Source organism: Streptomyces sp. NBC_00377 (assembly GCF_036075115.1).
In the GTDB taxonomy this organism is placed as follows: domain Bacteria; phylum Actinomycetota; class Actinomycetes; order Streptomycetales; family Streptomycetaceae; genus Streptomyces.
The window spans coordinates 6,070,121-6,185,463 of the sequence record NZ_CP107958.1; the positions used below are offsets into that span (position 1 = coordinate 6,070,121).

98 protein-coding genes, 1 tRNA gene and 6 pseudogenes (2 of these 105 running past the window's edge) are annotated in these 115,343 nt (G+C 71.2%); 65 read left to right on the top strand and 40 right to left on the bottom strand.

Features of this window, described 5'->3' with window-relative positions; translation table 11 throughout:
- From OHS71_RS26995 to OHS71_RS27010, 4 genes are all read left to right on the top strand, one after another.
- Positions 1-965, top strand: partial view of a ComEC/Rec2 family competence protein gene (locus tag OHS71_RS26995; protein ID WP_443047061.1) — the final stretch only. The gene continues 1,711 nt to the left of window position 1, outside the view; only the last 965 of its 2,676 coding nucleotides appear in the window; its start codon lies off the left edge, out of view; the stop codon is at positions 963-965.
- Positions 966-1,311: 346 nt separating this feature from the next.
- A complete protein-coding gene (locus OHS71_RS27000; protein ID WP_328481915.1) occupies positions 1,312-1,557 on the top strand; it encodes a hypothetical protein in 246 nt (81 codons plus the stop codon).
- Between the two features lie 65 nt (positions 1,558-1,622).
- Entirely contained in the window at positions 1,623-2,612 is a 990-nt protein-coding gene (gene holA / locus OHS71_RS27005) for a DNA polymerase III subunit delta (RefSeq protein ID WP_398148911.1), read from the top strand.
- A gap of 444 nt (positions 2,613-3,056) precedes the next feature.
- Complete coding sequence (locus OHS71_RS27010) at positions 3,057-3,452, top strand: nuclear transport factor 2 family protein (protein ID WP_328481917.1); 396 nt, start codon at positions 3,057-3,059, stop codon at positions 3,450-3,452.
- A 267-nt stretch (positions 3,453-3,719) separates the two neighbouring features.
- Here OHS71_RS27010 and rpsT read toward each other — a convergent pair whose 3' ends face one another.
- The gene (gene rpsT, locus OHS71_RS27015) at positions 3,720-3,986 is read right to left on the bottom strand and encodes a 30S ribosomal protein S20 (RefSeq protein ID WP_020127768.1); all 267 of its coding nucleotides are present in this window, start codon (positions 3,984-3,986) and stop codon (positions 3,720-3,722) included.
- A 293-nt stretch (positions 3,987-4,279) separates the two neighbouring features.
- Here rpsT and lepA point away from each other — a divergent pair, with 293 nt between their 5' ends.
- The 5 genes from lepA (at position 4,280) to hemW (ending at position 13,370) form a co-directional block, all read left to right on the top strand.
- Entirely contained in the window at positions 4,280-6,148 is a 1,869-nt protein-coding gene (lepA, locus tag OHS71_RS27020; protein WP_328481918.1) for a translation elongation factor 4, read from the top strand.
- Between the two features lie 245 nt (positions 6,149-6,393).
- Positions 6,394-8,268, top strand: coding sequence for an AMP-dependent synthetase/ligase (locus OHS71_RS27025; RefSeq protein ID WP_328481919.1), 1,875 nt, complete (start codon positions 6,394-6,396; stop codon positions 8,266-8,268).
- Positions 8,269-8,513: 245 nt separating this feature from the next.
- Positions 8,514-10,745: a SpoIIE family protein phosphatase gene (locus OHS71_RS27030; protein ID WP_328481920.1), complete on the top strand. Its 2,232-nt coding sequence runs from the start codon at positions 8,514-8,516 to the stop codon at positions 10,743-10,745.
- 165 nt (positions 10,746-10,910) lie between these two features.
- Positions 10,911-12,029 carry a Dyp-type peroxidase gene (locus OHS71_RS27035; RefSeq protein ID WP_328481921.1) on the top strand — a complete coding sequence of 373 codons (1,119 nt, stop codon included), beginning with the start codon at positions 10,911-10,913 and terminating at the stop codon, positions 12,027-12,029.
- Between the two features lie 108 nt (positions 12,030-12,137).
- Positions 12,138-13,370, top strand: coding sequence for a radical SAM family heme chaperone HemW (hemW, locus tag OHS71_RS27040; RefSeq protein WP_328481922.1), 1,233 nt, complete (start codon positions 12,138-12,140; stop codon positions 13,368-13,370).
- 77 nt (positions 13,371-13,447) lie between these two features.
- Here the strand turns inward: hemW and OHS71_RS27045 are convergent, their stop codons facing one another.
- Together OHS71_RS27045 and OHS71_RS27050 are read right to left on the bottom strand one after the other, a co-directional pair.
- Positions 13,448-14,308 carry a DUF3097 domain-containing protein gene (locus OHS71_RS27045; protein ID WP_328481923.1) on the bottom strand — a complete coding sequence of 287 codons (861 nt, stop codon included), beginning with the start codon at positions 14,306-14,308 and terminating at the stop codon, positions 13,448-13,450.
- 31 nt (positions 14,309-14,339) lie between these two features.
- Positions 14,340-15,083: an MBL fold metallo-hydrolase gene (locus tag OHS71_RS27050; protein ID WP_328481924.1), complete on the bottom strand. Its 744-nt coding sequence runs from the start codon at positions 15,081-15,083 to the stop codon at positions 14,340-14,342.
- Positions 15,084-15,243: 160 nt separating this feature from the next.
- On the opposite strand from OHS71_RS27050, the gene hrcA reads away from it, so the two are divergent.
- From hrcA to OHS71_RS27075, 5 genes are all read left to right on the top strand, one after another.
- Positions 15,244-16,260, top strand: a complete 1,017-nt coding sequence (hrcA, locus tag OHS71_RS27055) for a heat-inducible transcriptional repressor HrcA (protein ID WP_328481925.1) — start codon at positions 15,244-15,246, stop codon at positions 16,258-16,260.
- Complete coding sequence (gene dnaJ / locus OHS71_RS27060) at positions 16,261-17,397, top strand: molecular chaperone DnaJ (RefSeq protein ID WP_328481926.1); 1,137 nt, start codon at positions 16,261-16,263, stop codon at positions 17,395-17,397.
- Between the two features lie 201 nt (positions 17,398-17,598).
- Positions 17,599-18,729 (top strand): nitronate monooxygenase, encoded by a 1,131-nt coding sequence (locus OHS71_RS27065; RefSeq protein ID WP_328481927.1) that lies wholly within the window; start codon positions 17,599-17,601, stop codon positions 18,727-18,729.
- Complete coding sequence (locus OHS71_RS27070; RefSeq protein WP_328481928.1) at positions 18,726-19,469, top strand: 16S rRNA (uracil(1498)-N(3))-methyltransferase; 744 nt, start codon at positions 18,726-18,728, stop codon at positions 19,467-19,469. Before OHS71_RS27065 ends, OHS71_RS27070 begins: the two co-directional genes overlap by 4 nt.
- Positions 19,470-19,499: 30 nt before the next feature.
- Positions 19,500-19,892, top strand: a complete 393-nt coding sequence (locus tag OHS71_RS27075; protein WP_328481929.1) for a VOC family protein — start codon at positions 19,500-19,502, stop codon at positions 19,890-19,892.
- Here the strand turns inward: OHS71_RS27075 and OHS71_RS27080 are convergent.
- On the bottom strand, positions 19,834-20,229 hold the full coding sequence (locus tag OHS71_RS27080) for a hypothetical protein (protein WP_328481930.1): 396 nt from the start codon (positions 20,227-20,229) through the stop codon (positions 19,834-19,836). The genes OHS71_RS27075 and OHS71_RS27080 overlap by 59 nt on opposite strands.
- A gap of 80 nt (positions 20,230-20,309) precedes the next feature.
- Between OHS71_RS27080 and OHS71_RS27085 the strand changes: the two genes are divergently transcribed.
- From OHS71_RS27085 to OHS71_RS27105, 5 genes and pseudogenes are all read left to right on the top strand, one after another.
- Positions 20,310-20,801 (top strand): hypothetical protein, encoded by a 492-nt coding sequence (locus tag OHS71_RS27085; protein ID WP_328481931.1) that lies wholly within the window; start codon positions 20,310-20,312, stop codon positions 20,799-20,801.
- A 45-nt stretch (positions 20,802-20,846) separates the two neighbouring features.
- Positions 20,847-24,044, top strand: a complete 3,198-nt coding sequence (locus tag OHS71_RS27090; RefSeq protein ID WP_328481932.1) for a S41 family peptidase — start codon at positions 20,847-20,849, stop codon at positions 24,042-24,044.
- Positions 24,045-24,161: 117 nt separating this feature from the next.
- Positions 24,162-24,515, top strand: a complete 354-nt coding sequence (locus OHS71_RS27095; RefSeq protein WP_328481933.1) for an HIT domain-containing protein — start codon at positions 24,162-24,164, stop codon at positions 24,513-24,515.
- 6 nt (positions 24,516-24,521) lie between these two features.
- Positions 24,522-25,424: pseudogene (locus OHS71_RS27100) on the top strand (ribonuclease Z); the annotation flags it as partial.
- Positions 25,425-25,542: 118 nt separating this feature from the next.
- Positions 25,543-26,532, top strand: coding sequence for an adenosine deaminase (locus OHS71_RS27105; RefSeq protein ID WP_328481934.1), 990 nt, complete (start codon positions 25,543-25,545; stop codon positions 26,530-26,532).
- 242 nt (positions 26,533-26,774) lie between these two features.
- Here the strand turns inward: OHS71_RS27105 and OHS71_RS27110 are convergent, their stop codons facing one another.
- Complete coding sequence (locus OHS71_RS27110; protein ID WP_328481935.1) at positions 26,775-28,055, bottom strand: MFS transporter; 1,281 nt, start codon at positions 28,053-28,055, stop codon at positions 26,775-26,777.
- A gap of 175 nt (positions 28,056-28,230) precedes the next feature.
- Complete coding sequence (locus tag OHS71_RS27115; RefSeq protein ID WP_328481936.1) at positions 28,231-29,013, bottom strand: IclR family transcriptional regulator; 783 nt, start codon at positions 29,011-29,013, stop codon at positions 28,231-28,233.
- A gap of 139 nt (positions 29,014-29,152) precedes the next feature.
- Between OHS71_RS27115 and OHS71_RS27120 the strand changes: the two genes are divergently transcribed.
- From OHS71_RS27120 to OHS71_RS27170, 11 genes are all read left to right on the top strand, one after another.
- A complete protein-coding gene (locus OHS71_RS27120; RefSeq protein ID WP_328481937.1) occupies positions 29,153-30,097 on the top strand; it encodes a 5-dehydro-4-deoxyglucarate dehydratase in 945 nt (314 codons plus the stop codon).
- Entirely contained in the window at positions 30,094-31,383 is a 1,290-nt protein-coding gene (locus tag OHS71_RS27125; protein WP_328481938.1) for a glucarate dehydratase family protein, read from the top strand. The genes OHS71_RS27120 and OHS71_RS27125 overlap by 4 nt, the downstream gene beginning before the upstream one ends.
- Positions 31,384-31,642: 259 nt before the next feature.
- Positions 31,643-32,836, top strand: coding sequence for a carbohydrate kinase family protein (locus tag OHS71_RS27130; RefSeq protein WP_328481939.1), 1,194 nt, complete (start codon positions 31,643-31,645; stop codon positions 32,834-32,836).
- Positions 32,837-32,981: 145 nt separating this feature from the next.
- Positions 32,982-34,040 carry a PhoH family protein gene (locus tag OHS71_RS27135; protein WP_328481940.1) on the top strand — a complete coding sequence of 353 codons (1,059 nt, stop codon included), beginning with the start codon at positions 32,982-32,984 and terminating at the stop codon, positions 34,038-34,040.
- Positions 34,041-34,053: 13 nt separating this feature from the next.
- Positions 34,054-34,551 carry an rRNA maturation RNase YbeY gene (gene ybeY, locus OHS71_RS27140; RefSeq protein ID WP_328481941.1) on the top strand — a complete coding sequence of 166 codons (498 nt, stop codon included), beginning with the start codon at positions 34,054-34,056 and terminating at the stop codon, positions 34,549-34,551.
- Positions 34,548-35,864 (top strand): hemolysin family protein, encoded by a 1,317-nt coding sequence (locus OHS71_RS27145; protein ID WP_328481942.1) that lies wholly within the window; start codon positions 34,548-34,550, stop codon positions 35,862-35,864. Before ybeY ends, OHS71_RS27145 begins: the two co-directional genes overlap by 4 nt.
- Before the next feature lie 82 nt (positions 35,865-35,946).
- Positions 35,947-36,306 (top strand): MmcQ/YjbR family DNA-binding protein, encoded by a 360-nt coding sequence (locus tag OHS71_RS27150; protein WP_328481943.1) that lies wholly within the window; start codon positions 35,947-35,949, stop codon positions 36,304-36,306.
- Positions 36,307-36,362: 56 nt separating this feature from the next.
- A complete protein-coding gene (locus OHS71_RS27155; RefSeq protein ID WP_328481944.1) occupies positions 36,363-36,716 on the top strand; it encodes a cytidine deaminase in 354 nt (117 codons plus the stop codon).
- A gap of 324 nt (positions 36,717-37,040) precedes the next feature.
- Positions 37,041-37,517, top strand: coding sequence for a hypothetical protein (locus tag OHS71_RS27160; protein ID WP_328481945.1), 477 nt, complete (start codon positions 37,041-37,043; stop codon positions 37,515-37,517).
- A 171-nt stretch (positions 37,518-37,688) separates the two neighbouring features.
- Entirely contained in the window at positions 37,689-39,029 is a 1,341-nt protein-coding gene (locus tag OHS71_RS27165; protein ID WP_328481946.1) for a beta-xylosidase, read from the top strand.
- Between the two features lie 158 nt (positions 39,030-39,187).
- Positions 39,188-40,213, top strand: a complete 1,026-nt coding sequence (locus tag OHS71_RS27170) for a WxL protein peptidoglycan domain-containing protein (RefSeq protein ID WP_328481947.1) — start codon at positions 39,188-39,190, stop codon at positions 40,211-40,213.
- Here OHS71_RS27170 and OHS71_RS27175 read toward each other — a convergent pair.
- Together OHS71_RS27175 and OHS71_RS27180 are read right to left on the bottom strand one after the other, a co-directional pair.
- The gene (locus OHS71_RS27175) at positions 40,210-40,548 is read right to left on the bottom strand and encodes a P-II family nitrogen regulator (RefSeq protein ID WP_328481948.1); all 339 of its coding nucleotides are present in this window, start codon (positions 40,546-40,548) and stop codon (positions 40,210-40,212) included. The genes OHS71_RS27170 and OHS71_RS27175 overlap by 4 nt on opposite strands.
- The gene (locus OHS71_RS27180; protein WP_328481949.1) at positions 40,545-41,855 is read right to left on the bottom strand and encodes an ammonium transporter; all 1,311 of its coding nucleotides are present in this window, start codon (positions 41,853-41,855) and stop codon (positions 40,545-40,547) included. Before OHS71_RS27180 ends, OHS71_RS27175 begins: the two co-directional genes overlap by 4 nt.
- Positions 41,856-42,028: 173 nt before the next feature.
- Between OHS71_RS27180 and era the strand changes: the two genes are divergently transcribed.
- Positions 42,029-42,982 carry a GTPase Era gene (gene era, locus OHS71_RS27185; protein WP_328481950.1) on the top strand — a complete coding sequence of 318 codons (954 nt, stop codon included), beginning with the start codon at positions 42,029-42,031 and terminating at the stop codon, positions 42,980-42,982.
- A gap of 206 nt (positions 42,983-43,188) precedes the next feature.
- Positions 43,189-43,386, top strand: a pseudogene (locus tag OHS71_RS27190) (NAD-dependent epimerase/dehydratase family protein); the annotation flags it as partial.
- Between the two features lie 24 nt (positions 43,387-43,410).
- On the opposite strand, the gene OHS71_RS27195 reads toward OHS71_RS27190, so the two are convergent.
- From OHS71_RS27195 to OHS71_RS27210, 4 genes are all read right to left on the bottom strand, one after another.
- Positions 43,411-44,670, bottom strand: a complete 1,260-nt coding sequence (locus OHS71_RS27195) for an MFS transporter (protein ID WP_328481951.1) — start codon at positions 44,668-44,670, stop codon at positions 43,411-43,413.
- Positions 44,667-45,989: a GH1 family beta-glucosidase gene (locus OHS71_RS27200; protein WP_328481952.1), complete on the bottom strand. Its 1,323-nt coding sequence runs from the start codon at positions 45,987-45,989 to the stop codon at positions 44,667-44,669. Before OHS71_RS27200 ends, OHS71_RS27195 begins: the two co-directional genes overlap by 4 nt.
- 203 nt (positions 45,990-46,192) lie before the next feature.
- Positions 46,193-46,459 (bottom strand): protealysin inhibitor emfourin, encoded by a 267-nt coding sequence (locus tag OHS71_RS27205; RefSeq protein WP_328481953.1) that lies wholly within the window; start codon positions 46,457-46,459, stop codon positions 46,193-46,195.
- Positions 46,460-46,480: 21 nt separating this feature from the next.
- Positions 46,481-47,551: a M4 family metallopeptidase gene (locus tag OHS71_RS27210; RefSeq protein ID WP_328481954.1), complete on the bottom strand. Its 1,071-nt coding sequence runs from the start codon at positions 47,549-47,551 to the stop codon at positions 46,481-46,483.
- 377 nt (positions 47,552-47,928) lie between these two features.
- On the opposite strand from OHS71_RS27210, the gene leuA reads away from it, so the two are divergent.
- Both leuA and OHS71_RS27220 read left to right on the top strand, forming a co-directional pair.
- A complete protein-coding gene (gene leuA, locus OHS71_RS27215) occupies positions 47,929-49,650 on the top strand; it encodes a 2-isopropylmalate synthase (protein WP_328481955.1) in 1,722 nt (573 codons plus the stop codon).
- A gap of 185 nt (positions 49,651-49,835) precedes the next feature.
- On the top strand, positions 49,836-50,531 hold the full coding sequence (locus OHS71_RS27220) for a TerB family tellurite resistance protein (RefSeq protein ID WP_328481956.1): 696 nt from the start codon (positions 49,836-49,838) through the stop codon (positions 50,529-50,531).
- Positions 50,532-50,560: 29 nt separating this feature from the next.
- On the opposite strand, the gene OHS71_RS27225 is transcribed toward OHS71_RS27220, so the two are convergent.
- Together OHS71_RS27225 and OHS71_RS27230 are read right to left on the bottom strand one after the other, a co-directional pair.
- Positions 50,561-51,526, bottom strand: a complete 966-nt coding sequence (locus tag OHS71_RS27225) for a hypothetical protein (RefSeq protein WP_328481957.1) — start codon at positions 51,524-51,526, stop codon at positions 50,561-50,563.
- Positions 51,523-52,167 carry a SigE family RNA polymerase sigma factor gene (locus OHS71_RS27230; protein ID WP_328481958.1) on the bottom strand — a complete coding sequence of 215 codons (645 nt, stop codon included), beginning with the start codon at positions 52,165-52,167 and terminating at the stop codon, positions 51,523-51,525. Before OHS71_RS27230 ends, OHS71_RS27225 begins: the two co-directional genes overlap by 4 nt.
- 80 nt (positions 52,168-52,247) lie before the next feature.
- Between OHS71_RS27230 and OHS71_RS27235 the strand changes: the two genes are divergently transcribed.
- Positions 52,248-52,709 (top strand): protein-tyrosine phosphatase family protein, encoded by a 462-nt coding sequence (locus OHS71_RS27235; protein WP_328481959.1) that lies wholly within the window; start codon positions 52,248-52,250, stop codon positions 52,707-52,709.
- Here OHS71_RS27235 and OHS71_RS27240 read toward each other — a convergent pair.
- The gene (locus tag OHS71_RS27240) at positions 52,690-53,151 is read right to left on the bottom strand and encodes a GNAT family N-acetyltransferase (protein ID WP_328481960.1); all 462 of its coding nucleotides are present in this window, start codon (positions 53,149-53,151) and stop codon (positions 52,690-52,692) included. The two genes, OHS71_RS27235 and OHS71_RS27240, sit on opposite strands and share 20 nt — an antisense overlap.
- 178 nt (positions 53,152-53,329) lie before the next feature.
- Between OHS71_RS27240 and OHS71_RS27245 the strand changes: the two genes are divergently transcribed.
- The 6 genes from OHS71_RS27245 to OHS71_RS27270 are packed head-to-tail and all read left to right on the top strand — an operon-like array spanning position 53,330 to position 59,922.
- The gene (locus tag OHS71_RS27245) at positions 53,330-54,115 is read left to right on the top strand and encodes an SCO2525 family SAM-dependent methyltransferase (RefSeq protein ID WP_328481961.1); all 786 of its coding nucleotides are present in this window, start codon (positions 53,330-53,332) and stop codon (positions 54,113-54,115) included.
- A 51-nt stretch (positions 54,116-54,166) separates the two neighbouring features.
- Complete coding sequence (locus tag OHS71_RS27250; RefSeq protein ID WP_328481962.1) at positions 54,167-56,026, top strand: SCO2524 family protein; 1,860 nt, start codon at positions 54,167-54,169, stop codon at positions 56,024-56,026.
- A 2-nt stretch (positions 56,027-56,028) separates the two neighbouring features.
- Positions 56,029-56,949 carry an SCO2523 family variant P-loop protein gene (locus OHS71_RS27255; RefSeq protein ID WP_328484656.1) on the top strand — a complete coding sequence of 307 codons (921 nt, stop codon included), beginning with the start codon at positions 56,029-56,031 and terminating at the stop codon, positions 56,947-56,949.
- The gene (locus tag OHS71_RS27260) at positions 56,934-57,944 is read left to right on the top strand and encodes an SCO2522 family protein (protein WP_328484657.1); all 1,011 of its coding nucleotides are present in this window, start codon (positions 56,934-56,936) and stop codon (positions 57,942-57,944) included. Before OHS71_RS27255 ends, OHS71_RS27260 begins: the two co-directional genes overlap by 16 nt.
- A gap of 1 nt (position 57,945) precedes the next feature.
- A complete protein-coding gene (locus tag OHS71_RS27265; protein WP_328481963.1) occupies positions 57,946-58,911 on the top strand; it encodes an SCO2521 family protein in 966 nt (321 codons plus the stop codon).
- A gap of 51 nt (positions 58,912-58,962) precedes the next feature.
- A complete protein-coding gene (locus tag OHS71_RS27270) occupies positions 58,963-59,922 on the top strand; it encodes a hypothetical protein (RefSeq protein WP_328481964.1) in 960 nt (319 codons plus the stop codon).
- On the opposite strand, the gene bla is transcribed toward OHS71_RS27270, so the two are convergent.
- Complete coding sequence (gene bla, locus OHS71_RS27275) at positions 59,919-60,842, bottom strand: class A beta-lactamase (RefSeq protein ID WP_328484658.1); 924 nt, start codon at positions 60,840-60,842, stop codon at positions 59,919-59,921. The two genes, OHS71_RS27270 and bla, sit on opposite strands and share 4 nt — an antisense overlap.
- Positions 60,836-62,119 (bottom strand): MFS transporter, encoded by a 1,284-nt coding sequence (locus OHS71_RS27280; RefSeq protein WP_328481965.1) that lies wholly within the window; start codon positions 62,117-62,119, stop codon positions 60,836-60,838. Before OHS71_RS27280 ends, bla begins: the two co-directional genes overlap by 7 nt.
- A gap of 284 nt (positions 62,120-62,403) precedes the next feature.
- Between OHS71_RS27280 and OHS71_RS27285 the strand changes: the two genes are divergently transcribed.
- The 3 genes from OHS71_RS27285 to OHS71_RS27295 all read left to right on the top strand — a co-directional run bounded on the left by OHS71_RS27285 (position 62,404) and on the right by OHS71_RS27295 (position 64,283).
- A complete protein-coding gene (locus tag OHS71_RS27285) occupies positions 62,404-62,565 on the top strand; it encodes a hypothetical protein (RefSeq protein WP_328481966.1) in 162 nt (53 codons plus the stop codon).
- Positions 62,562-63,311 (top strand): DNA repair protein RecO, encoded by a 750-nt coding sequence (gene recO / locus OHS71_RS27290; protein ID WP_328481967.1) that lies wholly within the window; start codon positions 62,562-62,564, stop codon positions 63,309-63,311. The genes OHS71_RS27285 and recO overlap by 4 nt, the downstream gene beginning before the upstream one ends.
- 120 nt (positions 63,312-63,431) lie before the next feature.
- Positions 63,432-64,283: an isoprenyl transferase gene (locus OHS71_RS27295; protein ID WP_328481968.1), complete on the top strand. Its 852-nt coding sequence runs from the start codon at positions 63,432-63,434 to the stop codon at positions 64,281-64,283.
- Between the two features lie 126 nt (positions 64,284-64,409).
- Here OHS71_RS27295 and OHS71_RS27300 read toward each other — a convergent pair whose 3' ends face one another.
- The 4 genes from OHS71_RS27300 to OHS71_RS27315 are packed head-to-tail and all read right to left on the bottom strand — an operon-like array spanning position 64,410 to position 67,550.
- Positions 64,410-64,829: a Fur family transcriptional regulator gene (locus tag OHS71_RS27300; protein ID WP_328481969.1), complete on the bottom strand. Its 420-nt coding sequence runs from the start codon at positions 64,827-64,829 to the stop codon at positions 64,410-64,412.
- A 59-nt stretch (positions 64,830-64,888) separates the two neighbouring features.
- Complete coding sequence (locus OHS71_RS27305; RefSeq protein ID WP_328481970.1) at positions 64,889-65,791, bottom strand: metal ABC transporter permease; 903 nt, start codon at positions 65,789-65,791, stop codon at positions 64,889-64,891.
- Positions 65,791-66,576: a metal ABC transporter ATP-binding protein gene (locus tag OHS71_RS27310; RefSeq protein WP_328481971.1), complete on the bottom strand. Its 786-nt coding sequence runs from the start codon at positions 66,574-66,576 to the stop codon at positions 65,791-65,793. Before OHS71_RS27310 ends, OHS71_RS27305 begins: the two co-directional genes overlap by 1 nt.
- Positions 66,577-66,593: 17 nt before the next feature.
- Entirely contained in the window at positions 66,594-67,550 is a 957-nt protein-coding gene (locus OHS71_RS27315) for a metal ABC transporter substrate-binding protein (protein ID WP_328481972.1), read from the bottom strand.
- Between the two features lie 173 nt (positions 67,551-67,723).
- Here OHS71_RS27315 and OHS71_RS27320 point away from each other — a divergent pair, with 173 nt between their 5' ends.
- On the top strand, positions 67,724-69,106 hold the full coding sequence (locus OHS71_RS27320; RefSeq protein WP_328481973.1) for a glycine--tRNA ligase: 1,383 nt from the start codon (positions 67,724-67,726) through the stop codon (positions 69,104-69,106).
- A 90-nt stretch (positions 69,107-69,196) separates the two neighbouring features.
- Here OHS71_RS27320 and OHS71_RS27325 read toward each other — a convergent pair whose 3' ends face one another.
- Positions 69,197-70,309: an endonuclease/exonuclease/phosphatase family protein gene (locus OHS71_RS27325; RefSeq protein WP_328481974.1), complete on the bottom strand. Its 1,113-nt coding sequence runs from the start codon at positions 70,307-70,309 to the stop codon at positions 69,197-69,199.
- Between the two features lie 330 nt (positions 70,310-70,639).
- Between OHS71_RS27325 and OHS71_RS27330 the strand changes: the two genes are divergently transcribed.
- Genes OHS71_RS27330 through OHS71_RS27340 form a run of 3 tightly spaced genes read left to right on the top strand, consistent with a single transcriptional unit; the run spans position 70,640 to position 73,213 of the window.
- Complete coding sequence (locus tag OHS71_RS27330; protein WP_328481975.1) at positions 70,640-71,650, top strand: aldo/keto reductase; 1,011 nt, start codon at positions 70,640-70,642, stop codon at positions 71,648-71,650.
- Positions 71,651-71,675: 25 nt separating this feature from the next.
- Complete coding sequence (locus OHS71_RS27335) at positions 71,676-72,269, top strand: TetR family transcriptional regulator (RefSeq protein WP_328481976.1); 594 nt, start codon at positions 71,676-71,678, stop codon at positions 72,267-72,269.
- Positions 72,269-73,213 carry a UTP--glucose-1-phosphate uridylyltransferase gene (locus OHS71_RS27340; RefSeq protein WP_328481977.1) on the top strand — a complete coding sequence of 315 codons (945 nt, stop codon included), beginning with the start codon at positions 72,269-72,271 and terminating at the stop codon, positions 73,211-73,213. The genes OHS71_RS27335 and OHS71_RS27340 overlap by 1 nt, the downstream gene beginning before the upstream one ends.
- A gap of 16 nt (positions 73,214-73,229) precedes the next feature.
- Here the strand turns inward: OHS71_RS27340 and OHS71_RS27345 are convergent, their stop codons facing one another.
- The 3 genes from OHS71_RS27345 to OHS71_RS27355 form a co-directional block, all read right to left on the bottom strand.
- Positions 73,230-74,375 (bottom strand): serine hydrolase domain-containing protein, encoded by a 1,146-nt coding sequence (locus OHS71_RS27345; protein WP_328481978.1) that lies wholly within the window; start codon positions 74,373-74,375, stop codon positions 73,230-73,232.
- Positions 74,376-74,436: 61 nt separating this feature from the next.
- The gene (locus OHS71_RS27350; protein WP_328481979.1) at positions 74,437-74,655 is read right to left on the bottom strand and encodes a hypothetical protein; all 219 of its coding nucleotides are present in this window, start codon (positions 74,653-74,655) and stop codon (positions 74,437-74,439) included.
- Between the two features lie 122 nt (positions 74,656-74,777).
- A complete protein-coding gene (locus tag OHS71_RS27355) occupies positions 74,778-76,211 on the bottom strand; it encodes an MFS transporter (protein ID WP_328481980.1) in 1,434 nt (477 codons plus the stop codon).
- 101 nt (positions 76,212-76,312) lie between these two features.
- Between OHS71_RS27355 and OHS71_RS27360 the strand changes: the two genes are divergently transcribed.
- A complete protein-coding gene (locus tag OHS71_RS27360) occupies positions 76,313-77,332 on the top strand; it encodes a helix-turn-helix transcriptional regulator (protein ID WP_328481981.1) in 1,020 nt (339 codons plus the stop codon).
- Here OHS71_RS27360 and OHS71_RS27365 read toward each other — a convergent pair.
- The gene (locus OHS71_RS27365; protein WP_328481982.1) at positions 77,322-78,767 is read right to left on the bottom strand and encodes an MFS transporter; all 1,446 of its coding nucleotides are present in this window, start codon (positions 78,765-78,767) and stop codon (positions 77,322-77,324) included. The genes OHS71_RS27360 and OHS71_RS27365 overlap by 11 nt on opposite strands.
- A gap of 253 nt (positions 78,768-79,020) precedes the next feature.
- On the opposite strand from OHS71_RS27365, the gene dusB reads away from it, so the two are divergent.
- Positions 79,021-80,175 carry a tRNA dihydrouridine synthase DusB gene (gene dusB / locus OHS71_RS27370; protein WP_328481983.1) on the top strand — a complete coding sequence of 385 codons (1,155 nt, stop codon included), beginning with the start codon at positions 79,021-79,023 and terminating at the stop codon, positions 80,173-80,175.
- A gap of 99 nt (positions 80,176-80,274) precedes the next feature.
- On the opposite strand, the gene OHS71_RS27375 is transcribed toward dusB, so the two are convergent.
- From OHS71_RS27375 to OHS71_RS27385, 3 genes and pseudogenes are all read right to left on the bottom strand, one after another.
- Positions 80,275-82,404, bottom strand: coding sequence for a CDP-alcohol phosphatidyltransferase (locus OHS71_RS27375; protein ID WP_443047062.1), 2,130 nt, complete (start codon positions 82,402-82,404; stop codon positions 80,275-80,277).
- Between the two features lie 269 nt (positions 82,405-82,673).
- On the bottom strand, positions 82,674-84,623 hold the full coding sequence (locus OHS71_RS27380; RefSeq protein ID WP_328481984.1) for an amylo-alpha-1,6-glucosidase: 1,950 nt from the start codon (positions 84,621-84,623) through the stop codon (positions 82,674-82,676).
- A 299-nt stretch (positions 84,624-84,922) separates the two neighbouring features.
- Positions 84,923-86,599, bottom strand: a pseudogene (locus OHS71_RS27385) (MGH1-like glycoside hydrolase domain-containing protein); the annotation flags it as partial.
- 120 nt (positions 86,600-86,719) lie between these two features.
- Between OHS71_RS27385 and OHS71_RS27390 the strand changes: the two are divergent.
- From OHS71_RS27390 to OHS71_RS27410, 5 genes are all read left to right on the top strand, one after another.
- Positions 86,720-87,916 carry an ROK family protein gene (locus OHS71_RS27390; protein WP_328481985.1) on the top strand — a complete coding sequence of 399 codons (1,197 nt, stop codon included), beginning with the start codon at positions 86,720-86,722 and terminating at the stop codon, positions 87,914-87,916.
- A gap of 492 nt (positions 87,917-88,408) precedes the next feature.
- Complete coding sequence (gene ppdK / locus OHS71_RS27395) at positions 88,409-91,156, top strand: pyruvate, phosphate dikinase (protein ID WP_398148872.1); 2,748 nt, start codon at positions 88,409-88,411, stop codon at positions 91,154-91,156.
- A gap of 377 nt (positions 91,157-91,533) precedes the next feature.
- Entirely contained in the window at positions 91,534-92,190 is a 657-nt protein-coding gene (locus tag OHS71_RS27400) for a hypothetical protein (RefSeq protein ID WP_328481986.1), read from the top strand.
- A 404-nt stretch (positions 92,191-92,594) separates the two neighbouring features.
- Entirely contained in the window at positions 92,595-92,726 is a 132-nt protein-coding gene (locus OHS71_RS27405) for an integrase (protein WP_443047064.1), read from the top strand.
- A gap of 899 nt (positions 92,727-93,625) precedes the next feature.
- A tRNA-OTHER gene (locus OHS71_RS27410) sits at positions 93,626-93,710 on the top strand.
- A 199-nt stretch (positions 93,711-93,909) separates the two neighbouring features.
- On the opposite strand, the gene OHS71_RS27415 is transcribed toward OHS71_RS27410, so the two are convergent.
- Both OHS71_RS27415 and OHS71_RS27420 read right to left on the bottom strand, forming a co-directional pair.
- Positions 93,910-94,128, bottom strand: coding sequence for a hypothetical protein (locus OHS71_RS27415; RefSeq protein WP_328481987.1), 219 nt, complete (start codon positions 94,126-94,128; stop codon positions 93,910-93,912).
- Positions 94,129-94,756: 628 nt separating this feature from the next.
- A complete protein-coding gene (locus OHS71_RS27420) occupies positions 94,757-95,050 on the bottom strand; it encodes a hypothetical protein (protein ID WP_328481988.1) in 294 nt (97 codons plus the stop codon).
- A 196-nt stretch (positions 95,051-95,246) separates the two neighbouring features.
- Between OHS71_RS27420 and OHS71_RS27425 the strand changes: the two genes are divergently transcribed.
- From OHS71_RS27425 to OHS71_RS27455, 7 genes and pseudogenes are all read left to right on the top strand, one after another.
- Positions 95,247-95,516 carry a hypothetical protein gene (locus OHS71_RS27425; protein WP_328481989.1) on the top strand — a complete coding sequence of 90 codons (270 nt, stop codon included), beginning with the start codon at positions 95,247-95,249 and terminating at the stop codon, positions 95,514-95,516.
- A 2-nt stretch (positions 95,517-95,518) separates the two neighbouring features.
- Positions 95,519-95,716: a hypothetical protein gene (locus OHS71_RS27430; protein WP_328484823.1), complete on the top strand. Its 198-nt coding sequence runs from the start codon at positions 95,519-95,521 to the stop codon at positions 95,714-95,716.
- Positions 95,662-96,285: pseudogene (locus tag OHS71_RS27435) on the top strand (hypothetical protein); the annotation flags it as partial. The gene OHS71_RS27430 and the pseudogene OHS71_RS27435, both read left to right, overlap by 55 nt.
- A gap of 47 nt (positions 96,286-96,332) precedes the next feature.
- Entirely contained in the window at positions 96,333-96,932 is a 600-nt protein-coding gene (locus OHS71_RS27440) for a site-specific integrase (RefSeq protein ID WP_328481990.1), read from the top strand.
- 318 nt (positions 96,933-97,250) lie between these two features.
- Positions 97,251-97,574 carry a hypothetical protein gene (locus OHS71_RS27445; protein WP_328481991.1) on the top strand — a complete coding sequence of 108 codons (324 nt, stop codon included), beginning with the start codon at positions 97,251-97,253 and terminating at the stop codon, positions 97,572-97,574.
- Positions 97,575-97,671: 97 nt separating this feature from the next.
- Entirely contained in the window at positions 97,672-98,325 is a 654-nt protein-coding gene (locus tag OHS71_RS27450; protein ID WP_328484662.1) for an ABC transporter ATP-binding protein, read from the top strand.
- On the top strand, positions 98,322-100,619 hold the full coding sequence (locus tag OHS71_RS27455) for an FtsX-like permease family protein (protein ID WP_328481992.1): 2,298 nt from the start codon (positions 98,322-98,324) through the stop codon (positions 100,617-100,619). The genes OHS71_RS27450 and OHS71_RS27455 overlap by 4 nt, the downstream gene beginning before the upstream one ends.
- A gap of 154 nt (positions 100,620-100,773) precedes the next feature.
- Here the strand turns inward: OHS71_RS27455 and OHS71_RS27460 are convergent.
- The 3 genes and pseudogenes from OHS71_RS27460 to OHS71_RS27470 all read right to left on the bottom strand — a co-directional run bounded on the left by OHS71_RS27460 (position 100,774) and on the right by OHS71_RS27470 (position 105,004).
- A pseudogene (locus OHS71_RS27460) lies at positions 100,774-101,712 on the bottom strand (oxidoreductase).
- Positions 101,713-102,116: 404 nt separating this feature from the next.
- Positions 102,117-104,000: a SulP family inorganic anion transporter gene (locus tag OHS71_RS27465; RefSeq protein ID WP_443047175.1), complete on the bottom strand. Its 1,884-nt coding sequence runs from the start codon at positions 103,998-104,000 to the stop codon at positions 102,117-102,119.
- 395 nt (positions 104,001-104,395) lie between these two features.
- A complete protein-coding gene (locus OHS71_RS27470; protein ID WP_328481993.1) occupies positions 104,396-105,004 on the bottom strand; it encodes a carbonic anhydrase in 609 nt (202 codons plus the stop codon).
- A 273-nt stretch (positions 105,005-105,277) separates the two neighbouring features.
- Here OHS71_RS27470 and OHS71_RS27475 point away from each other — a divergent pair.
- Positions 105,278-106,189: pseudogene (locus tag OHS71_RS27475) on the top strand (response regulator transcription factor); the annotation flags it as partial.
- 272 nt (positions 106,190-106,461) lie between these two features.
- Positions 106,462-107,988, top strand: a complete 1,527-nt coding sequence (locus tag OHS71_RS27480; protein ID WP_328481994.1) for a sensor histidine kinase — start codon at positions 106,462-106,464, stop codon at positions 107,986-107,988.
- A gap of 164 nt (positions 107,989-108,152) precedes the next feature.
- Here the strand turns inward: OHS71_RS27480 and nirD are convergent, their stop codons facing one another.
- From nirD to OHS71_RS27510, 6 genes are all read right to left on the bottom strand, one after another.
- Positions 108,153-108,503, bottom strand: coding sequence for a nitrite reductase small subunit NirD (nirD, locus tag OHS71_RS27485; RefSeq protein ID WP_328481995.1), 351 nt, complete (start codon positions 108,501-108,503; stop codon positions 108,153-108,155).
- Complete coding sequence (gene nirB, locus OHS71_RS27490) at positions 108,500-111,115, bottom strand: nitrite reductase large subunit NirB (protein ID WP_328481996.1); 2,616 nt, start codon at positions 111,113-111,115, stop codon at positions 108,500-108,502. Before nirB ends, nirD begins: the two co-directional genes overlap by 4 nt.
- Positions 111,115-112,329: an NAD(P)/FAD-dependent oxidoreductase gene (locus OHS71_RS27495; RefSeq protein ID WP_328481997.1), complete on the bottom strand. Its 1,215-nt coding sequence runs from the start codon at positions 112,327-112,329 to the stop codon at positions 111,115-111,117. Before OHS71_RS27495 ends, nirB begins: the two co-directional genes overlap by 1 nt.
- A 334-nt stretch (positions 112,330-112,663) precedes the next feature.
- Positions 112,664-113,290, bottom strand: coding sequence for a class F sortase (locus OHS71_RS27500; RefSeq protein ID WP_328481998.1), 627 nt, complete (start codon positions 113,288-113,290; stop codon positions 112,664-112,666).
- Between the two features lie 234 nt (positions 113,291-113,524).
- On the bottom strand, positions 113,525-114,094 hold the full coding sequence (locus OHS71_RS27505) for a hypothetical protein (protein ID WP_328481999.1): 570 nt from the start codon (positions 114,092-114,094) through the stop codon (positions 113,525-113,527).
- Positions 114,095-114,476: 382 nt separating this feature from the next.
- Positions 114,477-114,980 carry a gamma-glutamylcyclotransferase family protein gene (locus OHS71_RS27510; protein WP_328482000.1) on the bottom strand — a complete coding sequence of 168 codons (504 nt, stop codon included), beginning with the start codon at positions 114,978-114,980 and terminating at the stop codon, positions 114,477-114,479.
- A 176-nt stretch (positions 114,981-115,156) separates the two neighbouring features.
- Here OHS71_RS27510 and OHS71_RS27515 point away from each other — a divergent pair, with 176 nt between their 5' ends.
- On the top strand, positions 115,157-115,343 hold the 5' end (the start) of the coding sequence (locus tag OHS71_RS27515; protein WP_328482001.1) for a M4 family metallopeptidase. The gene runs 1,460 nt beyond the window's last position; only the first 187 of its 1,647 coding nucleotides appear in the window; the start codon lies at positions 115,157-115,159; the stop codon falls past the right edge of the window.

The window sequence follows — 115,343 nt, forward strand, 5'->3', positions numbered from 1 at the left end:
CGCTGCCCGGTGGGGGAGTGGACTGGCCGGGGAGCTGGGGCGGGGCGTTCCTGCTCGCCCTGGCCACGGCCGGGGTGGTGCTGCTCGGGCGATGGCTGCTGCGGTACCCGTGGCTGTGCGCGGTCTGCGCGGTGTCGCTGCTGCTCGTGGTGGTGCAGCCGCCACCGTTGACCCGGGTGCTCACCGGCTGGCCGCCACCGGGCTGGCGACTGGCGATGTGCGACGTGGGGCAGGGAGACGCGACGGTTCTCGCGGCCGGCGGGGGCGCCGGCGTGGTGGTGGACGCGGGGCCCGATCCGGTACTGGTCGACCGGTGTCTCACCGCGCTCGGCATCACCCGGGTGCCGCTCGTGGTGCTCACCCACTTTCACGCCGATCACGTGGCCGGGTTGCCTGGCGTGCTGCGCGGCCGGGAGGTCGGGGCGATTCAGACGACCGGGTTCGAGGAACCGGTGGAGCAGGTGGCGTTCGTGCGGAAGGAGGCGCAGGCACGGGAGGTGCCCGTGGTGCGTGCCGCGGCAGGGGAGCGGCGGCGGGTCGGCGCTCTCGACTGGGAGGTGCTGTGGCCTCCCCCGAGCCCCGCACCACGTCCGGACGGGCCGAACGACGCGAGTGTGACGCTGCTGGTGCGGGTGGCCGGACTGCGGATGCTGCTGCTCGGAGACCTCGAACCCACGGCGCAACAGGCGCTGTTGCGGTCGCCCGCGGCACCGCTGGTGCGTGGGGTGGATGTGCTCAAGGTGGCTCATCACGGCTCGGCCTATCAGGACCCGGAACTCATACATGCGGTCGCGCCACGGCTGGCGCTGATCTCCTGCGGCGCGGACAACACCTACGGGCACCCCGCGCCCAGCACGGTCGCGGCGCTGCGCGCGGGCGGGGCGGTGGTGCTGCGGACGGACCGGGACGGGGCACTGGCGGTCACCGCCGGCACCGGTGGAGAGCTGCGGGTCACCCGGGGGTGAGGTCGGAGGGGTCCGCGATCGACCCCGATCCTGTACGACCAGCCGCCGTCCGTGGCACGACCAGCCGCCGTCGGTGGCACGGCCTGCCGGGTGTCTGGCCCGTGACCGGCCGGGCCGTCCGGTGGGGGGTCTCTCGGATGATCGGGCGGCTCACCCGCCGGGCCGTCTGCCCGATGACCTGTCAGGTGATCAGCCGGGTGACCTGCCGGGCCGTCCGCCTGGTCCCTGTCTGAGCGGTGCGAGGCGTCGGTGACGATACGGCGGCGCGGGCTGGCGGGCTGCTGATGCGTCGCTGCCGGGTCGGTGCCGGGGTACGGCCGCTGATCACGTGTCGGAAAATGGTTCCGTGAGTGACGTGAGACATGTGCTGGTGCTGCCCGATCGGGAAGCCGCGGAGGAGGTGGCCCAGGCGCTCGGTGAGCGGTTCGGGGTGCGTGAGGAGCCGAGGGTCGTCCGGGACGCGCTGGCGGGGGAGGACGACGCGGAGGACGCGCAGTGGCTCGTCCTGCTCGGCGACGAGGAGGAACTGCTCGATGCGGTTGCGCTGGACGAGTTCGCGGGGGAGTGGGAGGGCTGGCGCGAGGAGCCCTGATACTCCGTCGCCCCGGCTCTCCGGGGGGCGCCGGATTGTCAGTGGCTCGTGGGATGCTTTCGGTGATGGCCAGGAAGACTGCGAATGACGACCTTCTCGCCCCCGTGACGCTCGCCGTGGGCCAGGAGGACCTTCTGCTCGACCGCGCCGTGCAGGAGGTGGTGGCCGCCGCCAGGGCCGCCGACGCCGACACCGACGTACGCGACCTGACTCCGGACCAGGTGCAGCCCGGCACGCTCGCCGAGCTGACCAGCCCCTCGCTCTTCGCCGAGCGCAAGGTCGTGGTCGTACGCAACGCGCACGACCTGTCCGCCGACACGGTCAAGGACGTCAAGGCTTACCTGGGGTCGCCCGCCGAGGAGATCACGCTCGTGCTGCTGCACGCCGGCGGGGTCAAGGGCAAGGGGCTGCTGGACGCGGCGCGCAAGGCGGGGGCGCGGGAGGTGGCCTGTCCGAAGATGACCAAGCCGGCGGATCGGCTGGCCTTCGTCAGACAGGAGTTCCGGGCGACCGGACGGTCGGCCACGCCCGAGGCCTGCCAGTCGCTCGTCGACGCCATCGGCAGCGACCTGCGGGAGCTGGCGTCGGCCGTGTCCCAGCTGGTCGCCGATGTCGAGGGGACCATCGACGAGGCCGTCGTCGGGCGGTACTACACCGGGCGGGCGGAGGCGTCGAGCTTCACCGTCGCCGACCGGGCGGTGGAGGGGCGTGCGGCCGAGGCGCTGGAGGCGCTGCGCTGGTCGCTGGCGACCGGAGTCGCGCCCGTGCTGATCACCAGTGCGCTCGCCCAGGGAGTGCGGGCCATCGGCAAGCTGTCCTCGGCGCGCGGTGGCCGGCCCGCCGATCTCGCTCGGGAGCTGGGTATGCCGCCCTGGAAGATCGACCGGGTGCGCCAGCAGATGCGGGGCTGGACGCCGGACGGGGTGGCGGTCGCGCTGCGGGCGGTGGCAGAGGCGGACGCGGGGGTGAAGGGCGGCGGTGACGATCCCGAGTACGCCCTCGAGAAGGCCGTCGTGGCCATCGCGCGGGCGGCCCGGTCCGGGGGACGCGGGTAGTCACTGGTAACGGCACCCGTCTCCGGCGTCGACAACCAGGCGTTGCGGCTCAGGGCTCAGGGCTCAGGGCTCAGGGCTCAGGGCTCAGGGCTCAGGGCTCAGGGCTCAGCGCTTGAGGCCTTCCCGGGCCTCTCCGTCTCAGTCGTCGCCGCCTCGGGTTGCCCCTGCCCCACGCGTTCCCCCGGGCCTCTGCGCCAGTGGCCCCACCCCGGGCCTCCCCACGCCGGGCCTCCCCACGCCGGGCCTCTGTGCCCGTGGCCCCGCGCCGGGCCTCCCCGTCCCGAACTCCCCACCCCAGGTCTTCTCCACCCGACGCGCGCCCGCCATCCTTCCCGGGATGATCGTCCGCACCCCAAGTGATCCAGTCGCCGTTCCTCCGGTGGGGAGGAGAATCGGGTGTGGTGGCCACACAGCGCCGGAAGCATGGGAAAGGTGGCGATCGGCATGGCTGAGCACCAGCACGCGGCACTCGTTCGCAAGGGATACGAGGCCTTCACCCGTGGGGACATGGATGCCTTGCGAGGGATGATGACGGGCGACTGTACGCACCACGTGCCCGGTTCCCACATGCTTTCCGGGGACTTCAAGGGCCTCGACGCGGTCATCGACATGTACGGCAGGCTGTTCTCGGAGACGGGCGGGTCGCTGCGCGTCGACCTGCGCACCGTGCTCGTCGACGGCCGGGGGCACGCCGTCTCCCTGCACCGCACCACCGCCGACCGCAACGGCAAGCACATGGACGAAAACGGGGGCATCGTCTTCCGTATCGTCGGTGACAAGATCAGCGACCTCGACGAGTGCGTCGAGGACATCGACACGAACAACGACTTCTGGTCGTGACCGGCGGCTGCACCTGCACCTGCACCTGCACCTGCACCTGCACCTGCGTGCGGCTCCTGGGCGTAGGCCGGGGAAGCGCGGGCAGTCGGAAGGCCCCGGCTTCCGCCCTGGGGAAGGGCGGAAGCCGGGGCCTCCGATTCAAAGATCAAAATGGTGAGCCCGTACCCGCGTGGCGAACGCAGGCCGCGTACAGGCTCGGGGTGCCGGACGGGAGCGGATGAGAGGGCCCGCTCTGGACCCCTCCGGCGGTCAGATCAGATAAGGGGTTCAGCCCTTGAGGGTCTCGACCTTGGAAGCAAGCGCCGACTTCTTGTTGGCGGCCTGGTTCTTGTGGATGACGCCCTTCGAGACGGCCTTGTCGAGCTGACGCGCGGCAGCGCGCTGGTACTCGGTGGCCTTCTCGACGTCACCCGCGGCAGCGGCCTCGCGGGCCTTGCGGATCGCGGTCTTCAGGGAGGACTTGACGGCCTTGTTGCGCAGCCGGGCCTTCTCGTTGGTCTTGATCCGCTTGATCTGGGACTTGATGTTCGCCACGAATGAGCCTTTTCAGGTTCAGGCACGGGCCCGTACGGGTCTCGTGCCGATGATTTTCCGAGATGCCCCGAAGGTCCCGGTGAAGTGTTCTCCGAAAGGTTCTCCGGGAGGTTCTCCGACTGGTTCCTCGAGGCGATGCGTCTCGTGCTGAGAGGGCATGAGACACAGCTGCCCAGGCTACCAGTGGCCCCCCGAGTGGCCCAAACCGGTCCCCGGTCGCCGCCCGTGGGACCATGGAGCCTACGTATCGATCCGACCCGAGGCACAAGGCGCCTCAAGAGACAGGACCCTGCGTGCCCGCGACCCCTAACAATGTGCCCGAGCCGAGCCGTACCGCCCCGGCTCTGATCCGCAATTTCTGCATCATCGCGCACATCGACCACGGCAAGTCCACGCTCGCCGACCGCATGCTCCAGCTGACCGGAGTGGTCGATCAGCGGCAGATGCGTGCTCAGTACCTCGACCGGATGGACATCGAGCGCGAGCGTGGCATCACGATCAAGTCCCAGGCCGTGCGCCTGCCCTGGGCCCCGACACAGGATCCGGGCAACACCCACATCCTGAACATGATCGACACCCCCGGGCACGTGGACTTCACGTACGAGGTGTCCCGGTCGCTGGCCGCCTGTGAGGGCACCGTCCTCCTCGTCGACGCCGCCCAGGGCATCGAGGCCCAGACTCTCGCCAACCTCTACCTGGCGATGGAGAACGACCTCAAGATCATCCCCGTGCTGAACAAGATCGACCTCCCGGCCGCCCAGCCGGAGAAGTTCTCCGAGGAGCTCGCCAACCTCATCGGCTGCGACCCCGAGGACGTGCTCAAGGTCTCGGCCAAGACCGGTCTGGGCGTCGAGGCGCTGCTGGACCGGGTCGTCGCCGACGTCCCCGCCCCGGTCGGCGTCCAGGACGCCCCCGCCCGGGCCATGATCTTCGACTCGGTGTACGACTCGTACCGCGGTGTCGTGACGTACGTGCGTGTCATCGACGGTCAGCTCAACAAGCGCGAGCGCATCCGGATGATGTCCACCGGCGCGACCCACGAGCTGCTGGAGATCGGTGTCTCGGCCCCCGAGATGAAGTCGGCCGACGGCCTCGGTGTCGGTGAGGTCGGCTATCTGATCACCGGTGTGAAGGACGTCCGCCAGTCCAAGGTCGGTGACACGATCACCACCCTGCACAAGGGCGCGACCGAGGCCCTCGGCGGGTACAAGGACCCCAAGCCGATGGTGTTCTCGGGCCTGTACCCGCTCGACGGCTCGGACTACCCGGAGCTGCGCGACGCGCTCGACAAACTCCAGCTCAACGACGCCGCGCTGGTCTACGAGCCGGAGACCTCCGCCGCCCTGGGCTTCGGTTTCCGCGTCGGCTTCCTCGGACTGCTGCACCTCGACGTGATCCGTGAGCGGCTGGAGCGCGAGTTCGGGCTCGACCTCATCGCCACCGCCCCCAACGTGGTCTACCGCGTGGTCATGGAGGACGGCAGCGAGCACACGGTCACCAACCCGAGCGAGTTCCCCGAGGGCAAGATCAACGACGTGTACGAGCCCGTCGTACGCGCCACGATCCTCGCGCCCTCCGAGTTCATCGGGTCGATCATGGAGCTGTGCCAGACCAGGCGCGGCACGCTGCTCGGCATGGACTACCTGTCCGAGGACCGGGTCGAGATCCGCTACACGCTCCCGCTCGCGGAGATCGTCTTCGACTTCTTCGACCAGCTGAAGTCCAAGACCCGCGGCTACGCCTCCCTGGACTACGAGCCCACCGGCGAGCAGGCCTCCAGCCTGGTCAAGGTCGACATCCTGCTGCACGGCGACAAGGTGGACGCCTTCTCGGCGGTCACCCACAAGGATGCGGCGTACGCGTACGGTGTCCGGCTCGTCGCCAAGCTGCGCGAGCTCATCCCGAGGCAGGCCTTCGAGGTGCCGATCCAGGCCGCCGTCGGCTCCCGGGTGATCGCCCGCGAGACGATCCGCGCCATCCGCAAGGACGTCCTCGCCAAGTGCTACGGCGGTGACATCTCCCGGAAGCGCAAGCTGCTGGAGAAGCAGAAGGAAGGCAAGAAGCGGATGAAGATGGTGGGTTCCGTGGAGGTTCCGCAGGAAGCCTTCATCGCCGTTCTGAGCAGCGACGACAACGCGGGATCCGGCAAGGGCAAGAAGTAGCCGCGCCGGAGGCCGGTGTTCAGGGCGTGCCCGGGGCCCGTCGCGCTGTCGCGCGGCGGGCCCTTTGGCTGTACTCAGGAGAAAGTGACCGCCCGGAGCCCCTTACGCGCTGGCCAGTCGCCCTTTACTCTGATGCCTGCTCGGTAGTTACTCGTGAGTTAAACAACAGCCGCCGTCAACCACAGCCGTGCGTCGTACGACGCCGCAACGAGCCAGCCGCACCGTCGCGGGCCCTGGAGGATGTCGTGAGCGACACACAGACACTGATCGAGAACCGTCCGCCGTCCGTCGCGGGCCTCTTTCTGGAGCGCGTGACGGCCACGCCAGACGCGGAGGCGTACCGGTATCCGGTGCCCGCCGCCTCCGGCGGGGGCCCCGACGCCTGGAAGTCGCTGAGCTGGGCGCAGGCCGCCGAGCGGGTCTACGCCATCGCGGCCGGCCTCATCGAGCTGGGCGTACGGGCCGAGCAGCGTGTGGCGCTCGCCTCCTCGACCCGCATCGAGTGGATCCTCGCCGACCTCGGCATCATGTGCGCCGGGGCCGCCACGACCACGGTCTACCCGCAGACCAACGCCGACGAGTCGGCGTTCATCCTCTCGGACTCCGACAGCAAGGTGCTGATCGCCGAGGACGCGGCCCAGCTCGCGAAGGCGGTCGAGAAGCGCGCGGAGCTTCCCGCCCTCACCCATGTGGTCGTGATCGACCCGGCCGGTGTCGAGACCGCCGACTGGATCCTCACCCTCGACGAGCTGGAGAAGCGGGGGGCAGCCCGGCTGGAGAAGGAAGCCGCGCTGATCAAGGAGCGGGTCGGCGCCATCACGAAGGACCAGCTCGCCACCCTCATCTACACCTCCGGCACCACCGGCCGGCCCAAGGGCGTCCGCCTTCCGCACGACAACTGGTCGTACATGGCCAAGGCGATCGCCGCGACCGGCCTGGTCGGCCCGGACGACGTGCAGTACCTGTGGCTGCCGCTCGCGCACGTCTTCGGCAAGGTGCTCACCTCCGGCCAGATCGAGGTCGGGCACGTCACCGCCGTCGACGGCCGGGTCGACAAGATCATCGAGAATCTGCCGGTCGTCCAGCCGACCTACATGGCCGCCGTGCCGCGCATCTTCGAGAAGGTCTACAACGGGGTCGCCGCCAAGGCCCGCGCGGGCGGCGGGGCCAAGTACAAGATCTTCCAGTGGGCCTCCGGGGTCTCCCGCGAGTACGCCAAGGCCGCGCAGGACAACTTCCGGCGCACCGGCACGGCGTCGGTCCCCTTCGGGCTGGGAGCCAGGCACAAGGTCGCCGACGCGCTCGTCTTCGCCAAGATCCGCGAGGCCTTCGGGGGCAACCTGCGCGCCTGCGTCTCCGGGTCGGCGGCGCTCGCGCCGGAGATCGGCTACTTCTTCGCCGGCGCCGGCATCCACATCCTCGAGGGCTACGGTCTGACGGAGTCCTCCGCGGCCTCCTTCGTCAACCCCGGCGAGGCCTACCGCACCGGCACGGTAGGCAAGCCGCTGCCCGGCACGGAGGTCCGCATCGCCGACGACGGCGAGATCCTGCTGCGCGGCCCCGGCATCATGGAGGGCTACCACGGGCTGCCCGAGAAGACGGCCGAGGTCCTGGAGGCCGACGGCTGGTTCCACACCGGTGACATCGGCGAACTGTCGCCCGACGGGTACCTGCGCATCACCGACCGCAAGAAGGACCTCATCAAGACGTCCGGCGGCAAGTACATCGCGCCCGCCGAGGTCGAGGGACAGTTCAAGGCGGTGTGCCCGTACGTCTCCAACATCCTCGTGCACGGCGCCGACCGGAACTTCTGCACGGCGCTCATCGCCCTCGACGAGGTCTCGCTCCTCGACTGGGCGAAGGACAACGGGCTGGCCGGAAAGTCGTACGCGGAGGTCGTCGCCGCGCCGGTCACCGTCGAACTCGTCGACGGCTACGTCAAGCAGCTCAACGAGGGTCTCCAGCGCTGGCAGACCATCAAGAAGTTCCGGCTGCTGCCCCGGGACCTGGACGTCGAGCACGGCGAGATCACGCCAAGCCTGAAGCTGAAGCGGCCGGTCGTGGAGCGGGAGTACAAGCACCTCATCGACGAGATGTACGCCGGATCGCGGGAGGCGTAGCGCGCAGGGCGCCCGGCGCGCGGAGTGGCGCGGGCGCGCGACGGCGCGAGAGGCAGCGCGGTGGCGCGCGGCGGGGGCGGAGTCCGGATGCTCGGATTGCGCCCCTCAACCGCCCGTCATCGAACACGCGCGTGCACATGCGTAGCACGGTTCTTGCCCAGGACGGCCCACTTCGGTAACCCAGCGCTCATGGCCGGGACCGTTCTGTCACCCTGTGGGCATCCGAACCGTCCGGGGAGTTGCGCATGGGGGCCATTCCGACGCAACGGGAGACCGCCTCCCGTGCCCACGGCGCGCCCGCGCACTCGGGTGCGCTCCCGCACACGCGCGCGACCCTGACCGGCAGTCCCCTGGCGCCGGGCGCCGCCCGCGGGCTGGTGCGCGCCGCGTTGCGGGAGTGGGCCGGCCTCGGCCTGCTGGGCACCGAGGAACTGGGCGAGCGCCTCACGCAGGACACGACGCTCGTCGTCAGCGAGCTCGTCACCAACGCCGTCGTGCACGCCGGCACCGACGTCGAGCTGGCCTGCCGGCTCGAGGACGACCCCGGCGGCTCCGGCGACGGCTGTCGGGCGGTCGTCGTCGAGGTCTGTGACCACCACCCGTCCCGCGCGCCGCGGGACGGCACCCGCGAGGCGTCGTACGGGACACCGGAATACGGCCGCGGTCTGCGCCTGGTCGCCGCGCTCGCCGACGCCTGGGGAGTGACGTACCGCAGGGGAACGAAGACGGTCTGGGCCCGGCTGCTGCCGACGGCCGCCGAGCCGGACGACGCCGGCCTCCTCGCCAACCCCGACCACCAGCACCTCGGCGCCCCCGACGCCTGTCAGGAGCGCGGCGCCCCCTGCCAGGAGCCCGGAGCCCCCGGCCGCGAGCACGACGTCACCGGTGGCGCGCAGGAAGCCCTCGGTGCCGGGCGCGCCGTCCCCGGTCAGGCGGGGCACGTGGGTCGCCCGGGCCGCGCCGGCGACACCGCGCACCACCCTGCGCACCCCGCCCCCGACGATTCCGCCCACTCCACCCGCCACGCTCCCGCCCACCACGACCGTCCGTCCGCCGCCGAGCCCGGCCATGCCCTCGGCCGGGTATCCGATGACGTGCCCGGTGATCGCATGTCCGGCCGTGCTCCCGGGGCCGCCCCGGGTCCCCTCGACGCGCCGGGCCCCGAGCCGCGGCCTCTCGGCGGACGGGACCGGGACTGGCTCAACCGCGGCGCCCTCTCCTTCCTCGCCGAGGCGTCCGATCTGCTCGCCGGGCAGCTCGACGAGGATCTGGTGGCCGCACTGACCGGCCAGCTGCTCGTGCCGCGGCTCGCCGACTGGTGCGCGGTCTGGCTGGAGGACGAGGTGAGCGGGCGCGGTGAATGGGCCGGCGGACCCGGGCCCCGGCTGGCCCGGGTCTGGCACGGCTGCGAGAACCGCGTCGAGGAACTGCGCCGGGCCCTGGACAAGGATCCGCCGTGTCCGCCCGACGGCGGTCCGCGCTCCGGACCCGAGCCCTTTCCCTGGCCCGGCGCGGCGCTCGGCCCGCACGGTGCCGCTCTCGCCTACCGGCTGATCGCCGGCGGCCGCCCGCTGGGCACCCTGGTCATCGGGCAGACCGGCCCGCTGCCCTTCCCCGACGAGGTCACCGGGCTCGTCGAGGATCTCGGCCGCCGCGTGGCGCTCGCGATCGGCGCGGCCCGTCAGTACGCCCGCCAGGCCACCATCAGCGCCGTTCTGCAACGGGGGCTCCTGCCCGGCGCGGTCGCCGAGATCCCCGGGGTGTGCAGCGCCCTCGTCTACGAGCCGCGCGAACAGGGCGGCCCGAGCGGCGACTTCTACGACCTCTTCCCCGCGGGTGACGGCCGCTGGTGCTTCGCGGTGGGCGACGTCCAGGGCAAGGGCCCGGAGGCGGCCGTCGTCATCGGTCTCGCCCGGCCCTGGCTGCGGCTGCTGGCCCGCGAGGGGTACGGCGTCGCCGACGTCCTGGACCGGCTCAACCAACTGCTCCTCGACGACGCGACCGAGGCCGCCGACGCCGCCGCCCGCGCCTTCGTCGGCCCCGCGGGACCGGGCGACGGCCCGCAGACCCGCTTCCTGTCCCTGCTCTACGGCGAACTGGCCCCCTTCGAGGGAGGCGTCCGCTGCACGCTCGCCTCCGCCGGGCATCCGCTGCCGCTGCTGCTCGGGCCGGACGGCTCGGTCGCCACGGCAGGGCGTCCGCAGACCCTCCTCGGGGTCATCGAGGAGGCCACGTACACCAGCGACAGCCTGGAGCTGCGGCCGGGCGACAGCCTGCTGTGCGTCACCGACGGCGTCACGGAACGACGTTCGGGCTCCCGGCAGTTCGACGACGAGGACGGTCTCGCCACCGCGCTGGCGGGGTGCGCCGGACTCGACGCCGAGCTGATCGCGGAGCGGATCCGGGGGCTGGTGCACGACTTCGGTGAACAGCCGCCGGAGGACGACCTGGCGCTGCTGGTGCTCCAGGCGGAGTAGACACGGCGCGCACCCGGTCCGTCCACGCCCCGCACCCGCTCCGTCCACGCCCCGCACCCGGTGGACATGGCGTCCGCCTGCGTGAGGGCGGCCGCAGGAGGGCCGTGACCGGTGGACGGGCGGGGGAGACCGGGCGGCCGGAGTCACGGATGTATCGTCCGGTTTGTGCTGAAGGCGACGAATGCCGTATCCGCTGCGCCCACCCGCCGACGCGTTCTGCTCGCCGGCGCGGGGCTCGGGCTGACCGCGACCGCCTGTTCCCGCGACGCCGGGCCGCCCGAGGACGCCCGCGGCCCCGGATTCCACGGTCTGCGTCAGTCCGGAGTGGCGACTCCGCGCCAGGCCACCGTGCTGCTCCTGGCCTACGACCTCGATCCCGCCCTGCGTGACGCGGCGGGCGCGCGTGCGCTGAAGTTGGTGCTGGGAACCTGGACGGACGCCCTCGGCCAGACGCTCGGGTCGGCCGGCTCGCGCGCCGTCCGGCTCACCGCCACGGTCGGCGTCGGCCCCGCCCTCCCCGCGCGCCTCGGGCTCCGCGCCCCGGCCGCGCTGCGCGAGCTGCCGTCCTTCACCGGCGACCGCCTCGATCCCGCCCGCTGCGGCGGTGACCTGCTCGTGCAGCTCTGCGCGGACACGGCGGACGCCACCGAGGCGACCGCGGAGAGCCTGACCCGGCTGGCCGGGGAGACCCTGTGGCCGCGCTGGCGGCAGGCCGGCTTCCTGCCCCCGTCCCCCGACGGCGGCGGCACCCCGCGCAACCTGATCGGCTTCAAGGACGGGTCAGCCGGCCCGACCCCCGAGGAGTGCGAACGCTGGGTGTGGTCGGGCCATGCCACCTGTCTCGTCGTACGCCGGGTGCATCTGCGCATCGAGGACTTCGCGCGGCTCCCCGTGCACCGCCAGGAGGAGATCGTCGGCCGCCGCCGGTCGACCGGCGGCCCGCTGGACGACGGCCCCGAGGACGCCGACGCCGACCTCTCCGCCAGAACACCGCAGGGCGCTCACGTCACCCCGGAGCGCTCCCACGTCCGGGCTGTCAGCCCCCGCCTCGACGCGGGAGCCCGGATGCTGCGCCGCAACTACTCCTACGCCGACGGCCCCGCCGACCAGGGTCTGCTGTTCCTCGCGTTCATGCGGGACCCGGCGCTGTTCGCCCGCGTCCAGCGCCGGATGGCGGCCCAGGACGACCTGAGCGGTTTCACCGAGACCCGGGGCTCGGCGGTGGCGTACATCCTGCCGGGAGCCCGCGCCGGCCGGCCGCTGGGCGCGGAGCTGCTGGGCTGAGGGTGTACGGCGCCCCGAGCGTGTACGGATGCCGCCGGAAGCGGGTGGGGTGGCCGGCGGGACGCCGGTCGGCAGGGGAAGGTGCGGGGGTGCGGGACAATGGGCGGTATGCCTTCCGCACTTCCCGACGGCGAGCCGGTCCCCGACGACGGCGCGCTCCCCGCGCACGCGCTCACCGGCGCCGCCGACCGCCCCCTCGGGTTCTATCTGCACGTCCCGTACTGCGCGACCCGCTGCGGGTACTGCGACTTCAACACCTACACGGCGACCGAGCTGCGCGGCACCGGCGGTGTCCTCGCCTCCCGCGAGAACTACGCCGACACCCTGATCGACGAGGTCCGCCTGGCCCGCAAGGTCCTAGGCGACGATCCGCGCGAGGTCCGCACGGTCTTCGTCGGCGGCGGCACGCCGACCCTGCTGCCCGCCGCCGACCTCGTACGGATGCTGGGCGCGATCCGCGACGAGTTCGGTCTCGCGGCGGACGCGGAGGTCACGACGGAGGCGAACCCGGAGTCCGTCGACCCCGCCTATCTGGCCACCCTGCGCCAAGGCGGCTTCAACCGGGTCTCCTTCGGCATGCAGAGCGCCAGGCAGCACGTGCTGAAGGTCCTCGACCGCACGCACACCCCCGGCCGGCCCGAGCGGTGTGTGGCGGAGGCCCGGGCCGCGGGCTTCGACCACGTCAACCTGGACCTGATCTACGGCACCCCTGGCGAGTCGGACGACGACTGGCGGGCCTCGCTGGACGCCGCCCTGGGCGCCCGCCCCGACCATGTCTCGGCGTACGCGCTGATCGTCGAGGAGGGCACGCAGCTCGCCCGCCGGATCCGCCGTGGCGAGGTGCCGATGACCGACGACGACGTCCACGCCGACCGCTACCTGATCGCGGAGGAGACCCTCTCCGCGGCGGGTTACGCGTGGTACGAGGTGTCCAACTGGGCCACCTCCGAGGCCGGCCGCTGTCTGCACAACGAGCTCTACTGGCGCGGCGCCGACTGGTGGGGCGCGGGCCCGGGCGCGCATTCGCACGTGGGCGGGGTGCGCTGGTGGAACGCCAAGCACCCCGGGGCGTACGCGGCGGCGCTCGCCGACGGCCGCTCCCCGGGCGCCGGACGCGAGCTGCTGACGGACGAGGACCGGCGCGTGGAGCGGATCCTGCTGGAGCTGCGGCTGCGGGAGGGCGTACCGCTCGCCCTGCTGCGGCCGGAGGGGCTCGCGTCGTCGCGGCGGGCCCTGGCGGACGGACTGCTCGACAGCGGCCCCTACGACGAGGGGCGCGCGGTGCTCACCCTGCGGGGGCGGCTGCTGGCGGACGCGGTGGTACGGGACCTGGTCGACTGAACCGCGGGGCCCTCGACCGCAGGAACGCGGGCTTCAGGGCAGAGGCTTCAGGGACGGGGGCTCCAGGGCCAGGGGCCTCAGGACACGGTCACGAAGTCGATCAGTTCCTCGACCCGCCCCAGCAGCTCCGGCTCGAGGTCCCGGTAGGAACCCACCCGCTTCAGGATCGCCTGCCAGACCGCCCCGGTGTTCTCCGGCCAGCCCAGCGCCCGGCACACGCCCGTCTTCCAGTCCTGGCCGTGCGGCACCCGCGGCCAGGCCGCGATCCCGACGGACGACGGCTTCACCGCCTCCCAGATGTCGATGTACGGGTGGCCGACGACCAGGGCGTGCTCGCTCGTGACCGCCCGCGCGATGCGCCACTCCTTCGTGCCGGGGACGAGGTGGTCCACCAGGACGCCCAGCTTCGCGTCCGGGCCCGGCGCGAAGTCGGCGACGATCGACGGCAGGTCGTCCACGCCCTCCAGGTACTCCACGACCACGCCCTCGACGCGCAGGTCGTCGCCCCACACCTTCTCGACCAGCTCGGCGTCGTGGCGGCCCTCGACGTAGATGCGGCCGGCGCGGGCGACCCGCGCGCGGGCGCCGGGGACGGCGACCGAACCGGAGGCGGTACGGGTGGGACGTACCGGAGCCGAGGACGTCGGCCGGACGAGCGTCACGACCCGGCCCTCCAGCAGGAAGCCCCGCGGCTCCAGCGGGAACACCCGGTGCTTGCCGAAGCGGTCCTCCAGGGTCACCGTGCCCGCCTCGCAGCGGATCACCGCCCCGCAGAACCCGGTGCCGGGCTCCTCCACCACCAGGCCCGGCTCCGCCGCGACCTCGGGAACGGGCCCGGGCTTCTTCCAGGGAGGGGTCAGGTCGGCGGAGTACGTCCGAGGCCGCGGGCCCGTGGGGCCCCCGTGCGAAGGGCGGTGGTGCGGGACGGGTGGGCGCATTCGGATGACGATAGGAGAAGCCCGGGGGCGATCAGGGCGACACGCCGAAACGGGAGCTCAGCGCGTCCCGCTGGGCCCGCACGAAGGCCGCGTCGACCACCGCCCCGTGACCGGGCACGTACAGCGCGTCCTCACCGCCGAGAGCGAGCAGGCGGTCGAGGGCGGCGGGCCAGTGGGACGGTACGGCGTCGGGCCCCGCCTGCGGCTCGCCGGACTCCTCGACCAGGTCGCCGCAGAACACCGTCTCGGGCGTGCCGGGCGCTCCGGGGCCGCCGGGCGTGCCGGGGACCAGGACCACCAGGTCGTGGGCGGTGTGGCCGGGTCCGACGTTCGCCAGCAGGACCTGCCGGCCTCCGCCCAGATCGAGGGTCCACTCGCCGGAGACGAGGTGCCGGGGCCGGACGAGCGTGTCCGCCGCTTCCGTCGCCGCCGTCTCGTCGAGCCCGTTGCGCACCGCGTCCGCCCGCAGCTCCTCGGCCCGCACGGTGTCCACGCCCACCGCGCCGAAGACCTCCGCGCCCGCGAAGGCCGCCGCCCCGAACACGTGGTCGAAATGGGGGTGGGTGAGCGCGAGATGGGTCACACGGCAGCCGGTCAGTTCCTCGGCCTCCCCCCGCAGCCGCGCCCCCTCCGCCAGGCTCGATCCGGCGTCGATCATCAGCACCGCGCCCGCCCCGACGACCAGCCCCGCCGTGCAGTCCCAGCCCGGCAGCCGCACCCGTCCCACCCCGGCCGCGACCCGCTCCCACCCGAGCTCTTCCCAAGTCACCGTCATACCGCGACGCTAGCCCCACGACGCTGCGCAGGGGCCGACCTTGCCCCGGGTGTACCCCACAGCCGTACACTGGGCCGGGGAACGCTGGCACTCGGATGTGAAGAGTGCCAGGCGAGGCGCCCGGGGGACCGGGACCGACTGCACTGGAGGTGTGTGCGCGATGCTGAGTGAACGCAGGCTCCAGGTGCTGCGCGCCATCGTCCAGGACTACGTCGGTACCGAGGAACCCGTGGGGTCGAAGGCGCTCACCGAGCGTCACAGCCTCGGTGTCTCCCCGGCGACGGTCCGCAACGACATGGCCGCCCTGGAGGACGAGGGGTACATCGCCCAGCCGCACACCAGTGCCGGGCGGATCCCCACCGACAAGGGCTACCGGCTGTTCGTCGACAAGCTGGCCGGCGTCAAACCGATGACCGGTCCCGAGCGGCGGGCCATCCAGAACTTCCTCGACGGCGCCGTCGACCTCGACGACGTGGTGGCCCGTACCGTACGGCTGCTCGCGCAGCTCACCCGGCAGGTCGCCGTCGTGCAGTACCCGTCCCTGACCCGTTCGACCGTGCGGCACGTGGAGCTTCTCTCGCTCGCCCCCGCGCGCCTGATGCTCGTGCTGATCACGGACACCGGGCGGGTCGAGCAGCGGATGGTGGACTGCCCGGCACCCTTCGGGGAGGCCTCGCTGGCGGATCTGCGCGCGCGGCTCAACAGCCGGGTCGCGGGCCGCCGGTTCGCGGACGTGCCGCATCTGGTGGAAGATCTGCCGGACGCCTTCGAGGCCGAGGACCGAGGCACGGTCACGACGGTGCTCTCCACCCTGCTGGAGACGCTCGTCGAGGAGAACGAGGAGCGGCTGATGATCGGCGGTACCGCCAATCTCACCCGCTTCGGACATGACTTTCCCCTCACCATCCGGCCCGTCCTGGAGGCACTGGAGGAGCAGGTCGTGCTCCTCAAACTCCTCGGCGAGGCGGGGGATTCGGGCATGACCGTACGCATCGGTCACGAGAACGCCTATGAGGGACTCAACTCCACTTCCGTGGTGTCGGTCGGCTACGGTTCGGGCGGCGAAGCACTCGCCAAGCTGGGCGTGGTCGGACCGACCCGCATGGATTACCCGGGAACGATGGGAGCGGTACGAGCGGTGGCACGGTACGTCGGACAGATCCTGGCGGAGTCGTAAGTGGCCACGGACTACTACGCCGTTCTCGGCGTGCGCCGTGATGCGTCGCAGGAAGAGATCAAGAAGGCCTTCCGGCGGCTCGCACGCGAGCTGCACCCGGACGTCAACCCCGATCCGAAGACCCAGGAGCGGTTCAAGGAGATCAACGCCGCTTACGAGGTGTTGTCGGATCCGCAGAAGAAGCAGGTCTACGACCTCGGCGGCGACCCGCTGTCGCAGTCGGGCGGCGCCGGTGCGGGCGGCTTCGGAGCCGGTGGCTTCGGCAACTTCTCCGACATCATGGACGCGTTCTTCGGCACGGCGTCGCAGCGCGGCCCGCGCTCGCGCACCCGGCGCGGCCAGGACGCGATGATCCGGCTGGAGATCGACCTCGAGGAGGCGGCCTTCGGCACGACCAAGGACCTCCAGGTCGACACGGCGATCGTCTGCTCCACGTGCAGCGGCGAGGGCGCCGCCCCCGGCACCACGGCCCAGACGTGTGACATGTGCCGCGGCCGCGGCGAGGTGTCGCAGGTGACGCGGTCCTTCCTGGGGCAGGTCATGACCTCGCGGCCGTGCCCGCAGTGCCAGGGCTTCGGCACCGTGGTGCCCACCCCGTGCCCGGAGTGCGCGGGCGACGGACGGGTGCGCTCGCGTCGCACACTGACCGTGAAGATCCCGGCCGGTGTCGACAACGGCACCCGGATCCAGCTCGCGGGCGAGGGCGAGGTCGGCCCCGGCGGCGGCCCCGCCGGCGACCTGTACGTCGAGATCCACGAGCTGCCGCACAACATGTTCCAGCGGCGCGGCGACGATCTGCACTGCACGGTGACGCTGCCGATGACCGCGGCCGCCCTCGGCACCAAGGTGCCGCTGGAGACCCTCGACGGGCTGGAAGAGGTCGACATCCGGCCCGGCACCCAGTCCGGCCAGTCGATCCCGCTGCACGGCCGGGGCGTCACGCATCTGCGGGGCGGGGGGCGTGGCGACCTCATCGTGCATGTCGAGGTCCAGACGCCGAGCAAACTCGATCCCGAGCAGGAGCGGGTGCTGCGGGAGCTGGCCAAGCTGCGCGGCGAGGAGCGGCCCACCGGGCAGTTCCAGCCCGGGCAGCAGGGGCTGTTCTCCCGGCTGAAGGACGCGTTCAACGGGCGGTGACGGTGGATGCGCGGGGGCCTTTTCGTCCCCGCCGCCCTGTCCCCCTCCCGTCCCGGGGGCCGCGTCACGCGACCCTCGTTCCGGCCCCGGAAGGGCCTTGTCCGCAAGCGCCGGGCAGGCCGGCAGCGTCGGCACAGGACACCCGGCGCCAAGGGGAAGGGTCGATTCGGACTTGTTCGGAGGACGTGACAACATGCCGTCATGTCCTCCGCACTGACCGATCTCTTCCCGCATCCGATCGTGCAGGCCCCCATGGCGGGCGGTGTCTCCCTCCCGCGGCTGGCGGCCGCCGTGTGCGAGGCCGGCGGGCTCGGGTTCCTGGCCGCCGGGTACAAGACGGCCGACGGTCTGTACCAGGAGATCAAGCAGCTGCGGAGCCTCACCGGCCGCCCCTTCGGCGTGAACCTCTTCATGCCGCAGCCGGAGCACTCCGGCGCGGGCGCCGGCTCCACCGGAGCGGCCGCCGCCCTCCCCGCCGCCGGTGCCGTCGAGGTCTACGCCCACCAGCTGGCCGGGGAGGCCGCCTGGTACGAGACCGAACTCGGCGACCCCGACAGTGGCCGTGACGACGGTTACGACGCCAAGCTCGCGGTGCTGCTCGACAACCCGGTGCCGGTGGTGTCGTTCCACTTCGGCGTCCCGAGCGGCGAGGTGCTGGACTCCCTGCGGCGCGCGGGAACGTTCACCCTGGTCACGGCGACCACCACCGAGGAGGCCCTCGCGGTGCAGCGGGCCGGCGCGGACGCGGTGATCGTGCAGGGCGTGGAGGCCGGCGGGCACCAGGGCACCCACCGGGACAACCCCGAGGCCGACGGCTCCGGGATCGGACTGCTCGCGCTGATCGCCCAGGTCCGCGAGTCCGTGAACCTGCCGGTCGTCGCCACGGGCGGGCTGATGCGCGGCAGCCAGATCGCCGCGGTCCTCGCGGCCGGTGCGAGCGCGGCCCAGCTGGGGACCGCGTTCCTCGCCGCGGCCGAGTCCGGCGCGCACGCCGTGCACAAGCAGGCGCTGACCAACCCCCTCTTCGTGCGCACCGAACTGACCCGCGCTTTCTCCGGCCGCCCCGCCCGCGGCCTGGTCAACCGGTTCCTGCGCGAGCACGGCCCGTACGCGCCCGCCGCGTACCCGGAGGTCCACCACCTGACGGCGCCGCTGCGCAAGGCGGCAGCCCAGGCGGGCGACGCGCAGGGCATGGCGCTCTGGGCGGGACAGGGCCACCGGCTGGCCCGCGAGCTGCCGGCCGGCCGGCTGGTGGAGGTCCTGGTGTCCGAACTCGCCGCGGCGCGGACAGCGTTGTCAGAGTTCCCGGCTGGTTCCGGCGGCCTCTCGTGACCGCGCCCGTCTTCGTCGTCGACGCACTCCCGGCCTCCTCCACCTGCGTGCTCGACGGGCCCGAGGGCCGGCACGCCGTCTCCGTGAAGCGGCTGCGGGCCGGCGAGGAGGTCGTCCTCACCGACGGCGCCGGACGCTGGGCCCGGGGTGAGGTCGTCGCCGCCGAGGGCAAGGACCGGCTGGTGGTGAGCCTGGGAGAGGTGACCGAGGAGCCTGCCGAGTCGCCCCGGATCACCGTCGTCCAGGCACTGCCCAAGGGCGACCGCGGCGAACTGGCCGTCGAGACGATGACCGAGACCGGCGTCGACGCGATCGTGCCGTGGGCCGCCTCGCGCTGCATCACCCAGTGGAAGGGCGAGCGCGGCGCGAAGGCGCTCGCCAAGTGGCGGGCCACCGCCCGCGAGGCCGGCAAGCAGTCCCGCCGGGTACGCTTCCCCGAGATCGCCGACGCCTCGACGTCCCGGCAGGTGGCGGCGCTGCTCGCGCGCGCCGACTTCGCCGCCGTCCTGCACGAGGACCGCGACTACGGCAGCGCGCCCCTCGCCACCGCCGAACTCCCGGCCCGGGGTGAGATCGTGCTCGTCGTGGGACCCGAAGGGGGCGTCTCCCCGGACGAGTTGGCGCTCTTCGAGGAAGCGGGCGCGAAGGCGTACCGGCTCGGACGGAGCGTCCTGCGCACCTCGACCGCCGGTACGGCGGCCGTGTCCCTGATCCTGGGCAGGACCGGCCGCTGGTCCTGACCCCGTCGGCCCGCCCTCTTGGAGGACATTGTGGAATTCGCCCAGATAAGGCTGCTGGTCACGGACTTCGCCGCCTGCTACCGCTTCTACGCCGACGTCCTCGGGCTCAAGCCGCAGTCGGGGGCGGAGCAGGGACCGTACGAGAAGTTCTCCGCCGCGACCGGCTCCACCGGGATCGCCATCCAGGACCGCGCGATGATGACGCGGGTGCTCGGCGAACTGGGCGACACGGCGAACGGCCACCGCTCCCTGGTGGCCCTGCGCGTCGACGACCTGGACGCCACCTGTGCACGGATCACCGCCCGCGGCGCCACCCTGATCCACGGCCCCGCCCCGATGACCGACCGGATGCGCGTCGCGCACCTCAAGGACCCGGAGGGCAATCTGGTGGAACTTCAGGAGTGGCTGCTGCTGCTCGGCTGAGCGCGACGGCGGTGAACAGCTCCCAGCCGTCCAACTCCCCGTCCAGGGGGAGCAGTCCCCGCCTGTCGGCCTCGTCCACGAAGGCGCGCACCACACCGGGCAGGTGGAGGTTGAGGTGATGGTCGCGGTCGCCGACGCCGCCGCTGTGCCCGTATCCGCTGCTGCCCGAGTAACGCCCCTCCCCCTCCCGGAACACGATGCGGGTGCGCATGCCGCCCCGGTGCAGGGTGAGGATCTCCCGGCACGGCCCGCCGTCCCCGTGCCGGTGGCGCACCGTCCACCCGTAGGTGGTCGACTCGTCGACGACGAGGGTTCTGCGGCGGCGTGCGTCTCCCATGCCTCCCACGGTAGAGCTCACGCGGAATGTGACCGCAAACGGGCTACCGCGCCGCCCGCCCGAGTGGCACGCTGCCGTGCATGGGGGCATTGAGGCGTTGGTGGCTTCTCCCGGGGGTGGCCGTCGCGGCGATCGGCATCGTGGCGTGCGAGCCCGGCGGGTTGAGCACCATGTCCGTGGCGTACACCACCGACTCGGCCGCGACGGCTGAGATGCAGCGCCGGGACGTGAACGTGCGCTGGCTGACCTGCACGGCCCAGTACAAGGACCAGCAGAAGGCGGGCGCGGTCGCCTCCGTGGACTGCCGGGGGAAGACCGGCGACGGGCGGGACATCACGGTCGAGGGCCAGGTCGCGCGGGCGGTCGACGGGGCCTGTGTCCGGGGGGATCTCACCGCCGTGGTCGGCAGGAAGCAGTTGTTCCGGGTGAGCGGGCTGGGTGATTGCAGGTCCGCGACACCGTCGCCGGTCGCCCCGTCCGGATCCGCCCGGCCCGGCGCCCGGCCGACGGTCACCGTGACGGTCACCGTCACCGAGACCGTGGGCGGCGGCGGGGGCGGTGCAGGGAAGTGAGGGAAACCCCTGACCTGCGGTGCCGCCGATGCATACAGTGATCCGGTGACACAGCCCGCGACGCCTGCCGCGTACCTCCGATACCCCCATCTGCACGGCGAGTCGGTGACCTTCACCGCCGAGGACGACGTGTGGCTGGCTCCCCTCGACGGCGGCCGCGCCTGGCGTGTCAGCGCCGACAACGTGCCCGTCACCCTGCCGCGCATCTCGCCCGACGGCACCACCGTCGCCTGGACCTCCACCCGGGACGGCGCCCCCGAGGTGCACATCGCCCCCGTCGACGGTGGGCCGTCGACCCGGCTGACGTACTGGGGCAACGGGCAGACCCGGGTGCGCGGCTGGACCCCGGACGGCCAGGTCCTCGCCGTCAGCACCCACGACCAGGCGACCCTGCGCCGCAGTTGGGCCCGCGCCGTCCCCGTGGACGGCGGACCCGCGACGACCCTGCCGTACGGGCCGGTCGGCACGGTCGCCCACGGCCCGCACACCGTCGTGCTGTCCGCGCCGATGGGCCGTGAGGCGGCGCACTGGAAGCGCTACCGGGGCGGCACGGCAGGCAAGTTGTGGATCGACCGCGAGGGCGACGGCGAGTTCGTCCGGCTGCACGAGGACCTGGACGGCAACCTCGAGTACCCGGTGTGGGCGGGGGAGCGTCTCGCCTTCCTGTCCGACCACGAGGGCACCGGGGCCCTGTACTCCTCCCTCGCCGACGGGTCCGACCTGCGCAGGCACACCCCGCTCGAAGGCTTCTACGCCCGGCACGCCGCCGGTGACGGCACCCGGATCGTGTACATGTCCGCCGGCGAGCTGTGGCTGCTCGACGACCTCGACGGGGCCGAACCGCGCCGACTCGACGTCCGCCTCGGCGGACAGCGCACCGACCGCCGCCCCTACCCCGTGGCCGCCTCCCGGTGGCTGGGCGCGGCGGCGCCCGACCACACCGCGCGCGGCAGCGCCGTCGAGGTACGCGGAGCCGTGCACTGGGTGACCCACCGCGGCGGACCCGCCCGCGCGCTCGCCGCCGAACCCGGCGTCCGGGCCCGGCTGCCGCGCACCTTCCGCACGGAGGGCGAGGAGTGGGTCGTGTGGGTGACGGACGCGGAGGGGGAGGACGCCCTGGAGTTCGCCCCGGCCACCGGCCAGGCCCTCGGCGCCACCCCGCGCCGGCTCGCCGGCGGACGGCTCGGACGGGTCCTGGAGCTCGCCATGGCGCCCGACGGCAGCCGGGCCGCCGTCGCCGCGCACGACGGACGGCTGCTCCTCGTCGAGCGGGAGACCGGCGAGGTCCGCGAGGTCGACAGCAGCGGCGACGGCGAGGTGTCCGACCTGGTCTTCTCGCCCGACTCGGCGTGGCTGGCCTGGTCGCACCCCGGGCCGCGCCCGCTCAGCCAGCTCAGGCTCGCCAACGTCACCGACCTGTCGGTCACCGACGCGACCCCGCTGCGCTTCCGGGACTACGCGCCCGCCTTCACCCTCGACGGCAAGCACCTCGCGTTCCTCTCCACGCGCGCCTTCGACCCGGTCTACGACGAGCACGTCTTCGACCTCTCCTTCGTGGCCGGCGCCCGCCCGCACCTGATCACCCTGGCGGCGACGACTCCGTCCCCCTTCGGCCCGCAGCGGCACGGCAAGCCCTTCGAGGCCCCCGACAAGGACGAGACGCCCGACAGCGAGGGCACCCCGACCACCCGTATCGACCTCGAAGGCCTCGCCGACCGGATAGTCCCCTTCCCGGTGGAGGCCGGCCGGTACTCCGGCCTCGCGGCGGCGAAGGACGGCGTGCTGTGGCTGCGGCACCCCGTGCGCGGAGTCCTCGGCGCCTCCCGTGCCACCCCGGACGACCCCGATCCGCACACCGAACTGGAGCGCTACGACCTCGCCCAGCAGCGCCTGGAGCACCTCGCCGCCGACGCCGACGGCTACGAGGTCAGCGGCGACGGCAAGCGGCTGCTGCTGTGGACCGACGGCAAACTCAAGGTCGTACCCAGCGACCGGCGCGCCTCCGGCGACGAGGACAGCGACGGCAACATCACCGTCGACCTCGGCCGGATCCGCCGCAGCGTCGACCCGGCCGCCGAGTGGCGGCAGATGTACGACGAGACCGGCCGGATCATGCGGGACAACTTCTGGCGGCCCGACCTCGGCGGGGTCGACTGGGACGGCGTCCTCGACCGCTACCGGCCCGTGCTGGAGCGGGTCGCGACCCACGACGACCTCGTCGACCTGCTGTGGGAGGTGCACGGCGAACTCGGCACCTCCCACGCCTACGTCTCACCGCGCGGCGGTCGCGGCGGCGCCCGGCAGGGGCTGCTGGGCGCGGACATCTCCCGTCACGCCGACGGCAGTTGGCGCATCGACCGGATCCTGCCCTCGGAGACCTCCGACCCCGACGCCCGCTCCCCGCTCGCCGCACCCGGAGTCGCGGTGCGCGCCGGTGACGCGATCGTCGCCGTCGGCGGGCAGCAGGTGGACGCGGTCACCGGTCCCGGCCCGCTGCTCGTCGGCACCGCGGGCAGGGTCGTGGAGCTGACGATCTCGCCGTCCGGCGGGGGCGAACCGCGGCACGCCGTCGTCGTCCCCGTCGCGGACGAGGAGGCCCTGCGCTACCACGCGTGGGTGTCGGACCGGCGGGCCTACGTGCACGAGGCGTCCGGCGGCCGCCTGGGGTATCTGCACGTGCCCGACATGCAGGCGCCCGGCTGGGCCCAGATCCACCGTGACCTGCGGGTGGAGGTCGCCCGGGAGGGACTGGTCGTGGACGTCCGGGAGAACCGGGGCGGGCACACCTCCCAACTGGTCGTCGAGAAGCTCGCCCGGCGCATCGTCGGCTGGGACCTGCCGCGCGGAATGCGGGCGTCCAGCTATCCGGAGGACGCGCCCCGGGGGCCCGTCGTCGCCGTCGCCAACGAGTTCTCCGGGTCCGACGGCGACATCGTGAACGCGGCGATCAAGGCGCTCGGGATCGGACCGGTGGTCGGCACGCGCACGTGGGGCGGGACGATCGGGATCGACAGCCGCTACCGGCTGGTCGACGGGACGCTCGTCACCCAGCCCAAGTACGCCTTCTGGCTGGAGGGGTACGAGTGGGGTGTCGAGAACCACGGTGTCGATCCCGACGTCGAGGTCGTCACCCGGCCCCAGGACTACGCGGCCGGGCGGGACGTCCAGTTGGACGAGGCGGTGTCGCTGGCGCTGGCCGCGCTGGAGGAGACCCCGGCGAAGGTACCGCCCGTCCTGCCCTGACCGGGCCGGATCCCCACCGGAGGGCTCCCGGCCCGGCATGGTGGAAGGTGGACCGTGCCGTCGCCGCCCCCCGGTTACGATGCCCCGCAGGAGATCACCAGCCAGAAGGAGAACCGCATGGCAGGGGAAGCACAGGACGACTGTCTGTTCTGCAAGATCGTCGCGGGGGCCGTCCCGGCGACGATCGTGCGGGAGACCGAGACGACCATCGCCTTCCGGGACATCAACCCCCAGGCGCCCACCCACGTCCTGGTGATCCCGAAGGCGCACTACCGGGACGCCGCCGCCCTCGCCGCCGAAGCGCCGGAACTCGCGGCCGACGTGCTGCGCGAGACCCGCGAGGTCGCCGAGATCGACAAGCTGGAGAGCTACCGCACCGTCTTCAACACCGGTGCCGGCGCCGGCCAGACCGTCTGGCACGCCCACGCGCACGTCGTCGGCGGCCGCGGGCTGCACTGGCCCCCCGGATAGGCCGGCATGTCCGTACGCGAACTGGTCGTCCTCGGCACCGCGAGCCAGGTCCCGACCCGGCACCGCAACCACAACGGCTACCTCCTGCGCTGGGACGGCCAGGGCATCCTCTTCGACCCGGGGGAGGGCACCCAGCGCCAGATGCTGCGTGCCGGGGTGGCCGCGCACGACCTCGACCGGATCTGCGTCACGCACTTCCACGGCGATCACTCCCTCGGGCTCGCCGGCGTCATCCAGCGCATCAACCTGGACCAGGTCCCGCATCCCGTCACCGCGCACTTCCCGCGCTCCGGCCAGCGCTTCTTCGACCGGCTGCGCCATTCCACCGCCTACCGCGAGACCGTCGGCATCACCGAGGCGCCGGTCGACGCGGACGGGGTCCTCGCCACCACGGCGTCCTACCGGCTCGAAACCGCCCGACTCTCGCATCCCGTCGAGTCCTACGGCTACCGGATCGTCGAGCCCGACGGCCGCCGCATGCTGCCCGAGCGGCTGGCCGCGCACGGCATCGAGGGGCCCGACGTCGGCCGGATCCAGCGCGAGGGCTCCGTCGGCGGGGTGTCGCTGGACGAGGTGAGCGAGGTGCGGCGCGGACAGCGGTTCGCGTTCGTCATGGACACCCGGCTGTGCGACGGGGTGCACGCGCTCGCCGACGGCGCCGACCTGCTCGTCATCGAGTCGACGTTCCTCGACGAGGACGAGAGACTCGCCGTCGACCACGGCCATCTGACCGCCGGTCAGGCCGCCCGGGCGGCCCGGGACGCCGGGGTGCGGCATCTGGTCCTCACCCACTTCAGCCAGCGCTACTCCGAGCCGGAGGAGTTCGAGCGGCAGGCCCGGGCGGCCGGGTTCGAGGGCGAACTGACGGTGGCGCACGACCTTCTGCGGGTGCCGGTTCCGAAACGGCGGTCCTGCGCCATTCCGGTGGACGGCCCCCGGACACCCAGCGGAAAAGCAGGTCAGCAGGGGTGATCGGCGCAGACACGGCAAGGCGAAATCCGAGTGGGAGCAGCCGTACGATGCTTTGATGCCCCTCCCCAAAGCTGAACTGCACCTGCACATCGAAGGAACCCTGGAGCCCGAGCTGGCCTTCGAGCTGGCCGCCCGCAACGGGGTCGCACTGCCCTACGCCGACACGGACGAGCTCCGCAAGGCGTATCAGTTCGAGGACCTCCAGTCCTTCCTGAACCTGTACTACGAGCTCATGACGGTCCTGCGCACCGAGCGGGACTTCGAGGACCTGGCGAACGCCTACCTCGCCCGGGCCGCCGCGCAGGGCGTGCGGCACGCGGAGATCTTCTTCGACCCGCAGGCCCACCTCGCCCGGGGCATCGGCATGGGCACGGTCGTGGACGGGCTGTGGCGCGCGCTGGGCGGCAGTGAGGCCGCGCACGGCATCTCGACCCGTCTGATCCTCTGCTTCCTGCGCGACGAGTCCGCCGCGTCGGCGCTGGAGACCCTGGAGGCGGCCCGCCCCCACCTCGACCGGATCACCGGGGTGGGGCTGGACTCCGCCGAGGTCGGGCACCCGCCGGCGAAGTTCCGCGAGGTGTACGAGGCGGCGGCCGCTCTCGGGCTGCGGCGCGTCGCGCACGCAGGTGAGGAGGGCCCGCCGGAGTACATCACCGAGGCCCTGGACGTGCTGGGTGTGGAGCGCGTCGACCACGGGCTCAGGTGCATGGAGGACCCGGCCCTCGTCGAGCGGCTGGTGCGCGAGCGGATCCCTCTGACGCTGTGCCCGCTGTCCAACGTACGGCTGCGAACCGTCGACGTCCTCGCCGACCATCCGCTGCCCGCCATGCTCGACGCCGGGCTCCTGTGCACGGTCAACTCCGACGACCCCGCCTACTTCGGCGGGTACGCCGGCGACAACTTCGACGCGGTGGGCGCCGCCCTCGGCCTGGGCGAGGAGCGGCTGCGCGAGCTGGCCCGCAACTCCTTCGTCGCCTCCTTCCTGGAGGACGACGAGGAGCGCCGGGCGCGGTACCTCGCGGAGGTCGACAGCTACACGTTCTGACCTCCGGCCGGACGCACGGACCGGCCGCCGTGCGGTCCAGCCGGCCGCACGGCCCGAAAACCGCACGGCCCGGCCGCTGCTGCCTGACGGCTGCACGTCCGGCGGTGCGCGTCCGGCGGTGGGCGTCGGGCGGTGGGCGTCGGGCGGTGCGCGTCGGGCGGTGCGCGTCTGAGACAGTGTGCGTCCGGCGGTCGTACGTCCGACGTGCGCGTCCCGCGGCTGCTGGTTGTGCGGTCGGTGTCTCAGGCCCCCGGTCCCGGTGCGCCGCCCGCCCGCCGGGGCCCGGCCGTGCCGTACGCCTCCCGGAGCGGGAGCGCCATGCCCTCCACGGGGATTTCCACCACCTGCGGCTCCGCGGCGCCGCCCCGCCGCAGGACTCCGCCCGCGAGCGGCGGACCTCCGCCCGTGCGCAGGGCGACCGCGGTCATCGGTACGGCGACGACCAGCAGCCCGGCGCCCAGCACCAGCCCCATCACCGGGAACCCTGCCCACGCCGACAGGACGCTCCCGGTCAGCGGGCCCGCCGCCGTGCCCAGCGAGGACGCCGAGCCGACGAGTACCGCCCAGCGGCCCCGCGGGTCGAGCGAGGCGGCCAGCCCGATCAAGTACGACAGCACGATCGGGTAGAGCGTGTTCCAGGCGATCTCACCGACCGCGAAACTCACCGGCCCGGTCGCACAGGCGCTGGCGGCCACACAGCCGGCGATCAGAACGGTCCCGGCGCCGATCGGCACCGCCCGCCCGAGCCGCGCACCGAGCACCCCGGCGCCCAGCACGCCCGTGAGCCCGGCGCCCAGTGCCACCGCGAAGACGATGCCGACGCCGGCCTCGGTGAGATGCGCCTGGGTCAGGCCGATGCGTCCGCTGACACCCCAGAGCGAGTTCTGGACCAGCGACCAGCAGGGCATGGCGAGGGCCAGGACGAGCCCGGCACGCGGACGGGGCAGCCGCGGCCGGTCCTCGCGGCGGGCCCGGGCGGGTGCCGTCCGGTCGGGCAGACGCCCCGTCAGCGGCCATACGGCGAGGGCGGTGAGGGCGATCGCGGCCAGCGGCCGGCCGTGCCCCGGGCCCAGGTGCGGCACCGTCAGATAGACGGCGCCCGCGAGCGCGGAGACGCCGAACAGGCCCGCCGTGGAGACGCGGTGGGGGTCGGGGTGGGCGGCGATCCGGGTGGCGGCGACCGTCGTGACCGTGCCGGACCCGAGGCCGCCGAGGACCGCGCCCGTGACCACGGCGCTCACGTCTGCGGCGAGGGCGGCGCCGCCGTACCCGAGCACGGCGAGGGTCAGGCCGGTCCGGGCGAGCGTCCGCGCCCCGATCCGCTCCACGCGGGAGGCGAGCAGGAAACCGGCGGCGGCCGAACCGAGCAGCAGGGCGCTGCCGACGGCTCCCGCCTCGGTGGCGGACAGCGGCAGTCCGGCGTCCAGTCGGCCGACCACGGTCGGCAGCAGGTAGGGGGCGAGGTACCCGGCCGTGAACAGGGCGACGACGGGCCAGGGCAGGGTGGTGCGAGGGGCGGGCACGGGCGTTCCAGGGCATGCGAAAGGGACGGCTCGGAAAGAGGGTTGGGGCGCCGACCGTCGACGGACAGGAACGCGCGGCCAATTTGTATCAAGCACGCGGTTGGCGATGAAGAGCAGGGTGGGTGATGTGGATCACCATGAGTTTGGGGTCGGAGAGTTCGGGTAGCGGAAGCGGCTAACGCCAGTCGGGGGCGCCGCCGAAGCCCGGTGCCGTCGCCTCGATCTTCGCCCTCGTCTCCCGCATCACCGCGACGATCCGCTGCTCGTGCTCCGGCGTCAGCCGGGCCACCGGTACCGAGCAGCTGATCGCGTCCTGGGCGGGGGTGTCGTAGCGCAGCGCGAACCCGAACCCGACGATGCCGAGGACGGCCTCCTCGCGGTCCACGGAGTACCCGCGCAGCCGCACGTCGGCGAGGTCGGCGAGCAGCGCCGGCCGGCTGGTGCGGGAGTGCCGGGTCAGCGCCTCGTACGGCCCCTCGGGTATGTCGGCGTCCGGCCGCTGTGCCAGCAGCGCCTTGCCGAGGGCGCCGGCGTGCGCCGGAAGCCGCCGTCCGACCCGGCTGATCGTGCGCAGGTATTCGTGTGACTCGCGCGTGGCCAGATAGGTCACGCCGTGACCGTCCAGCCGCCCCAGGTGGATCGTCTCGCCCAGCGCCTCGGACGCCTCGTCGAGGCAGGGGCGCACCAGCCGGACGCGCGGGTCGGAGTCGAGATAGCTCGTGCCGGTCAACAGGGCGTGGATGCCGATGCCGTACAGGGAGCCGGTCACGTCGGTGCGTACCCAGCCGCGGCCGATCAGGGTCTGGAGCAGCGCGTACATCGAGCTGCGCGGCACGCCCAGCTCGTCCGCCAGCTCCTGCAACCGGGCCGGCCGGTCCCCCCGCGCCGCCAGCAGTTCCAGCAGCTCGACCGTGCGAGCCGCGGACTTCACCTCGCGGACGCCCCCTGTCTCCGACATGTGCCGATCGTAAGGCGGGGCGCTCGGCGGGGTGTCCGTCCGGGGCGTACCCGGGGCGTGCCCCATTGACGCTCGGCGTTCGCGTATCTAATCTCCATCTTCATACGTAGACGACATCCACATAGGGAGATGAACGAGGGTGAGCCTCGACAGGGAAACGGTCCGGCGCCTGCGGGACGGCATGGCCCAGGGGGTGCTGTCGTTCCCGCTCACGAGCTTCCACGACGACGGCTCCCTCGACCCCGACGGCTTCCGCGCCCACGTCGCGGCCCAGATCGCCACCGCACCCGGGGCCGTCTTCCCCGCCTGTGGCACCGGCGAGTTCTTCTCCCTCGACGAGGACGAGTACCGGCAGGTGGTGACGATCACCGTCGAGGAGGCCGGCGGGCGCCTGCCCGTCGTCGCCGGGGTCGGCTACGGCTGGGCCCAGGCCGCCCGCTTCGCCCGTATCGCGCAGGACGCCGGCGCCGACGCCCTCCTCGTCCTCCCGCACTACCTCGTGGCCGCCCCGCAGGACGGTCTCGTCGCCCAGCTGGAACAGCTCGCCGCCCGCACCCGGCTGCCCCTCATCGCCTACCAGCGCGGCCAGGTCACCTTCACCGCCGCCTCGCTGCGGCGCATCGCCGCCGTCCCGGCCGTCATCGGGCTCAAGGACGGCCACAGCGACCTCGACCGCCTCCAGCGGCTCACCCTCGCCGCCCCCGACGGCTTCCTCTTCTTCAACGGCGCCGCCACCGCCGAGATCCAGGCCCGCGCCTACGCCACCGTGGGCGTCCCCGCCTACTCCTCCGCCGTCCACGCCTTCGCCCCCGAGATCGCGAACGCCTTCTTCACCGCGCTGCGTGACGGCGACGACGGCGACAAGACGGTCGACCGGCTGCTGCGCGACTTCTACGTCCCCTTCGTGGAACTCCGCGACCGCGTACCCGGCTACTCCGTCTCCCTGGTGAAGGCGGCGGCCCGGCTGCGCGGCCGCCCCGTCGGCCCGGTCCGCGCCCCGCTCACCGACCCCTCGCCCGGCGACCTCGCCGACCTCGCGACCCTGCTGGCCGCCGGCCTCGACCTCGTAGGAGCCGCCCTGTGAACCTCACGATCACCGACGTCCGCCTCACCCCGATCCTGGTCGCCGACCCGCCGCTGCTCAACACGCAGGGCGTGCACCAGCCGTACACGCCCCGGCTGATCGTGGAGGTGGAGACGGCGGACGGGACCACCGGCGTCGGCGAGACGTACGGCGACACCAAGTACCTCGAACTGGCCCGCCCCTTCGCCGGGAAACTGCTCGGACGCCCGGTGAGCGACCTGAACGCCCTGTCCGCCGTCGCCGACGAGGTGGCCGTCGACGGCTCCCGGGTCTCGGGGAAGGTGGACGTCGGCGGCCTGCGCGGGGTCCAGACCGCCGACAAGCTGCGCCTGTCCGTCGTCTCCGCCTTCGAGGTCGCCTGCCTCGACGCCCTCGGCAAGGCACTCGGCCTGCCCGTGCACGCGCTGCTCGGCGGCAAGGTGCGCGACACGGTCGAATACAGCGCCTACCTCTTCTACAAGTGGGCCGGCCACCCCGAGGGCGTGGCGGCGGAGAAGGACGACTGGGGCGCCGCCCTCGACCCGGCCGGGGTCGTCGAGCAGGCCCGCCGCTTCAAGGAGCGGTACGGCTTCACCTCCTTCAAGCTCAAGGGCGGTGTCTTCCCGCCGGACGAGGAGATCGCGGCCGTGCGGGCGCTGGCCGAGGCGTTCCCCGGCCATCCGCTGCGGCTCGACCCCAACGGCGCCTGGTCCGTCGCGACCTCGCTGAAGGTGGCCGACGAGATCGGCGGCATCCTCGAGTACCTCGAGGACCCCGCCCTCGGCACCCCGGCCATGGCCGAGGTGGCCGCCGGGACCGACGTGCCGCTCGCCACCAACATGTGCGTGACGACGTTCGCCGAGATCAAGGAGGCGTTCACGCGCGACGCCGTCCAGGTCGTCCTCTCCGACCACCACTACTGGGGCGGACTGCGCAACACCCGGGAACTCGCCGCAGTCTGCCGGACCTTCGGCGTCGGGATCTCCATGCACTCCAACACCCACCTGGGCATCTCACTGGCCGCCATGACCCACGTGGCGGCCACCGTCCCCGACCTCCACCACGCCTGCGACTCCCACTACCCCTGGCAGTCGGAGGACGTCCTCACGCAGCGCCTCACCTTCGACGACGGCCAGGTCACCGTGTCGGACGCGCCCGGCCTGGGCGTCGAACTCGACCGGGACAGGCTCGCGTTCCTGCACCGGCGCTGGCTCGACGACGACGGCTCCCTGCGCGAGCGTGACGACGCCGCGGCGATGCGCGCGGCCGACCCCGACTGGACCACCCCGGCCGTCCCGCGCTGGTGACCTGCCCCGCCGCCCCGCGTCCCCGGACCCGCCCGGACGCGCGGGCACGCGGCGGGACCGGCCACGCCCGACGGGAGGCAGCGGCCGTGGGGCCCGCCTGACCCGCGGCGCGCCCGGGACCGGCGCCGGAGCCGTGCGTGCGCATGCCCACCCCCTGCGTACCCACCGGTAAGGTGCTCGGTCCCGCGTGTGACGGACGGCGTGTTGTCGGTGGTGTGGTGCACACTGGCCGGATCGGCACCACGTCAGGGAGCGCACCGTGACCGCGTCCACCGCGTCCACCGGAGAGGGACACCACCGCCACACCGGCAACACCGGCCGGACCGACGGCCGCAGCTGCCGGGCCGCCCGGGTCGACCCCCTGGCCGCCCGCCGCGGCCCCGAGGATCCCCCCTGGGACGTCTACCTCACCGGCACCGTCTTCCTGGACATCATCTTCACCGGCCTCGACTCCGCGCCGGTGCGCGGGACCGAGTCCTGGGCCCGCGGAATGGGCTCGAGCCCCGGTGGCGTCGCCAACATGGCCACCGCGCTCGCCCGCCTCGGCCTGCGCACCTCCCTCGCGGCGGCCTTCGGGGACGACCACTACGGCGAGTACTGCTGGGACGCCCTAGAACAGGGCGAGGGCATCGACCTCACCCCCTCGCGCTCGATCCCCGGCTGGCACTCGCCGGTCACCGTCTCGATGGCCTACGAGGGGGAGCGCACCATGGTCTCCCACGGCCACGAACCGCCGCCGGCGGCCGCACTGGTCCAGGACAGCGCCCCGGAGCACCCACCGCACGCCCGCGCCGCCGTCGCCTCCCTCACCCCCGGCAGACGCGCCCCCTGGATCGAACGGGCCGCCGCTCGCGGCACCCGCATCTTCGCGGACGTCGGCTGGGACGACACCGGTGCCTGGGACCTGGCCGGCCTCGCCGACCTGGCCCACTGCGAGGCGTTTCTGCCGAACGCGCAGGAGGCCATGCGCTACACCGGCGCCACCTGCCCCCGCGCCGCCGCCCACGCCCTCACCGAGCACGTACCGCTCGCGGTCGTGACGCTCGGCGCGGAGGGCGCCTACGCCGTGGACCGGCGCTCCGGCGAGTCCGCCGAGGTCCCGGCCATCGCCGTCGAGGCCCTCGACCCCACCGGCGCGGGGGACGTCTTCGTGGCCGGCTTCGTCACCGGCACCCTGGCCGGCTGGCCCCTCGCCGACCGCCTCGCCTTCGCCGGCCTCACGGCGGCCCTCTCGGTGCAGGAGTTCGGCGGCTCGCTCTCCGCCCCCGGCTGGTCCGAGATCGCGGCCTGGTGGCGCAGGGTCCATTCGGTCGAGGGCCAGGACCCCGGGGCCCTGCACCGGTACGCGTTCCTGGACGGCCTGCTCCCGGCCCTCCTCCCGGCGCCGGAGGAGGCCGCCCCGTGGCCGCTGCGCAGAGCCGTGCCGACGATCGGTTTCGGCCGCTCGGCGTGATCACCGGCGCATGACAAAACCCCTGGGGCGTTGTCAGTCCCCTGGCGTACCCTTGAAATCGCCAGGCCGCCCTAGGGATTGTCAGACACGACCTAGTGGCAGGCGAGACGTATCCGGGAGGACGTAGAGGCCTTCGGGCCGGCCTATGACTCAGACACCGACAGCTCACACGCCCGCGCAGGGCAAGGCGAGAGCACAGTTCACCGTTCCCGCCCAGCACCCCATGGTGACCGTGCTGGGATCCGGCGACTCCCTTCTGCGCGTGATAGAGACGGCCTTCCCGGCGGCCGACATCCACGTCCGGGGCAATGAGATCAGCGCGGTCGGCGACCCACGGGAAGTCGCCCTCGTCCAGCGCCTGTTCGACGAGATGATGCTGGTGCTCCGCACCGGGCAGCCGATGACGGAGGACGCAGTGGAACGCTCGATCGCCATGCTGCGGGCGAGTGAGAACGGGACGAGTGACGGCCAGGAGACCCCGGCCGAGGTTCTGACACAGAACATCCTGTCCTCGCGCGGTCGCACCATCAGACCCAAGACCCTCAACCAGAAGCGGTACGTCGACGCGATCGACAAGCACACGATCGTCTTCGGCATCGGCCCCGCGGGCACCGGCAAGACCTACCTGGCCATGGCCAAGGCGGTCCAGGCCCTCCAGTCCAAGCAGGTCAACCGCATCATCCTGACCCGCCCCGCCGTCGAGGCGGGGGAGCGGCTCGGATTCCTCCCGGGCACGCTCTACGAGAAGATCGACCCCTACCTGCGCCCGCTGTACGACGCCCTGCACGACATGCTGGACCCGGACTCGATCCCGAAGCTGATGGCGGCGGGCACGATCGAGGTCGCCCCGCTGGCGTACATGAGGGGCCGTACTCTCAATGACGCCTTCATCATCCTGGACGAGGCGCAGAACACGAGCCCCGAGCAGATGAAGATGTTCCTCACCCGGCTCGGCTTCGACTCGAAGATCGTCATCACGGGTGACGTGACCCAGGTCGACCTGCCGAACGGCACGAAGTCCGGTCTGCGCCAGGTCCAGGACATCCTGGAGGGCCTCGACGACGTGCACTTCTCCCGCCTGTCGTCGCAGGACGTCGTCCGGCACAAGCTCGTCGGCCGTATCGTCGACGCGTACGAGCAGTACGACAGCCAGAACGGTACGGAGAACGGCACCCACAAGGGCGGCCGCACCAAGCGGAAGTAGACAAGCCAGCACCATGTCGATCGACGTCAACAACGAGTCCGGAACCGAGGTCGACGAGCAGGCGATCCTCGACATCGCCCGCTACGCGCTCGCGCGGATGCGCATCCACCCCCTCTCCGAGCTCTCGGTGATCGTCGTGGACGCCGACGCCATGGAGCAGCTGCACATGCAGTGGATGGACCTGCCGGGGCCGACGGACGTCATGTCCTTCCCGATGGACGAGCTGCGTCCGCCGTCGAAGGACGACGACGAGCCCCCGCAGGGCCTCCTCGGCGACATCGTGCTGTGTCCCGAGGTCGCCGAGCGGCAGGGCAAGGAAGCGGCCACGGAGCACTCCATGGACGAGGAGCTGCACCTGCTCACCGTCCACGGAGTGCTGCACCTGCTCGGCTACGACCACGAGGAGCCCGACGAGAAGGCCGAGATGTTCGGTCTCCAGGCCGCCATCGTGGACGGCTGGCGTGCGGAGAAGGGCCTCACCGGGCCGTCCCCGGCTCCGACCGTCTCATGAGTCCCACCCTCGTCGCTGGCGCGATCGCCCTGGTCGTCGTCGCCTGGCTCGCCGCCTGCGCGGAGGCGGGCCTCGCGCGCGTCTCCAGCTTCCGCGCCGAGGAGGCCGTGCGTTCCGGCCGGCGGGGCAGCGCCAAGCTCGCGCAGATCGCCGCCGACCCCACCCGCTATCTGAACGTGGCGCTGCTGGTCCGCGTCGCCTGCGAGATGGCGGCCGCCGCGCTGGTCACCTACGCCTGCCTCCAGCAGATCGACGGCACGACCCCGGCCCTGCTCGCGGCGATCGGCGTGATGGTCCTCGTCTCGTACGTCGCCGTCGGCGTGTCGCCGCGCACCATCGGCCGCCAGCACCCGTTGAACACCGCGACGGCGGCCGCGTACGTGCTGCTCCCGCTGGCGCGGATCATGGGCCCGATCCCGTCGCTGCTGATCCTCATCGGCAACGCGCTGACCCCGGGCAAGGGCTTCCGCCGGGGCCCCTTCGCCTCCGAGGCCGAGCTGCGCGCGCTGGTCGACCTCGCCGAGAAGGAGTCGCTGATCGAGGACGACGAGCGCCGCATGGTGCATTCCGTCTTCGAGCTCGGCGACACCCTCGTGCGCGAGGTCATGGTCCCGAGGACCGACCTCGTCGTCATCGAGCGGTACAAGACCATCCGCCAGGCCCTGACCCTCGCCCTGCGCTCGGGTTTCTCCCGTATACCGGTGACCGGGGAGAACGAGGACGACATCGTCGGCATCGTGTATCTGAAGGACCTGGTCCGCAAGACGCACATCAGCCGGGACGCCGAGGGCGAGCTGGTGTCGACGGCGATGCGGCCGGCCGCCTTCGTCCCCGACACGAAGAACGCCGGCGACCTGCTGCGGGAGATGCAGCAGGACCGCAACCACGTCGCCGTCGTCATCGACGAGTACGGCGGCACGGCGGGCATCGTCACCATCGAGGACATCCTCGAGGAGATCGTCGGGGAGATCACCGACGAGTACGACCGTGAGCTCCCGCCCGTGGAGGAGCTCGGCGACGACCGCCACCGCGTCACCGCCCGCCTCGACATCACCGACCTCGGCGAGCTGTACGGCCTCGAGGAGTACGACGACGAGGACGTGGAGACCGTCGGCGGGCTGCTCGCGAAGGCCCTGGGCCGCGTGCCCATCGCCGGGGCGTCGAGCGTGGTCGACCTGCCGGACGGGCGCGCGCTGCGTCTGACCGCGGAGGCGGCGGCCGGCCGCCGGAACAAGATCGTCACGGTACTGGTGGAGCCCGTCGACCCGGTGGGGCCGGCGGGCGCGCCCCAGGACGAGGGGAAATCCGAGTGACGGGCCGCAGCGGTGCGGGAGCGACGCACCACCGGCACTGCGGGGGAGTGACGAACCACCGGCACTGTGAGGGAGTGAGGGAGTGACACCCCAGGAACTGCGTGGCCTGTGCCTTTCCTTCAACGCGGCGGTGGAGGAGTTCCCCTTCAGGCCCGAGATCTCGGTCTTCAAGGTGGGCGGCAAGCTGTTCGCCCTGACGACCCTGGACGCGCGGCCCCTGACGGTGAACCTCAAGTGCGACCCGGACGACGCCGTGCGTCTGCGCGGGGAGCACGAGGGGCTGATCGTCCCCGGGTGGCACATGAACAAGCGGCACTGGAACACCGTGACGGTCGACGCGGAACTGCCGGACCGGCTGGTCCGCGAGCTCGTCGAGGACTCCTACGACCTGGTGGTCGCCGGTCTGCCGCGGGCCGAGCGGCTGCGGCTCGACCGCCCCTGAGTCCGCCCCGTGGCCGCGCGGTCCGGGCCCGGGCCGGTTCTTCGTATGCTCGGGGCATGACCGACAGCAACGCGCTCGACCCCGAGGACCGCAAGATCGTCACCCTGGCCCGTTCCGCGCGGGCCCGCAACGGTGTGCCCGAGGGGGCCGCCGTACGGGACGACACGGGACGTACGTATGTCGCGGGGACGGTGGACCTGCCGTCGCTGCGGTTGAGCGCGCTGCGGACGGCCGTGGCGATGGCCGTGGCCTCGGGTGCGCAGTCGCTGGAGGCGGCGGCGGTGGTGACCGCGTCGGAGGCGGCCGCCGAGGCCGATCTGGCCGCCGTGAGGGACCTCGGCGGTCCGGGCACTCCGGTGCTGCTCGCCACCCCGGACGGGACCGTCCGGCTGACCGTCTCCGCGGGCTGACGGCCGGCGGTCTCGGCAGGGCCGAGGGCCGACCGTTTCCGCGGGGCCGAAAGCCGACCGTTTGCCGGAGGGGGACAGCGGTCCGGGACGGCCCGGGGGCGGAGGCGGGCGGCCCGCTCCGGGCCGGCCGGAGGTAGGCCGGTTTTCAACCTTGCAGTTTCCGTATCGCTCGCGCATCAATGTAACCGCAAGTTCCGACGGACCGTCAGATTTACGTCCCGGGCAGGGTGTCCGCACCCATCCCTCCCGGGCGGTGGTCCGTCGGCATCTCCCGTCCATCCACCCCCCACATGGATTCCCGTAGTCGGGAAGGGAGCGGATCCCATGAGAGGCAAGCGAATCGGATCAGGTGCGGCACTGCTGGCAGGGGCCCTCGCGGTCACCGGGCTGGCCCTCGCGCCCTCGGCTGTCGCCGTCACCCCGGTGACGGCGACGGTCACCGCCAACTGCGGTCTCTTCGGAGGCGGCGCAGCCACCCTCACGGCCACCCAGACGGGCACGGCCGCCACCCTCACCCTGTCCTCCACCGCCATCACCGCGCCGATCCCGATCGGCGCGAACAGCATCAGTTCCACGCTCACGATGGCGAACTCGACCGGTGCCGCCAGGGTCTTCAGCGGCACCGTGAACCCGGCCATGGCCACCGGCGCCCCGATCACGGTGGGTCCCCTCAACGGCACCGTGGCCTCCGGTGACAGCCTGGACTTCTACAAGGGCTCCCTGAAGATGGTCGTCTTCGGGATCACCGTCACCTGTACGTCGGCCGCGGCGCAGGCACCGGGCCCGTTCGTGTTCAGCTGATAGCGGTTGGAAACTGAGCCAACAGGCCGTCAGTTCCGCGGCCCCACCACAGAACTGACGGTCCATCAGCTATATGCGTGATGTCCATTGACTTCTCGTGCGATTCGCACATCAATGCCCCCTGTCGGCGCAGAAGAGCCGCTGCGCCCGCACCCTGGAGGAGGGGGCAACATGGGTTCACCCCGAAGTTCCGGAAGTTCCCGAGGTTCCCGAAGACGGCGCTGGGCGTCGCTGTTCGGGGCGACCGCGCTCGCGGTCACGGTCGGCGGGGCGCTGGCGGCCCCGGCCGGCGCCGCGGTCAACGTGGACTTCCCCACGCACTGCATCCCGCCGGCGATCGCGGGACTTCCGCCGATCGACGGCACGACCACCGCGAAGATCACGGTGGACAAGGCCAGTCCCAAGGTCGGCGACACCGTCGCCGTCACCTACACGGTGGTCTCGCCCGCCGCGAGCAACCCCACCGACCTGGCCCTGCCGGCCGACATCATGACGCCGACGGGCAAGATCGTCCTCGGCGGCGCGCAGAGCGGCGCGGTCACGGTCACGGGGCCCAAGAAGAACGACCCGGTGCCCGGCAAGGGCGTCTTCCCGTCGTTCTCCATGACCGGCACCTTCACGGTCACCGCGCCGGGCGCGATCACCCTCTCGCCCGGTGACTACAACATCCACACCAGCTACATCCTGGAGCTGGACACCCCCTGCACGGTGACCAACCCGCCCGCTCCGGTGTCGGAGACGGTCGTCGTCGCCGACAACCCGCCGGCCAACACCCGCGCCATCTCGCTGGGTTCGGCCTCCGGGAGTCCGGGCGCGGCCGTCGTCGTCACCGGCAGCGGCTTCACCGGGGGCGCGACCGTCACGCTGGCCGGGCGTTCCGGGTCCGCCCTGACCGCGGACACGGCGACCGTGACAGCGGACGCGCAGGGCGGCATCTCCGGCTCGCTCGTCGTCAACGACCTCACCACGACCGGTGTCGTGGCGTACGAGGGAAGCGCGTGGAGCCCGGAGAAGAGTGCCGGACCCGCCGCGTACGTCGTCATCGACGACCAGCCCGTACCCGAGGGCAGCCAGAAGGTGACCACCACGGTCCGGGCGGGCACGCTGTCGATGTCCCAGGCCGGGGACGCCGTCCAGCTGTCCGCGGTGGACTTCGGTCAGGGCGGGGCCTCGACCGGCGCCCTCCAGACCGTGACCGTCAAGGACTTCCGCGGCGGACCCGCGGGCTGGTCCCTGACCGGCAAGGTCACCGACTTCAACGGCCCCGGCGCCAAGATCGACGCCGGCAAGCTGAGCTGGACGCCCGTCTGCGCCACCAAGGCGGGCAGCCCGAGTACCTGTCAGGCCGGTTCGACGGGCACGGTCGGCGCATCAGGGGCGACCCTGGCCTCCACGCCCGACGGCACGGCCACCGGCGGCGAGTTCACCGCCAACGCGCAACTCTCGCTCGACGTACCGTCGTTCACGCCTCCGGGCACCTACGCCGGCGTCCTGACCCTCACGCTCACCTGAGCGTACGCACCAGGTCCACCGGTGGCCGGGCGCCCGCCCCACAGGTCCGCACCCGCCCGTCCACCCAGCCACCGAAGCCCGTTCGCCCGAGCCCAATCGTCCGAGCCCGTTCGCCCGAGCCCAATCGCCGGGGCCCGTTCGCTGGGGGGTCCGCACCCATGCGCAAGCCGTACGCCCTTCTCCTGTCGCTCCTGCCGACCCTGCTGTTCCTGACGCTCGCGACCCCCGCCCGGGCCGCCGACAACGGCGGCTGGTCCGTCTACCCCGTCTCCTCGGCCGTCGCCGCGCGGCCCTACTTCTACGTCTCCGCCGATCCCGGTCAGACGATCGAGGACAAGGTCGTCGTCGCCAACAAGACGGACCGGCCCCTCACCTTCCGGCTGTACGCGGCCGACGCCTACAACACCGCGCGCGACGGCGGGTTCGCCGTGAAGTCGCTCGGCGAGAAGATGCGGGGCGTGGGCGCGTGGGCGGAGCTGCCCAGGGACCGGGTCACCGTGCCCGGCCGGGGGACGGTCACCGTGCCCTTCACCGTGCGGGTGCCCGAGGGCGCCGAGCCCGGCGACCACCCGGGAGCGATCGTCGCCCTCGACGAACGGGTCGAGAAGGGCGACGGCGGGGTCGCGCTGGGGATCCAGCGGGCCGTCGGGGCCCGGGTCTACCTCCAGGTCGGCGGCCCCACACTGCCCGCGCTCGCTGTCGAGAACGTCCGGATCAGCCACGACCAGCCCCTGATCCCGGGCCTCGGCGACAGCACCGCGACCATCTCGTACACGCTGCACAACACCGGGAACGTCACCCTCGCCCCCGAGGTCCGCCTGAAGGCGAGCGGTCTCTTCGGTCGCACCCTGCTCACCCGCGACCTGACGAAGATCCCCTCCCAGCTCCTCCCGGGCCAGCGCGTCCGCCTCACCGAACGCTGGACCGCGGCCCCCCAGCTGGACTGGACCGACGTCAGGCTCACGGCGACCGCCAAGAACACGAAGGAGTCCGCGACAGCGTCCTTCGTGGCGGTGCCGTGGCTGGTGGCGGCGGTAGTGGCGGCGGCGATCGCAGCAGGGGTGTGGTTCCTGACCATACGGCGGCGAAGGCGCGGACGGCCGAGCCGCTCAGGGGCGCGGGGAACTGCGCGACCAGCCACGGCGGACCCGCAGACAAAGATCGGCCAGACCAGCGGAGCCTAAAGCGCGTCGGGTCCCCGCTCACCCGTCCGCACCCGCACGACCGTCTCGACCGGCAGCGCCCACACCTTGCCGTCACCGATCTTGCCGGTGTGCGCGGCGCGCACGATCGCGTCGATCACGGCGTCGGAGTCCGCGTCGTCCACGACGACCTCGATGCGGACCTTGGGCACGAGGTCGACCTGGTACTCGGCGCCCCGGTACACCTCGGTGTGGCCGCGCTGACGGCCGTAGCCGCTGGCCTCGGTCACGGTCAGGCCGTGCACGCCCAGCTCCTGGAGGGCCGTCTTGACCTCGTCGAGGCGGTAGGGCTTGACGATCGCGGTGATGAGCTTCATGCCTGTGGCTTGACCTTCTGGGCGGAGGGGACGGAGTGCGCGGAGACCGGGGCGCCGTGGCCCAGGACGCCGTGATCGTATGCCGTCTCGGCGTGCACCGTAAGGTCCAGGCCGGTGTGCTCGTGGTCCTCGTCCGCCCGCAAACCGATGACCTTGTCGAGCAGCCTGCCGATGCCGTAGGTGACGGTGAAGGCGTACGCCCCCACGACGACGACGGCGACCGCCTGCCTGCCGAGCTGGCCGAGACCGCCGCCGTAGAGGAGGCCCTCGGCGCCGCCGGTCATGGAGTCCACCGCGAAGACGCCGATGAGCAGTGTCCCGATGACCCCGCCGACCAGGTGGACGCCGACCACGTCGAGGGAGTCGTCGTAGTTCAGCCTGAACTTCCAGCTCACGGCGTAGGAGCAGACGACACCGGCGGCGAGGCCGACGACCAGCGCGCCGAGGAGGGAGACCGAGCCGCAGGAGGGCGTGATGGCCACGAGGCCCGCGACCGCGCCGGACGCCGCGCCCAGGGTCGTCGGATGGCCGTCGCGCTTCTGCTCGACGAACAGCCAGCCGAGCAGTCCGGTGCAGCCGGCTGCGAGGGTGTTGAGGAAGGCGGCTGCCGCCAGCCCGTTCGCGCCCAGCGCGGAGCCCGCGTTGAAGCCGAACCAGCCGAACCAGAGCAGACCCGCGCCCAGCATCACCATGGGGAGGTTGTGCGGACGCATCGCGTCCTTCTTGAACCCCAGACGTGGGCCCAGGACCAGGCACAATGCCAGTCCCGAGGCGCCCGAGGTGATCTCGACGGGAAGACCGCCGGCGAAGTCGAGGGCGCCCAGCCGGTCGAGGATCCAGCCACCGGGGCCCCAGACCCAGTGGGCGACGGGAACGTATACGAGGAGCGCCCAGAGCGGTACGAAGACCAGCCACGCGCCGAACTTCGCCCGGTCGGCGATCGCTCCGCTGATCAGCGCGGCCGTGATGATCGCGAAGGTGAGCTGGAAGGTGGCGAAGAGCAGGGTGGGCACCGTGCCCTGCACGCTGTCCGGGCCGAGGCCCGCCATTCCGGCCTGCTCCAGCCCGCCGATGAGCCCGCCGCCGGCGTCGTCGCCGAAGGCGAGGGAGTAGCCGGCGGCCAGCCACACCACCGTGACCAGCGCGATCGATACGAAGCTCATCATGAGCATGTTGAGGACGCTCTTCGTGCGGACCATGCCGCCGTAGAAGAGGGCCAGACCCGGGGTCATCAGCAGGACCAGGGCGGTGGCGGCGAGCAGCCAGGCGGTGTCGCCGGTGTTCGCGTGGGCGGCGGCCAGAGTCACGGGGTCTCCAACGGTGCGGGGGCTCGTCAGAGGTTCACCGGTTCTGGTTTCCGGTCGCGTACGGGTGTGTTTCCGTGACGTTTCGTTGCGTGGAGGTTTCCGGGAGCTCACGGCGGAGGGCATTGCCGCTCGTGTGTGCGGCGGGGCTTCGTGGATCAGGGAGAATGGGGGCCATGAGCGTTCGTAACCAGTCATCCGAGCAGTCGGCCGAGTCCGTACACCGTGCCGGCTTCGCCTGCTTCGTGGGTCGTCCCAACGCGGGCAAGTCCACTCTCACGAACGCTCTGGTCGGGAAGAAGGTGGCCATCACCTCGAACCGTCCGCAGACCACGCGGCACACGGTGCGGGGCATCGTGCACCGCCCGGAGGCCCAGCTGATCCTGGTCGACACCCCGGGCCTGCACAAGCCGCGCACCCTGCTCGGCGAGCGGCTCAACGACGTCGTACGCGCCACCTGGGCCGAGGTCGACGTCATCGGCTTCTGCCTGCCGGCCAACGAGAAGCTGGGCCCGGGCGACCGGTTCATCGCCAAGGAACTGGCCGGGATCAAGCGGACGCCGAAGGTCGCGGTCGTGACGAAGACCGACCTGGTGGATTCCAAGGCGCTCGCCGAGCAGCTCATCGCCATCGACCAGCTCGGCAAGGAGCTGGGGTTCGAGTGGGCGGAGATCGTGCCGGTCTCCGCGGTCGGCGACCAGCAGGTCGAGTTGCTGGCGGACCTGCTCGTGCCGATGCTCCCGGAGAGCCCGCCGCTCTACCCCGAGGGCGACCTGACGGACGAACCCGAGCAGGTGATGGTCGCCGAGCTGATCCGGGAGGCGGCCCTGGAGGGCGTACGCGACGAGCTCCCGCACTCCATCGCGGTGGTCGTCGAGGAGATGCTCCCGCGCGAGGACCGTCCGGCGGAGAAGCCGCTGCTCGACATCCACGCGAACATCTACATCGAGCGCCCCAGCCAGAAGGGCATCATCATCGGCCCCAAGGGCAAGCGCCTGAAGGACGTGGGCATCAAGTCCCGCAAGCAGATCGAGGCGCTCCTCGGCACCCCCGTCTTCCTCGACCTGCACGTGAAGGTCGCGAAGGACTGGCAGCGGGATCCGAAGCAGTTGCGCAAGCTGGGGTTCTAGACCGTCCGTCCTGAGGGCGTCGTCCGCGGGGACATGGCCTGGCGGCCCACCCCGCGGAGCGGTCGGAGCCGCTCCCGGGCCTCCGTGCCCGGCCGGGCTGTGTGGATGGCCAGGAACGGGTCGTGCTCGTGGCCGAGCAGGACCTCGCAGCCCAGCTCCAGCAGGCCGACCAGCGGGTGCAGGGGGCGTTTCGTCGCCCTGTGGACGACATCGCCGACGACGCTCCCGTCACGGCGGTCGAACCGCATCGGCTCAACGGGGTCGACGTGCCCGCCGAGCTCTACGAGCGCACCGACCCCGATCCGTTCTTCCAGCCGACCTCCACCGAACGCATCCGCCGCGAACTCGGCTGCCGCCCGCTGTACCCCGGCGTCTGCGCGGCCCGGGACGCCGGAGCGCGGTAGCCCTGCCCGGACACGAACGGGCGGTCAGTCCACCCCTCTGATGCGTCCCACCAGCACCGCTCCCGCCAGCCCCACTGCCGCTGCCACCAGGTACAGCACCCGGTAGCCGCCCAGCTGGTTCACGAGGGGCGCGGCGAGGACCGGGGCCGCGACCTGGGGCAGGGCGTTGGCCACGTTGATGACGCCCAGGTCCTTGCCCCGGTCCCCGGCCTTCGGCAGCACATCGGTCATCAGCGCGAAGTCGACCGACGTGAACACGCCGAAGCCGATGCCCAGCAACGCCGCCGCGACGATCGCCCCCGGCCAGGTCTGCCAGGTCGCGAGGCCCGCCGTCGCCACCGCCATCAGCACGCCCGACCACATCACGAACGGCTTGCGCCGGCGGACGCGGTCCGACCAGGCGCCCCCGACGACCACCGTGGCGAGCAGCGTCACTCCGTTGACCGCCGTCAGGATCAGCACGCCCTGTTCGGGGTCGGAGTGGTGCAGGCGGTCGCGCAGGTAGTAGAGGAGATACAGCAGCACCAGCGCGTTGCTCAGGTTCATCAGGAAGCGGGTCAGCCACGCCCAGCCGAGATCGGGGTAGGTGCGCGGGCTCAGCCAGAAACCGGCCGCGAACCCCCGCCAGGACCACGCCGGCCGGTCCTCCGCCGGCAGCCGCAGATCCTCGTACCGCAGCACGTAGGGCAGCACGCCCAGCGTCGTGAACACCGCGCAGGCCACGTACCCCGCCCCGATGCCCCCGACGGCCGTGGCGAGCCCCGTGCCGCCGACCACGCCCAGGATCTGCGCAACGCCCAGCCAGCCGCCCACCGACCCGCGCTGGAGCCGGGGGACCCGGTCGGGGACGGCGGCCGTCACCGCCGCGAAGGCCGCGTTCAGCGCCAGCTGGACGAGGCACCAGCCCAACGCCATGGTCCACACGCCGTCCGCTCCGGCGAGCAGCAGGAGCGAGAGGGCGCCGCCCGCGGTGCCCGCCACGATCCACGGGGTGCGGCGGCCCCGGCGGGACGTCGTCCGGTCCGACAGCGCGCCGAAGAGGGGGTTCGCGATCAGTGAGGCCATCGCGCCCACGCCGGTGACCCAGGCCAGGATCGTCTCCTTCGACATGCCGGAGCCGGGTGCGAAGTCCTCGGCCTGGGAGGCCAGCAGGATCTGGAGGGGGCCGTACCAGCCCACCCAGATCGCCCCGTTGGCGAGGGACAGGGCCGATGTCCAGCCCCGCCCGACCCGCTCCACGGGCTCGGTCAGGGCGGTCGCCGTGGCCCTGTCCGCCGTCGTCATCTCTGCGCCCGCAGGATGTCCCGCAGCCAGGCGTACGACGCCTTCGGGGTCCGGGCCTGGGTCTCGAAGTCCACGTGGACCAGGCCGAAGCGGCGCGCGTACCCTTCCGCCCACTCGAAGTTGTCGAGCAGCGACCACACGAAGTAGCCGCGCACGTCCACGCCCGCCTCCACCGCCCGGTGCAGGGCCCGGAGATGGCCGTCCAGGTAGGCGATGCGTTCCTGGTCGTCCAGGCCCTCGTAACTGCATCCGTTCTCGGTGATGACGACCGGGGGAAGCCGGTCGCCGTAGCGGTCGCGGAAGGTGGTGAGGAGTTCCGTGAGGCCCTCCGGGACGACCGGCCAGCCGAAGTCCGTGACCGGGACGCCCTCTATCTGCTGTACGGAGAAGGGCAGTTCGGCCGGCATGGTGATCCCGCCGAACTCGATCTCCGTGCCCTGCGGCGCGCCCACCCTCGTCGGGGCGTAGTAGTTGATCCCGTAGAAGTCGAGCGGCTCGGAGATCACCTTGAGGTCGGCTTGTACGTCGCCCGGCATCAGATCGCCGAGGCCCTCCGGGTATTCGCCCAGCAGCACGGGTTCCGCGAACAGCCTGTTCAGCAGGACGTCGTAGAAGGCGGCCGCCTCCTGGTCCGCGGGCTCCCGGGAGGCCGGCCAGGTCGGGCCGTGCGAGTTGGCGATGCCGATGTCCGTGGCGCCGGCTGCGCGCAGGGCCTGGACGGCGAGGCCGTGGCTGAGCAACTGGTGGTGGGCGACCGGGAGCGCGTCGAACAGGAGCTGCTTCCCGGGGGCGTGGGTGCCGAGCGCGTGCCCGAGCAGGGTGTGCTCGGCGGGCTCGTTGAGGGTGATCCATTTCTGTACGCGGTCACCGAGGCGTCCGGCCACCACCGCGACGTGTTCGGCGAACCGGGACGCCGTGTCCCGCTCCAGCCAGTCGAGCCCGGCCGGCAGGTCCCAGTGGAAGAGGGTGGGGACGGGCCGGACACCGGCCGCGCAGAGTTCGTCGACCAGCCGGTCGTAGAAGTCGAGTCCGGCCGGCGAGTTCACCCTCGGCCAGGAGACCGAGAAGCGGTAGGCGTCCACGCCGAGGTCCGCCAGGAGCGCCACGTCCTCGGGGTAGCGGTGGTAGTGGTCGCAGGCCACCGCGGCCGTGGAGCCGTCCTTCACCCGTCCCGGCTCGGCGGTGAAGGCGTCCCAGACGGAAGGGTCGCGCTCGGTCACCGCGCCCTCGATCTGATGCGCTGAGGTGGACACGCCCCACAGGAAGCCTGCCGGGAACGGGGGCATCGGGTTCGCCGCGTCGCGCGGATCGTTCGCCATGGGCGGGATCATCCTTACCGCTGGGTAAGGAAGTCAACGTCCCGGCGTGAACTGCCAGTTATGCCCCTGCTTCACGCCCGCGCGAGGGACCCCGTTGGGCCCCGGGATCGATCCCCTCAAGCCCCACAGGCCCCCTCAAGCCCCACAGGCCCCTTCGGGCCCCCGGCGGACCACACCCCCGGGCCCGGGCCCCGGCGGCCCTGTCAGGCGCCTTCCTTCAGCACCCGCGAGACCAGCTTCCGCTGTTCCTCCGTGAGCCGGGGATCGGCGGCGTACACCGTGGTGCCGTCCACGGTGATCTCGTAGCTGAAACCGTCCGGTACACCGGCCGGGGGTGCGCCCCGGCCGGCGGTGACGGCCCGCTCGGCCAGGGCGTGCCACTCGTGGGCGTCGGGCCGCCCCGAGGTGTCCACCTCGGCATGGCGCTCGATACCCGCGAATCCGCCCGTGCGACTCACCTGAATACGCATGGGTCCCTGTCTATTACGGACTCAGAGAATCCGCACCCCCACCTGCTCCCACGCCTTCTCCACGGCCTGGAGCTCCTCCCCGCCGTCGCCGAAGCGCTCGCGCGCGGCCTTCACCGTCAGCTTGGCGAAGTCGGTGAAGAAGGCCCGCTCGCCGAGCTCGCCGCCGGTCAGCACGTCGTACCAGAGCAGGCCTGCCTTCTCCCAGGCGTAGCCGCCGAGGGCGGTGGCGGCCAGGTAGAAGGCGTGGTTGGGGATGCCGGAGTTGATGTGGACGCCGCCGTTGTCGCGGCCCGTGCGGACGTACTCGTCCATCGTCGCGGGCTGCGGGTCCTTGCCCAGGACGTCGTCGTCGTAGGCGGTGCCCGGCGCCTTCATGGAGCGCAGGGCGGTGCCGGTGACGTTCGGCGCGAGCAGGCCCGCGCCGATCAGCCAGTCGGCCTCCGCGGCGGTCTGGCCGAGCGAGTACTGCTTGATGAGCGACCCGAAGACGTCGGACATCGACTCGTTGAGGGCACCCGGCTGGCCGTTGTAGGTCAGGTTCGCCGTGTACTGCGTGACGCCGTGGGTGAGCTCGTGCCCGATGACGTCGATGGAGTTGGTGAAGTCGACGAAGATCTCGCCGTCACCGTCGCCGAACACCATCTGCTCGCCGTTCCAGAAGGCGTTGTTGTAGCCCTCGTCGTAGTGCACCGTGGCGTCGAGGGGCAGGCCGTCGCCGTCGATCGAGTGGCGCCGGTACGCCTTCAGGTAGAGGTCGAAGGTGGCGCCGAGCCCGGAGTAGGCACGGTTGACGGTGCCGTCCGGGCCTTCGTCCTGGCCTTCGGCGCGGACCTCGGTGCCGGGCAGGGACGTGCCGTGCCCGGCGTCGTAGATCGTGCGCAGCGGCCGGTCCGACGGCGCCTTGACCGCCGGGACGGCCGCGAGGCCGTACTCGGTGGTGACCTGGCGGCGGATGCGCAGCTCGCCGTCGCGCAGGATGGTGCGCTGCGCGGGACCGGAGACGGCGGGGTCCTCGTTCCGGGCCAGCCGGTCGAGGACGTGTGGCGGTACGACGGTGCAGAAGACGGGCTCGAAGCCCCCGTGGGTCGTCATGACCGGCACCTTTGCACCGTGTTACCCCGCTGTCACCACTGGCCACCATGATTGGTGAAATACGGTGACAAAGGGGCCTGAGCTGGGGTGCCAGGTGGTATGGCGGGGGAGTCGTGGACGGCGAGAAGTGGCGTGACGCACGTTATGCACCTTTTTTCTGGGGTTCCTCCTCACGGTCCCGCATACTGGAACGGACCCGCGCGACGGAAGCGGCTCCGCTAGGCTGCGGAGCACTATGCGTTTCGGGCTGCTTCTCCTTAGCTGCCGCGGCGAGGGCCTGTAGTCGAGGCCGACCCCCTCCCCGCGGTGCTTGGTGTTGCGCGTCGGCCGTCCTTCCGTCCGGACACACTCCGGTCACCCCGAGGAGCCAACGCCCCATGGCGAACCGCCAGCAGCCCAGCCAGATGCCGATCCACAAGTACGGACAGTACGACCAGGTCGACATCCCCGACCGCACCTGGCCGAACAACCGGATCACCGCCGCCCCCCGCTGGCTCTCCACGGACCTGCGCGACGGCAACCAGGCCCTGATCGACCCCATGTCGCCCGAGCGCAAGCGCCGGATGTTCGACCAGCTGGTCAAGATGGGCTACAAGGAGATCGAGGTCGGCTTCCCGGCCTCCGGCCAGACCGACTTCGACTTCGTGCGCTCGATCATCGAGGAAGAGGGCGCGATCCCGGACGACGTCACGATCTCCGTACTGACCCAGGCCCGTGAGGACCTGATCGAGCGGACCGTGGAATCCCTGAAGGGCGCCAGGCGGGCGACCGTCCACCTGTACAACGCCACCGCCCCGGTCTTCCGCCGGGTCGTCTTCCGCGGCTCCAAGGACGACATCAAGCAGATCGCCGTCGACGGCACCCGCCTGGTGATGGAGTACGCCGAGAAGCTGCTGGGCCCCGAAACCGAGTTCGGCTACCAGTACAGCCCCGAGATCTTCACCGACACCGAGCTGGACTTCGCACTGGAGGTCTGCGAGGCGGTCATGGACGTCTACGAGCCGGGCCCGGGCCGCGAGATCATCCTGAACCTGCCGGCCACCGTCGAGCGCTCCACCCCCTCCACCCACGCCGACCGCTTCGAGTGGATGAGCCGCAACCTCTCCCGTCGCGAGCACGTCTGCGTCTCGGTCCACCCCCACAACGACCGCGGCACCGCCGTCGCCGCCGCGGAGCTGGCGCTGATGGCCGGCGCCGACCGCGTCGAGGGCTGTCTGTTCGGGCAGGGCGAGCGCACCGGCAACGTCGACCTGGTCACCCTGGGCATGAACCTGTTCTCCCAGGGCGTCGACCCGCAGATCGACTTCTCCGACATCGACGAGATCCGTCGTACGTGGGAGTACTGCAACCAGATGGAGGTCCACCCGCGCCACCCGTACGTGGGCGACCTGGTCTACACGTCCTTCTCCGGCTCCCACCAGGACGCCATCAAGAAGGGCTTCGACGCGATGGAGGCCGACGCGGCAGCCAAGGGCGTCACCGTCGACGACATCGAGTGGGCGGTCCCGTACCTGCCGATCGACCCGAAGGACGTCGGCCGCTCCTACGAGGCCGTCATCCGCGTCAACTCGCAGTCGGGCAAGGGCGGTATCGCGTACGTCCTGAAGAACGACCACAAGCTGGACCTGCCGCGCCGGATGCAGATCGAGTTCTCGAAGCTCATCCAGGCCAAGACGGACGCCGAGGGCGGCGAGGTCACCGGCGGCGCCATCTGGTCGGTCTTCCAGGACGAGTACCTGCCGAACCCGGAGAACCCCTGGGGCCGCATCCAGGTCCGCACCGGCCAGTCGACGACCGACACAGACGGCGTCGACACCCTGACCGTCGAGGCCACGGTCGACGGCGAGGACACCGTCCTGACCGGTACCGGCAACGGACCGATCTCGGCCTTCTTCAACGCCCTGGAGTCCGTCGGCATCGACGTGCGCCTGCTGGACTACCAGGAGCACACGATGAGCGAGGGCGCCTCCGCGCAGGCCGCCTCCTACATCGAATGCGCGATCGGCGACAAGGTCCTGTGGGGCATCGGCATCGACGCGAACACGACGCGTGCCTCGCTGAAGGCGGTCGTCTCGGCCGTCAACCGCGCGACCCGCTGACCCGCCTGACCGGCGCTTTCGGAGCCCTGACCGCTGTATACGCGGTCAGGGCCCCGTCGTATATCGGCCACCCCGCCGTGGAGGTCACGGGAAGGTCTCGTCCCAGGTGCTGACTACACCTCATGGATGTGGCTAACATCACGGGGGCGTGCGGCGATGTTGCCGCAGGGTTACGGAGGTGCGACGTGCTGCCAGAACGGGGACCAGACGGCCGTGCCACCGGCCTTGCCCGCATCCTGGGCACCCGCACCGCGTGGACGCCCGCGGGCGACGGCGAGTTCTTCTGTCCGGGCTGCGGAGGCGACCGCAACTACCAGCGGCTGACCGGCAGGCGCCGCTTCACCCTCCTCGGCATGCCGGTCGTGCCGCGCGGTGAGACCGGCCCGGTCGTCGAGTGCGCGGCATGCCGCCGCCACTTCGGCACCGACGTCCTCGACCACCCCACCACCATCCGCTTCTCGGCGATGCTCCGCGACGCCGTGCACACCGTCGCCCTGGCGGTCCTGTCCGCGGGCGGCGTCTGCGCCCGTACGTCCCTGGAGACGGCGGTGGGCGCGGTCCGTGCGGCAGGCTTCGCCGACTGCACGGAGGAACAGCTCGCCGCCCTCGTCGCCGCCGTGGCCTCCGACACCGGCAACAGCTACGGCGAACCGTACGGCCCGGGCCTGGCCATAGAGCTCCACGAGGCCCTCGACCCGCTCGCCCCGCACCTCGCCGCGGTCGGCCGCGAATCGATCCTGCTCCAGGGCGCCCGGATCGCCCTGGCGGACGGCCCGTACACCCCGGCCGAGCGGGAGGTCCTCGCGACGGTGGGTGCGGCCCTGACGATCCACGCGGACGAGGTGACCCGCCTGCTGGTGGCGGCCCGCACGCCGTCCTGAGCCTTCCCGGGCAGTGGCCGCATCCGGGACTAGGACAGGGTGCGCCGGTACGTCGTGTCCTCGTCGGAGTCGTACACCAGCTTGCCCAAGGCGTCGTAGCCCTTGACGTGCGGGGCCAGGGTGACCTGCTGGTTCAGCATGCCGGCGGCGGCGAACCAGCCGTGGTCCAGGGTGGCGGTCACCGGGGCGTCGTCGCCGTAGGAGACGGTCACCCTGGCCACCGACGTCTCGACGGCGCCGATGACCCCCCACCGGAAGGGCAGCTTCCAGTTGCCCTTGCCGACGGACGACTGCCGGTACAGCTGCTCGCCGTTGCTGTCGACCACCACCGGCTTCCTGCCCGGCGCGTCGTCGTCGATCGAGCCGGTGCTGATGCCCGAGGCCACACCGCCCTTGACGGAGCAGACCACCCAGCGGCCCGCCGTCCGGTCCTTCACCGCGGCGACGTAGACCCCGTCGCCCGAATCGTTGGTGTCACCGGTGCTCCTGATCGCCAGGATGATCCGGTAGTCCTCGGGCTTGCCCAGATCGGCGAGGCTCCCGGGCGGCCCGCCCTCGGCGTTCAGGCATTCCTTCAGGCCGTCGGAGGCCTGCGCGAAGGTGATCCCGTCGAGCAACTGCCCGTCCGTGGCGGGCCGCGCGGGCCCGGACGCCGTCCCGCCCGGTGTGACCGCCGGCGCCGACGGGCTCCCGGACGCCGTCCCGCCGGTGCCGTGCGGAGCGCCGACCGACGGCTTCGGCGCCGCCGTGTCGGCGCTCCGCCCCCCGTTCCCCCCGGCCACGGCGTACGCGCCCACCGGCACCGCCGCCAGTGTCAGCAGCGCCGCACCGGTCACCGCCACGCGCCGCCGCCGCTCGGCCAGTCCCCGCCGCCGGATCGCCGGATACGGCGCCGCCGAGGGCCGAATGGTGTACGCGTCCTCAGCGAGCAGTTCACGCATCCGCTCCTCGAACCCGAAGTCCTCCCGGTCCATCTGCTCTCCCGAGCCGTTCACCTACTGCCTCCCCCGACTCGACCCTGCACGTGACTGTGCCCTTGAACCGGGCCCCGGCCGTGGGCCCGATCCGGCCCCTGGCTGTGGCTCAAGTTCTGGCTGCGGCCCTCACCGTGATCCCCGTCCTGGCCGCCGGACCTCGTGCGGCCGGCGGCCAGCCCCGGCTGCATACGCAACTTCGCCAGTCCCTTCGACGCCTGGCTCTTCACCGTGCCCTGCGAGCAGCCGAGCACCTCGGCCACCTCCGCCTCGGACAGGTCCTCCCAGTACCGGAGAACCACCACTGCCCGCTGCTTCGGCGGGAGTTGAGCCAGCCCGGCCAGCAGGGAGCCCCGCTCCTCCACCTGCCCGGCGCCCTCGTCGCGCCCCGCCCGATCCGGCGGCGCCGCGGTCAGCGCCTCACTGACCCGCCGCTTGCGGAACCGGTCGCTGTTGCAACTGACCAGCATCCGCCGCACGTATGCCTCGGGATTGTCGCTGCGCGATATCCGTCGCCACGACCGGTACGCCTTGGCCAGCGCGGTCTGCGTCAGGTCCTCCGCGTGGTGGACGTCCCCCGTGAGCAGATACGCGGTTCGCACGAGCCGGGACCACCGCGCTCTGACGAACTCCTGGAACCGGTCCTCTTGTTCGGCCTGCATCAAGCACCCTCCTCGCCCTCCAGACCACCGGTCGGGCGGAATCGGTTGCCCGGGCCGCGCGATCCCGTTCGAATGGAGTGATGGAGAACGACGCGTGGGCCTGGCGGGCCGGCGACCCCGGAGTGCTCGAACTGCCGTCAGGGCGGCTGATCCGCGGCCGCGGGCTGCGCCGCCCGCTGGACCCGGCGGCGCCGGTCCCCGCCTATGGCGTGTACCTCCTCGGCGCGCGGCCCCCCGAGACCCCCTGGGAGTCCCGCTGGCTCCGCTGGCCCGACTTCCGGCTCCCCGCGGATCGCGCGCAGGCCCGCGAGGCCCTCGCCGAGGCGTGGCGCCGCGCGGCCGGCGAGCGTGTCGAGATCGCCTGCGCCGGCGGCCGCGGCCGCACCGGTACGGCCCTGGCCTGTGTGGCGGTCCTGGACGGCGTACCGGCGGACGGGGCGGTGGAGTTCGTCCGCCGGCACTACGACCGGCACGCGGTGGAGACGCCTTGGCAGCGCAGGTATGTGCGGCGGTTCGGGCGGCTCACAGGGCGAGCGTCATGAGGAGACGGTCCTCACCGGGGCCGAAGTAGTCGGGGCGGGGCCCGCCGGGATCCGGGACGAAGCCCAGGGAGCGGTACAGCGCGATGGCCGAGTCGTTGCGCGGTTCCACCGAGAGCCGGACGGAATGAGCGCCTTTCGCCCGTAGCTGACCGAGCAGTTTCGTCATCAGTTGCCGGCCGAAACCCTTTCCGCGCAGTCCGGGGCTGATGGCCAGACTGAGGACCCAGCTCTGGGCGTCGTTCGGCATGGTCCCGAGCACGTATCCGTGGAGGTCGCTGCCGTCGTCCACGACGTACACGAGGTCGGCGCAGGCGGTGAGGAGTTGGCGCAGGACGAAGAAGGGGTAGGGGCCGTGGGGGAAGGCGTCGGCATCGAGGCGCACGATACGGGGTAGATCCGCCTCGGTGACCGCTCTGATCCGTAAGGGTATTTCTCCGGACATCTGGCTCATTATCGAACCGGTGCCCGACGGAGAACGATCTCCGGGAAGAGGAGTCATGCGGTCCCCTTGTGAAATGTCGACAAATCGAATTGGAGTCAGTGCGATTTGCGTATCTGATCTCCATCATTGCCCCGTGCATCCACTCCTTCAAGACCCATGCGTACTGCTACGCTGAATCATGACCTCGGGACCGTCCGCCGCTGACCAAAAGATGAATGATGACGTGCTCTGGGACGACTTCGATCCCGGTGCGTACATCAGCCACAATTACCTTGAGATGCAGGCCGTGGACGAGGAGATTCTCTCCCATGTGCGCGATCACTTCAGTGATCACTTCCGAGGTCGTGGGCGGGCGGCTTCCGGTATCGACGTCGGTGCCGGACCCAATCTCTATCCGGCCCTTGCCATGCTTCCCTGGTGCGACCGGATCACACTTCTGGAGCGGTCGGCCCGGAATCTGGAGTACCTCCGGGGGCAGTGCCCCGACTACGCCCCCCACTGGGATCAGTTCTGGAACGTCCTGTGCAAGGACGAGGCATATGCCACCCTCGATATGACGCCTCGGGTCAGGTTCAAGGAAGCCGTCCAGCAGCCCGAGTCGGGCAGTCTCTTCGACCTCTGCGCCGGTACGCGCCGCTGGGACCTCGGCACGATGTTCTTCGTCGCCGAGTCCATCACCACCTCGCTCGCCGAATTCCGGCGGGGGGTCGGGTGTTTCATGAACGCCCTTGATTCCGGGGCGCCGTTCGCCGCCGCCTTCATGGAGCATTCCGAGGGATATCACGTCGGCGCGAAAGCCTTCCCCGCCCGTGATATCGACGAATCCGAGGTCCGTACGGTCCTCGGCGACTACGCGGACAAAGTGGAGATTCATCGCATGGCCAATCCGAAGCAGCTCGTGCGGGATGGCTACACGGGAATGATCCTGGCCTGCGGACAACGAAAAGACCGACACGAAGAGTGAGTTGTCGGAGTTCTTCACCGATGGTGACAGGCCTGTGCGAGGGGAATGGGCATGCAGATCAAGCCGAGGCAGAACCTGCTCGAAGTGTGGCAGGCCATCGCGCGCCATTCGTTCGACAATGGGGAATGGGAATGGGGCGAATGGGGCGGCCGCAGCAGCGTCGCCGACGCGGAGCGTCTGCTCTGCCTCATGTACCCCGCCACGGAAATCGAGCCCTTCCGCCTGGACGACCCCGACACCACGGAGCTGGACGTGGAGAGGGCGCTCAGGAACGCGGGTGACTCCAGCGAGATTCCCACGAACCTGGTGGAGATCCTCGGCGACTTCATGGAGAACCACCGCGGCGAGGAGAGCCCCACCTTCGCCGGCGGCTATTACTTCGCCCCGGAGAACCCGCAGGAGGAACTCTCCAAGGAGCAGGAGGAAGTAGGCGTCGTCGACTCCTACTCCATGTCGATCACGCTCTGCCTGGCCACCCTCGGCTTCCTCAAGGTGTACCGCGGCAAGACCCAGCGGGCGAGCACCCTGGCCCGCATCGACAAGCTCAGAGACGCCACCAGCGCCCGCCTGACCGCGGCCATGGTCAGCCTGTTGCGCTCCTTCACCGTCAACGTCGTCGACATCGCCTCCGACCAGGGGCAGGCACTCGCCCGGCTGCTCGGCCGGGGCCGACTGTCCGACCGGCAGGTCCTGCAACGCTTCCAGGACCGGTTCAAGTCGCTGCGAGCCCTCATCAGCGAAAGCGTCACCCTCGGCCTGGACACCGACGTCGCCGACCAGCTGCGCAACGAGAACCGGCTGTTCGAATGCGGCTGGGCCTGGAGCCTCGTGAAGGGCGCACCCGAGGTCGAGGTGGAGGCGCAGACCGCCCAGGACATCGGCAAGCAGCCCCAGGGCGTCGCCCACGCCGTGCCGTACCTGTACTTCACCGTCGTCGCCCTCGACGGCATCCCCGACCTGTCCTCCGAGCGCACCCTCGTCCTCGGCCTGCTCACCGCCGAGCAGCAGAAGCTGGCCGACGCGCTGCGACTGCGCTGGGAGATCACCCAGCAGTACTGGTCGGGCATCGCCCGCTTCGACGGCGCCACCTGGCCGCTGGAGGAGATTCCCTGGCGCACCACGCTCCAGCAGCTGGAGTCCGAGTACTTCTCCCTGTCCGTGGCCTCGATCCTCGTCCACGACCTGGTGCGCCGCCGCGCGACGGACGACGACCTCACCCGCACCGTCGCCGTCATGGAACGCCTCGCCGAACGCGGTCGCATCACCAGCCGCACCGCCCGCGAGGACCCGGCGATCGGTCTGCACAACCCCGGCGTCACCCTCCCGCTGCTGGGCAGTGAGGAGATCGGCCCGGCCATGAAGTGGACGATGGGCGACTTCTCCGCGCAGCTGCTCAAGCGGACCGTCCAACTGTGCGCGCTGTCACGGAACATCGGCTCCCAGGACCGCTTGCTCACCCTCGCCGAGAACATCCTCGACCATCTCTGGGCACGTCGTGTCAGTGACGGCGAGGGCGTCGGCCTGTGGGACAACGTGCACGCCGTGTACCCCGAATCACCGGTCCGGGAAGGGCCGTTGTCCTGGAGCATCACCGAGCGCGTCACCGAGTGCATGGTGGCCGCACACGCCCTCTACACCCAGGATCCGATCCGCAGCCCCGAGATGACCGCCCTCGCCCAGGCCGCGCTCAGCGAGGCCGCCCACCTGTTCGGCAAGGAGCAGCTGGAACAGCCTGCCCCCGCGCCCAAGAGCCCCCAGGGAGAAGAGATCAAGGGCATCGAGGCCGACCTGCGTCGCGCCCGTCAGCTCGTCGACAAACAGCCCGGCACCGCCCACGCGCTCGCCCTCGGCGTCCTGGCCCGGCTCTACGCCCTGGCCCGCGCCCGGGGCACAGGCGCCCGGGGGGTGTGAAGGTGCTGGTCTTCGCCGCTTCCGACAAGGGAGGCACCGGCCGCTCCGTCACCAGCGCCAACCTCGCGTATCACCGCGCGCTGGACGGGGACGACGTCTGCTACCTGGACTTCGACTTCGGCTCGCCCACCGCCGCCGCCGTGTTCGACCTGCCCGACGTCCTCTCCGAGGCCGAGGGCCGCGGCCTGCACTCCTATCTCAAGGGCAAGACGAGCGAACCGCTGCGGGTCGACGTCTGGGCGCGCACCGAACACCCCGTCCTGCGCGGCAGGCCCGGTGGATCAGGACGGCTGGTGCTGCTGCCCGGCGACCGCACGGGCGGCGAGTTCGTCACCGACGAGGAGAACCTGCACCGCTGCGTGGACCTCGTCCTCCGGCTGAAGCGCGAATTCGACGTCATCATCGTCGACCTGAGCGCCGGACGCAGTTATGCGATGGACCTGGCACTCGCCGCCACCTCACCCCGGGGCGGGCTCGGACGCCTCAAGAACCGCTGGCTCGTCTATCACCGGTGGACACGCCAGCACGTCATGGCGGCGGCCGAACTCGTATTCGGAAAACAGGGCATTGTGCAAGCCGGTACCGCCATGGGGCACGAACCGGACGCACTGGGTGGCACCATCAGGTTCGTCCGTGCCGCGGTGCCCGATCTGGAGTCACCGTTGTGGTCGCAGGTGTCGCCCGCGCAGTACGCCTGGATGCGGCAGTGCGACAAGGAACTCGAGGAACTCGCGGCCGGCCGCGGCATCGGCAGAACCAGGGTGCTGGCGTCCATTCCGCTCGAACCCGTCCTCCAGTGGCAGGAACGGCTCATCACCGACGAGGACGTGCACGACCGCCGGATCGCCAACAACGAGACCTGGCAGGCCATAGGAGATCTCGCGCAGCGGCTGACCGACGACAAGTTCTGGGGGCAGTTGTGAAGGGGCCGGGCACCGTTTTCCGGGAGAGCAGCGCCGAGCCGCGGACCGAATCCGTGCCCTTCTCCCATCTCTCCCTGGAATTAGGCCACTTGTACATGGAGGACTTTTCCGAGGGGCCCGTCCGGCTGCGTCGGCACTTCGCCGGCGTACGGCCATGGGTGGACGCGGCCCGGGCCGCGTCCGGCCCGCTCCCGACGGGCCGCCGGCCCCGGATCAGCACCTGCTTCCTCATCGACGACTACTTCTCCCGGCTGTCCACCCCCGCCGAGCTGATCCCGCCGCTGCTCGAGGCGGCGGCCGAGGCCGGGCTCACCATCGACTACCTGGCCCGCGAGTCGGGCTGCGCCGGCCCGGCCCTCGCCCCCGGTGCCCCCGCCCACCGAGACCGGACCGAACTCGCCGAGTCCGTCCTGAACCGGCTGGTGGAGTCACCGCCGCCCGGCAGCAACGGCTTCCGCCCGCCTGTCGGCCGCACCGGCTGGCTCACCAACGGCCGTCGCACCCCCTCCCAGCGGACCTCGGCCGCCCTCGACTCCACCGGCGTGTGGCAGCCGCCGAGCGAGACCGAGGCCCGCGGCCACTCCGTGTTCCTGGACGTCGAACTGTGGAACGGGCCCGAGGACGCCCGCACCTGGTCCTGCGCCTTCCTGGCCTCCGTCTGGCAGCTGGTGCGGCTCGGGCTGCTGCGGGACAACGGCGCGGCCGTCCTCACCCCCACCCGGTGGCAGGGCGAGGCTTTCCCGGCCGAGTGGGACGCGCTGCCGCCCGTCCTCCAGCTCAACCCCGCCGCGACGCCCTTCACCGCCTACGCCACCTGTAGCGTCCTGCCGGCCCGGTTCCTGCCCGTCGAGCACGCCGTACGCGTCATCCTCGACCAGGTCCACGTCGAGGCCGAGGCGCTCGCGCAGGTCGCCGAGCGCTCCGCCGGCGAGGGCCTCACGGTCCCCGCGGGCATCGTGGACCGCACGTCCTACGTGTTCCCGCCGGGGTTGTGACATGAACGGCCTGGGCACCCCCTCCGGTCCCGTCCTCGCCTGCGGCGAGGTGCGCACCTGCCTGCTGCCCACCCGCAAGGCGGTGGACGAGCGGACCGCCGTAAGGCTGCTGCGGCTGCGGGCCGACGAACCCGTCCGGACCTCCCGGCGCCCCAACCGGCACGCCCTCTCCCCTGACGTCCTCACCGGCGTCGACTGCCGGCTGCCCACCGCCACCGGGGCCAAGGTCCGCGCCGTCGGCACCGTGGCGGCCCACGCGGGCCTCGTCGAGGGGCGGGTCCTACAGTCCACGGCGTACTTCTGCGCCCCCGCCACCGGGCCCGACCGGCGCAGGCCCTGGGGGTACTACCTGGTCAGGCCCGGTGCTCTGGTTCCGGTCGGCGGCCTGCCCGTGAAATCCGTCACCGAGGGCTTCCTGACCGGGCATCAGGGGGAGCAGCTGGACATCGGCTCGATCGCCGAGAGCCTGCTGGCGAGGATCTCCCGCCGGCACGACCTCCTGGACCACGACGCTCCGCTCACCACGACCGACACCAGCCTGCGCTGGACCGCGTCACCGGCCGACGACGGCGAACCGGCGACGGCCCTCTTCACCGAGCTCGGCCCGGCCTTGCGGATCGTCGAACTGCGCCTGCCACGAGGGACCGCTCCCACGGCGGCCGCCACCCTGTGCGAGGACCTCGCCCTGCACGACTGGCTGCTGACGACGGTCGGTGACAAGCTCGACGGTCTGCCGCCCGGTTCGGAGAACCAGGCGGCCGCGATGAAGGTACTGCGGCCGCTCGTCGACCACCTGCTGCACCTGTGGATGCCCCAGGCGCGACTGGACCGTGCCCTGAGCCCGCCCTGGGAGGAACTGGAGAGACTCCCGGGGTTCAGCAGGCAGTGGAACACGATGGCACAGCGCATCCGGGACCAGCTGGCCTTGCAGAACCTTGTCCGAGGTGACGCGCCGGCCCCGTCCTGACAGCACCACGACATCTGCTCGCGCAGCATCCCGACGGGGGGAGAAAGAGAGATGCATGCACCGACGAACTCGTACTTCCGGGGCGACCGGATCCGAGAAGGCGAGGGCGCCAGACATGTGACGCAGAAGATCCTGATCACCGTGGTGGCGGGTGGCGTCGTCTACCTGCTCACCAATGTCGTCGGGCCCTCCGACGAGGACGGCCCGTGGCAGCTCGTGCTGTCCGTGCTGTGCGGTGGCATCGTGCTGATCGTGCAGTTCCTGGCGTCGTTCGTGACCCAACTGGGCGATCTGAGGGAGTCGGTGGACAAGCGGTTCGCCGACATAGGCGAGGCGACGAAGCTTTTCACCGAGGTGGAGCGGCTGCGCGGCGACGGCGTGCCCCGGCTCGCCGAGCACGCCACGAAGGTCGTCTCCATGGGGCCCGACATCCTGCACGAGTTCGCACACGCGGAGATCGACCGGCTCGCCGCACAGATGGAGGACTTCACCAACCTCAGCGCCGAGTGCGCGGGGGAGAACCACGACTGGCTCCTGACCCTCACCAAGTGCGCCAGAACGAGCATCGACGCCATCAGCACCACCGTCGTCGACGACGGGTTCTGGAACACCGAACCGGCGGGACGCTATCTGACCGCCCAGCGCGAGGCGATCCTCGAACGGCGGCTCTCGGTCCGGCGCCTCTTCATCGTGAAGCGGCCCGAGGAACTGGCCGCCCTGGAACCGATCTGCGCGGAGCAGCGGGAGATGGGCATCCAGGTCCAGGTGGTGGCCCTGGAACAGCTCCCGCTCTTCCTGCGCCGCGGCAAGATGATCGACTGCATCGTCTTCGACGGTGTGCTGTCGTACGAGATCCACGCCGACCAGCTGAGTGTGAACACCTCGACCACGGTGAACGCCCGGGCCGACGAGGTGCAGCCCCTGATCCGCCGGTTCGACCAGCTGTGGGAGGCCGCCGCCGCGGGCACCTCGCCGAACGGCACCCCCGACAGCGTCCGGAACAGGGCCTAGCCCAGTACCTCCGCCAGCACCCCCGCCGTCTCCACGATCAGTTCGCTGTCGTAGGCCGCCCCGCGGTCCGGCTTGACGAGCTGGACCGCGAGGACGACGGGGGCGCCGTCCGGGGTCCAGGCGATGCCGGCGTCGTTGTTGGCGCCGTACCAGCCGCCGCCGGTCTTGTCGGCGATCGTCCAGGTCGGGGGGAGCCCCGCGCGGAAGCGGTCGGCGCTGGTGACGGTGCCGAGCATCCAGTCGGTCAGACGCCGGCGGTCGGCACGGGCCAGCGCGTCACCGAGGACGAGGCGGGCGTAGGTGCGGCCGATGGCGTACGGGGTCGTGGTGTCCGTGACCCGGTCCGGCTCGGCCGAGTTGAGGTCCGGCTCCCAGCGGTCGAGGCGCGTGACGCGGTCGCCCACCGAGCGGGCGAAGCGGGTGATCGCGGCCGGGCCGCCCAGCTCGCGCAGGAGCAGGTTGCCGGCGGTGTTGTCGCTGCGCTGGACGGCCGCCGCGGACAACTCGGCGATCGTCATGCCGTCGGCCACATGGTCCTTGGTGACCGGGGAGTTCTCCACCACGTCCGCCGACGTCCAGTGGAGACGGCGGTCCGGTGTCCCCGGGGGCAGGTCCCGCAGCACGGCCGCCACCGCAAGCGGCTTGAACAGGGAGCAGACCGGGAAGCGTTCGTCGGCGCGGTGGCGGACCGAACGGCCGGTGCGCAGATTGCGGGCGAACACCCCGAGCCGGGCGCCGTGGCGGGCTTCGAGGTCACGCAGCCGGGCGGCCACCGAGGTGGGGGTGGAGTTGGAGCCGCTGGTGGCGTGCGCGGGGACCGCGGTGAGGAGGGCGGCGGCGGTCGCGGCCGCGCCGGCCGTCAGGACCGTGCGGCGGGAAGGGCTGGGGGAGGAGCTGCGGGAAAGGTGCGAGCCTAAGATCGTTCTCTCCGTCCTTCGGGGATCATGGTCTCCTCTGTCACGGACGTCGCCGCGCTCCCGCTGGTTGCGCCGTCCCGGGTCGCGCGCAGCAACAGCGGCGGTGTCGCCAGCAGCAGGACGCCCGCGACGGCGAGGGCGGTGCGGGGGCCGGTGAGGGTCGCGAGGACGCCCCACAGGGCCGTGAGGGTCGCGACGGCCGCCTTGGTGCCCACCGACCACGCCGACAGCATCCGGGCTACCCGGTCCGTCGGAGTCAGCTCGAGACGGACGGTCGCCATGACCGGGTTGTACAGCCCGATGCAGGTGATCAGGCCCAGCTCCACGACCATGACGAGCACCAGCCCGCCCGTGCCCGGCCCGACGAAGGCCAGCCCCAGCGGCCAGCACACCCGCAGCGTCCCCACGGTGCGCAGCACCCGGCGCCGTCCGTACCGGGACACCGCGCGCGGAGCCAGCCGCGAGCCGATGAGGCCGCCGACGCAGGGCAGGGCGAAACCCAGCGCGTACTGCCAGGGCGCGAAGCCCAGCGGGCCCAGCATCAGCACGGCCAGCGGGGGCGATCCGGCCATGATCAGGCCGTTGACCAGCGCTGTGTTGAGGAACAGGGGTCGCAGGGACGGATGGGCCAGGAGGTGGCGCCAGCCCGCGAGCAGGTCCCCTGCGGTGAGCCGGCGGGAGGGGTCCTTGCGGACGGGCTGCCGCTCCCGCCTGCGGATCGCGTACAGGCCCGCCGCCGAGAGGAGGTAGCTGACCGCGTCCGCCGTGACCGTCAGGATCGGCCCGAACAGACCGATCAGGGCGCCGCCGAGCGGCAGTCCCAGCATGGTCGTCGTCCAGGTCGTCGACTCGAACCGGCCGTTCGCGGTGAGCAGGTCCTCCGGCGGCAGCAGCGACTTCAGGAACGCGCCGCTCGCCGCCGTGAACGAGATGTCGGCCGCCGCCACGACCATCGACACCAGCAGCAGCTGCACGAGTCCGAGCCGGCCGACCGCGTAGGCCGCCGGGACGCTCAGCATGGCCGCGCACCGCGCCAGGTCCGCCGCGATCATCACGGGCCGCTTGCGGCGGAACTCCACCCACGGGCCGAGCGGCACCGCCAGCAGCGCCCCCACCGCCGGCCCCACCGCGGCCAGCGCCGCCACCTCGGACGGTCCCGCGTGCAGCACCAGTACGGCGATCATCGGAAACGCGTTGAACGCCAGGTAGGTCCCGTAACCGCTGACCGCGTACGCGGCCCACAGCCACCCGAAGTCGCGCCCCAGCGCCCGTCGTGCCATCCGGGGGATCCTAGTGCCGTGACCGGAAGGGTTCACCGGCTCGCGACGCCCGGCATGGCACTCCCCCACCCGTCGGCCGGGGGAGTGCCCCCACGCCGCGTTGTCGCCTCACCCGAGTACATCCGGTACGCGGGCGATGGTCCGCCTTGCGATGCTCCCCCACCGCCTGAACGGCGTGGGAGGTGCCCCCATCACCGGACACCGCGAGCTTCCCGGCAGACCTTTCCGGTCGCGGCACCGGCGGTCGGGCACACCGCCCCCGCGGCGTAGGCGAGAATGGGCGCATGAGCCAGTTCCGCGACGACGCCATCGTGTCCCGCACCCGGCAGCCGGGTGCGGCGGAGCGCGGTGCGACGCGGTCGCGCGCGGGGCACGGCGTCCGCTCACGGCGACGCGGCGGCCGTCGGCACCCCCGGCCCGCCGCCGCTCCCGGCGGTGTCCGATGAGTCTCTTCCGGGACGACGGCATCGTCCTGCGCACCCAGAAGCTCGGCGAGGCCGACCGCATCATCACGCTGCTGACGCGCGGGCACGGACGGGTGCGGGCCGTGGCGCGCGGGGTGCGCCGGACGAAGTCCAAGTTCGGAGCCCGCCTCGAACCCTTCTCCCATGTCGACGTGCAGTTCTTCGCGCGGGGCAGCAGCGAACTGGTCGGCCGCGGGCTGCCGCTGTGCACGCAGAGCGAGATCATCGCTCCGTACGGCGGCGGGATCGTGACCGACTACGCCCGCTACACCGCCGGTACGGCCATGCTGGAGACCGCCGAGCGGTTCACCGACCACGAGGGCGAACCGGCCGTCCAGCAGTACCTGCTGCTCGTCGGGGCGCTGCGGACCCTGGCCCGCGGTGAGCACGCCCCCCACCTCGTCCTCGACGCGTTCCTGCTGCGGTCGCTGGCCGTCAACGGATACGCCCCCAGCTTCGGCGACTGCGCCAGGTGCGGGATGCCGGGCCCCAACCGGTTCTTCTCCGTCGCGGCCGGCGGCTCCGTCTGCGTCGACTGCCGGGTGGCCGGCAGCGTCGTACCCTCGCCGCAGACCCTGCTCCTGCTGGGCGCGCTGCTCACGGGAGACTGGGAGACGGCGGACGCGTGCGAGCCGCGGTACGTCCGGGAGGGCAGCGGGCTGGTGTCCGCCTATCTGCACTGGCACCTGGAGCGCGGGCTGCGCTCCCTGCGGTACGTCGAGAAGTAGGCACGAGCAAGCAGCAGGGCAGGCAGCAGCCGCAGCGGTGACACGCAGGCGAAAGCCGGCGGACGGAAAGCCGCGGCGGCGAGCGAGAGACAGACGACAGACAGAGGAGACGAGAGGCACATGGTCGTACGCGGGTTCCTGGGGCGGCAGCGTCGGGAGTACAGGAAGCCGGAGCCGCACCCCTCCGGCGCGCGCCCGCCGAAGCTCCCGGGCGAGCTGGTCCCCGAGCATGTGGCCATCGTCATGGACGGCAACGGCCGCTGGGCCAAGGAGCGCGGGCTGCCGCGCACCGAAGGGCACAAGGTCGGCGCCGAACAGGTCCTCGACGTGTTGCAGGGCGCGGTCGAGATGGGTGTGCGCAACATCTCGCTGTACGCCTTCTCGACCGAGAACTGGAAGCGTTCGCCCGACGAGGTGCGCTTCCTGATGAACTTCAACCGCGACTTCATCCGCAAGACCCGCGACCAGCTCGACGAGCTCGGCATCCGGGTGCGCTGGGTGGGCCGGATGCCCAGGCTGTGGAAGTCGGTCGCCAAGGAGCTCCAGGTCGCCCAGGAGCAGACCAAGGACAACGACCGTCTCACCCTGTACTTCTGCATGAACTACGGCGGCCGGGCCGAGATCGCGGACGCGGCCCAGGCGCTCGCCGAGGACGTCAAGGCGGGCCGCCTCGACCCGTCGAAGATCACCGAGAAGACCCTCGCGAAGTATCTCTACTACCCGGACATGCCGGACGTCGACCTGTTCCTGCGGCCGAGCGGCGAGCAGCGCACCTCCAACTACCTGCTCTGGCAGAGCGCCTACGCGGAGCTGGTCTTCCAGGACGTGCTGTGGCCGGACTTCGACCGCCGTGACCTGTGGCGGGCGTGCGTCGAGTTCGCTTCCCGGGACCGCCGTTTCGGCGGCGCGATCACGAACGAGGAACTCCTGGCCATGGAGGGGAAGTCCGAGGACCCGGAGGTCACTTCGTAGCCTCCGTTCCCGGCGCCGGCCGCGTACTCACAGGCCGTCCGGCGTCTGAGGAAGCCCGTTCGGGGCCGACGGGGGGTCCGGGGGCGCAGCCCCCGGGAGCCGGTCACCCGACCCGACCCGCACCGCTCAGCTGCCGGAGGCACCCGCGCAGTCGGAACACGTGCCGAAGATCTCCACCGTGTGGGCCACATTGACGTACCCGTGCTCCGCGGCGATCGCCTCGGCCCACGTCTCCACCGCGGGTCCCTCGACCTCCACGGCCTTGCCGCAGACGCGGCAGACGAGGTGGTGGTGGTGCTCCCCGGTGGAGCACCGGCGGTACACCGACTCGCCGTCCGAGGTGCGCAGGACGTCGACCTCCCCCGCGTCGGCGAGGGACTGGAGGGTGCGGTAGACCGTGGTCAGGCCGACCGAGTCGCCCTTGTGCTTGAGCATGTCGTGCAGATCCTGGGCGCTGCGGAACTCGTCGACCTCGTCGAGCGCCGCCGCGACGGCGGCACGCTGCCGGGTGGAACGGCCCTTCACGGGCGGTCCAGCGGTTGTCACCGTTGCCTCCTCACGTCTGCGGCTTGCCGGGCCATTGTGCCAGCCCCGGCTGTGCGGGGTCAGACGCCGACCTCGTCCTCCGATGCCCGGGTGGCCGGAATCGCACACTCGGCCGGGTCGCCGTCGGGGTGGCCCGCCGCCAGTGCGCGGGCGCGGCGGCGGGCCAGGGGAGCGGCCAGCACGCTCAGCGCGATGAACGCGGCGATGGTCAGCAGGACGATCGTCGCGCCGGGCGGGACGTCCTGGTAGTAGGAGGTGACCGTGCCGCCGATGGTCACCGTCACGCCGATCGCCACCGCGACGGCGAAGGTGGCGGCGAAGCTGCGGCTGAGCTGCTGGGCCGCGGCCACCGGGACCACCATCAGGGCCGACACCAGCAGCAGGCCTACCACCCGCATCGCCACCGTGACGGTGACCGCCGCCGTGACGGCCGTGAGCAGGTTCAGGGCGCGGACGGGCAGGCCGGTCACCCGGGCGAACTCCTCGTCCTGGCTGACCGCGAAGAGCTGGCGGCGCAGTCCGACGGTGACCGCGACCACGAACGCCGCGAGCAGGCAGATCGCCGTGACGTCCGACTCGGAGACGGTCGAGAGCGAGCCGAAGAGGTACGACGTCAGGTTGGCGTTCGAGCCCGTCGGGGCCAGGTTGATGAACATCACGCCGCCGGCCATGCCGCCGTAGAAGAGCATGGCGAGGGCGATGTCGCCACGGGTCTTCCCGTACCAGCGGATCAGTTCCATGGCCACGGCGCCCACGACCGAGACGGCCGTGGCCATCCACACCGGGGACCAGGACAGCAGGAAGCCCAGGCCGACGCCGGTCATCGCGACATGGCCGATGCCGTCGCCCATGAGGGCCTGGCGGCGCTGGACGAGGTAGATGCCGACGGCGGGGGCCGTGATGCCGACCAGTACGGCGGCCAGCAGCGCCCGCTGCATGAAGGCGTAGTTCAGGAGGTCCATCAGCTCAGCAGTCCCGTGCGGATCGGTTCGGCGCCCGCGGGTGCGTGCGGGTGTACGTGGTCGTGGCCGGGCAGCGCGTGCTGGCCGACGGCCGGTGTGGGCGGGCCGTCGTGCAGGACGCAGCCGTCCCGCAGGACGACCGCCCGGTCGATCAGGGGCTCCAGCGGGCCCAGTTCGTGCAGGACGAGCAGCACCGTCGTACCGGCCGCGACCTGGGCCTCGAGGGTCCGGGCCAGGACCTCCTGGCTGGCCAGGTCGACGCCCGCCATCGGCTCGTCCATGATCAGCAGTTCGGGTGCGGCGGCCAGCGCTCGGGCGATGAGGACGCGCTGGTGCTGGCCGCCGGAGAGCGCGTCGACGTTGTCCTTGGCGCGGTCGGCCATGCCCACGAGGTCCAGGGCGTGCCGCACGGCCTCCCGGTCGGCCTTGCGGAAGACGCCGAAGCGGGTGCGGGAGAGGCGGCCCGACGAGACGACCTCGGTCACCGTGGCCGGGACCCCGCCGGCGGCCGTGGTGCGCTGCGGTACGTAGCCGACGCGCGCCCAGTCCCGGAAGCGGCGCCGCGGGGTGCCGAACAGTTCGACCTCCCCGGCGCTGACCGGGACCTGGCCGATCACGGTGCGTACGGCGGTGGACTTTCCCGAGCCGTTCGCGCCGAGCAGGGCGACGACCTCACCGCGCCGCACGGTGAGGTCGATGCCCCGCAGGACCGGGCGCGAGCCCAGCTCCGCGCGGACACCGCGCAGGGAGATGACGGTCTTCGCGTCGGTGACGTTCGCGTCCATGGCGCCCTCCGTAAAGATCACTTCGTTCCCAGGGCTGTCCGCAGCGCCTCGAGGTTCGCCTCCTGGACCGAGAAGTAGTCCTTGCCCCGGGACTTCTCCGTGATGCCCTCGATCGGGTCGAGGACGTCGGTCTTGAGGTTCGCGTCGGAGGCGATGGTCTTCGCGGTCTTGTCGCTGACGAGCGTCTCGTAGAACACGGTGGTGACCCCGTCGGCCTCGGCCATCTTCTCAAGCTCCTTCACGCGGGCGGCGCTGGGCTCCGACTCGGGGTCGAGGCCGTTGATGGCCTCCTCGGTCAGGCCGTAGCGCTCGGCGAGGTAGCCGAAGGCGGCGTGGGTGGTGACGAACACCTTGGTCCTGGTGTTCGCCAGCCCGTCCTTGAACTGCGTGTCCAGGGCGCCGAGCTTCTTCACGAGGGCCGCGGTGTTCTTCTCGTAGTCGGCCGCGTGGTCCGGGTCCGCCTTCTCGAAGGCCTTGCCGACGCCCTGGGCGACCTGGGAATAGCGCACCGGGTCGAGCCAGATGTGCGGGTCGAGGCCGGCCAGCTCCTCGTTCTGGTGGTCGTCGTGCTCGGCCGCGTGGCCGCCGACCTCGTTGCCGTGCTTCTCCAGCGTGGTGAGGGAGGCCGCGTCGATCTTGGTCTTGACCTCGGACTGGGCCACCGCGTCGTCGACGGAGGGCTGGAGGTTCTTGAGGTAGAGCACCGCGTCGGACTCCTGGAGCGCGGCGGTCTGCTTGGCGCTGATCTCCAGGTCGTGCGGCTCCTGGCCGGGCTCGGTCAGGCTGGTGACGTGCACATGGTCCCCGCCTATCTGCTCGGCGAGGAAGGCCATCGGGTAGAACGACGCGACGACGTCGAACTTGTCCGTGCCGGACGCGGCCGCGCTGTCGGTGGAGCAGGCGGAGAGGGTGCCGAGGCCGAGGGCGGTGGCGGCCGCGACCGCGGTGCCGGATATGAGTCGTCGTGCGTTCATGACAGTCATTTTCAACAAATATGGAAACCGTTGTCAACAAGCCCTGGTGACGGCTGGGTAAGGGTCTGGGCAGGGATCCGATTTGGTCGAGGGGGAGTCCCCGCCGGTACCCTGAAGTCTTCTCTGGAAGCGCATCTCGCTTCGTCGCCCGTCGTCGTTATGAAGAGAGCACCGTGGCCGCCGACAAGATCGACACCATCGTCAGCCTGAGCAAGCGCCGTGGCTTCGTATTCCCCTGTAGTGAGATCTACGGCGGTCAGAAGGCCGCCTGGGACTACGGACCCCTGGGTGTCGAGCTCAAGGAGAACCTGAAGCGCCAGTGGTGGCGCTACATGGTGACGTCGCGCGAGGACGTGGTGGGTCTCGACTCGTCCGTCATCCTGGCCCCCGAGGTCTGGGTGGCCTCCGGCCACGTCGCCACTTTCTCCGACCCGCTGACCGAGTGCACCTCCTGCCACAAGCGGTTCCGTGCGGACCACCTGGAAGAGGCGTACGAGGCCAAGCACAAGCGCCTGCCGGAGAACGGCCTGGCGGACGTGAACTGCCCCAACTGCGGCAACAAGGGCCAGTTCACCGAGCCCAAGCAGTTCTCGGGTCTGCTCTCCACCCACCTCGGTCCCACGCAGGACACCGGCTCCATCGCCTACCTGCGCCCCGAGACCGCCCAGGGCATCTTCACCAACTTCGCCCAGGTGCAGACCACTTCGCGCCGCAAGCCGCCGTTCGGCATCGCGCAGATGGGCAAGTCCTTCCGCAACGAGATCACGCCCGGCAACTTCATCTTCCGCACCCGCGAGTTCGAGCAGATGGAGATGGAGTTCTTCGTCAAGCCGGGCGAGGACGAGCAGTGGCAGGAGTACTGGATGGAGCAGCGCTGGAACTGGTACACCGGCCTGGGCCTGCGCGAGGAGAACATGCGGTGGTACGACCACCCGAAGGAGAAGCTCTCCCACTACTCCAAGCGCACCGCTGACATCGAGTACCGCTTCCAGTTCGGCGGCAACGAGTGGGGCGAGCTGGAGGGTGTCGCCAACCGCACCGACTACGACCTCTCCGCCCACGCCAAGGCCTCCGGCCAGGACCTCTCCTACTACGACCAGGAGGCCCAGGAGCGCTGGACGCCGTACGTCATCGAGCCCGCGGCCGGTGTCGGCCGCGCGATGCTGGCCTTCCTGCTCGACGCCTACATCGAGGACGAGGCGCCGAACGCCAAGGGCAAGCTGGAGAAGCGGACGGTCCTGCGCCTCGACCACCGCCTCGCCCCGGTGAAGGTCGCGGTCCTGCCGCTGTCCCGCAACCCGGAGCTGTCGCCCAAGGCCAAGGGCCTCGCCACCGCGCTGCGCCAGAACTGGAACATCGAGTTCGACGACGCCGGCGCCATCGGCCGCCGCTACCGCCGCCAGGACGAGATCGGCACGCCGTACTGCGTGACCGTCGACTTCGACACCCTGGACGACAACGCGGTCACCGTCCGCGAGCGTGACTCGATGAAGCAGGAGCGGGTCTCCCTCGACCAGATCGAGGGCTACCTCGCCGGCCGCCTGATCGGCTGCTGAGCCCCGCCTCTTCGCGCCTCCCGCCGAACGCCGGTGCCGGGTCCCTTCCGAGGGGCCCGGCACCGGCGTTCGTGGTTCTCCTGCCAGGGCCTACAGGTCGACGTCCGCGTAGAGCGCCGCGTGGTCGGAGGCCGCGTTCAGCTTCGAGGTCACGGTGTCGAAGGACTTGATGCCGTCCGCGAAGATGCCCCGGGTCTCCAGGCCGACGTGCTGCACCTCCTGCCACACATCCGGTGACATCAGGAGGTAGTCGATCTTGTCCCGCTCGTCCTTGCAGTCCCCGAACGTGCCGGGCAGTCCGCGATAGGACCGGTGGCTCATCGCGTCCCGGAGTCCGGCGCCCTCCAGCGCCGCGGCCGAGTCGCTGGTGGGGAAGTCGTTGAGGTCCCCGGCGACGATGACGTGCGGGGTGCGCTCCAGCGTGGCCCGGTAGATCTCCGCGACGCGCTTCGCCTGGGCCAGCCGCAGCTCCGGGTCGTCATGGGACTTGCTCTTCAGGTGGTTGCCGAGGATCACCAGGGGTGTGCCGTTGAGCCCGATCTCGAACTCGGGGCAGTCGCGGCTGAACAGGCGCTGGTCGGGACGGTCCGGGTTGGTCTCGAAGAGGTGGGTCCGCAAGGACGTGATCGGATACCGGCTGAAGATGCCGACGTCGATGCCCCGGCTGTCGTTGCCGTCGATGAGGAGGGCGTAGGGGTACGGCCGTCTGCCGAGAGCACCGGCCAGTACCTGCGAGTTGAAGCGCTCCAGGGCGAGGCGGTCCTCGACCTCCACGGTGAGCAGGATGTCGGCGTCGACCTCCGAGACCACCCGGCCGGTGTTGCGCACCGTGTCCAGGTCGAGGTCGTCCTGACTCAGTTCGGCCCAACCGGCCCACGCGGCACGGCCCTTGGCGGTGACCTCGATGCGGGGGTGCTTCCCCGGACCCGGCGGCTTGAACAGCCCGGAGTCCTTGCCCGGACGAGACTGGTTCACATAGATCGGCGGCGGGTCCTTCGGGTCGAGGTCGTACGCCCGGTGCTTCTCGATGAGAGCGGCGATCTTCGCCTTGTCGTCGTCCGTGTACACCGGCAGGTCGAGGAGACCGACCAGTGCGGCGAAGTCGTCGAGGATCTCCCTGCGCTTCGCCGGATCCTCGATGCGGAAGGCCGTGGGCCGGCGGAAGAGGTTCTCCATGTTGAAGGTGGCGATGCGGATGCTCATGGCAGCCTCCATGGCGGCGCGGAGGGCCGCTCGGCCGGTGGCAGGCGCCGCCCGGGTGACTGCGCACCGACATCTCCCATTGTCCTCGCGACGGCCGACACGTCGACCGGACGGGCGACCGGACGGACGGCCGGTCGCGAACGGCGGTCCGCGACGACCGCCGGCCGGCGGCGGCGGCCAACGCTTGAGGACCGGCGCCGAGGACCGGCGGTTGAGGGCCGGTGGCTGCCGGTGGTCGAGGGCCGGTGATCGAGGACCGGCGGACGCGAGTCGACGAATAACAGATAACAGATGTTGAAATCTGTCATCTGTCATGCCAAGCTGGTGGGCATGACGATGCGAACCCGCTCCCTCGGCACCACCGGTCCCCAGGTCTCCGCCCTCGGCCTCGGCTGTATGGGCATGTCCGCGCTGTACGGCGGCGCGGACCGGGCCGAGGGGATCGCGACCATCCACGCCGCCCTCGAGGCCGGTGTGACCCTGCTGGACACCGGCGACTTCTACGGCATGGGCCACAACGAGCTGCTGATCGGCGAAGCCCTGCGCTCCGCTCCGGCCGCCCGTCGCGAACAGGCGCAGATCAGCGTGAAGTTCGGCGCCCTGCGCGACCCGGACGGCGGCTGGAGCGGCTACGACGGCCGCCCGGCAGCCGTGAAGAACTTCGCCGCCTACTCCCTCCAGCGCCTGGGCGTCGACCACATCGACGTCTACCGCATCGCCCGGCTCGACCCCGACGTGCCGATCGAGGAGACGGTCGGCGCGATCGCCGAGCTGGTCGAGAAGGGGTACGTCCGGCACATCGGCCTCAGCGAAGTCGGCGCCGAGACCATCCGCAAGGCCGCCGCCACCGCGCCGATCGCCGACCTCCAGATCGAGTACGCCCTGATCTCGCGAGGCATCGAGAAGTCGATCCTGCCGGTCACCCGTGAACTGGGGATCTCCGTCACGGCGTACGGCGTGCTGTCGCGCGGGCTGATCTCCGGGCACTTCACCGCCGACCGCAAGCTCGCCGCGAACGACTTCCGGGCCCACTCGCCCCGCTTCCAGGGCGACAACCTCCAGCACAACCTGAACCTCGTGGAGGCCCTGCGGAAGATCGCCGGACAGAAGGGCGTCTCCGTCGCGCAGATCGCGATCGCCTGGGTACTGGCCCAGGGCGAGGACATCGTGCCCCTGGTCGGCGCCCGGACCAGGGAGCGGCTCGCGGAGTCGCTGGGCGCGCTGGACGTCGTACTGGATGCCGCCGACCTCGCCGCGATCGAGGACGCCGTCCCCGCCGACGCGGCCGCCGGTGAGCGCTACGCGGCCGCCGCGATGGCCCACCTCGACAGCGAGCGCTGACCCGCTCTCCGGGTACGGTCTGAGCATGTCACCGACCACCGAGACCCTGACCGCCGAGCGCATCCTCGAGGCGACCGAGGACGTGCTGCGCCGCCACGGCCCGGCCAAGGCCACCGTGGTCGACGTGGCCCGCGCGCTCGGCGTCAGCCACGGCAGCGTCTACCGGCACTTCCGGACCAAGGCGGCGCTGCGCGCGGCGGTCACGAAACGGTGGCTGGACCGTACGTCCGAGAGCCTGTCCGCCATCACCGCCGACGAGTCCCGCGCCCCGGAGGCCCGGCTGCGCGACTGGCTCGCGGCGCTCTTCGAGGCCAAGCGCCGCAAGGCCGGCGACGACCCCGAGCTGTTCGCCACGTACATGGTGCTCACCGGGGAGACCGGCGAGGTGGTCGACGAGCACCTCGCCGACCTGACCGGCCAGCTGACCCGGATCATCGAGGCGGGTGTCGCGTCCGGCGCCTTCACGGCCGCCGACCCGGAGACCACCGCCACCGCCGTCTTCCACGCCACCGGCCGCTTCCACGATCCCGGCTACCACCGGGTGTGGGAGCGGCCGGGGGCGCAGGACGACTTCAGGGCCCTCGTGGACCTGGTGCTGCGCGGCCTGAAGGGGGTCTGATGTCCCCGACGATCCGCAGGGCCGTGATCCCCGCAGCCGGGCTCGGTTCCCGGCTGCTGCCCCTCACCAAGGCGATTCCCAAGGAGATGCTCCCGGTCGGCGACAAGCCGGTGATCGAGCACACCGTGCGCGAGCTGGTGGACTCGGGCATCACCGACATCACCATCGTCGTCTCCGGCGGCAAGAGCCTGATCCAGGACCATTTCCGGCCCAACCCCGCCCTGGTCGAGCAGCTCCGCGCCGACGGCAAGGACGCCTACGCGGACGCCGTCCAGGAGGTGGCCGAGCTGGCCCGCCAGGGCCACATCACCTACCTGGACCAGCACGGCCCGTACGGCAACGGCACCCCGGTGCTCAACGCCGCCCGGTCCTTCGGCGACGAACCGGTCCTGGTCCTGTGGCCCGACGACGTCTTCGTCGCCGGGACACCCCGCGCCCAGCAGCTGATCCGCGCCTACGAGCAGACCGGCTGCCCGGTCCTCGCCCTGCTGCCGATGGACCCCGCCGACTCCCAGCGCTACGGCGTCCCCGTCGTCAAGGAGGATCTCGGCGACGGGACGCTGCGCATCACCGGCCTCGTCGAGAAACCCGAGCCGGCCCTCGCGCCGTCGTCGTACGCGGCCATCGGCGGCTATGTCATCACCCCCGGCATCATCGACGAACTGCGCGAGCAGACCCGCCGCTGGTACGAGCACCGGACCGGCGAGATCTACCTGACCGACGCCATCAACGCCTACGCCCGTGACCGCGCGGTCTACGGCCAGGTCATCGAGGGCCGCTGGTACGACACCGGCAACCCGGCCGACTACCTGGTCGCCCAACTGGCCCACGCCCTGGCCCACCCCGAGTACGGACCCGTCCTGCGGGGCCTGGTCGGCGACCTCGACGCGGGCGAGGCAGGCGGGGCAGGGGGCGGGACACGCGGGGCGCCGGGCCGGGGGTGAGCGTGGGTGAGCACCCTCAGGCTCCCGCCGTGCACCGCCAGAAGTCCCGCATCAGCGGAGTCGGCGCCGGGTTCTCCATCGCCACCTGGGTGAGCAGAAGGGTGACCGTGCCGGACTGCGGGACGATGTGTCCCGTCGTCCCCGTGCCGCCGACCCAGCCGTAGCGCCCGGGGACGTTCCAGGGGTCGACGGGGCCGACGTCGACCGAACCGCCGTAGCCCCAGCCCTGGCCCTCCAGGAAGAGCGCCCCCGACTCCCGCTGCCGCGCCGTCAGATGATTGGCCGTCATACGGCTCACCGACGTCGGCGAGAGCAGCCTGCGCCCGCCCGCCTCACCGCCGTCCAGCAGCAGACGGGCGAACGCCAGCCAGTCGTCGGCCGTGGACGCCAGTCCGCCGCCGCCCGACGGGAACGCCGGTACGCGGCTCCACTGGCCGTCCGGGGTGTCCGCCACCTCCAGGGCGCCCGCGCCGTCGGGACGGTAGGCGGTGGTGAAGCGGTCCCGCTTCTCCTTCGGGACCTCGAACGCCGTGTCCTTCATGCCCAGCGGCTCGAAGATCCGTTCCGCCAGGAACTCGGGGAGCGGACGGCCGGACACCCGGGCGATCAGGATGCCCTGGAGGTCCGACGCCGTGCCGTACAGCCACGCCTCGCCCGGCTGGTGCAGCAGCGGGACGCGGGCCAGCTCCGCCAGCCAGGCGTCCGGCTCGGGACAGGCCTGCGGCTCCCGGCCGTCCCTCTGCACGCCGAACAGGGCCTGCACCGCCGGGAGCGTGAAATCGGACGGGAAGCCCCAGCCGGGGCGGGAACTCAGCAGGTCCTCGACCGTGATCGGCCGGGCCGCCGGGACCACGTCGTCGACGGGAGCGGCCGGCGTACGGACCACAACGGGGTCCGCCAGCTCGGGCAGCCACTCGGCCACCGGCGAGTCCAGCCCCGCACGCCCCTCCTCCACCAGCATCATCAGCGCCGCCGCCGTGACCGGCTTGGTGATCGAGGCGATCCGGAAGAGGGACTCCCGGTCCATCGGGACACCGCCCTCGGCGTCCTGCGCACCGGCGGTCACCACCTCCACCGCGTCACCGCGGGCCACGAGGCCCACCGCCCCGGGTACGGTGCCGTCGTCGAGGTACCGCCGCAGGGTCTCGTGCAGAGCGCTCATGGTCCGGCCTCCCGGTGGGATCTCTTCTCTTCGTCCCTGAGACCGCCGGGGCGACCGAAACTCATCGCGGCTCGCGGCCCTCCGTGGGATCCACCGTCGCCTGGTGCGCCTCGGCGAGGTGGTCCGCCGCCTTCAGCCAGGGCAGGAACTGCGCCCCCACGCGCCAGCCGCACGTGTCACACCTGATCGTGCGCTGCACTCCCGTGCGCCGCACCCTGACGACATGCTCGCGCCCGTGCTGGTCCCAGCGGCTCACCTTGCTCGCGTTGCTCTCCACCACTCCCCACCTTCCGGCCGTCGTCCGGCCAGCAAGGAGTGTGCAGCAATACCGACATCAACAGGGGTTTCGGGGTCCCCGAATCGACCGAGGGCCGTGCCCCCACCCGGCACGCGGGACCGGGGTCACCCCACCCTGCGCGGCAGCCGCAGGCTGAGCAGTCCCGTCACGACGACCCCGCACAACTGCACGGCCAGCGTGGTGACCAGGGCGTCCCGCATGCCCATCCCCGGTACCAGGGAGAGGAACAGGGTCCCGAGGGTGGCCACGCCCAGCGCCAGCGCCGCCTGTTGGGTGGTGACCATCACACCGCTGCCGACGCCCGCGCGGGCCGGCGGCACCTCCGACATCACGATGCGCATGACGACGGGCAGTTGCAGGGCCTGCCCCGCACCGGCGACCGCCGCGCCCGGCAGAAGTTCGACGAAGCCGACGTCCGGCCAGTCGGCGCGCACCGTCAGCAGGAGGAGGACCACACCCACGCCCTGGAGCACCGAACCCGCCGTGACCACCCGGGCGCCGAACCGTGCGACCAGCCGCGGCCCGGCCAGCGAGGCCACGAAGAACGCCAGGGCCATCGGCGCGAGCGCGAGACCGGCGGGCACCGGACCCAGCCCCGCCCCGCTCTGGAGCGCCACGGCGATGACGAACATGAAGCCGCTGAAGCCGATCGAGAACGGCACCATCAGCGTCAGACCGCGCCGCAGCCCGGTGAGCGCGAACAGGCTCGGCGGCACCAGCGGGGTACGGCCCTGCCGGTCGGCCCGCCGCTCCACCGCGAGGAAGGCACCCGCCACCAGCGGGAACGCGGCCAGCGACAGCCACGTCCACAGCGGCCAGCCGGCCGCCCGGCCCTCGGTGAGCGGCGCGAGCAGCGTCAGCAGGGCGGCGGCGAGGAGCACGGTGCCGGGTCCGTCCACGGGCTCGGGGTGCTGCGAACGCGTCTCCGGGACGGTACGGACGGCGAGGACGAGACCGACGACCACGACGGGCACGTTCACCAGGAACACGGACCGCCAACCGCTGCCGGCGAGGTCCGCGGCGACCAGGACGCCGCCCAGGATCTGGCCCGCCACCATGGACAGCCCGGCGGTCGCGCCGTACAGGCTCATCGCCTTGGCGCGCCGGGGTCCCTCGGTGGACGACTGGATGGTGGCGAGCACCTGCGGGACCATCGCGGCGGCCGACGCGCCCTGCGCGACCCGCGCCGCGACCAGCGACCACGCGTCGGGGGCGAGCCCGCAGGCCAGTGAGGTCAGGCCGAAGGCGGCCATGCCGCCCAGAAAGAGCCGGCGGCGGCCGAACAGGTCGCCGAGCCTCCCGCCCAGGACGAGGAGCACGGCGTACGCGAGCCCGTACCCCGCGACGACCAGTTCGAGGACGGACTCGCTCGCCGCGAGGTCCCGGCCCATGGTGGGCAGGGCGACGTTGACGATGAAGAAGTCGATCAGGGGGAGCGCAGCGGCGAGCAGGACGGTGAACAGCCCGAGCGGGCCGAGCGCACGGGGCGCCGGGGTCCTCCGGGCGGCGGCTGGGGTGGTGATGATGGTTTCGGTCACGCTCCCGAGCCTGCGCCGATGCCCAACCGGGTACCAGATGCTCCTTATCCTGGTAGAAGGAGTACCTGGCAACAGGGTCCGGCCGGCCGCACGCTGGAGGCATGACGACGATGGCCCAGGAAACACACGCGCGCGAGCCCCTCGGCAACCGTGCCGCGGTCCAGGCGGTCCCCGACCCCGGCGGTGTCCGCGACGCCCGCGCGGTCGGCGGCTCGGCGATCCGGCGCCACGAGCTGGCCGCCTTCCTGCGCAGTCGCCGCGAGCGGATCACGCCCGAGCAGGTGGGTCTCCCGCGTGGAACGCGCCGCCGCACTCCCGGGCTGCGCCGCGAGGAGGTCGCCCACCTCTCGGCGGTGGGCGTCACCTGGTACACCTGGCTGGAGCAGTCCCGGGACATCCAGGTGTCGGTCCAGGTCCTGGACGCCCTCGCCCGCACACTGCTGCTCGACCCGAGCGAACGGGCCCACCTCTTCCAGCTCGCCGCCGCGACCGACCCGACCCCCGCCTCGTCGTGCACCGGCGTCACCGACGCCGTACGCGACATGCTGGACCAGCTCGACCCGCTGCCCGCCTGCGTCCAGAACAGCCGCTACGACATCCTGGCCTACAACCGCACCTACGCCCATCTGCTGTGCGACCTCGACGCGATCCCGCCCGAGGACCGCAACTGCATGCTCCTCGTCCACACCGACCCGCAGTGGCGCGAGGCGGTCGTCCACCTCGACGACACCATGCGCCTGATGGCGGCGAAACTTCGCGCCTCCATGGCCGGCCACCTCACCGAGCCCGCCTGGAAGATGCTGGTCAAGCGGCTCCAGGCGGAGTCCCCCGAGTTCCGCGAGAACTGGGAGCGCTACGAGGTCGTCGCGACCCGCAGCAAGACCAAGCAGTTCCGCAACCCGCACGTCGGCCTCCTCGACCTCACCCACACCGACCTCTGGCTGAGCCCGGAACTCGGCGCGCGCATGGTGACGTACGCCCCGGCGGACGCGCGGACGCGGGAGCGGCTGGAGAAGCTGTACTCGTTCGCGCTCGCCCAGGAGACGGGGGAGGGACCGGCCCCTGACGGCTCCGGGCGCACCCCTTCCGCGGGGAGCGCCCGGAGCGTCGTCACGCGCTGACGCCCGTCGCCTCCCGGATCTCCGGCGCCTCCAGCCGCTGCGCGGTCCGCTCCGCCGTCCGCCGTGCCCACGGCCCCGTGGTCACGGCGCCCAGGACGAGGACGACCGCGCCGCAGCCGGTGAGGATCCACCAGCCGGGCACGGAGGCGGAGGCGAACGTGTCGCGGTACGACGAGGCGCCCACGCCCGCCGCCAGGACCGCGCCGATCACGGCGACGCCCAGGGTCTGGCCGAGCTGCCGGCTGGTGGAGGCGACCGCCGCCGCCACCCCCGCCTGGCTGCGCGGCATGCCCGACACCGCCGTGTTCGTGATCGGCGCGTTCACGAAGCCGAAGCCGATGCCGAACAGGACGTACCCGAGGAACAGCGTCACGTCGGACGTCTCCGCGTCGAAGACGGCGAACAGCAGTCCGCTGGTCGTCATGGCACTGCCCGCGATCACCAGTGGCAGCCGCGGGCCGCGGCTGCCCACCAGCCGGCCGGACAGCGGGGCGCACAGGAACGTCGGCACGGCCATGGGCAGCATCCACAGCCCTGCGTGCAGGGCGTCGAGCCCCCGCACGTTCTGCAGGTACAGCGTCGACAGGAACAGGAACCCGCCCAGCGCGGCGAACGCGCTGATCGCGACGACCGTCGCCCCGCTGAACGGCGCCGAGCGGAAGAACCGCAGGTCGATGAGAGGCTCGGCGCGGCGGGGCTCGTACCGCAGCAGGCACAGCAGCGCGGCGAGCGCGACGGCGGCGAAGGGACCGCTGGTGGCGGCGCCCGCCTCCGGCGCCTCGATGATCGCGTACGTCAGGGAGCCGAAGAGGACGATGACCAGCAGCTGCCCCACCGGATCGGGGCGGCGGGCCTTCGGCGCCCGGGACTCCGGGACGTAGCGCAGGGTCGCCAGCAGGGCCGCGAGCCCGACCGGCAGGTTGATCCAGAAGATGGAGCGCCAGCCCACCGACTCCACCAGCAGTCCGCCCAGCAGAGGGCCCGCCGCCATCGAGATGCCCACGACCGCGCCCCACACCCCGATCGCCCGGGCCCGTTCGCGCGGGTCGGTGAACGTGTTGGTGATGATCGACATGGCGACCGGGTTCAGCATCGAGCCGCCGACCGCCTGCACCGTCCGGGCCGCGATCAGCAGCTCCAGGTCCGGGGCGAGCGAGCACAGGAGCGACCCGGCCGAGAACACGACCAGACCGGCCATGAACACCTTCTTGCGGCCGATCCGGTCGGCGGTCGATCCCGCGAGCATCAGCAGCATGGCCAGGACGAGCGTGTACGCGTCGATCGTCCACTGAAGGCCGGCGGTGGAGGCGTGCAGGTCGCTCTGCATCGCGGGCAGGGCGACGTTCAGGACGGTGACGTCGAGGCTCACGATCAGCAGGCTCATACAGCAGATCGCCAGGACCAGGAGACGTCGGCGCGGGCTGAGCTCGGGCATGCGGTCCATCGTACGCCCACATCGATAGTGCGGCTAACTAATGGTTTCTGCATGCTCTGAGGGTGGTCGGGAACGGCTGAGGGTGGTCGGGAACGGCTGCGAGTGGTCGCTGAGGACGGCTGCGGGTGACTGAGTACGCCGAAGGGCGGGCCGCCGGACGGCCGGGGGACGGCGAGGGGCGGCCGGGGGACGGCGAGGGGCGGCGGGAAAAACGTGAGGCCGGGCATGCCGCCCGATGCGTGACAATGGGTGGATGCCCACGACCGCGCCCACGCAGAACACGACTCTCCGGATCGGCCCGCACACCGTCACCCCGCCGGTCGTCCTGGCCCCCATGGCCGGGATCACCAACGCGCCCTTCCGCACCCTTTGCAGGGAGTTCAGTGGCGGCAAGGGCCTGTTCGTGAGCGAGATGATCACGACCCGGGCGCTGGTCGAACGCAACGAGAAGACCATGCAGCTGATCCACTTCGACGCGACCGAGAAGCCGCGCTCGATCCAGCTGTACGGAGTCGACCCGGCCACCGTCGGCAAGGCCGTCCGCATGATCGCGGAAGAGGGCCTCGCCGACCACATCGACCTCAACTTCGGCTGCCCGGTCCCCAAGGTGACCCGCAAGGGCGGCGGCTCCGCGCTCCCCTACAAGCGCCACCTGCTGCGGGCCATCCTGCGGGAGGCGGTGAGCGGGGCCGGCGACCTCCCGGTGACCATGAAGATGCGCAAGGGCATCGACGACGACCACATCACCTACCTCGACGCGGGCCGCATCGCCGTCGAGGAGGGCGTCACCGCGATCGCGCTGCACGGACGCACCGCCGCCCAGCACTACGGCGGCACCGCCGACTGGGAGGCGATCGCCCGGCTGAAGGAACACGTCCCGGAGATCCCCGTCCTCGGCAACGGCGACATCTGGTCGGCCGGGGACGCGCTGCGCATGGTGCGCGAGACGGGCTGCGACGGCGTGGTCGTCGGCCGCGGCTGCCTCGGCCGCCCCTGGCTGTTCGCCGACCTCGTGGCCGCCTTCGAGGGCCGGCACGAGGACATCGCCCGCCCGTCCCTGCGCGAGGTCGCCGACGTCATGGTCCGGCACGCCACCCTGCTCGGCGAGTGGATCGGCGACGAGCCGCGCGGGGTCATCGACTTCCGCAAACACGTCGCCTGGTACCTCAAGGGCTTCGCGGTCGGCTCCGAGATGCGCAAGCGGCTGGCCATCACCTCCTCGCTCGCCGAACTCCGTGCCGGACTCGACGAGCTGGACCTCGACCAGCCCTGGCCCACCGGCGCCGACGGTCCCCGCGGCCGCACGTCCGGCAACAACAGGGTCGTCCTGCCGGACGGCTGGCTGAAGGACCCGTACGACTGCGCGGGCATCAGCGAGGACGCGGAACTGGACACCTCCGGCGGCTGAGGTCCGGACCGCCGGGCCCCGGCCGCCGGACGGCCCGGCCGCCGGGTACCCCGGTCGTCGCGTGCCCGCCGGTCCGGTGGTGGTCCGCAGGTCCGGTGGTCAGCCCTTCGACGGGTGGGGGGTCGAGCCGTATGCCGTCAGGAACTTGTCGCGGAACGAGCTCATCTTCCACACCGGTGCGTTGTGGGCCGGCTTCAGGCCGTCCGTCCAGTTCCAGGCGGCGATCTTGTCGAGGACCTTCGGGTCCTTGGCGACGATCGAGACCGGCACGTCCCGGCTGGCGTGGTTGCCGCTGACCCGGGAGATGGGCTGGTGGTCGCCGAGGAAGACCAGGACGGTGTCCTCGGTGCCGTAGCGCTCCAGCCACTGGGTGAGAGCGGTCACCGAGTACTGGATGGACTTGCCGTACTCCGTCTTGGACCTGGCCGAGTCGGCGATCACGTCGGCCGCCTTCTCACCGGCCGCCTGGATGCCGTCGAAGACCGAGCCGTCGCCGACCTCGTCCCAGCCGACCATCTTCGGGATCGGCGCCCAGGGCTGGTGACTGGAGGTCAGGATGACCTCCGACATCAGCGGCTTGTCACGGTCGGTGCGGCCGTGCTCCAGCCGCTGGAACGCCTCCAGCGCGTACTGGTCGGGCATGGGCGACCAGCTGAACTTCGGCCCCTGGTAACCCATCTGGAAGGCGTTGTAGACCTTGTCCAGACCGTAGAACTTCGCCTCGGGCCACCCCTTCTGCACGCCCGGCATGATGCCGACCGTGTCCCAGGCGCCGGTCTTCTGGAAGGCCTTGGTCAGGGACAGGTGGTCGCTGGCCATGACGGTGCGGTAGCGCTGCTGGGTGCTCACCCACAGGCCGGACAGGGTGGTGGAGTGGCCGAGCCAGCTGCTGCCGCCGTACGTCGCGGAAGTCAGCCAGCCGCTCTTCGCGCTGAACCCGGCCTTCGCCAGCGCCTGGGTGCTGCTGTCGAGGGTCCGGTCGACGCCCGGCGCCATGCCCGCGTCCTCGATGGCACTGCGGCCGTAGCTCTCGATGAAGGTGAAGATGACGTCCTTGCCGCGCAGGTCCGGCACGAGCTGGTCTGCCGGGGTGGCCCCGAAGGTGTCGTAGCGGGCCTCCTTCCCGAACGCGGCCTCGTCCTTGACGGTGTCCCGCACCCGCTTGGCCTCGGCGGCGAGCGTGTTCACGACCCGGTCGGAGGCGACCGGCAGCCCGGCGTACTGAAGACCCAGGACGGAGCAGGTGATCCAGGCGGTCCCGGCTATCAGCGTGCCCCGGGTCGCCTGCCGGGTGTCGCGCACCAGCAGGCCGCTCAGCCGGACCGTCGCCAGCGCCATCACGACCATGATCAGCACGACGAGCAGGGCGAGCCCGATCGACGCGGCGAGCGCGACGGCCCCGCCCAGCGAGTCCGCCACGTACGACTGCGCGTCGCTCAGCAGCGACCAGTCCAGGACGAGGTTGAAGTCGCGGCCCAGGTACTCCATGAACTGCATGTCCATCACGTTCAACACGGTCAGCGCGCCGAGGGCCGCGCCGGCCAGCGCCGCCAGTGCCACCCGGGGCCGGCGCGGCAGCGCCAGCAGCACGGCCGCGCCGATGATCGCCTCACCCGGCAGCCGTACGAATCCGCTGACATGGAGCGAGAAGAGACGGTTCGGCAGCAGCAGCGCGCCGAGCACGAGCACCAGGGAGAGGACGGTCGCCGTCCACCACACCACGCGCGCGGCCCCTGGATACCGGCTCCGCCAGTCCCGCCAGTACGCGATCCGCGCGCGGAACCCACGAGCCGCGGACCCACCGCCTCCACTCGGGCTGCCCGAACCGTCCTCGCCCGGCCCGTGCGAACCGTCCGCACCCGGCCCACCCGCGCTCGGCCCGTCCGAACCGTCCTCGTTCGGCCCACCCGCGCTCTCCGGCGTCGGGCCGTCGTCGGAGGAGGGCTCGGCGGTGGGGGAGTCGGCCGAGCGGTTGTCGGCTGAGCGGCTGTCGGCCCTCGGGGCTTCGGCTGACGGGGTGCCTGCCGTCGGGGCCGGTGCCGACGACTTGTCTGCCGTGACGGTCTCCGCCGTCGCGGTCTCTGCTGCCGGGGTCTCCGCCGTCGCGGTCTCGGCCGGTCGGCTGTCGCCGGAAGGGGACTCCGGCGTCGGGGCCTGCGCCTCCGGGGTCTCGGACGACGGGTCTCCCGCCGACGGGGTCTGCGGTTGCGCGGTCGCCGCGGTCGTCACGGTGTCGTCCTCGGGGTCTTTCGGTGCAGGCGGCTGGGATGAGCGAGTGGAGACAGGCACCCGAGGGTCCTTCCGTACGAAGCCCGGCGGTTCGGCGGATCCGACGTGGGACGGATCCGCCACAGTTTCGTACGGCCTGCCCCCGGCCCGCGTTCAGCCCCCCTCGGCCAGCGCTCGGCAAACACCACGCAAACGCCGCGCCAAGCAGCCCGGCCAGGGCCCGGCCGAGGCCCGACCAGGGCCGGACCGGGGTCGGACCGGGAGATCGGTCACGCGCCCCCGACCGCCGTGAGCAGCGCCAGCGGGGCCGCCGCCGAACGGGACTCCCGTACACACGCGTGTGGGTACGGTACCGGCTCGGCATGGGTGTCGCGGCCGTAGCCCGCGAGGACCTCGGGGAGACGGTGACCCGTCGCGGTCGCCGCGGCGACCAGCCCGTGGGCGACCGTACGGGCCTCGTCGTGCAGACCGTAGCGGGCGAGGCCCAGCGTGATCAGCGCGTTGTCGTGCGGCCAGACCGAACCCCGGTGGTAGGAGAGCGGGTGGTACGCCGGCTGTCCGGACGCCAGCGTGCGCACGCCCCACCCGGAGAAGAAGTCCGGTTCGAGCAGGCGCCGGCCGACGATCTCCCCGTACTCCTTGTCCAGCAGACCCGACCAGAGGAGATGGCCCGCGTCCGAGGCGAGCGCGTCGACCTGGCGGCCCTCCCCGTCCAGCGCGAGCGCAGGGAAGGAACGGTCCCGCATCCAGAAGTCCCGCTGGAACCGGTCCCGCAGGTCGGCGGCGGCCTGTTCCAGCAGCGCCGCGTACTTCTCGTCCTCCCACACCGTGCGCGCCAGCCACGCCGTGCGGCGCAGCGCGTCGTACGCGTAGCCCTGGGCCCCCGCCGCCAGCACCGCGCCCGTCGGGCGGGTGCCGTCCGCGGAGCAGATGGCGCCGGGGGAGTCCTTCCAGTTCTGGTTGGCCAGTCCGCCCTGGTCGGCCCGGTACACCAGGTAGCCGCGGGAGGTGAGCCCGCCGTGGTCCAGCATCCAGCCGATCGCCGCGCGGGCGTTCGGCTCCAGCCGGCGCGCCAGTGCCGCGTCACCGGTCTGCTCGACGTACGCGCCGAGGACGACGAGGAACAGCGGGGTCGCGTCGACCGAACCGTAGTAGCGGCCGTACGGGACCTGGCCGAAGTGGGCGAGTTCGCCGTGCCGCATCTCGTGCACGATCTTGCCGGGCTGGGCCACCGACTCCGGGCCGGTCTCGGTGGCCTGGGCCGCGGCGAGCGCGAGGAGCGTGGCGGCGGCCGGGCCGGGTCGGTAGGGGAGGGCGAAGAGCGAGGTGAGCAGGGCGTCGCGGCCCAGCAGGGTCAGGAACCAGGGGGCGCCCGCCGCCGGGACGCGCAGCTCCTCGCCGTCCGGACCGGTCGCCTGGACCTGGAGCGAGGCCAGGTCCGCGAGCCCGCGCGCACAGGCGGCCGCGAGCTCCGGCCAGCCGGTCGGGAAGGCCACCCCCTCCACGAACGCGCCTTCCTGCGCGAGGAGTTGGCCGGTCACGGAGGCCGGGGAACGGGGCACCCGCAGGGCCCGCTTCTCGCCGTGCGGCCGGGCCATCACCCGCAGGGTCAGCTCGGCGGAGTCGTGCGGCTCGAGCTCCAGCCGCCACACCAGGCGGCGGGCGCCGGTGCCGGTCTCCTCGACGCCGTCCGGCACGGGCTCGGCCGTCACCGTCGTGCAGGACGTCCACTCGCCGCGCCGGTAGGTGAACTCGACCCCGTCGTCCAGGACCTGGCGGCGGCGGACCACCCCGGTCTTCGCGTACGTCCGGTGGTCCGAGCGCAGTTCGAACTGGTCGGTGAAGTCGGCGTCCGCGGTGACCGCGAGACGGACCGTCGTCGGCACCGGGCGGTTGCTGACCACCCGCAGCGACTCGACGAACGAGCTGTCCCCGACGGCCTGTTCACGGAAGAGCGTGCAGGAAGGCGGCTCGTTGCGGCCGCCGCGCGGGACGAGTACGCACCGGGTGGTGTCCCCGTCCGCGACCGGCGAGAGCACCTCTGGCACCGCGCCGTCGACCGTCAGCTGCCAGCGGCTGAGATGCCGGGCGTCCCGGACGAACAGCCCTTCGGGGGAGCCTGCGGCCGCCCCGGGACCCCGTACCCCACTGATGTCCCCGCGGTCGCCCACGGCCGCGAACGTCCCGCCGTACACGAGCAGATGATGCCGTTCCGTCATCCCCGGTCCCCTCCCTTGAGAGCCGTGATTTCCGCGCTGTCCGTGCTGTCCGTGCTGTCCGTGGTCCTTGGTCCCGAAGTCGCGGCACCCGCACTCGGGTACGTGACTGCTGTGCTTGAAGTCGCTTCACTCGCACCCTGGTTTGCAACCGCTACGCCTGAAGTGGTGGCACCGGCACCCGGGTTCGGGGCCGCTGTCCCTGAAGTCGGTCCACCCGCAGCCGTGTTCGTGACTACCGGGCCCGGGGTGAGGGCACGCGTCGCTGCGGGCGTGACCGCCGTCCCCGACGTGGTGTCGTCGTGCAGCAGGTCGAGCGTGAGTGCGGCGGTCCAGCTGAAGCCGGTCGCGCCGCATGCCTCACCGGTGTAGGGGTCGACGTACTCCGCGAAGTCCGAGCTGTCCGCGATCTCCAGGACGGCCCGCCGCAGCGCGTCCGCGCCGGCCTGCTCGCCGTGCTGCCTGAGGCCCCGCTCGAGCAGCCAGCTCGTGTTGAACCACGCCGGGCCGCGCCAGTAGCGGTGGGGGTCGAACTCCTCGCCGAGCAGGTCGTAGCTGGGTGCCAGGCGGGTGGCTCCGCCCAGGCCGAAGTGCGGGCCGCGCAGGGTCCGTACGAGACCGGCGGCCACCTCGCGCGGCAGGCCCGGCAGAAGAAGGGGGACGAGACCCGAGACGCCGCGCTCGCGGATGAGCGCACCGGCGGGAGGGCGCCCACCCGGCTCCGGAGGCCCACCGCGCAGGCCCCGGCTCCGGTCCGCCTCCCCACCGCGCTGATCCCGACCCGGGTCCGGGTCTCCGCCGCGCAGATCCCGGCAGAAGAACATGCCCTCCGCCGGGTCCCACAGCCGCTCGACGAGCGCCGCCGTCAGCCGCTCCGCGCGCGCGTGGCGGGCCGTGCCGGCCGCGCCCAGTTCGTGCGCGATGCGCGCGAGGGCGTGCTCGGAGGCGATGAGCAGCGCGTTGAAGGAGGGGTCCTCGACGGCGAACTCGCCGCCCCCGACGCCGTGCCCCGAGCCCTCGTGAACCCTGCCGCCGTGCCCTCCGGCCCGGTGATCCCCGACGCCGCGCCCGCCGGCCGCGGCCCCGTGATTCCCGGCGCGTCCGCCGTCCGCGTATCCACCGTCCCGGTACTCCGTGGCCAGCCGCACGTACCGCCCGTAGTCCAGGTCCGTCGGACGGTCCTCGGGCGCCCCGTGGTCGAGGTCGGCGCGCCGGAAGGAGCGGGCGGGGGCCGGGGTGACGCGGGCGAGCGGAGTGTCCCAGCTCGGCGCGTTGTCCATGCCCTGCTCCCACGGATGGACGACGGACACCAGCCCGCCGCCGCCCAGGTCGCGCCGGTGCAGCAGATAGCGGTGCCAGGCGGCCAGCCGGGGGTACATCCGGGCGAGGAAACCGCGGGCGCGCGAGAGTCCCGGATCGGCGCGGTGCACCAGCCAGACCGCGAGCGCGTGCACCGGTGGCTGCACGATGCCGGAGGTCTGTACGGTGCGCGGGGCGCCCGCAGCGCGCCCCGCGGTCGAGGAGCGCCAGAAGTCGGGGCTCGGGAAGTACGCGTCGAGCGGCACGGAGGGGTTGAACACGATGTGCGGGATGCGTCCGTCGCCCCATTGGGCGTCCAGGAGCGTCTCCAGCTCCGTCTGCGCGCGGTGCGGCGAGACGTGTCGCAGCCCGATGGCGATGAACGCCGAGTCCCAGGACCACTGGTGCGGGTACAGGCCGGGTGAGGGGACGGTCGACGTCCCCGTCCAGTTGCCCGCCAGCACGTCCGCCGCCCTGCGCCGCAGAGCCCCGGCCCGGGGCGCGCGGTGCGAAGCGCCGGTGTGCGGGGCCCCGGAGTGCGGGGCCCCGGGGCGCGCGGAGGCGTGGTCCGCGGTCGCGTGGTGTCGCGTCGCGTGGTGCGGCGGGCCCGGCGGGGTAGCCGGATCGTATGCAACGGCGTACTCCGCCGGGCGGGCGACGAGCTGGGCAGTGCGATCCACTCGGGGCTCCCCGAAGACGACAGGGCCGACTGGTTCGGCAGCGGCTACCGTAGGGTTACGTCTATTTAACACGCAAAACTCAATATGTAATGCAGGCTTGAGAAACACAAGGGGGTGCGCATGACGGGACGAGGCCAGGGCAGTGCCGGCGATCTGCTCGAACTGGTGCGCACGGGGCGGGCGACGACACGTGGTGCCCTCCAGCAGGCCACCGGCCTCTCCCGCGCCACCGTCGGCCAGCGTCTGGACCGTCTCTTCCGCGCCGGCTGGCTGCGCGAGGGCGCCGGCGGCCCGGTCGACTCCCCGCTGGGCGGCCGGCCCTCGATCACCCTGGAGTTCGACGACGCCCACGCCGTCGTCCTGGCGGCGGACCTGGACACCCGGCACGCGCGCGCGGCCGTGCTGACGCTGACCGGCGAGATCCTCGCCGAGCACGGCGGCACGCTGGTCGTCGAGGACGGCCCGGACGCGGTGCTCGGTGAGCTGGGCGGCTGGTTCGCGGAACTGCTGGAGAAGGCGGGGCACCGGCCGGACGAGGTGTGCGGCATCGGCCTCGCCGTCCCCGGCCCGGTCGACAGCGAGACCGGCCGGGTCGTCCAGCCGCCGATCATGCCCGGCTGGGACGGCTACGACATACGGGGCCGTCTCGCGAGAGCGTTCACCGAACGCACCGGGGCATCCGCCCTCCCCGTCCTCGTCGACAACGACGCCAATCTCATGGCGTACGGCGAACAGCGCACCGGACACCCCGACTGCTCGGCGTTCGTACTGGTCAAGGTGTCGACCGGGATCGGCGCGGGGGTCGTCGTCGGCGGCTCGATCTTCCGCGGCGTCGACGGCGGGGCCGGCGACATCGGACACATCCGGGTGGGCGCGGAGGCGCTGTGCCGGTGCGGGTCCTACGGCTGTCTCGCGGCGGTCGCCAGCGGTGGCGCCGTGGCGCGAAGGCTGGCGGAGTCGGGTGTTCCGGCGTCCTCGGGCTCAGATGTGCGCGACCTGCTCGCCTCCGGTCACCCGGAGGCCGCCGCGCTGGCCCGTGAGGCGGGCCGCCGGGTCGGGGACGTGCTGGCGACCGTGGTGACGCTGCTCAACCCCGGGGTCCTGATGATCGCCGGAGATCTGGCCGGAACCGCCTTCCTCACGGGTGTGAGGGAGCTGCTGTACCAGCGTGCGCTGCCCCGTTCCACGGCCCGTCTGGACGTCGTGACCTCGCGGCTGGGGGAGCGGGCGGGCCTGGTGGGCGCGGGTGCGCTGGTCGTGGAGCACCTGTACGCGCCGGAACGGGCGGAGGAGCGGTTGCTGGCGCTCGGGGTGTGAGGGACGCTCGTGGGAACGGGACGTCGGGACGCTCGCGGGACGAACGTCGGGACGCTCGTGTGACGGGCAGGTTTCTGCTCCTGTGCGGCTCCGCGAGCGCGTCCGCATCGTGAAACCGGGGCGCCCACGCAGGCGTGGTCGCAGCGTGATTCTCGCCACCTCTGAGGGGGGAGATGCTCAGATGAGCGGATCAAGAGCGAGTGCACTTCTCCAAGGCCTGGCACTCAGTGCCATCCCTTGATCGTTCATCGATCGAAATCAACCGTGCCTCGTTATGCTCATGTGAGCGTCATATGAGGCGCGTAAGAGGTGTGTTCGTTCAAGAAGTGAAAACATCGAAGCCCGTGTGCTTGCCAAGCCTTGACTTTCGATCCGCTGGCGGACGGCTGGTTACGGGCACATGACGCGCGAGTGGACGTACCCAGGAGCCTTTGATCTGGGTATGTTCCTGGCCGTCAGGGCAGCCACCGCGTCCTCGAGGAGTCGAGACCCGTGTCGGAAAACAAAGATCTCCACGTAGCCGAGCAGGCCGGGACCGTTGAGGGCGTGAAGTTCGTCTACGACTTCACCGAGGGCAACAAGGACCTCAAGGACCTCCTCGGCGGCAAGGGCGCGAACCTCGCCGAGATGACCAACCTGGGCCTTCCGGTCCCTCCGGGCTTCACGATCACCACCGACGCCTGCAAGGTCTACCTCGACAGCGGCGACGAGCCCGCGGCACTGCGTGACGAGGTGAGTGCGCACCTCGACGCGCTGGAGCAGCGCATGGGCAAGAAGCTCGGCCAGGCCGACGACCCCCTGCTGGTCTCCGTCCGCTCGGGCGCCAAGTTCTCGATGCCCGGAATGATGGACACGGTCCTCAACATCGGCCTCTCCGACAAGTCCGTCCAGGGTCTCGCCAAGCAGGCCGGCGACGACCGCTTCGCCTGGGACTCCTACCGCCGCCTCATCCAGATGTTCGGCAAGACCGTCCTCGGCGTCGACGGCGACCTCTTCGAGGACGCGCTGGAGGACGCCAAGACGGCCAAGAAGGTCACGGTCGACACCGAGCTGGAGGCCGCGGATCTCAAGAAGCTGGTGACCCGCTTCAAGAAGATCGTCAAGACCGAGGCCGGCCGCGACTTCCCGCAGGACCCGCGCGAACAGATGGACCTCGCCATCCACGCGGTCTTCGACTCCTGGAACACCGACCGCGCGAAGCTCTACCGCCGCCAGGAGCGCATCCCCGGCGACCTGGGCACGGCCGTCAACGTCTGCTCGATGGTCTTCGGCAACCTGGGCCCCGACTCCGGCACGGGCGTGGCGTTCACCCGCGACCCCGCCTCCGGCCACCAGGGCGTGTACGGCGACTACCTCCAGAACGCCCAGGGCGAGGACGTGGTGGCGGGCATCCGCAACACCGTCCCGCTCGCCGAGCTGGAGTCGATCGACAAGAAGTCGTACGACCAGCTGATGCAGATCATGGAGACGCTGGAGAACCACTACAAGGACCTCTGCGACATCGAGTTCACCATCGAGCGCGGTCAGCTGTGGATGCTCCAGACCCGGGTCGGCAAGCGCACGGCCGGCGCGGCCTTCCGCATCGCCACCCAGCTCGTCGACCAGGGCCTGATCGACGAGGCCGAGGCGCTCCAGCGGGTCACCGGCGCCCAGCTCGCCCAGCTGATGTTCCCCCGCTTCGACGAGGAGGCGAAGGTCCAGCAGGTCGGCCGGGGCATCGCGGCGTCGCCGGGCGCGGCGGTCGGCAAGGCGGTCTTCGACTCGTACACCGCGGTGAAGTGGTCCCGCTCCGGCGAGAAGGTCATCCTGGTCCGCCGCGAGACCAACCCCGACGACCTGGACGGCATGATCGCGGCCGAGGGCATCCTGACCTCGCGCGGCGGCAAGACGTCCCACGCGGCCGTGGTCGCCCGCGGCATGGGCAAAACCTGCGTCTGCGGCGCCGAGGAACTCGAGGTCGACACCAAGCGCCGCCGGATGACGGTCCCCGGTGGACACGTCGTCGAGGAGGGCGACCTGATCTCCATCGACGGGTCGAGCGGCAAGGTGTACCTCGGCGAGGTGCCCGTCGTCCCCTCCCCGGTGGTGGAGTACTTCGAGGGCCGGATGCACGCGGGCGCCAACGACGCCGACGAGCTGGTCGAAGCCGTGCACCGGATCATGGCGTTCGCCGACCGCAAACGCCGCCTGTGGGTGCGCGCCAACGCGGACAACGCCGAGGACGCGATGCGCGCCCGCCGCTTCGGCGCCCAGGGCATCGGCCTGTGCCGCACGGAGCACATGTTCCTCGGCGACCGTCGTGAGCTGGTCGAACGCCTGATCCTCGCGGACACCGAGGACGAGCGCGAAGAGTCGCTGAAGGCGCTCCTGCCGCTCCAGAAGCAGGACTTCGTGGAGCTGTTCTCCGCGATGGACGGCCTCCCCGTCACGGTCCGGCTCCTGGACCCGCCCCTGCACGAGTTCCTCCCCGACATCACCGAACTGTCGGTCCGCGTGGCCCTGGCGGAGTCCCGCCAGGAACCCCACGAGAACGAACTCCGGCTCCTCCAGGCCGTCCACCGCCTGCACGAGCAGAACCCGATGCTGGGCCTGCGAGGCGTACGCCTCGGCCTCGTGATCCCCGGCCTGTTCACCATGCAGGTACGCGCGATCGCCGAAGCCGCCGCCGAACGCAAGGCAGCGAAGGGCGACCCGCGCGCGGAGATCATGATCCCGCTCGTCGGCACAGTCCAGGAGCTGGAGATCGTCCGCGAGGAGGCCGACGCGGTCATCGCCGAGGTCGAGGCGGCGACGGGCGTCCAGCTGAAGCTCTCCATCGGCACGATGATCGAGCTGCCGCGCGCCGCACTGACCGCCGGTCAGATCGCCGAGGCGGCACAGTTCTTCTCCTTCGGCACGAACGACCTCACCCAGACGGTGTGGGGCTTCAGCCGCGACGACGTGGAGGCCTCCTTCTTCACGGCCTACCTGGAGAAGGGCATCTTCGGCGTCTCCCCGTTCGAGACCATCGACCGGGACGGCGTGGGCTCCCTGGTCAAACTGGCGGTCGAGGCCGGCCGCGCGACCCGCCCCGACCTGAAGCTCGGCGTCTGCGGCGAACACGGCGGCGACCCCGAGTCCGTCCACTTCTTCCACGAGGTCGGACTCGACTACGTCTCCTGCTCCCCGTTCCGGATCCCGGTCGCGCGACTGGAAGCGGGCCGAGCGGCTTCACAGTCGACGGGCAGCGACCACCGCTGACCCCCCGATAACCCCGGAGCCGCCGCCGGTCCCCGACCCTCACCGATCGGCAACGGCCCCGGCGCACCAAGGAGGACGGCACCCTGTGCGGGGGTGCCGTCCTCTTGTGCATCGTCAGTGACGACTGTCAAGCCACGGCATTGACCAGGCGAAACGCCGTTTGCTGGCGTTGGCTGCCGTTGAACCCGCGTGACGTCGTTGTGCCCTCGTTGTGCCCTCCACCTGCGGCTGAATCCCGTCACGGGCCGTCACCAATGGGGCCTCGTCCTGCTTAGCCGGCTTGGGTCGTGGGCAACGTGGTAGGTCACGGCCCTGCACGTCACACTGTGGTCCCTGTCTCCCGGAGCCGAAGCCCCCGCCAGCGGCATGATGGCATCATGGCGAACCAAACCGCTGGCGAGCGGCTCGAAGTACAGAGTGCAGCACTCAAGTACATCACTGAAAACCGCAAGAAAATTGCCGCACAGGCAGAGGCCCGCTGCCCTCACGATGGACGTTTGCTTGCTGCGATCTACCCCGTAGGGGGGAAATCTTGGGAATGGCGAGTAGGGGAGCACCTGACACGTGAGCAAGTGGTCAGGGAGCGTCTCGCCATGGCGGCGATGGAGTACGAGGCTCTAATCGAAAACGGCACACACCGTGAAGAGGCATGGGAGGGGACTCTGGGGCTGGCCAGCGACCACAGCCTAGGGGATCGCGTGCCTACCTCACCCCCGAAGGTCACGGGACCATGCGCAGTTTCACCAAGGGAACACGACCCAGCCGACCTGGCGAGACTACGTGACGACCTCCCGAGAGGGGACTTCGCGAGCTGCGTCAAATGTCGGCGCACCTTCATGATCCAGACTCCGGTGATGATCTACGCCGCTGGATACGGCCTCATGAAGCGCACCAGAAAGCCGATCATCGTCCATCCTGGCCGGGTGAATCCCGTTCGTCCCGGTGACCGTGTTCCTGAGGGTATCCAGGTGTACGGGTTTGAACCTCCCTGGTATCCATCACCCTGGCGGATCATCGGTCTCCCGGATGAGTAGCTCATGTACCCTGGCTCCGACAATCTCAGATTCGCGCGTACGTGGCTCGTCGAACCTGTCCGTGATGTTGCGCACCCGGACCGCACCCGGAAGGGGTCGGTTTCGCGTGCCCACAGTAGCGTTTGTGGCGACTGCACTAGCTGGCGGAGTTGTTGTCGGAATCTTGATTTTGGTCTACGCGACCGTTAGACGGATTACTCCCGAGTCATTCAAGATCAGCGCCACCATTGCCCGGTGTGCCTCGTTCTCGGTCGAGATTAAGGCGGCAAGAGGTTCAGGTCGTTGAGCCATGTGGCGGGCTGGCCGGGGCGGGACCGGCCCGGAGAAGCCGCAAGCACGGCCCGACCGACGGGCCCGCCCGCGTAGCAGGCGGCTTGGCGGCCGGGGCCAGCACGCGGGAGTTGATGACGCGGTCGGGGCACAGCAGTCCCCGGGCGGCGCTGACCTACCAGCACATGACCAGCGACCGTGACCGGGCCATCGCCGACCGGCTCGGAGCCATGATCCGCGACGGCGGGGGAGGGGCCTCCGGCTAGGGGATGTGGACTCCGCGTGGACTCTAGTGGCGCGCATGTGGCACGACCTCTAACACGACGAAGGGCCAGCCTGGGAGGTAGCCCCTTCTGAGCTGGCCCTTCTGGCTGTGCCCCCGGCAGGATTCGAACCTGCGACACCCGCTTTAGGAGTTCGGTCGCGAGCTGGCTTGGTGGTGTTTCCTGCCGACGTTATGACCAGGCACGGATACTCATGGCCGTCTTCGTCCGCCCTTGTTGATGTCAGCTGTGGATGTCAGAGACCTTCTTTCGCCTCGGAGTCCAAGCAAGGCGGCAGGGGGTGGGGATTTTCCCTCCGTACGACAGGGCTAGCACGACGCATCTGGCATCCCGGCGGTCGTAGCCTGTCGCTTCCCTGATCTCGGTGATCGATTCCTGCCACTTCCCCTGCTGGATCAGCTGTCGTGCCCGTTCCTGCGTGAACCTTGGGACGGGGATCCTAAGGGCGCGGATGATGTCGGCATCCCAGCGCTGTTGGCGCGCACGCCGGACCCGCATCCAAGTTCCGATCGACCACTTCATTGCTTCCCCCAGTAGCCCGCACGGTGGCCTCAAAGCTGACTGAGGATACGGGGTGGCAGGCTCACAGCCGCGTACGCGTACCGCCGTTGAAGCCCAGTGGCGGTGGTGGGTTGGATGGGTTGCCTGCTGGAATGACACCCAGACGCAGGCTCGGCTCGCACTCATGGGAGCAGCCCGCGGACTCCCGGGCGAACTGGAGCCGGCGAAAGCCAGCGGCGGCCCCGGCGACGTCCGTATCGGTCCGGTAGATGAATTGACCATCCATGTCCGGTGATGAGCTCGACCTGAGCCGGTGGTCTGAGGCGTCACCCCTTGAAAATAAGTGGGCTGTCCAGTCTCTGAGTCGGTACGATCCGCCTGGCTATGAGTCGTTTAGCGGCCCAAGACGTCGCGCTCGGGTTCGCCCCGACGCGGAAACCCCGGTTCGAATCCGGGCCGTGGCCACCCCTGGCGCGTCTGTCCCTGTCCCGGTCGGGGCCGAGTCCTAGCGGCGATTTGGCCTCAGTTGGCGATCGTGTTGCTCGGGAGGCCGGTGGAGCCTCAACCCCGGAGTCAAGGTGCCCCGCCGGCCTGCCCTCTCGATGCGAACTACGGGCGGGGCGTTTGCTGAGGCCTGCAAGCCAGGCCAGGAGGCTTGCCAGGGTCAGGCACGGGCAGTGCTGGTCGGCGCAGTTGCTGTACTCCGCTGCTGTACAGCGCGGCCCGCCATAAGCGTGGTCACCAGCGCGAGGGCGTCCAAATAGGCGCTCAGGGCATTGGCGGCCACGCTCCATGTCATCACGATGATGACCACCAGCACTGTGATCACCCACGGCTTTGCGCCGAGGTTTGACAGGCCGTACGGGGTAAGGGGCACACTCATGCTGGGAACCTCCAAAGGGTTCGTTGCCCACTTCGTCGTCTCGCCGGCAAGCCTGTGCGACGGAGTGGGCGTTCTCGTATGCCCATAGTGGGCGGGCCTAACGGACCCTTGTCAATTCACTGGTTGCTGAGCAATGAGCAGTCCAATTGGTCTGGCAGTTGAAAGCACGTGGCTGAACCGACCAAGTTGGTGAGCAGCAAGCACTCCTCCACCTGTGGAACGGAAGGCACCTTCCTACAAGTGCCGAAAGATGGCGACGAGTTGGAGTCTTTGACCGAGGGAGGATTTTCGACCTTTCCCGCTCAGTCGACAGTAAACGTGACCCTTATCACGCATCGCCAGACACAGGTAAGTCGCAGTTCAAGTCGGCGGAGCCTCCAAGACCGATGCCCGAATCGAGGCGACGGGCACGGGGCGCCAGTGAGAGCGGTGCCCTACCAAACCGCAGCTTTAGAGATCGTGCTCATCCTTATCAGGTCGATCACGGGTAGCTGACGGCATCTATCAACTCGCTTGCGGCCTCGAATGATCGTCCGCCTGGAGCCGGGACTGACCGCTGCTGTCCGCGCTTGTTGGTGTCAGCCGTTGGTGTCAGGTGTCAGGGCACCTCTTGACAGATCGTCCCAAGTCAGCGTTCGCCGTGTCCGGGTGCCGTGAGATCCACCCATATCCAAGGCTTGCGGTGCCACGTACGCACTTCGCCTATGACGAGGTCAATGGTCGTCCCCACAGGCGGCAGCTCCTGGGCGAGTCGCTTCACTCCAGGTTCGCTCTTGCGGCGAATCAGGTCCATTGAGGCGCCCACGGGTTCGTAGTCGTTCAGTTCCGCCATGAGGCCCCATGGCTCGTGACTGGTGATCGTTGCTTGGACGGTCTCGCCCTGACGAAGCTCGCTGAGGGGACGCCTCGACTCATCTGCCATGGCGGCATCATCCCTCCTCAGCCCACCACTCTCCCCAGCTCCCATCCCGTCCGCCGTCGACCCACACACCGTGGAGCGGGCGTGGTTCCTGGCGTCCGCGCGCCGCGCGCTGGTCCGTCTGCGCCTGGCCGCCGACATTCCCACCCCCCAGCACATCCGACGTGAGTGAAGGAGACAGTACGACCCCGAGAACGCCATGGAGATCCTCGCCATCGTCGAGAGCCTGCCGGCCGCACTGACGTCGGTGGCGAACGTGATGAAGATCCTCGCGGAGCGCTCCGACTCGGAGTTCCCGCTGGAGAAGGAGGTCGCGGACGGCTTCAACGACATCTTCGGCGCCCTGATGAGCGCCGTCGCGGTCGCCGAAGACATGGGCCCGCTGTTCCGGCAGGCCCATGAGCAGGACATCGCCCGTCACGAGGACCCCCGCAACGGCCCCGAGGCTGAGAAGGGCTGGAACGTCTAACCATGAGCAGCACCGCCACCGCCAAGAAGCAGCACGTCAGCAGTGGCCCGGTGCTGGACTGGGCGGCCGGTCACGGACCCGTGACCGGCGCCCTGTCCGCCACCACCGGAGCCTTCGCCCTCGCCACCACCGGAGCCGCCACCGCCACGCCGGATCGGCCGGCCTGCCCTGGGTCCTGCCCGCCCTCAAGGGCGAGCTGAAGACCGCGGACGACAAGCCCGTGCGGTCCGGGGTCGACTGGCTTGCGGGCACCTATGAAGAGGCGCTGGTCATGTTGGATGCGGTGCTGGACATCGGTCTGCATCGCAAGAAGGCGTATCAGGACCTGCTGCCCAAGGCGAACACGGACCTGTTGCCGATTAGCGCGAAGATCCCGCAGATCTTGCTGGTCGTCGACGAAGGTGCCGAGATCCTGGTCAGCACCGACCGGCAGATGAAGGAACTCGCGAAGAAGATCCTGGAAGTCATCCGGATGCTGCGCGCCATGGGCATCCGCACCGTCCTCACCGCCCTGGGGGCGACCGGCAGCGTGCTGGGCAACCTGATGATCCGCCGCGAGGGCAAGGTGCGCGTCGCCCTCACCGGTGGCGAGACCGAGGGGATGGACCTGGGGAAGATGTTCCCCGGCCGCCGCGGACTGCGCGTGGAGCAGGCCCCGTACAAGGGAGCCGGGTTCATGGGCACCCCGGAGTCGCCGGCCGCGCTGTTCAAGGCGTGGCGGATCCTCCCGAACCAGATCCGGGAGATGTCCACCCGCTCGACCCGGAGGCGGTAAAGGCCCTGATTGTCACAGCGTCTCCGCGGTATCGGGCGCTGGTGCGGCAGGCGGCTTCTACTGGGCTGCGCCAGGGCGAGCTGTTCGGCCTGGAAGTTGGGGAGCAGTCCGAGACCGTCACGGTTGGGCAGCAACTGATCGGACCTGACATAGGTGTGCCGTACTTGGGTGAGCCGAAGACCAAGCAGAGCTACAGAGCAGTGCCCCAGGGGCAGTCCGTCGTCGACGAGATCGAGCGCCACCGGAGAGACTTCCCGCCCAGGGGCGTGTATATCGAGGACCGGACGAACCCTCGTAAGCCCGTGTGGCGTCATGCCCGCTTGCTGTACACGAGCCAGACGGGTGGCGCGATCCGGCGCGGCAGCTGGGCGAGGCTGTGGGCCCGCAACATCGAGCGGGCGAACGCCTACCTGATGAAGTCCGGCAGCAAGGTACGCGTCCCTGAGGGCACGACGCTTCACGACCTGCGTCACTTCTACGCCTCCGTACTGATCAAGAACGGGGCTACACCGAAGCAAGTTCAGATGCGCCTCGGTCACGCTAAGCCATCGATCACGTTGAACGTCTACACGCATCTATGGGAGGCGGACGTGGATCGGACAGCCGACATGATGGAAGCCGTTCTGAACGACGTGCCCTGAGAGTGCCCTGAGGGCATGAAGTACGGCTGACTTCCCAGGTAGGGAGGCAGCCGTACACCCTGTGGGGGGTGCCGTCCTCTTGTGGTTTTCGGCGGAGTGGCTGGAAGTCGATCACCTGATGTGATGGTGAGGCGGCGGCTGAAGGTTTCAGCACGTAATCCACGCGCTACTTTCTGTAGTCATCGGTGGCCGAAGGGGCTGCCGGGCTCTCAGAAGGGTGTAGCGATGAAGAGGGCTTTCCTTGGGGTTGTGGCGGCAGGCCTGATGGTGGCTGGGGTGGGGACTTCGGTGGCCGACTCGTGGCACAAGGTCGGCTCCATGAGCACCACCGGTGCTGACTTCTTGGAGGGGCGGTACCGCTTCAACTCGTCGGAGCGTAACCATGGCTCTTTCGAGTGGGAAGGCAAGTTGCGTGACACGAAGGTGGCGGATGGCCACAACGTTTACGTGATGGTGCGTGTCGAGTCACATGCTTGGTCGCGATACAAAGGCAAGCAGGGAAAAACCGTCACCTTGCACCACTCGAATTGGGATGGAGCTCAGCTCTACACCGATGATGCGGAGATGAAGGTTTGTCGCGATCGGGGAAGCCTGAGGCCTGACAACTGTTCTCGCACTAAGCCTTTTTCGAACCCGCGCTAAAGGGTCTGCTGAACCACAGAGCCCAGATGCCTGCATCTGGGCTCGTTCTCACAGGGGAACCACAATCAACGCATCAGACGCCCTGTCCGCCACGGATATTGACCTTTTCTATGGCGAGACCCTAGCTGTCAAAAGCGCCAGAATCAGCCTACGTCGTGGTGAGGTCGCGGCGATCACTGGGCAGAGTGGCTCGGGTAAGTCCTCGCTTCTGTACTGCCTCGCAGGCGTGTTGCCTGTGGCACGAGGTGAAGTGCGGTTCGATGGACGTGTTCTCGGTGAACTCGATGATCAAGAACTCAGCGCGCTGCGCCGAGAGCGCTTCGGATTCGTTTTTCAGTACGGAGAGCTACTTCCGGAGTTGACGATCGAGGAGAACACGGCGCTGCCTCTCCGTCTGGCCGGGCACCGAAAGGCGGCAGCGCTGACGGCCGCCGGGGAAGTGCTGAGCCGGCTAGGTCTTGCCGACCTCCGACAGCGGCGGCCTTCACAAGTCTCTGGAGGTCAGAGTCAACGCGTCGCAGTCGCACGGGCGTTGGTGCATCAGCCGGCAGTGGTGTTTGCCGACGAGCCAACAGGATCCCTGGACAGCGCTAACGCTACAGCTGTGCTAGACGAGTTCCTGTCCCTAGCTCGTTCTCAGGGAACTGCCGTGATACTCGTCACGCACGATGCTCAAGTGGCCTCCCGGGCGGACAGCCAGTACGTAATGCGTGATGGCGTTCTGTCGGTACTGGCACGGGAGGCGGCATGAGTACGTTTCTCCTGGGGCTACGGCTGTTGTTTGGCAGCGGGCGTGGCAACCGCGTGCGGTTCTTCCTGATGGTTGCAGGCAGTGCTGTCGGTGTGGCTTGCCTAGGCATGGTGCTTGCAATTCCTGGGATCCTCGCTGCTCAGGACGGACGCAAGGCTGCGCGTGAGGCAAATTGCCCTCGTGATGACCGGCGGGGCTGCTTGGATGCGGACACCGCTCCGCTTGAACTTCATCTGACTGACCCATTCGGTTCGCGACCTATGACTCGCGTCTTCTATGCGCCGGGTGCATTTTCCATCGACCCTCCGCCCGGCTTGAAGAAACTGCCCGGTCCCGGGGATGTGTTCCTATCGCCGAAGCTGCACGAGGAGCTTAAAAAGGAGTCTGGCCTCACTCAGCTCCTGCCGGGACGAGAACGGGGGAAAATCGGTAGGGAAGGACTGGCCCACCCAGATGAGCTGTTCGCATACATCGGTGTCGACCGTGACCAGTTGAAGGACGGATCTCCGGTTACGACCTTCGGACAACCGTACACAAACGACGAAACGGTTGAGCCTTCGACGCTGGACATTGTGCGGTTCACGCTTGCAGGCGTTGTGTTGCTTCCGCTGGCCGTCTACCTGTCCGTGTGTGCTCGCTTGTCTGCGGCGGCGCGCGCCCGTCGGCTCGCCGCCCTGCGGCTGATCGGTCTGAGCAAAAAGGACGTTCAGCGCGTCAATGCGGCTGAGACGGTCGTCGCGGCGTTGCTCGGGGCGGTGCTCGGCCTAGGTGTCTATGCTGTGGCCAATCAACTTGTTTCCCGTATTGGCCTTCCTGGATTCAGATGGTTCCCATCCGATGGCGCGTTGTCCATGCCAACGACCCTGGTGTGCCTTTTTGGTTGTCCTGCACTGGCTTGGTTCGCGGGTGTGGTAGGGGCAAGAAAGGCTGCTAGCAATCCGCTGGCCGTAAGAAGTGCTGCACCGGAAAAGTCGCCCGCCAAGTGGGGATTGTTGCCACTCCTGCCAGGACTGGGCATCGTCGCCGGATACTGCGTGGCCGGGGCAACAGGGCACGTACCACGGGACACTTCAGTCTCGTCGATTCTGATGCCGCTCGCCGTCGTCCTCATTGGTGTCGGAATCGTTCTATCCCTCCCCGTCATGTCGCGGAGTCTGGCTCGAAAGGTGGCGCACAGTAGCCGCTCGCTGTCTCTCGGCTTGGCTATGAGGCGCAATGAAGTCGAGCCGGGCGGGGCTCTCCGAGTCGCAACTGGACTGGTGCTAGTGGTCTACGCGGCATCCTTGGCGCAAGGAGTACTCATTGAATTGGATCAGGTTTCCAAGAATACTTCTCCAGTCCAGACGTACAGCCTTCAACTCGACGGGATTTCACAAAAGAAGCAACGGGCCTTTGAAGAAGTGGCGGGAGTGCAGGGCCACCTGGTTGAGGCGCGATCGTGGAGCAATCTTAACCTTGAAGAGTGGCAACATTCCGCCGGTATTCTGATCGCCACGTGCGCTCAACTGCAAAGGGTGGCGCCCATGACGAAGGGGTGTGTGGACGGGCGTCCCACACGATTGCTGCTTCCGGAGCAGCCCTACGACGAGGCCAGTAGACCGGGAGCGGTCTATCCATTCCATCTCTACGGTCAAGGTGGTCAACGCCGGGTTGTCGAGATGCGAGTGCCGGAGGAGGAAATTCGCTATCACGATAGCGCGGCAATTCCCATTGCCAGTAGCGGTGATGTGCTCCTCCCGCCTTCCTTTTTCCCCGCCGGATTTCGTCCTGAGGGTGCCACTCTAGTTCTCCTCAGCAGTTCACAGCCCTCCACTGTCCGGGCCGTACTCGATAACATTGGTGGTGTCGATCCGACGGCTGAGGTGGTTACCCCAGGAGTGGTGGTTACCGCCCTTCAGCAGATCACCGTGGTCAAGACCATCCTGGGTATGGGTATGGTCCTCGGCCTCATCATTGGCGTAGCCGCTTACCTCGTTGCTGCCACGGACCGCGCGGTCGAACGTCGACCGCAGGTGACTGCCCTGTCCCTGCTGGGGGCGCGGCCGCGTACGTTGCGGGCTGTGCAGGTGGCGCAAGTTGTGTTGCCGCTGGCGGTAGGCCTTGTGCTGGCGGTCGTGGCCGGGAAGGCAGCCGAGTCCAGTTACCTCGTCACCGGTGGTGGCCAGGTCTTCTGGGACGGGGCTGGATTGCCGTTGCTCTTGGCCTGCGCACTTGGGGTCGTGGCGATTGCCGCTGTCGGATCCTTGCCCTTGATCGGGCGGCGTATCGACCCGGAGTTGATTCGGCGGGATTGATCGGCCCTGGCGCTGCATGCTGACTGCTGCCCGCATCGTCGGCACTGGATGCCGTACTGGATGCCGTACGGGAGGCCCTCCTCCAGGGGCCACACCAGCCGACTTCGTACACGTGTGCGGCTGGGCCGCGGTGCGGGCAGGGAGGTGCCGGGGCTCAGGCATTGAGGGCGCCGTAGGACACCCCGGTCAGCTGCTCGGAGGAGGCCCACAGCAGCTCACCCGCCCGGTCGTCGACGGTCCAGGGCGCTCGCCTCGACGACCCGGGCGCCCCGCGCCACATCGCGAGGGACGGCCCGGTGAACGAGTCCGGGCGGACCCCGGGTGCGGTCGCCGCGTGAAGGGCCGGCAGCGCACCGGCCTCGGCGGGCTGGGCGAAGACCCGGTTGCCGAGCGCCATCAGCCGCTCGGCCCCCCGACGTCCCTCGGCGCGCGGCCCGGCCGTCTGGAGGTTGGTCGCCGCGTATCCCGGATGCGCGGCCGCCGCGACGACATCCGCCCCGGCCGCGCCGAGTCTGCGCGCCAGCTCGTGCGTGAAGAGCAGGTTGGCGGTCTTGGAACGGCCGTAGGCAACCCAACGGCGTTACCGTTTTTCGGAGTTGAGATCGCCCGGGTCGATGTTGCCGAGCAGGTGGGCCATGCTGGAGACGGTCACGACCCGAGCGCCAGCCGGTCGGTCCTGCGCGGCGAGCAGCGTGGGCAGCAACAGCCCGGTGAGGGCGAAGTGCCCGAGATGGTTGACCCCGAACTGCGTCTCGAACCCGTCGACGGTGGTGCCGTACGGCAGCGCCATCACGCCCGCGTTGTTGACGAGCAGGTCGAGCCGCTCGTACGGCAGCGCCTCCGCGAACTCCCGCATCGAGGCGAGGTCCCCGAGGTCGAGCGGCCGCAACTCGACCTCTGCGTAAGGCACTTCACCGCGCAGTAGCCGTACGGCCTCCTGGCCCCGTGTCTCGCTCCGGCAGGCGAGCACCACCCGCGCCCCCTTGCGGGCCAGCTCACGTGCGGTGATGTACCCGAGGCCACTGTTGGCCCCGGTCACGACGGCGGTGCGCCCGCTCTGATCGGGGATGTCGTGCGCGCTCCAGCCGGACATGGCCGTACTCCCTCCGCAGTGTGCGTGCAGCCTACGGCGCTCCCGGCCGCCCCGCCCCGCACGCACCCCTCACCCGGCGCAGGGGCTCGGGCCGAGGTCGGACGGGCGGGTTGCTGTACGAAGCCGGCAGTACGGGGTGGCACGCGTCATCGACTCCCGCACGGGCCGACTGGTCCCGAGCCATCAAGTCAGCGCACCCCAGGGTTACTTCATCAACGACGTGGCCCTGCTCGGCGACCGCGCCTGGTTCACCAACTCGTGGGACGCCGTCCTGCACGGCGTCCCAGCGGTGCCGTCGGCCGGTGCTCCTCGTGCTCGTACCGCAGGATCACGGGACGCTCGGTGTCCCATGTGCACGGCTCACGCGTCCCCTCGCCACACGGGCCCGGGCCACACATCCCCCGTCACCTCTGCCCTCGCGCGAACCCGGGGGAGTACTCGTCCGTGTACCCCTGGGCATGCCCGGCGTCGTATCCCTCGCCGTAGCCGCCCGGGTGGCCCTGCGTGTGCCCCGGGGCGTACTCCTCCGCGTATCTCTGTGCGAAGTCCTCCGGCATCGGTGTGGTGTCCAGGTAGAACCACTCGGCCGTGGGGCCGGGGGTGGGGACAGGGGCGGACACGGAGGCCGTGGCGGTGGCCGGGGCCGTCCGGCGGCGGGGGAGCGGGTCGGAGCGTGCGGGGTCGTCGGCGGCCGGTGCCGTGTCCGTCCCGGTGGGCGCGGGTTTCGCCGGGCCCGGCATCAGCAGTTCCACGCGCAGGCCCTTGCCGCGCTGCTGGGCGGTGAACTCCTCCACCTGGCTGCGGCAGGCGTGGTCGAGGTGGGTCACGCCGGTGAGGTCGAGCCGGATGCGGGGCCTGCCCGCCTCTGCGGCGGACTCGAGCGCCTCGATGACCTGGGGCAGCCGCAGGAAGGTCGCGTTGCCGGCCATGACGACCTTCGCCGTGTCGTCCTCCGTGTGCTGCCGGATGACCGTCTGCGACATGCGCACGGCGGCCAGCACGATGCCTGCCGCGAGGCCGATCAGGACGCCCTCCAGGAGCGCGGTGGCCACGATGACCAGCGTGGTCAGCGTCATGACCGCGAACTCGCCCCGGTCCTGCCGCCACATCTTCGGGAACTCGTGGGGGGCGAAGAGTTTCCAGCCGGCGTGGACGAGGACGCCCGCCAGGACCGAGATCGGGATCAGGGCCAGCACCTGGGGCAGCAGCAGCGCGAACGCCAGCAGCCACAGGCCGTGCAGGGTGCGCGAGAGACGGGTCTTCGCGCCTGCCTGGACGTTCGCCGAACTGCGGGCCACCACGGCCGTGATGGGAAGGGCGCCGAGCAGGCCCGCGACGGTGTTGCCGGCGCCCTGGGCGATCAGCTCGGGGTTGTAGCGGGTGCGCGGACCGTCGTGCATACGGTCCACCGCTGCTGCCGTGAACAGGGACTCGGCCGAGGCGATCACCGTGAAGGTGAGGATCGCGGTGATGATCCCCGCGTCCGCCAGGCCGGCGAACTGCTCCGGGCCCGGCACGTCTACGGAGGCCAGCAGGTTGCCCACCTGGAGCGTCTTGACGTCGACGCCCGGGAGCGCGGCGACCGCGATGCCGATGCCCACTGCGACCAGCGCCGCCGGAACCTTCCTGACCGGTCCCGGCGCCTTCTTCCACAGGACGCTCAGGACGACGGTGACGATGCCGAGCGCGGCCGCGATCATCGCCTGCGGGTCGGCCACCGTGTCCGCGAGCAGGCCGGGGACACCCGCCATGTTCTCCAGCGGGGTGCCGGGGGCCTTCGCGTCCGCCACCGGGTAGGCCTGGCCGAACATCAGCGGCAGGCCGATACCGGCGAGCATGCCCTGGACGACGGCCAGGGAGATCGCCTGGAAGAACCGGCCCAGTCTCACCAGGCCGAGGACGATCTGGAGGAGGCCGGAGAAGAGCACGATCACGCCGAGCATGGCCACGCCGTACTCGAGGACGGTCTCCGCGACCAGTGCGGCGAGACCGGCGGCCGGGCCGCTCACCTGGAGCGTGCTGCCGCGCGCCGCGCCCACCACGAGACCGCCGATGACGCCCGAGATGATGCCCAGTTCGGCGGAGACGCCCGAGGCGACGGCGACACCGATGCAGAGGGGGAGCGCCACCAGGAAGACGACGAGAGACGCGGTGATCTCGTTGGCCAGGTCTCCCTTCGGCAGGGCGGCCCTCAGGGCGGCCTTCGCGGGGGCGCCCCGCTCCGGCGTGGGAGTCGGTGCAGTCGCCGAGGCGGGGGCAGGGGCGGGCGTGGGTGTCGGCGGGGCCATGGGCCGGGGCGGTGGCGCGGGCGGCCGATGCCGGGGACCGGTCAGCCCGGCCGCCTCCCCGAACGTGCGGCCCCTTCCGTCGCTGTCCGCGGAGCTCCAGTCGGTGCCCGTGCCCGTGCCCCAGCCCGTGTCGCCCTTCCCGTCACTGTCTGCGGTGCCCCGGTCGGAACCTGTGCCCCGGTCTGTACCCGTGGCCGCAACGGCATCCGTGCCCGTGTCCCAGTCCCCGCCCGTGTCCCAGTCCCCGCCCGTGTCCCAGCCGGTACCCGTGTCCCAGCCGGTACCCGTGTCCCAGTCCGTACCAATGTCCCAGCCCGTACCCGTGCTCGTACCGGCGCCCGCGCCCGCCCCGGCTCCCGTGCCTCGGCTCCGGGCGTGCCGGGCGTGTGTGCCGCTCATGCCGCGTGCACCCGGAACAGGCCGTCCTCGTCGTCGAGTTCGTGCACCTGGCCGGTGTGTACCTCGTAGTACCAGCCGTGCAGTCGCAGCCGTCCCTCGTCGAGACGTCGTCGCGCGGCCGGGTAACCGCGCAGCATCGAGAGCTGGTTGACGACGTTGAGCTGGGCGACGTCCGGCATCGACGGGTCCTCGACGGCGCCGTCCAGGACGGGGGCCAGCCTCGGGCGGGCCAGTTGCAGCCAGGCGTCCACACCGGGCAGGGCGGACAGGTCGTCGCCGGACTTGATGGCGCCCATCGCGCCGCAGTGGGAGTGGCCGCACACCACGATGTCCTGAACGCCGAGCACCTCCAGCGCGTACTCGATGGTGGCGGCCTCACCGGAAGCGGCCGGTCGGCCGTGCGGCGGAACGATATTGCCCGCGTTTCGCAGCTCGAATATCTCGCCGGGTCGTGCGCCCGTGATCAATGCGGGCACCACCCGTGAGTCCGAGCAGGTGATGAACAATGCCTCGGGATATTGCCCCTCGGCCAGTCGCCGGTATTCGCTGCTTTCCAGGTCGACCCGCCGTTTGAACGAGCGGGCACGGTCCAGCAATGCCTTCATCGACATCCTCCCGGTTCAGACCAGTTGAGGCCAGTTCAGAGCTGGTCGGTATGGGGGCCGACCAGTTCCTCATCACCGTAGAGAGGCGTTTGCCAGGCGAAGGTTAGAGGAACACTAAACCGCCGACAAGAATGGGACAGTTTTGGTCCGGAGTTGAGCCGCTGATCACATTGTCCGAGAGGTGTAAGGCGGTTTCCTGACCGTTCTTGTAGCGTGACGGATCCACGGAATCACGGAACACGCGAATTCGGCGCACAGGAGAGACGGGAACGCATGGGTGTACGAGTCCTGCTCATCGAGGACGACCGGACGATCGCCGAACCGCTCGTCGAGGGCCTCGGGAACTTCGGGCTGGCGGTGCGTCATGTAGGCACCGGGAACGAGGGTTTGACGGGCCCGTACGGCGATGTCGTCCTGCTCGACCTGGGGTTGCCCGACATCGACGGTATCGACGTCTGCCGGGGCATCCGGCAGGTCTCCGACGTTCCCATCATCATCCTCAGCGCCCGGGGGGAGGAGGCCGACCGGGTGCTGGGTCTGGAGCTGGGCGCCGACGACTACCTGGCGAAGCCGTTCAGCATGCGTGAGCTGGTGGCGCGGGTGCGCGCGGTCACCCGGCGGACCCACCGTGGCCTGGTCGAGGGCGAGTTCGCGGGACGGGAGCCGGTGGGCTTCGCCGGTCGGGAGCCGGTCGGCGGAGAGCCCTTCGCGCCGGCCGCCGCTTCCTTCGCCCCTCCGGCCATGGAGGCGTTCGATGCGTTCGAGGTCTTCGAGGGCACCGCAACGGCCACCCCGGCCGGGCCGGTCGCTCCGCCCGCGGCGGCGACCACGGCCACCCCCTCCCCGGTCGCCGCCACCGCCGCAGCCCCGGTGACCGCCGCGGCCGGTCCGCTGGTCGTCGACCGGCGGACCCGGCAGGTGTGGGTCGGGGAGGAGGCGGTGACGCTGACGCCGAAGGAGTTCGAGTTGCTCGCGCTGCTCACCGAGGATCCGGGGGCGGTGTATTCGCGGCAGCAGATCCTGGACCGGGTGTGGGACCCGCACTACCAGGGGCCGACGAAGACACTGGACGTCCATGTCGCCACCCTGCGACGGAAGTTGGGCAACTCCGCCTGGATCCAGACGCTGCGCGGAGTGGGCTTCCGGCTGGCGGTGCACACGGCCGCCCCGAGCGCGCGCCGGCCATACGAACCGCCGACCCCCCTCCCGCCGCCCCCCACCGGGCCGGTCGACCACGCCCCGACCACACACGCCCAGGCGGCCCATGACCGGTCGGCCCACCACCCTTCGGTCCACGACCCCTCGGCCCATGACTTCGCAGCCTACGAGTCGTACGGCCACCAGCCTCCGGCCGCCCGCCCGAACCCGTCGTACCCGTCATACCCGCCCTCGTCGCCACCGGGGCCCGCGCCCACGTCCGGGCGGGACCGCGCCCAGCGGCACCCGGCGGCCTACCGATGACGCGTCGGCTGCTGCTCAGCTACCTCACGCTCGCCGCCCTGCTCCTGCTCTGCCTGGAGGTCCCGCTGGGCTTCGTGTACTCGCGGGGCGAGCGGGAGCGGGTGATCAACGCGGCGAAGGACGAGGCGGAGTCGGTCTCCGCGTTCGCCTCGCTGTCCATCTCGGCGGGCCGGGCGGCGCAGGACCTGCCCGAGCGGGCCGCGCACTGTGCCGAACGCATCGGCGGCAAGGTGCTGATCGTCGACGGGAACGGCGCACTGCTGGCCTCCTCGCATCCGCTCACCGGGCGGGAGGAGGGTGGCCTCGCCGCCTGGCCGGGTATCGCCGCCGCGCTGCGCGGCACCGCGACGGCCGATGTGCGCACTTCCACCATCGGCGGTGTGCAGTACCTCGCGGTGGCGACCCCGGTGCGTCACGGGGTCGAGGAACAGGGCGCCGTCAGGATCACGGTGCCGACCCGGACGGTGTCCGAACGGGTCCACCACGCCTGGTTGCTGCTGGCCCTGGGCGGTCTCGCGGCGCTCACCGCGGTGGCCGCGCTAGGGTTCGTCATCGCCCGCTGGACCGGTCGGCCCATCCGTGAACTGGAGCGCGCTACCCACGAGTTGGCGGTGGGCGGCGCCGCCACCCCGGTGACGGTCACCGAGGGGCCGCCGGAGGTCCGCAGCCTCGCCGCGACCTTCAACCGGACCGCCGCCCGGCTGGAACACCTGCTGGCCTCGCAGCGGGCCTTCGCGGGTGAGGCCTCGCACCAGCTGAAGACGCCCCTCGCGGCGCTGCGGCTGCGGCTGGAGAACCTGGAGAACGACATCGCCCTGAACGCGCGGGGCTCGCTCACCGCCGCACTGACCGAGACGGACCGGCTGGCGCGGATGGTGGAGGGGCTGCTCGCGATGGCCCGGCTCGACGAGAGCGCCGCCGAACGGGAGACGGTCGACCTGGGCCGGGTGTGCGGGGAGCGCCATCGTGCCTGGACGCCGCTGTTCGAGCGGCACGGCGTCCGGTTGGCGCTGGCCGGTGACTATGCGGGCGAGGTGCTGGCACTGCCCGGCGCGGTCGAGCAGATCCTCGACAACCTGCTGTCCAACGCCCTGCGGGTGGCGCCCCCGGGCTCCACGGTCTCCGTCGACCCGCGTCACCACGCGCCTCACGAGAGGCGGTTCCCGCACCGCCATCCGCATCGCACCGCGCACCGGCCGGCCGGTCCGGCATGGGTCGAACTGCACGTCATGGACGAGGGCCCCGGTATGACGGAGGACCAGCGCCGACGGGCCTTCGACCGCTTCTGGCGCGCCCCGGACGCCCCCAAGGGCGGAACCGGCCTGGGCCTCGCTCTGGTGCAGCGTCTCGCCCACGCCGGCGGGGGCGAGGTGGTCCTGCGGTCCGCGCCGCGCGGCGGCCTCGACGCGGTGGTCCGGCTCCCGGCCGTACCGGCTGCCCGGCCCGCCGGCTCGGCAGGACCGGCCGTCCCCGCCCAGCACCCGGCGAGACGCCTCCAGACCACGACACCGGGCCGACGGTAGCGATGCGGACGCCCGAGGTGGGACGCCCGCTTGCCCGCTGCCCGCTGCCCGCTGCCCGCTGGCCGCCGGACTCCGGACGGCGTGGGCGTCGGGCATCCGGCCGTGCGGCCGCGAGGCGTGAAGCCGCGAGGCCCGGTCGGCCGGGTGGACGTGGTGCCCGGCCGTCAGGCCGTCCGCACCTCGTACGTGGTGATGCGTACCGTCTCGTCGTCCAGGCACTTCCCGTTCAGCAGGTCGAAGCGCTGCTTGAGCAGGGGGGAGGCGACGAACGTGCGGCCCTGGTGGGTACCGGTCAGGCCGCGTGAGAGGACGGCCGCGCCGCCGAACGGGTCGCGGTTGTCGACGGCGTACAGCTCGCCCGCCCGGTCCCGGAACAGGGCGACCTGACGGCCGTCGGGCAGCAGGGCGGCGACGCCCCGGCCGGGGATCAGCCGGCTGAGGTCGCAGACCGTGAACCACTGTTCCTGCAAGCGGAGTTGAACCTTGAGGTCGGTCGTCTCGGGTGCCAGGGTCATCGCTGGGCGCTCCCTTCCAGGGGACGGTGGCCGATGGACAGCAACGGCAGGTCGGGCTTGATCTGGTCACGCTCGGGCACGAAGCCGACGACCGGGTCGGGGGTGTCGGGGGCGTTGACGAAGGACACGAACCGGGCGAGCTTCTCCGGGTCGTTGATGGTGGTCGCCCACTCGTCGGCGTAGTGCGCCACGTGGTCGGCCATCAGGGACTCCAGCTCCTCGCAGATACCGAGGGAGTCCTCCACCACCACGTCCCGTACGTGGTCCAGGCCGCCGGGGATCCGGTCCAGCCAGGTCGAGGTGCGCTCCAGACGGTCGGCGGTGCGGATGTAGAACATCAGGAACCGGTCGATGAGGCGCACCAGTTCGGTGTCGGTGAGGTCCTGGGCGAGCAGGTCGGCGTGGCGCGGGGTGGCGCCGCCGTTGCCGCCGACGTAGAGGTTCCAGCCGTTGGAGGTGGCGATGATGCCGAAGTCCTTCGACTGGGCCTCGGCGCATTCGCGGGCGCAGCCGGACACCGCCGACTTGAGCTTGTGCGGCGAGCGCAGCCCCCGGTAGCGCAGCTCCAGGTCGATCGCCATCCGGACGCTGTCCTGGACGCCGTAGCGGCACCAGGTCTGCCCGACGCAGGACTTCACCGTGCGCAGCGACTTGCCGTAGGCGTGGCCCGACTCGAAGCCGGCGTCCACCAGGCGGGTCCAGATCAGCGGGAGTTGCTCGACCCGCGCGCCGAACATGTCGATCCGCTGACCGCCGGTGATCTTCGTGTAGAGGCCGAAGTCGCGGGCGATCTCACCGATCACGATCAGCCCCTCGGGGGTGATCTCACCGCCGGGGATGCGCGGGACGACCGAGTAGGAGCCGTTCTTCTGGAGGTTGGCGAGGAAGTGGTCGTTGCTGTCCTGGAGAGCCGCCTGCTCGCCGTCCAGGACATAGCCGCTCGCGCCGATCGTCGGGGCCAGGGAGGCGATGATCGAGGCGACGGCCGGCTTGCAGACCTCGCAGCCGTCACCGCCCCGGGCGCCGTCCCGGCCGTAGCGGTCCAGGAGGTCCTGGTAGGTGTTGATGCGCAGGGCGAGGACGATCTCGTAGAGCTCCTCGCGGGTCTGCGAGAAGCAGCCGCACAGGCCCTTGTCGACCTCGACGCCGCTCGCCTCCAGCTCCGCGGTGACCAGCTGGCCGAGCACCTTGGCACAACTGCCGCAGCCCGTACCGGCCTTGGTGCACTTCTTCACCTCGGGCACGGTCGTGCAGGAGTGCTCGGTCACCGCGCCGCGGATCGTGCCCTTGGACACGTTGTGGCAGGAGCAGACGATCGCCTCGTCCGGCAGCGCGGACGGCCCGAGCTGCACGGACTCCCCGGCTCCGGCCGGCAGGACCAGCGACTCGGGGGCGACGGGCGGCACGGACCCCGTGAACGCGCGCAGGGTGCCGTAGGCCTCGGCGTCGCCGACCAGGATGCCGCCGAGCAGCGTGCCGTCCCGGCCGATGACCAGCTTCTTGTACAGGCCCGAGCGGGAGTCGGAGTAGACGACGTCGAGGCAGTCCTCGGCGGTGCCGTGCGCGTCGCCGAAGGACGCCACGTCCACCCCGAGCAGCTTCAGCTTGGTGGAGAGGTCGGCGCCGGTGAAGGACAGCTGCTCGGACTCGTCGTCGGCGATGGTCGCGGCGACGGTGATGGCCTGCTCGTAGCCGGGGGCCACCAGGCCGTACACCCGGCCGTCGGCGGCCAGCGCGCACTCGCCGATCGCGAAGACGCGCGGGTCGTTCACGGTGCGGCACTGCTCGTCGACGGCGATGCCGCCGCGCTCGCCCACCGTCAGGCCGCACTCGCGGGCCAGCTGGTCGCGGGGGCGGACACCGGCGCTGAACACCACCAGCTCGGTGGCGAGTTCGGAGCCGTCGGACAGCTTCATGCCGGTGACCGCGCCGGACTCGTCGACCACGATCTCCTGCGTGCCCACACCCGTGTGGACGGACAGGCCCATGTCCTCGATGGTGCGCAGCAGCGCGGCGCCACCGCCCTCGTCGACCTGGACCGGCATCAGACGGGGCGCGAACTCCACGATGTGCGAGGTGAGTCCGAGACCCTTCAGCGCGCCGGCCGCTTCGAGGCCGAGCAGGCCGCCGCCGACCACGGCGCCCGTCGTCCTCGTCTTCGCGTACTCCTCGATCGCGAGGAGGTCGTCGATCGTGCGGTAGACGAAGCAGCCCTCGGCGTCCTTGTTGGGGACGGGCGGCACGAAGGGGTAGGAGCCGGTGGCCAGGACGAGGATGTCGTAGTCGACCGCCAGTCCCGAGCGGGCAGTGACCCGGCGGGCCTCGCGGTCGATCGTCTCCGCAGGGTCGCCGACGTACAGCTCTATGCCGTGGTCGGCGATGAACGCCATGTCCGTCATGGACAGGTCCTCGGGCGTCTTCCCCGAGAAGTAGGAGGTGAGCTGCACGCGGTCGTACGCGGGACGCGGCTCCTCGCACAGCACGACCACGCGGTGCGTGGCGGTGAGGCCGCGCTCGGCGAGCGCCTCGAGGAAGCGCTGGCCGACCATGCCGTGGCCGACGAGCACGATCGTGGGGCCGGTCCGGTCCCCGACAATTGCGGTCGTGGTCATCAGGAGCCTCCGTCGTTGGTGAGCAGGTGGAGCAGGGGGCCGCCGTCGGAGGGGAGCGGCTCTGCTCCCTCCCAGGCGCGTGCCAGCGCGCCCACGGTGCCGAGTTCGCCGACGAGGACCCCGCCGACCAGGCGGTCGTCGCGGACGACGACCTTGCGATAGGTGCCCCGGGTGGCGTCGGCGAGCTGCACGACGTCGTCGCCGGGGAGCGGCTCCGTCTCGCCGAACGCGGCGAGGTCGAAGGCGCTGTTCCCGGCGAGGGTGAGCCGGGTGAGGGCACGGGTGCCGCTGTAACGGGCGTTCTCGTCACCGGCGAGCGACGCGGCGAGGACGTCCGCCTGTTCCAGCGCCGGTGCGGCCAGCCCGTACACGTTCCCGTCGTGCTGGGCGCAGTCGCCGATCGCCCGGATGTGCGGGTCGGACGTGCGGAGTTCGTCGTCCACCAGGATTCCCTTGTGCACGGCGAGGCCCGCGTTCTTGGCGAGACCGGCGCGCGGGCTGACCCCGCAGGCCAGCACCACCAGGTCGGCGCCGAGCGTGTAGCCGTCGGCCATCTCGACCGAGCGGACGGCGCCGCCCACGCAGCGCACGTCGCGGACCCGGCATTCGGTGTGCACCTCGACGCCGAGGTCCTTCAGGTGGCGGAGCACCAGCCTGGACGCGTTCGGGTCGAGCTGGCGCTCCATGAGGCGCTCGGCCTGCTGTGCCAGGACGACCTGGGCGCCGCGCACGGCGAGCGCGCGGGCCGCGGAGACCCCGAGGAGCCCGCCGCCGATGACCACCGCCCGTACGCCCGGCCGTACCGCCTTGGACAGGCCGAGGCAGTCGTCCATGGTGCGGAAGGCGTGGACGCCCTCCGGCAGGACGTGGTCCGGTGTGAACAGACCGCGCAGGGGAGGCAGCACCGGGTTGGAGCCGGTGGCCAGCACGAGGGTGTCGTATGCGATCTCCGAGCCGTCCGCGCAGGCCACGGTCCGCCCGTCGCGGTCGATGCCGGTCACCCGGGCCCGGACCAGTCCAGCGGGCGCGGGCAGCGCGATCACCTCGGGGGCGTACCGTCCGGCCAGCACCTCGGCGAGCAGGACCCGGTTGTAGGGCCGGTGCTCCTCCTCGCCGATCAGCAGCGCGGGCGTGCCCAGCTCGCCGAGCCGGCGGGCGAGTCGTACGCCCGCGAGGCCGGCGCCGATCACCACCACACGCGAATTCGAGGTCATGTCCAGGAGCGTGCGTTGCCGACGTTACCCGGCAGCATCACCGTTGTTTCCCGCGAGGAACGCTGCCCTCAGCGGGGCCGTGGCGCAGGTGTGAGGGTTCGGCCCGCGCCCCCGCCGTACCCTCCCACCCCCGGCGCGCCGAGCCGCACGTACGGGTCATCGGGGGCTGGCGACGTGCTCGTACGCTCGTCGCCGCGGACGGCGAGTGTGCGCGTGGTGGTCGTCGTCGAGGACGGTGGACGTGCTCGTACGGTCGCCGGTCGCAGGCGGCCGGTGCAGGAGTCGGCCGGGGGAGCGGGGCGGGGCCGGTGGACCTGCCGCCGCTGTCCGGCGGTCAGGCGCGGGACGACGTGAGGTGGGCGAACACGACGACGTTCCCCTGATAGCCGGTCGACTTCGTGTAGCCCCCACCGCAGGTGATCACCCGCAGCTCCGGCCTGCCCGCCGCCCCGTACACCTTCTTGTCGGGGAAGTCGCGGGCCCGGTACACCTCCACGGCGTCCACGGTGAAGACGGCCACGCTGCCGTCGCGCCGGTCCACCTCGACGGCACTGCCCTTGCGCAGCGCGCCCAGGTCGTAGAAGACGGCGGGACCGTCGGCGTTGTCGACGTGACCGGCGACGATCGCGGTGCCGGTGTCGCCGGGAGTCGTACCGGCCTCGTACCAGCCGGCCAGGTTCTCCTTCTCGGCCGGGGGGACGTCGAGGTTGCCGGTCGGGGTGAGACCGAGTCCCGTGAGGGGGGCGTCCACGTGGATCGCGGGGATCCGGACGCGGTTGGGCGGCGAGGGCGGCAGCGCCGGCGCGGACGGGGTCCGTACGTCCGGGCCGCCCGAGTGGGCCTCGGCCGCGGACGGCTGCGGAGGGGCGTGCGTCTCGGCGCCGCTGTGCAGCAGCCATGCGCCGCAGCCGAGAGCGACCACGGTGACGGCCGCTATGGCGGTGTTCCCGACCCTGCGCATCCCAGGCCCCTTCTCCGTGCTCTCCAGGTTCTCCGTGCTCTCCGGGCGCTTCGTGCTCCCGGGTTCTCCGGGTTCTCCGGGGCCTCCGGGTTCTTCATGAAAGCCTTCGTGGCGCCCCCTCGTCGGACGCCCCTGGTCACGGGGGACCCCGTGCCCCCTCCGGGCCGCGAGGGGCGTCGGACCCGGAGGGGGAGGGGCGTGCGGTACCGGCGGACGGACAGCGGAGGGTGTCCGTCAGATCCCGTCGCCTCTCGCCCGGCGATGCAGGAGCCAGGTACCGCCCGCGGCGGCGACGGCGAGAGCCGCCACACCGGCCGCGGTCTGTACGGGGTCGGGGCCCAGTGCGCCGCCGACCCCCGTCTTCACACTTCCCCGTGGAGGCACCGGCTGCCGGTCCGAGGTCAGCACGACCACCAGGTCACCGCTGACGCGCCGCCCGCCCGCGGCGCACTCCGCGACGATCTCGTACGTCCCCGGCTGCGCGCTCGGCGGCACCCGGAACCGTCCGACCGCCTCGCCCTCGTGCGCGCCGGGCGCGAGCGGGAAGCGACCGGCGCCCACCGCCCCGGCGTCGCCCACGGCCGCTCCGCCGGCCCCGCACGCCGCCGTGCCGACCGAGACCTGCCCGCCCGGCACCGCGGTGGAGGGGTACACCTCCAGGCTTCCGGCACGGGTACCGGCCTCGACGCCGTGCGCGGGCCCGGCGAAGGCGGCCGCGGCGACGACGGCGAGCGCGGTACCGCTCAGCAGACGTGCGGTACGGCACGCGGTGCGGCGTGCGGTACGACGGGCGATGCGTCGCATCGGTGCTCCTTCGAGCTCTTCGAGTCTCCCTGCCCTTCCGAGGTAAGTCGCAGGGACGCGAGCGCGCTTCCTGAGGGTGTGTCAGGAATGGGATGAACGGGTGTCAGATGTGCGGACGGAACACGCAACTGCGCGCCCGTTTCAGCAGGTCACCGCAGTGGGGCCGGCGCCGCACGGAAAAGCGCCCCCAGGAGGGGTGAACGGGTGACCGCCCCTTCCGAAACCGGCGGACGGTTGCGGACGGCCCGGCCTGCGGCCGTCCGCCGGCGGGCGCCGACGCGGGGCCCGCGCGAACCGCCCTGACGGGGACGGCTGCCGTGGGACGGGGGAGCGGCCGCTGGCGGCGGGGGCGATGCGGGGACGACTCGCCGCGGGGGCGGTGTCACCGTCGGGCGAGCCAGTCCCCGCCCTCGATCAGCGCCCCCCGGGCCCGGAGACGGGCCGCGACGGCCGGTGCGGCGACGTAGACCCAGGCGCGGACGGACAGCGGAGCGGAGCCGTCCCCGCGGGCCGTCACCTGCGCCCCTGCCTCCGTCGCCACCCCTGCCTCCGTCGCCACCCCTGCCTCCGTCGCCACCCCTACCTCCACCTCGCGAGCGACCCGCTCGTACAGGTTGCTCGGGTCGCCCGGCGCGTACTCCTCCAGCCGGTCGAGTTCGGCCAGCAGTCGCCCGTACGCCCGGGGATGGGGCGTGACGAGGGCGCCGGCCACCGATCCGCCCGGTGCCTCCACCGCGTAGGGATAGCCGGGGCCTCGGTACAGCACCGCCCCCGCCAGCCGCGCCGGCTCCTCGCGGAGGGTGCGGCCGCGCAGGAGGAGGTCGTGGTTGACCTCGCCCGGCCGAAGGGTGCCGTAGACGAAGAAGGGGAGTCCCGCAGCGCTCACGGAAACGATTCTCTCCCCTTCACCGCCCTCTCACCGGTCCCTCGCGTAGGGCTATGGACATGACATGTCATGCCCACTTAAATGCCAGGACGACGTCAGCGCCACCTCCACAGGCCACCCACAGGCCACCCCCACACGCGCCCCCACGGCGCCTTCTCGAGGAGACCGAGACACTGATGAGTCGGATACGGCAGCACGTCCGAGGTTCCCGTCTCGCCACCGCCGGCATCGCCGCCACCACGGCCACGCTCCTGGCCGCCGTACTCTCCCCGGTCGCCGACGCGGCCGACAGACCGACCCGGGAGACCGCGCTCGACAACGCGGCGGCGGCCCTCGCCGACCGCGCGACGACTCTGGGCCTCA

Excerpts from the sequence above, each read along its gene's own strand:
- OHS71_RS27330 (WP_328481975.1), top strand. The coding sequence starts at position 70,640 with ATGACGATGCGAACCCGCTCCCTCGGCACCACCGGTCCCCAGGTCTCC.
- OHS71_RS27210 (WP_328481954.1), bottom strand. The coding sequence starts at position 47,551 with ATGACGACCCACGGGGGCTTCGAGCCCGTCTTCTGCACCGTCGTACCG.
- OHS71_RS27045 (WP_328481923.1), bottom strand. The coding sequence starts at position 14,308 with ATGCGCCCACCCGTCCCGCACCACCGCCCTTCGCACGGGGGCCCCACG.
- era (WP_328481950.1), top strand. The coding sequence starts at position 42,029 with ATGAGCGTTCGTAACCAGTCATCCGAGCAGTCGGCCGAGTCCGTACAC.
- OHS71_RS27390 (WP_328481985.1), top strand. The coding sequence starts at position 86,720 with ATGACGGGACGAGGCCAGGGCAGTGCCGGCGATCTGCTCGAACTGGTG.
- OHS71_RS27010 (WP_328481917.1), top strand. The coding sequence starts at position 3,057 with ATGGCTGAGCACCAGCACGCGGCACTCGTTCGCAAGGGATACGAGGCC.
- OHS71_RS27455 (WP_328481992.1), top strand. The coding sequence starts at position 98,322 with ATGAGTACGTTTCTCCTGGGGCTACGGCTGTTGTTTGGCAGCGGGCGT.
- OHS71_RS27165 (WP_328481946.1), top strand. The coding sequence starts at position 37,689 with ATGGGTTCACCCCGAAGTTCCGGAAGTTCCCGAGGTTCCCGAAGACGG.
- OHS71_RS27425 (WP_328481989.1), top strand. The coding sequence starts at position 95,247 with ATGGAGATCCTCGCCATCGTCGAGAGCCTGCCGGCCGCACTGACGTCG.
- OHS71_RS27280 (WP_328481965.1), bottom strand. The coding sequence starts at position 62,119 with ATGGCACGACGGGCGCTGGGGCGCGACTTCGGGTGGCTGTGGGCCGCG.
- OHS71_RS27235 (WP_328481959.1), top strand. The coding sequence starts at position 52,248 with ATGGAGAACGACGCGTGGGCCTGGCGGGCCGGCGACCCCGGAGTGCTC.
- OHS71_RS27170 (WP_328481947.1), top strand. The coding sequence starts at position 39,188 with ATGCGCAAGCCGTACGCCCTTCTCCTGTCGCTCCTGCCGACCCTGCTG.
- OHS71_RS27445 (WP_328481991.1), top strand. The coding sequence starts at position 97,251 with ATGAGCACCACCGGTGCTGACTTCTTGGAGGGGCGGTACCGCTTCAAC.
- OHS71_RS27105 (WP_328481934.1), top strand. The coding sequence starts at position 25,543 with ATGCCCCTCCCCAAAGCTGAACTGCACCTGCACATCGAAGGAACCCTG.
- OHS71_RS27415 (WP_328481987.1), bottom strand. The coding sequence starts at position 94,128 with ATGAGTGTGCCCCTTACCCCGTACGGCCTGTCAAACCTCGGCGCAAAG.
- OHS71_RS27470 (WP_328481993.1), bottom strand. The coding sequence starts at position 105,004 with ATGAAGGCATTGCTGGACCGTGCCCGCTCGTTCAAACGGCGGGTCGAC.
- OHS71_RS27195 (WP_328481951.1), bottom strand. The coding sequence starts at position 44,670 with ATGACGACGGCGGACAGGGCCACGGCGACCGCCCTGACCGAGCCCGTG.
- dusB (WP_328481983.1), top strand. The coding sequence starts at position 79,021 with ATGCCCACGACCGCGCCCACGCAGAACACGACTCTCCGGATCGGCCCG.
- OHS71_RS27430 (WP_328484823.1), top strand. The coding sequence starts at position 95,519 with ATGAGCAGCACCGCCACCGCCAAGAAGCAGCACGTCAGCAGTGGCCCG.
- OHS71_RS27265 (WP_328481963.1), top strand. The coding sequence starts at position 57,946 with ATGAACGGCCTGGGCACCCCCTCCGGTCCCGTCCTCGCCTGCGGCGAG.
- OHS71_RS27250 (WP_328481962.1), top strand. The coding sequence starts at position 54,167 with ATGCAGATCAAGCCGAGGCAGAACCTGCTCGAAGTGTGGCAGGCCATC.
- OHS71_RS27065 (WP_328481927.1), top strand. The coding sequence starts at position 17,599 with ATGTCCTCCGCACTGACCGATCTCTTCCCGCATCCGATCGTGCAGGCC.
- OHS71_RS27480 (WP_328481994.1), top strand. The coding sequence starts at position 106,462 with ATGACGCGTCGGCTGCTGCTCAGCTACCTCACGCTCGCCGCCCTGCTC.
- OHS71_RS27325 (WP_328481974.1), bottom strand. The coding sequence starts at position 70,309 with ATGAGCATCCGCATCGCCACCTTCAACATGGAGAACCTCTTCCGCCGG.
- OHS71_RS27095 (WP_328481933.1), top strand. The coding sequence starts at position 24,162 with ATGGCAGGGGAAGCACAGGACGACTGTCTGTTCTGCAAGATCGTCGCG.
- OHS71_RS27240 (WP_328481960.1), bottom strand. The coding sequence starts at position 53,151 with ATGTCCGGAGAAATACCCTTACGGATCAGAGCGGTCACCGAGGCGGAT.
- OHS71_RS27145 (WP_328481942.1), top strand. The coding sequence starts at position 34,548 with ATGAGTCCCACCCTCGTCGCTGGCGCGATCGCCCTGGTCGTCGTCGCC.
- OHS71_RS27360 (WP_328481981.1), top strand. The coding sequence starts at position 76,313 with ATGACGACGATGGCCCAGGAAACACACGCGCGCGAGCCCCTCGGCAAC.
- OHS71_RS27230 (WP_328481958.1), bottom strand. The coding sequence starts at position 52,167 with ATGCAGGCCGAACAAGAGGACCGGTTCCAGGAGTTCGTCAGAGCGCGG.
- OHS71_RS27080 (WP_328481930.1), bottom strand. The coding sequence starts at position 20,229 with ATGGGAGACGCACGCCGCCGCAGAACCCTCGTCGTCGACGAGTCGACC.
- OHS71_RS27175 (WP_328481948.1), bottom strand. The coding sequence starts at position 40,548 with ATGAAGCTCATCACCGCGATCGTCAAGCCCTACCGCCTCGACGAGGTC.
- OHS71_RS27335 (WP_328481976.1), top strand. The coding sequence starts at position 71,676 with ATGTCACCGACCACCGAGACCCTGACCGCCGAGCGCATCCTCGAGGCG.
- OHS71_RS27205 (WP_328481953.1), bottom strand. The coding sequence starts at position 46,459 with ATGCGTATTCAGGTGAGTCGCACGGGCGGATTCGCGGGTATCGAGCGC.
- ybeY (WP_328481941.1), top strand. The coding sequence starts at position 34,054 with ATGTCGATCGACGTCAACAACGAGTCCGGAACCGAGGTCGACGAGCAG.
- OHS71_RS27365 (WP_328481982.1), bottom strand. The coding sequence starts at position 78,767 with ATGCCCGAGCTCAGCCCGCGCCGACGTCTCCTGGTCCTGGCGATCTGC.
- OHS71_RS27465 (WP_443047175.1), bottom strand. The coding sequence starts at position 104,000 with ATGGCCCCGCCGACACCCACGCCCGCCCCTGCCCCCGCCTCGGCGACT.
- OHS71_RS27155 (WP_328481944.1), top strand. The coding sequence starts at position 36,363 with ATGACCGACAGCAACGCGCTCGACCCCGAGGACCGCAAGATCGTCACC.
- recO (WP_328481967.1), top strand. The coding sequence starts at position 62,562 with ATGAGTCTCTTCCGGGACGACGGCATCGTCCTGCGCACCCAGAAGCTC.
- OHS71_RS27270 (WP_328481964.1), top strand. The coding sequence starts at position 58,963 with ATGCATGCACCGACGAACTCGTACTTCCGGGGCGACCGGATCCGAGAA.
- OHS71_RS27245 (WP_328481961.1), top strand. The coding sequence starts at position 53,330 with ATGACCTCGGGACCGTCCGCCGCTGACCAAAAGATGAATGATGACGTG.
- OHS71_RS27405 (WP_443047064.1), top strand. The coding sequence starts at position 92,595 with ATGACGCGGTCGGGGCACAGCAGTCCCCGGGCGGCGCTGACCTACCAG.
- OHS71_RS27115 (WP_328481936.1), bottom strand. The coding sequence starts at position 29,013 with ATGTCGGAGACAGGGGGCGTCCGCGAGGTGAAGTCCGCGGCTCGCACG.
- OHS71_RS27500 (WP_328481998.1), bottom strand. The coding sequence starts at position 113,290 with ATGCGCAGGGTCGGGAACACCGCCATAGCGGCCGTCACCGTGGTCGCT.
- holA (WP_398148911.1), top strand. The coding sequence starts at position 1,623 with ATGGCCAGGAAGACTGCGAATGACGACCTTCTCGCCCCCGTGACGCTC.
- hrcA (WP_328481925.1), top strand. The coding sequence starts at position 15,244 with ATGCTGAGTGAACGCAGGCTCCAGGTGCTGCGCGCCATCGTCCAGGAC.
- OHS71_RS27380 (WP_328481984.1), bottom strand. The coding sequence starts at position 84,623 with ATGACGGAACGGCATCATCTGCTCGTGTACGGCGGGACGTTCGCGGCC.
- OHS71_RS27295 (WP_328481968.1), top strand. The coding sequence starts at position 63,432 with ATGGTCGTACGCGGGTTCCTGGGGCGGCAGCGTCGGGAGTACAGGAAG.
- nirD (WP_328481995.1), bottom strand. The coding sequence starts at position 108,503 with ATGACCCTGGCACCCGAGACGACCGACCTCAAGGTTCAACTCCGCTTG.
- OHS71_RS27345 (WP_328481978.1), bottom strand. The coding sequence starts at position 74,375 with ATGAGCGCTCTGCACGAGACCCTGCGGCGGTACCTCGACGACGGCACC.
- OHS71_RS27160 (WP_328481945.1), top strand. The coding sequence starts at position 37,041 with ATGAGAGGCAAGCGAATCGGATCAGGTGCGGCACTGCTGGCAGGGGCC.
- OHS71_RS27135 (WP_328481940.1), top strand. The coding sequence starts at position 32,982 with ATGACTCAGACACCGACAGCTCACACGCCCGCGCAGGGCAAGGCGAGA.
- OHS71_RS27030 (WP_328481920.1), top strand. The coding sequence starts at position 8,514 with ATGGGGGCCATTCCGACGCAACGGGAGACCGCCTCCCGTGCCCACGGC.
- OHS71_RS27310 (WP_328481971.1), bottom strand. The coding sequence starts at position 66,576 with ATGGACGCGAACGTCACCGACGCGAAGACCGTCATCTCCCTGCGCGGT.
- OHS71_RS27400 (WP_328481986.1), top strand. The coding sequence starts at position 91,534 with ATGGCGAACCAAACCGCTGGCGAGCGGCTCGAAGTACAGAGTGCAGCA.
- nirB (WP_328481996.1), bottom strand. The coding sequence starts at position 111,115 with ATGACCACGACCGCAATTGTCGGGGACCGGACCGGCCCCACGATCGTG.
- OHS71_RS27285 (WP_328481966.1), top strand. The coding sequence starts at position 62,404 with ATGAGCCAGTTCCGCGACGACGCCATCGTGTCCCGCACCCGGCAGCCG.
- OHS71_RS27505 (WP_328481999.1), bottom strand. The coding sequence starts at position 114,094 with ATGCGACGCATCGCCCGTCGTACCGCACGCCGCACCGCGTGCCGTACC.
- hemW (WP_328481922.1), top strand. The coding sequence starts at position 12,138 with ATGCCTTCCGCACTTCCCGACGGCGAGCCGGTCCCCGACGACGGCGCG.
- OHS71_RS27305 (WP_328481970.1), bottom strand. The coding sequence starts at position 65,791 with ATGGACCTCCTGAACTACGCCTTCATGCAGCGGGCGCTGCTGGCCGCC.
- OHS71_RS27085 (WP_328481931.1), top strand. The coding sequence starts at position 20,310 with ATGGGGGCATTGAGGCGTTGGTGGCTTCTCCCGGGGGTGGCCGTCGCG.
- OHS71_RS27495 (WP_328481997.1), bottom strand. The coding sequence starts at position 112,329 with ATGACCTCGAATTCGCGTGTGGTGGTGATCGGCGCCGGCCTCGCGGGC.
- OHS71_RS27315 (WP_328481972.1), bottom strand. The coding sequence starts at position 67,550 with ATGAACGCACGACGACTCATATCCGGCACCGCGGTCGCGGCCGCCACC.
- OHS71_RS27050 (WP_328481924.1), bottom strand. The coding sequence starts at position 15,083 with ATGACGGTGACTTGGGAAGAGCTCGGGTGGGAGCGGGTCGCGGCCGGG.
- OHS71_RS27200 (WP_328481952.1), bottom strand. The coding sequence starts at position 45,989 with ATGGCGAACGATCCGCGCGACGCGGCGAACCCGATGCCCCCGTTCCCG.
- OHS71_RS27420 (WP_328481988.1), bottom strand. The coding sequence starts at position 95,050 with ATGGCAGATGAGTCGAGGCGTCCCCTCAGCGAGCTTCGTCAGGGCGAG.
- leuA (WP_328481955.1), top strand. The coding sequence starts at position 47,929 with ATGGCGAACCGCCAGCAGCCCAGCCAGATGCCGATCCACAAGTACGGA.
- OHS71_RS27340 (WP_328481977.1), top strand. The coding sequence starts at position 72,269 with ATGTCCCCGACGATCCGCAGGGCCGTGATCCCCGCAGCCGGGCTCGGT.